At 64.7% G+C, this 115,343-nt stretch carries 85 protein-coding genes, 7 pseudogenes and 1 riboswitch; of the genes and pseudogenes, 36 read left to right on the forward strand and 56 right to left on the reverse strand.

Features of this window, described 5'->3' with window-relative positions; all coding sequences use genetic code 11:
• Positions 1 to 11 precede the first annotated feature (11 nt).
• The 6 genes from AC1PZ7_RS07040 to AC1PZ7_RS07065 all read right to left on the reverse strand — a co-directional run bounded on the left by AC1PZ7_RS07040 (position 12) and on the right by AC1PZ7_RS07065 (position 8,187).
• Complete coding sequence (locus AC1PZ7_RS07040; protein WP_482358775.1) at positions 12 to 788, reverse strand: electron transfer flavoprotein subunit beta; 777 nt, start codon at positions 786 to 788, stop codon at positions 12 to 14.
• Positions 785 to 1,981: an FAD-binding protein gene (locus AC1PZ7_RS07045; protein ID WP_482358776.1), complete on the reverse strand. Its 1,197-nt coding sequence runs from the start codon at positions 1,979 to 1,981 to the stop codon at positions 785 to 787. The genes AC1PZ7_RS07040 and AC1PZ7_RS07045 overlap by 4 nt, the downstream gene beginning before the upstream one ends.
• Positions 1,978 to 3,921 carry a DUF3483 domain-containing protein gene (locus AC1PZ7_RS07050; protein WP_482358777.1) on the reverse strand — a complete coding sequence of 648 codons (1,944 nt, stop codon included), beginning with the start codon at positions 3,919 to 3,921 and terminating at the stop codon, positions 1,978 to 1,980. Before AC1PZ7_RS07050 ends, AC1PZ7_RS07045 begins: the two co-directional genes overlap by 4 nt.
• Before the next feature lie 233 nt (positions 3,922 to 4,154).
• Entirely contained in the window at positions 4,155 to 6,194 is a 2,040-nt protein-coding gene (locus tag AC1PZ7_RS07055) for an oxidoreductase (RefSeq protein ID WP_482358778.1), read from the reverse strand.
• Positions 6,195 to 6,327: 133 nt separating this feature from the next.
• Positions 6,328 to 7,110, reverse strand: coding sequence for a YoaK family protein (locus tag AC1PZ7_RS07060; protein WP_482358779.1), 783 nt, complete (start codon positions 7,108 to 7,110; stop codon positions 6,328 to 6,330).
• Between the two features lie 96 nt (positions 7,111 to 7,206).
• Positions 7,207 to 8,187: a GlxA family transcriptional regulator gene (locus AC1PZ7_RS07065; RefSeq protein ID WP_482358780.1), complete on the reverse strand. Its 981-nt coding sequence runs from the start codon at positions 8,185 to 8,187 to the stop codon at positions 7,207 to 7,209.
• Between the two features lie 176 nt (positions 8,188 to 8,363).
• Between AC1PZ7_RS07065 and AC1PZ7_RS07070 the strand changes: the two genes are divergently transcribed.
• Complete coding sequence (locus AC1PZ7_RS07070) at positions 8,364 to 9,077, forward strand: hypothetical protein (protein ID WP_482358781.1); 714 nt, start codon at positions 8,364 to 8,366, stop codon at positions 9,075 to 9,077.
• Positions 9,078 to 9,089: 12 nt separating this feature from the next.
• On the opposite strand, the gene AC1PZ7_RS07075 is transcribed toward AC1PZ7_RS07070, so the two are convergent.
• The 9 genes from AC1PZ7_RS07075 to AC1PZ7_RS07115 form a co-directional block, all read right to left on the reverse strand.
• Positions 9,090 to 10,262, reverse strand: a complete 1,173-nt coding sequence (locus AC1PZ7_RS07075; protein ID WP_482358782.1) for an FAD-binding oxidoreductase — start codon at positions 10,260 to 10,262, stop codon at positions 9,090 to 9,092.
• Positions 10,263 to 10,451: 189 nt separating this feature from the next.
• Positions 10,452 to 11,711, reverse strand: a complete 1,260-nt coding sequence (locus tag AC1PZ7_RS07080) for an aromatic ring-hydroxylating oxygenase subunit alpha (RefSeq protein WP_482358783.1) — start codon at positions 11,709 to 11,711, stop codon at positions 10,452 to 10,454.
• A gap of 173 nt (positions 11,712 to 11,884) precedes the next feature.
• The gene (locus AC1PZ7_RS07085; protein WP_482358784.1) at positions 11,885 to 12,943 is read right to left on the reverse strand and encodes a GlxA family transcriptional regulator; all 1,059 of its coding nucleotides are present in this window, start codon (positions 12,941 to 12,943) and stop codon (positions 11,885 to 11,887) included.
• Positions 12,944 to 13,025: 82 nt separating this feature from the next.
• Positions 13,026 to 14,390: an L-serine ammonia-lyase gene (locus tag AC1PZ7_RS07090; RefSeq protein ID WP_482358785.1), complete on the reverse strand. Its 1,365-nt coding sequence runs from the start codon at positions 14,388 to 14,390 to the stop codon at positions 13,026 to 13,028.
• 226 nt (positions 14,391 to 14,616) lie between these two features.
• A complete protein-coding gene (locus AC1PZ7_RS07095; RefSeq protein WP_482358786.1) occupies positions 14,617 to 15,198 on the reverse strand; it encodes a sarcosine oxidase subunit gamma in 582 nt (193 codons plus the stop codon).
• On the reverse strand, positions 15,191 to 18,238 hold the full coding sequence (locus AC1PZ7_RS07100) for a sarcosine oxidase subunit alpha (RefSeq protein ID WP_482358787.1): 3,048 nt from the start codon (positions 18,236 to 18,238) through the stop codon (positions 15,191 to 15,193). Before AC1PZ7_RS07100 ends, AC1PZ7_RS07095 begins: the two co-directional genes overlap by 8 nt.
• Before the next feature lie 145 nt (positions 18,239 to 18,383).
• Complete coding sequence (locus tag AC1PZ7_RS07105) at positions 18,384 to 18,674, reverse strand: sarcosine oxidase subunit delta (RefSeq protein ID WP_482358788.1); 291 nt, start codon at positions 18,672 to 18,674, stop codon at positions 18,384 to 18,386.
• 1 nt (position 18,675) lies between these two features.
• On the reverse strand, positions 18,676 to 19,029 hold the full coding sequence (locus tag AC1PZ7_RS07110; protein WP_482358789.1) for a cupin domain-containing protein: 354 nt from the start codon (positions 19,027 to 19,029) through the stop codon (positions 18,676 to 18,678).
• A 9-nt stretch (positions 19,030 to 19,038) separates the two neighbouring features.
• The gene (locus tag AC1PZ7_RS07115) at positions 19,039 to 20,289 is read right to left on the reverse strand and encodes a sarcosine oxidase subunit beta family protein (RefSeq protein WP_482359590.1); all 1,251 of its coding nucleotides are present in this window, start codon (positions 20,287 to 20,289) and stop codon (positions 19,039 to 19,041) included.
• Between the two features lie 267 nt (positions 20,290 to 20,556).
• Here AC1PZ7_RS07115 and AC1PZ7_RS07120 point away from each other — a divergent pair, with 267 nt between their 5' ends.
• From AC1PZ7_RS07120 to serA, 4 genes are all read left to right on the forward strand, one after another.
• The gene (locus AC1PZ7_RS07120; protein ID WP_482358790.1) at positions 20,557 to 21,381 is read left to right on the forward strand and encodes a tellurite resistance TerB family protein; all 825 of its coding nucleotides are present in this window, start codon (positions 20,557 to 20,559) and stop codon (positions 21,379 to 21,381) included.
• Between the two features lie 126 nt (positions 21,382 to 21,507).
• Positions 21,508 to 22,206, forward strand: coding sequence for an outer membrane protein (locus AC1PZ7_RS07125; protein WP_482358791.1), 699 nt, complete (start codon positions 21,508 to 21,510; stop codon positions 22,204 to 22,206).
• Positions 22,207 to 22,298: 92 nt separating this feature from the next.
• The gene (locus tag AC1PZ7_RS07130; RefSeq protein ID WP_482358792.1) at positions 22,299 to 23,474 is read left to right on the forward strand and encodes a phosphoserine transaminase; all 1,176 of its coding nucleotides are present in this window, start codon (positions 22,299 to 22,301) and stop codon (positions 23,472 to 23,474) included.
• A 229-nt stretch (positions 23,475 to 23,703) separates the two neighbouring features.
• A complete protein-coding gene (gene serA / locus AC1PZ7_RS07135; RefSeq protein ID WP_482358793.1) occupies positions 23,704 to 25,290 on the forward strand; it encodes a phosphoglycerate dehydrogenase in 1,587 nt (528 codons plus the stop codon).
• Positions 25,291 to 25,367: 77 nt separating this feature from the next.
• Here serA and eda read toward each other — a convergent pair whose 3' ends face one another.
• The gene (gene eda / locus AC1PZ7_RS07140; RefSeq protein WP_482358794.1) at positions 25,368 to 26,015 is read right to left on the reverse strand and encodes a bifunctional 4-hydroxy-2-oxoglutarate aldolase/2-dehydro-3-deoxy-phosphogluconate aldolase; all 648 of its coding nucleotides are present in this window, start codon (positions 26,013 to 26,015) and stop codon (positions 25,368 to 25,370) included.
• 207 nt (positions 26,016 to 26,222) lie between these two features.
• Between eda and puuE the strand changes: the two genes are divergently transcribed.
• Both puuE and AC1PZ7_RS07150 read left to right on the forward strand, forming a co-directional pair.
• Positions 26,223 to 27,152: an allantoinase PuuE gene (gene puuE / locus AC1PZ7_RS07145; RefSeq protein ID WP_482358795.1), complete on the forward strand. Its 930-nt coding sequence runs from the start codon at positions 26,223 to 26,225 to the stop codon at positions 27,150 to 27,152.
• A 5-nt stretch (positions 27,153 to 27,157) separates the two neighbouring features.
• Entirely contained in the window at positions 27,158 to 27,526 is a 369-nt protein-coding gene (locus tag AC1PZ7_RS07150) for an MliC family protein (RefSeq protein WP_482358796.1), read from the forward strand.
• On the opposite strand, the gene AC1PZ7_RS07155 is transcribed toward AC1PZ7_RS07150, so the two are convergent.
• The gene (locus tag AC1PZ7_RS07155; RefSeq protein ID WP_482358797.1) at positions 27,466 to 27,987 is read right to left on the reverse strand and encodes an ion channel; all 522 of its coding nucleotides are present in this window, start codon (positions 27,985 to 27,987) and stop codon (positions 27,466 to 27,468) included. The two genes, AC1PZ7_RS07150 and AC1PZ7_RS07155, sit on opposite strands and share 61 nt — an antisense overlap.
• 32 nt (positions 27,988 to 28,019) lie before the next feature.
• Between AC1PZ7_RS07155 and AC1PZ7_RS07160 the strand changes: the two genes are divergently transcribed.
• Entirely contained in the window at positions 28,020 to 28,859 is an 840-nt protein-coding gene (locus tag AC1PZ7_RS07160; RefSeq protein WP_482358798.1) for a GNAT family N-acetyltransferase, read from the forward strand.
• Here AC1PZ7_RS07160 and AC1PZ7_RS07165 read toward each other — a convergent pair.
• The gene (locus tag AC1PZ7_RS07165; RefSeq protein ID WP_482358799.1) at positions 28,800 to 29,768 is read right to left on the reverse strand and encodes a DMT family transporter; all 969 of its coding nucleotides are present in this window, start codon (positions 29,766 to 29,768) and stop codon (positions 28,800 to 28,802) included. The two genes, AC1PZ7_RS07160 and AC1PZ7_RS07165, sit on opposite strands and share 60 nt — an antisense overlap.
• Positions 29,769 to 29,906: 138 nt before the next feature.
• Positions 29,907 to 30,812 (reverse strand): VOC family protein, encoded by a 906-nt coding sequence (locus tag AC1PZ7_RS07170; protein WP_482358800.1) that lies wholly within the window; start codon positions 30,810 to 30,812, stop codon positions 29,907 to 29,909.
• A 280-nt stretch (positions 30,813 to 31,092) separates the two neighbouring features.
• Here AC1PZ7_RS07170 and AC1PZ7_RS07175 point away from each other — a divergent pair, with 280 nt between their 5' ends.
• The 3 genes from AC1PZ7_RS07175 (at position 31,093) to AC1PZ7_RS07185 (ending at position 34,264) form a co-directional block, all read left to right on the forward strand.
• Positions 31,093 to 32,385 (forward strand): adenylosuccinate synthase, encoded by a 1,293-nt coding sequence (locus AC1PZ7_RS07175; RefSeq protein WP_482358801.1) that lies wholly within the window; start codon positions 31,093 to 31,095, stop codon positions 32,383 to 32,385.
• A 29-nt stretch (positions 32,386 to 32,414) separates the two neighbouring features.
• Positions 32,415 to 33,827, forward strand: a complete 1,413-nt coding sequence (locus AC1PZ7_RS07180) for a hypothetical protein (protein ID WP_482358802.1) — start codon at positions 32,415 to 32,417, stop codon at positions 33,825 to 33,827.
• Between the two features lie 308 nt (positions 33,828 to 34,135).
• On the forward strand, positions 34,136 to 34,264 hold the full coding sequence (locus AC1PZ7_RS07185) for a hypothetical protein (RefSeq protein ID WP_482358803.1): 129 nt from the start codon (positions 34,136 to 34,138) through the stop codon (positions 34,262 to 34,264).
• Between the two features lie 62 nt (positions 34,265 to 34,326).
• On the opposite strand, the gene sucD is transcribed toward AC1PZ7_RS07185, so the two are convergent.
• From sucD to gcl, 7 genes are all read right to left on the reverse strand, one after another.
• Positions 34,327 to 35,223: a succinate--CoA ligase subunit alpha gene (gene sucD, locus AC1PZ7_RS07190; protein WP_482358804.1), complete on the reverse strand. Its 897-nt coding sequence runs from the start codon at positions 35,221 to 35,223 to the stop codon at positions 34,327 to 34,329.
• Entirely contained in the window at positions 35,223 to 36,422 is a 1,200-nt protein-coding gene (sucC, locus tag AC1PZ7_RS07195; RefSeq protein ID WP_482358805.1) for an ADP-forming succinate--CoA ligase subunit beta, read from the reverse strand. The genes sucD and sucC overlap by 1 nt, the downstream gene beginning before the upstream one ends.
• Positions 36,423 to 36,522: 100 nt before the next feature.
• The gene (locus AC1PZ7_RS07200; RefSeq protein ID WP_482358806.1) at positions 36,523 to 37,296 is read right to left on the reverse strand and encodes a fumarylacetoacetate hydrolase family protein; all 774 of its coding nucleotides are present in this window, start codon (positions 37,294 to 37,296) and stop codon (positions 36,523 to 36,525) included.
• 11 nt (positions 37,297 to 37,307) lie between these two features.
• A complete protein-coding gene (locus AC1PZ7_RS07205) occupies positions 37,308 to 38,285 on the reverse strand; it encodes a 2-dehydropantoate 2-reductase (protein WP_482358807.1) in 978 nt (325 codons plus the stop codon).
• 369 nt (positions 38,286 to 38,654) lie between these two features.
• Positions 38,655 to 39,545: a 2-hydroxy-3-oxopropionate reductase gene (locus AC1PZ7_RS07210; protein WP_482358808.1), complete on the reverse strand. Its 891-nt coding sequence runs from the start codon at positions 39,543 to 39,545 to the stop codon at positions 38,655 to 38,657.
• Positions 39,546 to 39,592: 47 nt separating this feature from the next.
• Positions 39,593 to 40,378 carry a hydroxypyruvate isomerase gene (gene hyi / locus AC1PZ7_RS07215; RefSeq protein ID WP_482358809.1) on the reverse strand — a complete coding sequence of 262 codons (786 nt, stop codon included), beginning with the start codon at positions 40,376 to 40,378 and terminating at the stop codon, positions 39,593 to 39,595.
• 184 nt (positions 40,379 to 40,562) lie between these two features.
• Positions 40,563 to 42,326, reverse strand: coding sequence for a glyoxylate carboligase (gcl, locus tag AC1PZ7_RS07220; RefSeq protein WP_482358810.1), 1,764 nt, complete (start codon positions 42,324 to 42,326; stop codon positions 40,563 to 40,565).
• Between the two features lie 390 nt (positions 42,327 to 42,716).
• Between gcl and AC1PZ7_RS07225 the strand changes: the two genes are divergently transcribed.
• The gene (locus tag AC1PZ7_RS07225; protein WP_482358811.1) at positions 42,717 to 43,535 is read left to right on the forward strand and encodes an IclR family transcriptional regulator; all 819 of its coding nucleotides are present in this window, start codon (positions 42,717 to 42,719) and stop codon (positions 43,533 to 43,535) included.
• 389 nt (positions 43,536 to 43,924) lie between these two features.
• Here AC1PZ7_RS07225 and frc (AC1PZ7_RS07230) read toward each other — a convergent pair whose 3' ends face one another.
• The 5 genes from frc (AC1PZ7_RS07230) to AC1PZ7_RS07250 form a co-directional block, all read right to left on the reverse strand.
• Positions 43,925 to 45,175: a formyl-CoA transferase gene (gene frc / locus AC1PZ7_RS07230; protein WP_482358812.1), complete on the reverse strand. Its 1,251-nt coding sequence runs from the start codon at positions 45,173 to 45,175 to the stop codon at positions 43,925 to 43,927.
• Between the two features lie 379 nt (positions 45,176 to 45,554).
• A complete protein-coding gene (gene frc / locus AC1PZ7_RS07235; RefSeq protein WP_482358813.1) occupies positions 45,555 to 46,832 on the reverse strand; it encodes a formyl-CoA transferase in 1,278 nt (425 codons plus the stop codon).
• Positions 46,833 to 46,934: 102 nt separating this feature from the next.
• Positions 46,935 to 48,671, reverse strand: a complete 1,737-nt coding sequence (gene oxc, locus AC1PZ7_RS07240; RefSeq protein ID WP_482358814.1) for an oxalyl-CoA decarboxylase — start codon at positions 48,669 to 48,671, stop codon at positions 46,935 to 46,937.
• A 43-nt stretch (positions 48,672 to 48,714) separates the two neighbouring features.
• On the reverse strand, positions 48,715 to 49,440 hold the full coding sequence (locus tag AC1PZ7_RS07245; RefSeq protein WP_482358815.1) for a GntR family transcriptional regulator: 726 nt from the start codon (positions 49,438 to 49,440) through the stop codon (positions 48,715 to 48,717).
• Between the two features lie 408 nt (positions 49,441 to 49,848).
• The gene (locus tag AC1PZ7_RS07250; protein WP_482358816.1) at positions 49,849 to 50,550 is read right to left on the reverse strand and encodes a GntR family transcriptional regulator; all 702 of its coding nucleotides are present in this window, start codon (positions 50,548 to 50,550) and stop codon (positions 49,849 to 49,851) included.
• A 505-nt stretch (positions 50,551 to 51,055) separates the two neighbouring features.
• On the opposite strand from AC1PZ7_RS07250, the gene oxlT (AC1PZ7_RS07255) reads away from it, so the two are divergent.
• Both oxlT (AC1PZ7_RS07255) and oxlT (AC1PZ7_RS07260) read left to right on the forward strand, forming a co-directional pair.
• On the forward strand, positions 51,056 to 52,357 hold the full coding sequence (gene oxlT / locus AC1PZ7_RS07255; RefSeq protein ID WP_482358817.1) for an oxalate/formate MFS antiporter: 1,302 nt from the start codon (positions 51,056 to 51,058) through the stop codon (positions 52,355 to 52,357).
• A gap of 671 nt (positions 52,358 to 53,028) precedes the next feature.
• A complete protein-coding gene (gene oxlT, locus AC1PZ7_RS07260; RefSeq protein ID WP_482358818.1) occupies positions 53,029 to 54,354 on the forward strand; it encodes an oxalate/formate MFS antiporter in 1,326 nt (441 codons plus the stop codon).
• A gap of 105 nt (positions 54,355 to 54,459) precedes the next feature.
• Here oxlT (AC1PZ7_RS07260) and AC1PZ7_RS07265 read toward each other — a convergent pair whose 3' ends face one another.
• A complete protein-coding gene (locus tag AC1PZ7_RS07265; RefSeq protein ID WP_482358819.1) occupies positions 54,460 to 54,903 on the reverse strand; it encodes an NUDIX hydrolase in 444 nt (147 codons plus the stop codon).
• A gap of 84 nt (positions 54,904 to 54,987) precedes the next feature.
• On the reverse strand, positions 54,988 to 56,814 hold the full coding sequence (thiC, locus tag AC1PZ7_RS07270; RefSeq protein WP_482358820.1) for a phosphomethylpyrimidine synthase ThiC: 1,827 nt from the start codon (positions 56,812 to 56,814) through the stop codon (positions 54,988 to 54,990).
• Positions 56,815 to 56,896: 82 nt separating this feature from the next.
• A riboswitch (TPP riboswitch) is annotated at positions 56,897 to 57,024 on the reverse strand.
• Positions 57,025 to 57,147: 123 nt separating this feature from the next.
• On the opposite strand from thiC, the gene AC1PZ7_RS07275 reads away from it, so the two are divergent.
• A complete protein-coding gene (locus AC1PZ7_RS07275; RefSeq protein ID WP_482358821.1) occupies positions 57,148 to 58,383 on the forward strand; it encodes a lytic murein transglycosylase in 1,236 nt (411 codons plus the stop codon).
• Positions 58,384 to 58,387: 4 nt separating this feature from the next.
• Here the strand turns inward: AC1PZ7_RS07275 and AC1PZ7_RS07280 are convergent, their stop codons facing one another.
• From AC1PZ7_RS07280 to AC1PZ7_RS07300, 5 genes are all read right to left on the reverse strand, one after another.
• Positions 58,388 to 59,275: a cation diffusion facilitator family transporter gene (locus AC1PZ7_RS07280; protein ID WP_482359591.1), complete on the reverse strand. Its 888-nt coding sequence runs from the start codon at positions 59,273 to 59,275 to the stop codon at positions 58,388 to 58,390.
• A 135-nt stretch (positions 59,276 to 59,410) separates the two neighbouring features.
• On the reverse strand, positions 59,411 to 60,319 hold the full coding sequence (locus AC1PZ7_RS07285; protein ID WP_482358822.1) for a sugar kinase: 909 nt from the start codon (positions 60,317 to 60,319) through the stop codon (positions 59,411 to 59,413).
• Between the two features lie 111 nt (positions 60,320 to 60,430).
• The gene (locus AC1PZ7_RS07290; RefSeq protein ID WP_482358823.1) at positions 60,431 to 61,192 is read right to left on the reverse strand and encodes an SDR family NAD(P)-dependent oxidoreductase; all 762 of its coding nucleotides are present in this window, start codon (positions 61,190 to 61,192) and stop codon (positions 60,431 to 60,433) included.
• Between the two features lie 118 nt (positions 61,193 to 61,310).
• On the reverse strand, positions 61,311 to 61,889 hold the full coding sequence (locus AC1PZ7_RS07295) for a lysozyme inhibitor LprI family protein (protein WP_482358824.1): 579 nt from the start codon (positions 61,887 to 61,889) through the stop codon (positions 61,311 to 61,313).
• Between the two features lie 16 nt (positions 61,890 to 61,905).
• Positions 61,906 to 63,114: a pyridoxal phosphate-dependent aminotransferase gene (locus AC1PZ7_RS07300; RefSeq protein WP_482358825.1), complete on the reverse strand. Its 1,209-nt coding sequence runs from the start codon at positions 63,112 to 63,114 to the stop codon at positions 61,906 to 61,908.
• Positions 63,115 to 63,254: 140 nt separating this feature from the next.
• On the opposite strand from AC1PZ7_RS07300, the gene AC1PZ7_RS07305 reads away from it, so the two are divergent.
• The 4 genes from AC1PZ7_RS07305 to AC1PZ7_RS07320 all read left to right on the forward strand — a co-directional run bounded on the left by AC1PZ7_RS07305 (position 63,255) and on the right by AC1PZ7_RS07320 (position 67,432).
• On the forward strand, positions 63,255 to 64,433 hold the full coding sequence (locus AC1PZ7_RS07305; RefSeq protein WP_482358826.1) for a GNAT family N-acetyltransferase: 1,179 nt from the start codon (positions 63,255 to 63,257) through the stop codon (positions 64,431 to 64,433).
• A gap of 83 nt (positions 64,434 to 64,516) precedes the next feature.
• Positions 64,517 to 65,344: a type I methionyl aminopeptidase gene (gene map, locus AC1PZ7_RS07310; RefSeq protein ID WP_482358827.1), complete on the forward strand. Its 828-nt coding sequence runs from the start codon at positions 64,517 to 64,519 to the stop codon at positions 65,342 to 65,344.
• A gap of 17 nt (positions 65,345 to 65,361) precedes the next feature.
• A complete protein-coding gene (locus tag AC1PZ7_RS07315; RefSeq protein WP_482358828.1) occupies positions 65,362 to 66,033 on the forward strand; it encodes a JAB domain-containing protein in 672 nt (223 codons plus the stop codon).
• 157 nt (positions 66,034 to 66,190) lie between these two features.
• Positions 66,191 to 67,432: a tyrosine-type recombinase/integrase gene (locus AC1PZ7_RS07320; RefSeq protein WP_482358829.1), complete on the forward strand. Its 1,242-nt coding sequence runs from the start codon at positions 66,191 to 66,193 to the stop codon at positions 67,430 to 67,432.
• 109 nt (positions 67,433 to 67,541) lie between these two features.
• On the opposite strand, the pseudogene AC1PZ7_RS07325 reads toward AC1PZ7_RS07320, so the two are convergent.
• Positions 67,542 to 68,504, reverse strand: a pseudogene (locus AC1PZ7_RS07325) (pyridoxal phosphate-dependent aminotransferase); the annotation flags it as partial.
• An 85-nt stretch (positions 68,505 to 68,589) separates the two neighbouring features.
• Here AC1PZ7_RS07325 and AC1PZ7_RS07330 point away from each other — a divergent pair.
• Positions 68,590 to 69,953, forward strand: a protein-coding gene (locus AC1PZ7_RS07330) for an IS3 family transposase (protein WP_482359592.1) whose coding sequence is annotated in 2 segments (ribosomal slippage) — positions 68,590 to 68,937 and positions 68,940 to 69,953 — 1,362 coding nt in all. Because the reading frame shifts where the segments join, the coding sequence is not laid out codon by codon here.
• 254 nt (positions 69,954 to 70,207) lie between these two features.
• Positions 70,208 to 70,342 (forward strand): annotated as a pseudogene (locus AC1PZ7_RS07335) (IS66 family transposase); the annotation flags it as partial.
• Here AC1PZ7_RS07335 and AC1PZ7_RS07340 read toward each other — a convergent pair.
• On the reverse strand, positions 70,309 to 72,867 hold the full coding sequence (locus AC1PZ7_RS07340; RefSeq protein WP_482358830.1) for a glycosyltransferase: 2,559 nt from the start codon (positions 72,865 to 72,867) through the stop codon (positions 70,309 to 70,311). The pseudogene AC1PZ7_RS07335 and the gene AC1PZ7_RS07340 sit on opposite strands and share 34 nt — an antisense overlap.
• A 92-nt stretch (positions 72,868 to 72,959) precedes the next feature.
• Between AC1PZ7_RS07340 and AC1PZ7_RS07345 the strand changes: the two are divergent.
• A pseudogene (locus AC1PZ7_RS07345) lies at positions 72,960 to 73,075 on the forward strand (transposase); the annotation flags it as partial.
• Positions 73,065 to 73,394: pseudogene (locus tag AC1PZ7_RS07350) on the forward strand (IS3 family transposase); the annotation flags it as partial. The pseudogenes AC1PZ7_RS07345 and AC1PZ7_RS07350, both read left to right, overlap by 11 nt.
• Positions 73,395 to 73,833: 439 nt before the next feature.
• Here AC1PZ7_RS07350 and AC1PZ7_RS07355 read toward each other — a convergent pair.
• Positions 73,834 to 74,136 (reverse strand): annotated as a pseudogene (locus AC1PZ7_RS07355) (integrase core domain-containing protein); the annotation flags it as partial.
• A gap of 17 nt (positions 74,137 to 74,153) precedes the next feature.
• Here AC1PZ7_RS07355 and AC1PZ7_RS07360 point away from each other — a divergent pair.
• A complete protein-coding gene (locus AC1PZ7_RS07360; RefSeq protein ID WP_482358831.1) occupies positions 74,154 to 74,894 on the forward strand; it encodes a DNA topoisomerase in 741 nt (246 codons plus the stop codon).
• Between the two features lie 305 nt (positions 74,895 to 75,199).
• Here the strand turns inward: AC1PZ7_RS07360 and AC1PZ7_RS07365 are convergent.
• The 8 genes and pseudogenes from AC1PZ7_RS07365 to AC1PZ7_RS07400 all read right to left on the reverse strand — a co-directional run.
• Positions 75,200 to 75,295 (reverse strand): annotated as a pseudogene (locus tag AC1PZ7_RS07365) (IS481 family transposase); the annotation flags it as partial.
• A 102-nt stretch (positions 75,296 to 75,397) separates the two neighbouring features.
• Positions 75,398 to 76,516 carry a helix-turn-helix transcriptional regulator gene (locus AC1PZ7_RS07370; RefSeq protein ID WP_482358832.1) on the reverse strand — a complete coding sequence of 373 codons (1,119 nt, stop codon included), beginning with the start codon at positions 76,514 to 76,516 and terminating at the stop codon, positions 75,398 to 75,400.
• Between the two features lie 466 nt (positions 76,517 to 76,982).
• The gene (locus tag AC1PZ7_RS07375; protein ID WP_482358833.1) at positions 76,983 to 78,509 is read right to left on the reverse strand and encodes a tetratricopeptide repeat protein; all 1,527 of its coding nucleotides are present in this window, start codon (positions 78,507 to 78,509) and stop codon (positions 76,983 to 76,985) included.
• Between the two features lie 218 nt (positions 78,510 to 78,727).
• Positions 78,728 to 80,311 (reverse strand): SEL1-like repeat protein, encoded by a 1,584-nt coding sequence (locus AC1PZ7_RS07380; protein ID WP_482358834.1) that lies wholly within the window; start codon positions 80,309 to 80,311, stop codon positions 78,728 to 78,730.
• Positions 80,312 to 80,315: 4 nt separating this feature from the next.
• The gene (locus AC1PZ7_RS07385) at positions 80,316 to 82,955 is read right to left on the reverse strand and encodes a virulence factor SrfC family protein (RefSeq protein ID WP_482358835.1); all 2,640 of its coding nucleotides are present in this window, start codon (positions 82,953 to 82,955) and stop codon (positions 80,316 to 80,318) included.
• A 7-nt stretch (positions 82,956 to 82,962) separates the two neighbouring features.
• Positions 82,963 to 86,058, reverse strand: a complete 3,096-nt coding sequence (locus AC1PZ7_RS07390; protein ID WP_482358836.1) for a virulence factor SrfB — start codon at positions 86,056 to 86,058, stop codon at positions 82,963 to 82,965.
• Between the two features lie 67 nt (positions 86,059 to 86,125).
• The gene (locus AC1PZ7_RS07395) at positions 86,126 to 87,481 is read right to left on the reverse strand and encodes a hypothetical protein (RefSeq protein WP_482358837.1); all 1,356 of its coding nucleotides are present in this window, start codon (positions 87,479 to 87,481) and stop codon (positions 86,126 to 86,128) included.
• A 9-nt stretch (positions 87,482 to 87,490) separates the two neighbouring features.
• On the reverse strand, positions 87,491 to 89,203 hold the full coding sequence (locus tag AC1PZ7_RS07400) for a trypsin-like peptidase domain-containing protein (protein ID WP_482358838.1): 1,713 nt from the start codon (positions 89,201 to 89,203) through the stop codon (positions 87,491 to 87,493).
• A 266-nt stretch (positions 89,204 to 89,469) separates the two neighbouring features.
• On the opposite strand from AC1PZ7_RS07400, the gene AC1PZ7_RS07405 reads away from it, so the two are divergent.
• From AC1PZ7_RS07405 to AC1PZ7_RS07415, 3 genes are all read left to right on the forward strand, one after another.
• Entirely contained in the window at positions 89,470 to 90,228 is a 759-nt protein-coding gene (locus tag AC1PZ7_RS07405; RefSeq protein WP_482358839.1) for a hypothetical protein, read from the forward strand.
• A gap of 20 nt (positions 90,229 to 90,248) precedes the next feature.
• A complete protein-coding gene (locus AC1PZ7_RS07410; protein WP_482358840.1) occupies positions 90,249 to 91,400 on the forward strand; it encodes a hypothetical protein in 1,152 nt (383 codons plus the stop codon).
• A 250-nt stretch (positions 91,401 to 91,650) separates the two neighbouring features.
• Positions 91,651 to 92,850: an IS256 family transposase gene (locus AC1PZ7_RS07415; RefSeq protein WP_482358841.1), complete on the forward strand. Its 1,200-nt coding sequence runs from the start codon at positions 91,651 to 91,653 to the stop codon at positions 92,848 to 92,850.
• A gap of 444 nt (positions 92,851 to 93,294) precedes the next feature.
• Here AC1PZ7_RS07415 and AC1PZ7_RS07420 read toward each other — a convergent pair whose 3' ends face one another.
• Positions 93,295 to 93,705: a hypothetical protein gene (locus AC1PZ7_RS07420; protein WP_482358842.1), complete on the reverse strand. Its 411-nt coding sequence runs from the start codon at positions 93,703 to 93,705 to the stop codon at positions 93,295 to 93,297.
• Positions 93,706 to 94,765: 1,060 nt separating this feature from the next.
• On the reverse strand, positions 94,766 to 94,999 hold the full coding sequence (locus tag AC1PZ7_RS07425; protein WP_482359593.1) for a thermonuclease family protein: 234 nt from the start codon (positions 94,997 to 94,999) through the stop codon (positions 94,766 to 94,768).
• A gap of 1,296 nt (positions 95,000 to 96,295) precedes the next feature.
• Here AC1PZ7_RS07425 and AC1PZ7_RS07430 point away from each other — a divergent pair.
• From AC1PZ7_RS07430 to AC1PZ7_RS07450, 5 genes and pseudogenes are all read left to right on the forward strand, one after another.
• Positions 96,296 to 97,315, forward strand: coding sequence for a trypsin-like serine protease (locus tag AC1PZ7_RS07430; protein ID WP_482358843.1), 1,020 nt, complete (start codon positions 96,296 to 96,298; stop codon positions 97,313 to 97,315).
• A gap of 94 nt (positions 97,316 to 97,409) precedes the next feature.
• Positions 97,410 to 97,568 (forward strand): annotated as a pseudogene (locus tag AC1PZ7_RS07435) (transposase); the annotation flags it as partial.
• Positions 97,569 to 98,049: 481 nt separating this feature from the next.
• Entirely contained in the window at positions 98,050 to 100,209 is a 2,160-nt protein-coding gene (locus AC1PZ7_RS07440) for a helix-turn-helix domain-containing protein (protein ID WP_482358844.1), read from the forward strand.
• Between the two features lie 2 nt (positions 100,210 to 100,211).
• A complete protein-coding gene (locus AC1PZ7_RS07445) occupies positions 100,212 to 100,796 on the forward strand; it encodes a hypothetical protein (RefSeq protein WP_482358845.1) in 585 nt (194 codons plus the stop codon).
• The gene (locus AC1PZ7_RS07450; RefSeq protein ID WP_482358846.1) at positions 100,793 to 102,073 is read left to right on the forward strand and encodes a hypothetical protein; all 1,281 of its coding nucleotides are present in this window, start codon (positions 100,793 to 100,795) and stop codon (positions 102,071 to 102,073) included. Before AC1PZ7_RS07445 ends, AC1PZ7_RS07450 begins: the two co-directional genes overlap by 4 nt.
• Here the strand turns inward: AC1PZ7_RS07450 and AC1PZ7_RS07455 are convergent.
• The 3 genes from AC1PZ7_RS07455 to AC1PZ7_RS07465 are packed head-to-tail and all read right to left on the reverse strand — an operon-like array spanning position 102,070 to position 107,154.
• The gene (locus AC1PZ7_RS07455; protein ID WP_482358847.1) at positions 102,070 to 103,974 is read right to left on the reverse strand and encodes a UvrD-helicase domain-containing protein; all 1,905 of its coding nucleotides are present in this window, start codon (positions 103,972 to 103,974) and stop codon (positions 102,070 to 102,072) included. The genes AC1PZ7_RS07450 and AC1PZ7_RS07455 overlap by 4 nt on opposite strands.
• 2 nt (positions 103,975 to 103,976) lie before the next feature.
• Complete coding sequence (locus tag AC1PZ7_RS07460; RefSeq protein ID WP_482358848.1) at positions 103,977 to 105,959, reverse strand: ATP-dependent nuclease; 1,983 nt, start codon at positions 105,957 to 105,959, stop codon at positions 103,977 to 103,979.
• 13 nt (positions 105,960 to 105,972) lie between these two features.
• Positions 105,973 to 107,154 carry a Fic family protein gene (locus AC1PZ7_RS07465; protein WP_482358849.1) on the reverse strand — a complete coding sequence of 394 codons (1,182 nt, stop codon included), beginning with the start codon at positions 107,152 to 107,154 and terminating at the stop codon, positions 105,973 to 105,975.
• 100 nt (positions 107,155 to 107,254) lie between these two features.
• On the opposite strand from AC1PZ7_RS07465, the gene AC1PZ7_RS07470 reads away from it, so the two are divergent.
• Positions 107,255 to 107,881 carry a hypothetical protein gene (locus AC1PZ7_RS07470; protein ID WP_482358850.1) on the forward strand — a complete coding sequence of 209 codons (627 nt, stop codon included), beginning with the start codon at positions 107,255 to 107,257 and terminating at the stop codon, positions 107,879 to 107,881.
• A gap of 351 nt (positions 107,882 to 108,232) precedes the next feature.
• Here the strand turns inward: AC1PZ7_RS07470 and AC1PZ7_RS07475 are convergent, their stop codons facing one another.
• Positions 108,233 to 109,987, reverse strand: coding sequence for an ATP-binding protein (locus AC1PZ7_RS07475; protein WP_482358851.1), 1,755 nt, complete (start codon positions 109,985 to 109,987; stop codon positions 108,233 to 108,235).
• Positions 109,984 to 111,021: an SIR2 family protein gene (locus AC1PZ7_RS07480; RefSeq protein ID WP_482358852.1), complete on the reverse strand. Its 1,038-nt coding sequence runs from the start codon at positions 111,019 to 111,021 to the stop codon at positions 109,984 to 109,986. The genes AC1PZ7_RS07475 and AC1PZ7_RS07480 overlap by 4 nt, the downstream gene beginning before the upstream one ends.
• Positions 111,022 to 111,461: 440 nt before the next feature.
• On the opposite strand from AC1PZ7_RS07480, the gene AC1PZ7_RS07485 reads away from it, so the two are divergent.
• From AC1PZ7_RS07485 to AC1PZ7_RS07495, 3 genes are all read left to right on the forward strand, one after another.
• A complete protein-coding gene (locus AC1PZ7_RS07485) occupies positions 111,462 to 113,513 on the forward strand; it encodes a ParB/RepB/Spo0J family partition protein (protein ID WP_482358853.1) in 2,052 nt (683 codons plus the stop codon).
• Positions 113,514 to 113,656: 143 nt separating this feature from the next.
• Complete coding sequence (locus tag AC1PZ7_RS07490; RefSeq protein ID WP_482358854.1) at positions 113,657 to 114,070, forward strand: hypothetical protein; 414 nt, start codon at positions 113,657 to 113,659, stop codon at positions 114,068 to 114,070.
• Between the two features lie 22 nt (positions 114,071 to 114,092).
• Positions 114,093 to 114,854, forward strand: coding sequence for a helix-turn-helix domain-containing protein (locus AC1PZ7_RS07495; protein ID WP_482358855.1), 762 nt, complete (start codon positions 114,093 to 114,095; stop codon positions 114,852 to 114,854).
• Positions 114,855 to 115,343 lie beyond the last annotated feature (489 nt).

A 115,343-nucleotide genomic window follows, 5' to 3' on the forward strand; every position in this document is an offset into this window, starting at 1 on the left:
ATGAAGGGGCTCTAGCGGCGGGGTAGGACGCCGATCTCCCGCAGATGCGCCAGTATCTCGCGGGCGGCGTCCTCCGGCGCGGGATCGACCAGCAGCCGTCCGCCGCCGCCCGCCGCCTCGGTCGCGGCCTTGAGCCGGTCGGCGGCGGACGCACCGGCCGCCGCTTTGGCGATCAGCTTGGGGCGGGGCCGATAGGCGCGCTCCTCGGTGGCCTCCGCGGCGGCCTCCTCGGCGCGGGGAGCGGCAACGCCCGGCTTCTCATCGACGATTCCCCGCCGCATGGCGGCGAAGGCGAAGGGCAGCGGCGCCGGGGCGGCCGGATGGACGGTGACGAGCGCCGGCAGGCGCAGGACGAGCCGGCGCCGGGCGCCGCGCGGCAATGCCTGCTCGACGCTCAGCGTGCCCGGCTGCGGGCCATGCGCCAGCGCGGCGGCATCGGCAAGGATGGGCAGGCCGAGCGCGCGGGCCAGCGCGTAGGGCAGTAGCCCGCTGTCCTCGCCGCCCTGTCCACACCGGCCGGCGAGAACGAGGTCGAAGCCGCCTTCGACCAGCGCTGCGCGCAGGCTGGGGGCGGGGTCGTCGTCCTCGCCGAGGTGCAATCGGGTGAGGTGCGTCAGGCCATGGCCGAGCGCGTCGCGCAGCGGCGCGGTGTCCGGGCCGGCATGAAGGCCCTCCACCTCGCCGCCGAGATCGACCGCCAGGCGGATCGCCTGCAGTTCGACCGGAACCGGCGCGGGGCGGCCGGAGACGTTGTGGCGCCCGGCCGAGAGCAGCACGGCGATCCTCATCGCGACGCCTCCTCTTCGAGCAGGCGCAGCAGTGCCGGCATCACGCGCTGCGCGTCGGCGACGACGGCGAGGCCGGCGCGCTCGATCATGGCGGCGTGCAGGTCGGTATTGACCGCCACGACATGCTCGCAGCACGCCACGCCCTGCAGATGCTGCGGCGCGCCGGCGATGCCGAGGGCGAAATAGCAGCGGGCGTCCAGCACCGTGCCGGAGGCGCCGACCTGCGCGGCGCGCGGCATCAGCCCGGCGTCGCAGACCATGCGGCTGGCGCCTGGGGTCGCGTTGAGCGCCGCCACCAGCGCCCGGAAGGCGGCAAAATCGGTGATGCCATTGCCGGCCGAGGTGACGAAATTCGCCTCGGCGAGCGACACCTTCGCCGGATCGGCCGGGATGAATTCGGCGGACAGGATGGCGCTCGTGGTCGGTTCGGGGAAGGCGAACTCGACCGGCAGCGCCTCGTGCCGCGCGCCGGCATGCGGCGCCACCGCATCGGCGGCGAGGCTGATCAGGCGCGCGGGCGCGCGGCGCTGCTCGACCCGCCGGCCGCGCGCGGCGCGGGTGGCGGCCTTGGGCGTCAGGCTCTCAGTGCCGGCGAACAGCGGCTCGCCCGACAGCGCGGCGAGGCGGCGGGCGAGGTCGCCGCCATCCGCGCTCTCCGGGAACAGGACGTGGCGCAGGTCCAGCGCGGCGAGCGCGGCGGCGAGGGCGAGCGCCCGGGCCTCCGGGTCGTAGCCCGAGACCGGCAGCGCCAGCACGCGGTCGGCGCCGGCGGCGGCGAGGTCGTCGCTCGCGGCGTCGACCAGGGCCAGCACGGCGCCGCCGCCCGCATCGGCGAGCAGGCGGGCGGCGCCGAAAAGCTGGCGGTCATGCGGGGTGAGCCGGCCGCCGGGGGCATCGGGCACCACGGCGACGAGATAGGCCGGCTCGGCAATCCTTCGCAGCCGGGGGGCGGCCTCGACCGGCGTCGCGGCGGGCGGCGGGGCGCCGGCGATCGAGGCGGCGACGCGCTGCGTCCGGTCGAGCCGGCGGCGCAGCGTGCCGGGCACCAGCGCCAGCCTTTCCTCGGCGCGCGGGTCGCGGCGCGGGCGAGCCGACGACGCCGGCGCGGCGGCGAGGTCGAAGCGCGGGCGGGCGCCGCCCTCGACGCGATGGGCGGCACGCGCGCCGCGCGGGTCCTTGCGCGGCCGGCTCATGCCAGCACCTGCGCCGGGCGGGCCGGTGCCGCATCGGCGCTGTCCGCCGCCATCAGCACCAGCTCGGCGACATCGTAGACCTCCGGCCGCGCGCCGGTGACGCCCTCCAGCATGGCGGAGCATTGCGGGCAGGCCACGGCGACGATGCCGGCGCCGGTGGCGGCGGCCTGGCCCATGCGCAGGTCCGGGATGCGGCGCTCGCCCTCGATGTCGGAAACCGGCGCGCCGCCACCGCCGCCGCAGCACATGGAGCGCCTGCCGGCGCGCTCCATTTCCAGCCGGTTGAGGCCGAGGCGGTCGAGCAGGCGGCGGGGAGCGTCGATCTCGCCATTGTAGCGGCCGAGATAGCAGGGGTCGTGATAGGTCACGCGCGCCTCGGCGAGCGCCCCGACGGCGAGCCGCCCGGAGGCGACCAGTTCGTCGAGGAAGGCGGCGTGGTGGACGACCTCGTAGGTCCCGCCGAACGGCCTGTACTCGTTGCGCAGCGCGTGCAGGGCATGCGGGTCGGCGGTGAGGATGCGCGCGAACGCGTAGCGCGACAGGGTGGCGACGTTCTCGCGGGCGAGGCGCTGGAAGGTCGCCTCGTCGCCGAGCCGGCGGGCGAGGTCGCCGCAGTCGCGCTCCTCCTCGCCGAGAACGGCGAAGTCGACGCCGGCCCGGTGCAGCAGGGTGACGAGGGCGCGCAGCGTGCGCCCGTAGCGCAGCTCATAGGCGCCCTCGCCGAGCCAGAGCAGCACCTCGGCCTTGCCCGTGGCGGAGATGAGGGGAAGCGTCAGCCCGGCGGCGAAATCGGTGCGGGCCTTGAGCGGGTGCCCGCCGGGCTCGTCGGCATAGCGCAGCTCCATCAGCGGGCCGGACGCCTTCACCGGCAGCGCGCCGAGTTCCAGCGTCTGGAAGCGGCGCAGATCAAGGATGGCGTCGACATGCTCGATCATCATCGGGCATTCCTCGACGCAGGCGCGGCAGGTGGTGCAGGACCACAGCGTATCGGGATGGATCATCGCGCCTTCGCCCACCAGCGGCAGCCCCGGCCCGCCAATGCCGGCGACCGGGCGGGCATTGGGATAGGGGCTGCCGGCGTAGGCGGCGTTGGTGGCGTTCGGCTGCAGGCTGGCGGCGAGGTCCTGGATCAGCCGCTTGGGGTTCAAGGGCTGGCCGGCGGCGAAGGCCGGGCAGGCGCTCTCGCAGCGTCCGCACTGGATGCAGGCGTCGAAGCCGATCAGCCGGTTGAAGGCGAAATCGGCCGGCGTCGCGGCGCCGAGACGCGGCGCGTCGAGATCGAGCGGCAAAAGGGCGGTTGTCGGCGCGCTGGCGCGCTCCCCCTCGAAGCGGCCGGGGCGGGGATGGGCGACGAGATGCGCCGCGCCGGCGAAGGCGTGGCGCATCGGGCCGCGGTCGATCTGGAAGACGAGGCCGAGCCCGCCGGCCGCTGCCAGCGCCAGACCGAGCCAGCCGAGGGGCGGGAGCCCGCCGCCCAGCGCGGCGTCGAGGGCGACGAGGAAGCCGCCGCCGGCATAGGCGGCGAGCAGGAGGGGCAGCAGCTGGAAGCGCCCGCCCGAGAGCCGGGCCGGCCGGGCCGGGTAGCGCCGGCGGCCGACCATGAAGCCGCCGAGGACGGAGATGGCGAAGGCGAGGGCGACGAGCGCCCAGAACGGCCGCGATCCGCCGAGCGGCGGGAAGAGGCCGGCCAGCGCCAGCGCCGACCCGCCGAGCAGGCCGCCAGCGGCGAGGGCGTGCATGCGGGCGGCATAGGGGTCGCGGCCGACGATGTGGTGGACGTCGACCAGGTAGCGCCTCGGCAGGGCGGCGAGGCCGTGGAACCAGTCCACCTTCGCGGCGCGCCCGACCCGCCACAGACGCGCGCGCCGCACCATCATCGCGAGCGCCATGAGGGCGAGGGCGAGGACCACCAGCGAGAGGGCGGGTGCGGCGTCAGTCATGGGCGCACCCGGCATGTTGCGGGTATCGCGGCACGCCGGAACGACGCGTCATCCCGGATGGCCGCAGGCCGGGCCGGGATCGCGTGCCGAAAGATGCCCTTCCTTCTGGCGATCCCGGCTCTGCGCCCTGCGGGCTCCGGCCGGAACGACGCGGGTGGGACAGGCATCCTTCGAGGCCCGGCTGCACCGGGCATCTGAGGATGGCGTCGGGCGTGAGGAGCATTCGAGTTCCCTCACAGATCCTTGCAGAGCCGGAGCGAGTCGTAGATCGCCGCGTGGATGTTGCGGCCGGTCCAGGCATCGCCGACGCGGTAGAGCGCGAAGCCCGGCTGCCCGGTCCAGCGCTGCGGGCGGCCGGCCACCAGCGCGTCGAGATCGGTCTCGCCGTCATTGACCGAATGCCCACGCAGCGCCTCGAACAGGCCCTCGACCGGCAGCGTGCCGTAATCGACGACCACGCGGTCGATCACCCGTTCCTCCTCGGCGTCGGTCATGGTGTTGCGCAAGGCGGCGATGAGGCGGTTGCCCTCGGGGTAGATCTCGATCAGCTCGGTGTTGGGGGTCATCACCACGCCGAGCCTGTAGAGCTCGCGCAGATGCACCGGCTTGTTGGTGGTGCCGACTTCCTGCGCGACCTGCAGGTCGTGCGTCACCAGCTCGACGAGGCAGCCCTTCTTGGCCAGCACCTCGGCGGTGGAGGCGGCGTTGTGGCCGCCGATCTCGTCATAGAGCAGCACCGAGCCGGTCGGCTCGACCTTGCCGGCCAGCACGTCCCAGGTGGTGAGCGCGTGTTCGTGGCCCTTCGCGTGGCCGCCATGGGGCAGGCCGCCGGTCGCCATGATGACGACGTCCGGCGCCTCGGCCAGCACGTCTTCGGGCGTGGCCTCGCGGCCCAGGCGGATGTCGACGCCCTTCTTCTGCACCTGCGCGAACAGCCAGCGCGGAATGCCGGACAGCGCCTCGCGCCAAGTCGCCTTCGCGGCGATGTTGATCTGGCCGCCGGCGACCGGCTCCTTCTCGAACAGCACCACCTTGTGGCCGCGCTCGGCGGATACGCGGGCGGCCTCCAGCCCGGCCGGGCCGGCGCCGACCACCACCACCTTGCGCGCCACCTCCGCCCTGGCGATGACGTGCGGCATGGTCGCCTCGCGGCCGGTCGCCGCGTTCTGGATGCACAGCGCGTCGCCGCCGACATAGATGCGGTCGATGCAGTAGCCGGCGCCGACGCACTGGCGGATGTCGTCGTCGCGGCCCTCCATCAGCTTCTTGACGAGGTGCGGGTCGGCGATGTGAGCGCGGGTCATGGCGATCATGTCGACATGGCCCTCGGCGACGGCACGGGCGCCGGTGGCCAGATCGGTGACGCGCTGGGCGTGGAAGATCGGCACGTCCACCTCGCGCTTGATCGCGCTCGGCAGGAACAGGAAGGGGGCGACCGGGAAGGACATGTTGGGCAGGGACACGGCGTGGGACATCTCGTCCCGTGCCTGCCCACCCATCACGTTGAGGAAGTCGACGAGGCCGGCCCTCGCATATTCCGAGGCGATGGCGACGCAGTCCTCATGGGAGAGGCCGTCGGCGATCATCTCGTCGCCGGACATGCGCATGCCGATGACGTAGTCGTCGCCCACCGCCTCGCGCATGGCGGTGAGCACCTCGATGCCGAAGCGCATGCGGTTCTCCAGGCTGCCGCCATATTCGTCGGTGCGCTGGTTGACCGAAGGCGACCAGAACTGGTCGACGAGATGGCCGTGGGCGGCGGAAATCTCGCAGCCGTCGAGCCCGCCTTCCTTGCAGCGGCGGGCGGCGTCGGCGAAGGCCTTCACCACGCGGCGGATGTCGTTCCTGTCCATGGCGCGCGGAATGGTGCGCGAGGCCGGCTCGCGCCGGGCGGAGGAGGAGAGCGTCGGGAACCAGTTCTCGGTGTCCCATTTGGTGCGCCGGCCCATATGGGTGAGCTGGATCATCAGCCTGGCGCCGTGGGCGTGCACGCGCTCGGCGAACTGCTGGAAATAGGGGATGACGCTGTCGTCGGCGACCGAGATCTGCGCCCAGGGGGCGGCCGGGCTGTCGATGGCGACGGAGGAGGAGCCGCCGAACATGGTCAGCCCGATGCCGCCCTTGGCCTTTTCCATGTGATAGAGCTGGTAGCGCTCCTGCGGCTTGCCGTCCTTGCCGTAGCCCGGCGCGTGCGAGGTCGACATCACCCGGTTGCGGATGGTCAGGCCCTTGATGGTCAAGGGTTTCAGCAATGCCTCGGCATTGGCGATCATGATGGCCGCGCGCTCCTTCGACCACGGTCCGGCCCCCGATGCGGTTCCGGCTCCGATGGTGGCACGATAGGTCGCATGCGCCTATGGCGAACAGAAGATTTGCGCCATCGCGCCGGTAGCGTTGCGACCCGCCTCAGCGTAACAGGATGCGCAGCGCGGAAGGGCCGGCCAGAGCGAAGACCAGCAGCGCCAGCGGCACCGAGAAAACGAAGCCGACATAGTTGAAGCCGAGCGCCCCGACCACGCCGCCGAAGAAGAAGCTGCCGAGGAAATAGGACAGGAGTTTCAGCTTCTCGCGATCGGCGAGCACCAGCGGCGCGCTGGTGCCGTGGCGGCGACGGTTCGAATAGAACAGCTTGCCCAGCTCGATGCCGATGTCGGTCACGATGCCGGTCATATGGGTGGTGCGGATCTTGGCGCCGGACATCTTGGTCACGGTCGCGTTCTGCAGCCCCATGATGAAGCAGAGCACCGCCACCTCGACGCCGAGCACAATGCTGGAATGGCGCGTGTAGACGCCGAGGACGCCGAAGGCGAGCAGCAGGAGGGCTTCCAGCATCAGCGGCAGCGAATATTCGCGCCCGGTATGATGCAGCCGGCCCCAGTTGACCAGCACGGCCGAGCTCGCGGCGCCGAACAGGAAGGCCAGAAGCGCGCCGCCGCCCGCCAGCACCAGGTCCAGCGCGCCGACCACGGCATAGTCGGCCGCCGACGAGATGATGCCCGACATGTGCGAGGTGTACTGGCCGACCGCGAGCAGGCCGCCGGCATTGGTGGCGCCGGCAACGAAGGTCATGGGCAGGCCGAGCCACGCGTCCGCGAGCGGCGTGCGCTCGGGCGCCAGCATGTCGGCGGCCAGATTGGTGTAGCGGGTCGCGAAGTTGCGGTAGCCCGTCGGCTTCAAAGGCGCATTCATGTCGGCTGCGCGGGGACTATCCGTGCTCATCGGCCCATTGGGGATATGCCAGTGTAATTAATACCACGGACCGCCGCGCGCCATAGCAAACAACGCTTATGTGGTGCGGTTCCCCTTCTGTGGCGTCATGATACCGCGTTCGCGGCTCGGCGGGCGGCCGAAATTGCGGGCATAGGCGGTGGAGAAATGTGCCGCCGACTGGAAGCCGCAGGCGAGGCCGATATCGGTGACGGGGAGCGGGGAGAGGCGCAGCAATTCGCGCGCCCGCTCCAGCCGCAGGCGCAGCTGGTAGGCGGCCGGGGCGGCGCCGAGATGGCGCTGGAAGAGCCGTTCGAGCTGGCGGGTCGAGACGTCGAGCCGGCGGGCGATGGCGGCGATGCCGGGCGGCTGCTCGATCGACGCCTCCATCAGCCGGACGGCGCGGGCGAGCGTGGGGTCGGGAAGCGCCGGGCGCGGGCGCGCCGCCACCTTCTGCTGCGACCTGCGCACCGTCCGGTCGACGATGAACTGCTCGGAAACCTTGTCCGCCAGCGCCCGTCCGCCCTGGGCCTCGATCAGCGTCAGCATCATCTCCAGCGGCGCCACGCCGCCGGTGCAGGTGAGGCGGTCGCGGTCGATGACGAAGGCCTCCTCGACGAAGTCGATGTCCGGGAATTCCTCGCGGATGGCGGAGAGGTTCTCCCAGTGCACGGCGCAGCGGTAGAAGTCGAGCAATCCCGCATCGGCCAGCACGAAGCTGCCGGTGCACAGCGCGCCGAGCGCGACGCCGCGCCGGCCGAGGCGGCGCAGCGTGTCCTCGATGGGCGGGGTGGCGGCGTGGCGCACGTCGATGCCGCCGCAGACGAGCAGCAGGTCGAGCGGGCCGGCCTCGTGCAGCGCCATGGTGGGGGTGAGCGTCAGCCCGTTGCTGGCGGCGGCCGGGGCGCCGTCCAGCGTGACGATGCGCCAGGAATAGATGTCGCTCTCGGCCACGTAGTTCGCCATGCGCAGCGCCTCAAGCGCGTTGGCGCAGGCGATCATCGAGTGGTTCGGCAACGTCAGGAAGCCGATCCGCGTGAGGGAGGCGAGGTCGAGCACGATGGAAATCCGAGGGAGGGCCCGAAGGACGGGCCGTTGCCGAATGTTGCGGTGTTCTATGTTCAGAAAATGTCGCGCAGAATGACCTAGGCATCGTCACGCGTCAGCACGAATGGTGCCGCAAATTCGTCACCAGTACAGGGAGAAATGAGCACAGAACAAAGGGGATTCCTTCCATGCGGTTCAGCACGACCTCTCTTTCCGGTTTCCATGCCTGGCTGCCCGGCCGCGTGATGCTCCCGGTGGGTTTCGCGCTCGCCATCGCCGCCGGCACCTATGTGTTCGCCGAGGGCGAGGGCTTCGAGCGGGGCAAGGCCGCCCAGGCGAGCGCAACGGAACGCGCGCAGGAAAGCGTCAAGACCCTCGCCCGCCTCGTCGCCCAGCCCATTGAGCTCGACGACGAGCCGACCGAGAAGGGCGACCGGCTCGACATTCCCACCATGATCCGCGCGATCGAGCCCAGCGCGGTCTATCGCCCGCCGCAGAAGCCGGCCGTGCGCGCGGCTTCCCGCACCGAGGCGACCAAGCCGGCCAAGCCGGCGCTGGCCGCCGGGCAGGCGGATGCCCTCTCGCCCGCCGCCGTCACGATGGTGTCGCTGCCGGTCGGCGTCGAGCGTTTCGACCGCTGCGAGGCGAATTGCGACACGCGCGACCCGAGGGTCGTGCGCAGCTCCTATCCGGTCGTGGTCGGCGCGCAGGACGTGGCGCCCGGCCCGAATACCCCGCCGGCCCCCGTCCTCGCCCATGCCGAGCCGGAGGACGAGGGTTTCCTCGGTCTGCCGCCGCTGCCGAGCGCGAGCGAGATCGTCGACCGGACGGTGCAGGGCACCTCGGCAGCCTATGACGGCATGAAGCAGGCGGTGAGCGGCGCCCTCGACATCCTGCGCTGAGGCTGCCGCCGGTCAGCGGTCGACGACGAGGTCGCTGGTCGGCTTCGAGCAGCACAGCAGCGCCATGCCTGCGTCGATCTCGCGCTGGCGGATGCCGCCGCCATGCTTCATGTCGACCGTGCCCGAGACCAGCTTGGACTTGCAGGTGCCGCACAGCCCCTTCGAGCAGGAGGAGGGCAGGCGCACCCCGGCGCGGCGCGCCGCGTCCAGCACGAACATGTCGGAGCGGCACTCGATGGTGCGCTTCTGCTTGGCGAATTCGATCGTGTAGGTGGTGACCGCCTCGGCCGGTTCGAGCGCCTGCTCGACCGCCTGCACTCCTTCGGCGGAGACGATTTCCGCCGCGACCTCGGGCTCGGCCCGGGCGAGCTCGGCGAAGTCGAAGCTCTCCTCGTGATGACGGGCCATGTCGAAGCCCGCCCCCTTCAGCATCTCGCGCACCGCCGCCATGAACGGCGCCGGGCCGCAGACGAACACCTCGCGCTCGCGGTAGTCCGGCGCGACATGGTTGAGCACGCCGAGATTCACCCGTCCGCGCAGCCCGTGCCAGGGCTCGCGCGGTGAGTCGGCCTCGCAGACCGGCGCGAAGCGGAAGAGGCCGGGCTGGTTGCGCGCCATCAGCTCCAGCTCGTCGCGGAAGATGATGTCGGCCGGCGCGCGGGCGGCGTGCACGAAGACGATGTCGCGCGGCTCGGCGAGGTCGTGGAAGCTGCGGGCCATCGACATCAGCGGGGTGATGCCGCTGCCGCCCGACAGGAACAGGTATTTCGGCGCCGGCGCGGGCGTGCCCTGCATCAGGCAGGAAAAGTCGCCCATCGGCCCCATGGCGCGCAGCACCGAGCCGACCTTCACATGGTCGTGCAGGAAGTTCGACACCGGGCCGCCGGGCACCCGCTTTACCGTGATGGAGAGGGTGTGCGGCCGGGTGGGGGCGGAGGCGATGGTGTAGCAGCGATTGATGCTCTCGCCGCCGATCTCGAGGTCGAGGGTGAGGAACTGGCCCGGCCGGTAGCGGAAGATGCAGGGCTCGCGGGGCGCCAGCACGAAGGTCTTCACATCCGCCGTCTCGTCGCGGATGGCGCGGACGATGAGGGCGTCGTCCACTTCCGGGTTCCACTCCGGCAGGACGCCTGCGAGGCGCAGCGCGGCGGGATCGGGCGAGGCGGTGGCGGTGGAGGCGTCCATGTGTCCGATTCTCGATCTCTGCAGCCCTCACCGGGAGAGCGACCTGGCTCCCTCTCCCCGGCGGGGAGAGGGGTGGGGTGAGGGGGCTTGCTGCGTCGCGATGGTGTCACCCCTCACCGACCCGCTTGGCGGGCCACCTCTCCCCGACGGGGAGAGGGAAGGAGGAGGACGGTCGCCAACGTCGACCTTTCAGCGCCCCGCATGCTCGGCCATACGGCCGATGTACCAGTTGCAGAACTTGTCGACGAGCATTTCGGTGTGCGGCGAGTAGGGGCCGGGCTCGTAGGCGGGGCTGCGGGCGCCTTCCTGGCAGTAGCCGACCAGGGTCGAATCCTGGTCGTTGGTGGCGTCCCACACGCCGGTGAGGGTCTCGATGTCGTAATCGACGCCCTCGACCGCGTCCTTGTGCACCAGCCATTTGGTGCGCAGCAGCGAGCGCTCGGCGTCGAGCGGCAGCACCGAGAACACGACGGCGTGGTCGGACATGAAGTGGTGCCAGGAATTGGGCTGCGTCCAGAAATGCAGCGCCCCGTGCCTGGGGTCGTTGATCTTGCCGAGCAGCTTCCTGCAGGCGGCCTTGGTATCGTGGGTATGGCTCTCGCCATCGCCGGCCAGCGGCAGGCGCTCGGTGCGGAAGCCGGTCACCATGTCGTCGAGGTGCTCCACCATCTCCGAGGGGAAGCCGCAGCTCTCCCATTCGCGATGGGAGTTCGTGACCAGGCGGGCGTAGTCCTCGGCTTCCTTGCGGCCGTGCTCGTCGAGTTCCTCCGGCGCGAAGCCGAAGCCATAGGCGAAGAGCGGCACGGTCAGCTCGGGATGGTTGCCCGCGCAGTGGTAGCACTCGCGGTTGTTCTCCATGGTGAGCTTCCAGTTGCCCGGCTCGATGATGTCCTTCTCGAAGGCGACCTTGGCGTTCTTCAGGTCGTGCGGGGCGAGATAGGGCGCCATCTTCGCCGCCATCACGTCGAAATCGGCCGGCGGATCGTCCGACAGGCACACGAAGATCAGCCCTTCCAGCGAGCGCACATGCACCGGCTTGAGGCCGTGGCAGGCGGCGTTGAAGCCTTCGCCCATGTGCTCGGCGAAGAGCAGCTTGCCGTCGAGGCCGTAGGTCCAGGAATGATAGCGGCAGACGAGGTTGCCGACCGTGGTCTTGTAGTCGAGCACGAGACGCGCGCCGCGGTGGCGGCAGACATTGTGGAAGGCGCGGACCTCGTTGTCGTCGTCGCGCACGATGATGATGGCGTTCTTGCCGATGTCGAGCGCCATCGCGTCGCCGGGCTCGGGAATGTCGGGATCGACGCCGACGAAGATCCAGTGGCGGCCGAAGATGACGTCCATGTCCGCCTCGAAGATCTCGGGGCTGGTGTAGAACGGGGCCTCCAGGCTGTAGCCCGGCTTGCGGCGGCGGATCAGCGCCTTCAGCGGCGTGTGCGTGGTGTCCAGCATCGGCTTGTTCTCCCTCGCGCGGGTCCCGGGGCCCGCTTTTCGCGTCGTCTGGAATTGTTCGACGGAAGCGATCCGCCGACTTTCACCGAAGCGACAGGGAGTTTGCTGGAAGCGACATTCACCGCTGTCGTGATGGCGGTGGGGAGCGGCGCGTGCCGGCAGAGGAGCGGCGCCTAGTCGAACAGGCGCTGCGCGGCGAGGTTCTGCGCCGCCGGGCCGGGCGCGCGGGCGCGGGCATCGGACGGGGTGAAGCCGTGCTGCGCCTTGAACTGGCGGGAGAAATGCGCGCAGTCGGAGAAGCCCGCCTCCAGTGCGATGTCGGTCACCGAGCGGCCCGTGGTGTCGAGCAGGAAGCGGGCATAGCGCAGCCGCAGCCGCCGGTAGAATTCGGCGGGACGCTGGCCCATCACCATCTGGAACAGCCGCTCCAGCTGGCGGGTGGAGAGCTGCAGCCGGCGGGCGATGTCGGCGATGGGCAGCGGGTCGGCCAGGTGCTGCTCCATCATCAGCAGGGCGCGGCGCACCCGGTCGTCGGCGACGAGGTCGGCGATGGGCGGGTGCGGCTGCGATTCGGTGCCGGGGCGCTGGCGGTCGAGCAGCAGGACGTGGCGGCTCTTCTGGGCGATGGAGCGGCCGAGGAACTTCTCCACCAGAGCGGTGGCGAGGTCCGCCGCGCCGCCGCCGCCGGCGCAGGTGATGCGGTCGCCGTCGATGACGTAGAGCCGGTCCGCCACCGGCGTGTGGTGGGGAAACTCCTCCATGAAGTCCTGGTAGTGGTACCAGGAGACGCAGCAGCGCCGGCCGGTCATCAGCCCGGCGCGGGCGAGCACGAAGCTGCCGGTGCAGACGCCGACCAGCGGCACGCCGGCGCGGGCGGCGCGCTTGAGATAGGCGATGCTCTCCTCGTCGAGCTGCTGGCCGCCGTGCAGCAGGCCACCGACGACGATGATGTAGTGGAAATTCGCGGGGTCGACGAGCGGGCCGGAGGGCGCGACGGTGATGCCGCAGCTCGTGCGGATCTGCTCGGGCCGGGACGACATGACCTGCCAGCGGGCGAGGATCGGCCGCGAGCGGTCGCCGTCGTCGGCGGCGAGGCGGAGCTGGTCGACGATCAGCGAGAAGGCCGACAGGGTGAAATTGTCGGCCAGGATGAAGCCGACATTCAGCGCCGGCGCGGCGACCGCGCTGGCGGGCGCCGGGTGTCCGGGGGAGATGGGTCGCTGCTGGGTCATGGCCTGCTCCAGGTGACAGCATAGCAAATTTGCTGCCTTGGGTAGCAAGGACGATGCCGCTTCATCGGCGCGCGCATGGCCCTCAGCATTCGGGCAGGTTGACGGCGAGCCCGCCGAGCGAGGTTTCCTTGTATTTCGAGGCCATGTCGCGGCCGGTCTCGCGCATGGTGACGATCACCTTGTCGAGCGAGACGATGTGCGTGCCGTCGCCATAGAGCGCCAGCGAGGCGGCGTTGACGGCGCTGATCGCGCCGAACGCGTTGCGCTCGATGCAGGGCACCTGCACCAGGCCGCCGATCGGGTCGCAGGTCATGCCGAGATGATGCTCCATGCCGATCTCGGCGGCGTTCTCGACCTGCGCCGGAGTGGCGCCGAGCGCGGCGGCGAGCCCGCCCGCCGCCATCGAGCAGGCGACGCCGACCTCGCCCTGGCAGCCGACCTCGGCGCCGGAGATCGAGGCGTTGATCTTGAACAGCGCGCCGATGGCGGTGGCGGTGAGCAGGAAGACGTGCATGCCGGCGCGGTTCGCGCCCGGGCAGTGGTCGCGGTAGTAGCGCAGCGTCGCCGGCACCACGCCGGCCGCGCCATTGGTCGGCGCGGTGACGACGCGCCCGCCGGCCGCGTTCTCCTCGTTCACCGCGATGGCGTAGAGGCTCACCCAGTCCATGATCTCGTGCGGCGTGTGGGCGTTGCGCGACAGCAGGCTGTCGCGGATCGCCTTGGCGCGGCGCTTCACCTGCAGCCCGCCGGGCAGCTCGCCGGAAGTGGCGATGCCGCGGTCGATGCAGGCCATCATCGCCTCGACCACGCCGTCGAGCCGCGCCTCGACCTCGGCCGGCGGGCGGCGGACGTGCTCATTGGCGAGGACAAGCTCTGCGATGGAGAGGTTTTCGCGCGCCGCATAGGCCAGCAGCTCGCGGGCATTGCGGAAGGGATAGGGCAGGGCGAAGGCGTCCGGCGCCGGCGGCTGGCCGACCTCGTGTTCCGGCACCACGAAGCCGCCGCCGATGGAGCACCAGCGCGCCTCATTGAGCAGCCCGCCATCGCCGGCGAAGGCGCGGAAGGCCAGCGTGTTCGGGTGCTGCGGGGTGGGCGCGACGCCATCGAAGACGATGTCGCGGGCGACCTCGAAGCCGATGCCATGGCTGCCGGCGAGCGGCAGGCGGCCATCCTCCGCCACGCCGGCGATGAGCGCGTCGGCGCGGTCGGGGTCGACATTGCGCGGGTGGTTGCCGGCAAGGCCGAGCATAACAGCCTTGTCGGTGCCGTGGCCCTTGCCGGTCCAGGCGAGCGAGCCGTAGAGCACCACTTCCACGCGGGCGGTGCGGGCGAGCTGGTCGGTCGCGATGAGGCTCTCGGCAAAGCGCAACGCGGCCAGCATCGGCCCCACCGTGTGCGAGGAGGACGGGCCGATGCCGATCTTGAAGAGCTCGAAGGCGCTGATCATGGCTGTTTAACCCGGTGGGACGATACGGCCGCAGAGTCTTTGCTGGGTCCCGGCTCGGCGCTGCACGCCGTGCAGCTTGGCCGGGACACCGGGTCGGTCAGGTCGGCTTTCGTGTCCCGGCCCAGCGGAGGCGAAGCCGAAGCGCCGCGCCGGGACCCAGGAGAAAACCCGCTTTTCCGCTTCTGCCGTTCGATCCACGCCGTCCCCGCCCGGCTTTCGGCAAAGCTCAGGCCAGCTCGCGGCGGGCTTCTTCCAGCAGTCCCCAGACATAGGGCGCGAAGGAGTGCCAGACGTCAAAGTGGAAAACATCCGTAGCGTGGCGGACGAGCATGATCTCGGCCTTGTGAAACAGCGTGCGGGTGCACATGCCGACCGGGAAGGCCGCGAGCGACAGGTCGAGCGCGTTGCCCTGGTTCAGCACGAAGGCGGCTTGCGGGCCGGCGACCTCGATGCCGACGCTGCGCGAGGACACGTCGACCAGCGCGTGCGGCAGGCCGGCGGTGGCGGCCTCGACCGCGGCGAAGAGCGGCGCGGGGTCGGCGCCGGGCGCGAGCAGGATCCACTCGTCCGGGCCGAGCCACAGGGCGAAGCGCCCATTGGCCGTGTTGAAGCGCATCGGCTCGCGCGGCAGGGGGACGCCAAAGGCCTCGCCGGCCGGGCCGATGGCCGCCTCGCGGCCGCGGAAGGCGAGGCGGGCGGCCGGCGCGAGCGCGGCAAGTCGCGCGGCTGCGACGTCGTGCGACACTGCCGCGAGCGCGTGAAGCGGGTTGACGGAGACGGGCGGGGTCATCGGGGCGCTCTCAACCATTGAGACGATCTCCCTTGGGATCGTAGAAGACGGGCTCGACCACCTCGACCTCGATGGCGTGCGTCGCCATCGGCACCATCAGCTTCTGGCCGATGCGCGCCCGCCCGCCCTTGATCATGGCGAGGGCGATCGAGCGGCCGAGCACGGCGCTGCGGTAGGAGGAGGTGACGAAGCCGAGCATGGGCACCGGGATCGGCGCGGAAGGATCGGTGACGATCTGCGCGCCTTCCTCCAGCACGATCTTCGGATCGGTGGTCCGCAGACCGACGAGCTGCTTGCGGTCGGGCGCCGACATGGCGGCGCGGGCGAGCGAGCGCTTGCCGACGAAGTCCTTCTTGGCCTTGCCGACGGCCCAGCCGAGATTGACGTCGTCCGGCGTCGCGGTGCCGTCCGTCTCCTGGCCGACGATGATGTAGCCCTTCTCTGCGCGCAGGACGTGCATCGTCTCGGTGCCATAGGGCGTGATGCCGAAGCGTTCGCCCGCGGCATGGACGGCCTCCCAGACGAAGCGGCCATATGCGGCCGGCACGTTGATCTCGAAGCCCAGTTCGCCGGTGAACGACACGCTGAACAGCCGCGTGGGCACGCCGCAGATGCGGCCCTCGCGCACGCTCATATGCGGGAAGGCTTCCTTCGAGAGGTCGATGCCCTCGACGAGCGGCGCGATCACCTCGCGGGCCTTAGGCCCCTGCACGGCGATCACCGCCCATTGCTCGGTGGTCGAGGTCAGCCACACGTCGAGGTCCGGCCATTCGGTCTGGAGGTAGTCCTCCATATGGGCGAGCACGCGGGGGGCGCCGCCGGTGGTGGTGGTGACGTGGAAGCGGTCATGCGCCATGCGGCCGATGACGCCGTCATCCATCACGAAGCCGTCCTCGCGCAGCATGACGCCGTAGCGCAGCCGGCCGGGTTCGAGCTTCGACCAGGCGTTGGTGTACATGCGGTTCATGAACTCGGCGGCGTCCGGCCCGACGATTTCGATCTTGCCGAGGGTGGAGGCGTCGAAGATGCCGACCGAGGCGCGCACCGCCTTGCACTCGCGCGCCACGGCGGCGTGCAGGTCCTCGCCCGCCTTGGGGAAGTACCAGGCGCGCTTCCACAGCGAGACGTCCTCGAACGCGGCGCCGCGCTCGGCCGCCCAGTCGTGGATCGGCGTCTTGCGCACGGGATCGAACAGGTCGCCGCGCGCCGCGCCGGCGAAGATGCCGAAGGTGGTCGGGGTGAAGGGCGGGCGGAAAGTGGTGAGCCCGATCTGCGGCACCGGCGTGTCGAGCGCCTCGGAAACGATGCCGAGGGCGTTCATGTTCGAGGTCTTGCCCTGGTCGGTCGCCATGCCGGTGGTGGTGTAGCGCTTCACATGCTCGATGGAGCGGAAGCCCTCGCGGGTGGCGAGCAGGATGTCCTTGGCGGTGACGTCGTTCTGCCAGTCGACGAAGGCCTTGGCGAAGGCCGGGTTGCGTCCGTGCGGGGTGGCGCCGATGAAACCGTCGGTGCCGAGATCGTCGGCGACGGCCGCGATGCTGCGCGAGGGCACGGCCGGGGCGGGCGTCGCGCCGCGCGCGGGGGAAGCGTAATCGCGCGCCGCCTTCGCCGCCGCCTCGCCCTGCGCATAGCCGTCTTCCAGCACGCGCTGGAGGCCGTGCACGCCGCGGCAGGCCCCCGTGGAGCGCTCGCGCTCGACCGAGGTGCCCGGCAGGTAGGCGCCGGCGGCGCCGTCCCAGACCAGCTTGCCGCGCGACTGCGAGAACAGGTGGACGCTCGGGGTGAAGCCGCCGGACATCAGCACGGTGTCGCAGGCAATCGTCTCGGCCGGGCCGACCTCGGCGCTTCCTCTGCCGCCCTTCATCTTGGCGAGACTGGCGCCGGAGACGCGCAGCCGGCCGGACGTGCCGGTGACGACGGTGGAGGGCCGCACGTCGATGCCGGCGGCGAGCGCCCGGGCGGGCAGCTCGCCCGTCACCTCGGCCCGCAGATCGGCGATGGCGGCAATGGTGACGCCGCCGGCCTGGAGATCGAGCGCGGCGCGGTAGCCGGCATCGCAGGCGGTGAAGACCACCGCGCGCTCGCCGGGCCTGGCGCCGTAGCGGTTGAGATAGGTGCGGGCGGAATCGGCCAGCAGCACGCCGGGGCGGTCGTTCTCCGGGAACACCAGCGGACGCTCCAGCGCGCCGGCGGCGATCACCACTTCCTTGGCGCGGACCTGCCACAGCCGCTCGCGCGGCAGGTCGGCGCCGGGGGCGGCGAGGTGATCGGTGACGCGCTCGGCGAGCGCGATCAGGTTGTGCGGGAAATAGCCGAAGGCGGTGGTGCGGGGCAGGAGCGTGACGTTGTCCTGGCCCGCCAGCGTGGCGCGGGTGGCGGCGAGCCAGTCGGCCGCCGGCCTGCCCTCGATGGTGGCGGTGGTCTCGCTGAGCAGCGAACCGCCCAGTTCCGCCTGCTCGTCGGCGAGGATGACCCTTGCGCCGCTCGAAGCTGCCGCCAGCGCGGCGGCGAGGCCGGCCGGGCCGGCGCCGACGACCAGCACGTCGCAATGGGCGTAGTTCTGGGTGTAGCGGTCCGGATCGGGCAGCGTCGGGGCGACGCCGAGGCCCGCCATGGCGCGGATCTTCGGCTCGTAGAAGCGCTTCCACGCCCCCGCCGGCCACATGAAGGTCTTGTAGTAGAAGCCCGCCGGCAGGAAGGGCGAGAACAGGTCGTTCATCGCGCCGGCATCGAAGCCGAGCGAGGGCCAGCGATTCTGGCTTTCCGCCTTCAGCCCCTCATAGATCTCGACCTGCGTGGCGCGCAGGTTCGGCGCCATGCGGGCAGCGTCGCGGGCAACGTTGACCAGCGCGTTGGGCTCGTCCGATCCGGCGGAGATCATGCCGCGCGGGCGGTGATACTTGAAGGAGCGGCCGACCAGGTGCACGCCGTTGGCGATGAGCGCCGAGGCCAGCGTGTCGCCGCGATAGCCGTTGAAGGTCTTGCCGTCGAAGCGGAAGGAGAGCGGCGCGGCGCGGTCGATGCGGCCGCCCGAGGCGGTGCGGAAACGGTTGGTCATGTCGCGGACCCTCGGGCGGTGTCCACCTCTCCCCGGCGGGGAGAGGTCGCCGCGCAGCGGCGGGTGAGGGGGGAAGCAGCGGTCGCGAGGGGAAGGCCCCTCACCCCGGCCCTCTCCCCGACGGGGAGAGGGAGAAGAGGACGGATCATTTTCCGCTCCCCTCGATATCCGGCCGCGCTTCGCCGGCCTTGTAGGTGGTGACGAAGAAGTCGCTCACCGTGTCGCGCAGCGCGTTGAAGTAGCGGCCGCAGCCATGGATGTGGCGCCAGCGCTCGGCGTGCAGACCCTTGGGGTTGGTGCGGTTGTAGAGGAAGTCGGCCCATTCCGCGTCGGTGAGGACGGAGGGGTCGGCCGGGCGGGCGATATGCGCCTCGCCGCCATAGCGGAACTCGACTTCCGGCCGGGCGCCGCACCAGGGGCAGGTGATGATGAGCATCTCAGAGCCTCGTCTTGACGGCGGCGGTGGCCGCATCGCCGGTATTGGGCGTGCCGGTGGGCTCGATAAGCAGCAGATGGGTCTCCTCCTCCGCTACCGGACAGTGCTCGACGCCCCTCGGGACGACGTACAGCTCGCCGGGGCCGAGATTCACGTCGCCATCGCGCAGCTTGATGGTGAGCCGCCCCTTGAGTACCAGGAAGAAATCGTCGGTGTCCGGGTGCGAATGCCAGACGAACGCGCCCTTTACCTTCACCACCATGACGTCGTGGCCGTTGAAATCGGCAACGACCTTTGGCGACCAGAGATCGGTGAATTGGCCGAGCTTCTCAGCGATATTGACGGGATCGGGCATGTCGTCCCCCTAATGCGCGACGGCGGCGGCGGCCGCCTCGTCGATCAGGAAGCCATCGCGAAAACGCTCCAGCGTGAAGGGCGCGTTGATCGCGTGCGGGGCGTCCCTGGCGATGGTGTGGGCGAAGACGTGGCCGGAGCCCGGCGTCGCCTTGAAGCCGCCGGTGCCCCAGCCACAGTTCACATAGAGGCCCGGCACCGGGGTCTTGGCGATGATCGGCGAGCGGTCGGGCGTCACGTCGACGATGCCGCCCCAGTTGCGCAGCATGCGCAGGCGCCGGAACTGCGGCACCAGCTCGCAGATCGCGTCGAGCGTGTGGGTGGTGATGTGCAGCGCGCCGCGCTGCGAATAGCTGGTATAGGCGTCGGTGCCGGCGCCGATCACCATCTCGCCCTTGTCGGACTGCGAGATGTAGGCGTGGATGGTGTTCGACATGATCACCGTCGGGAAGGCCGGCTTTACCGGTTCCGACACCAGCGCCTGCAGCGGGTAGCTTTCCAGCGGCATGCGCAGGCCGGCCATCGCCATCACCACGCTGGTGTGGCCGGCGGCGGAGACACCGACCTTCTTCGCCCGGATGAAGCCGCGCGAGGTCTCGACGCCCTCGACCGCGCCGTCCGGGCCGCGGCGGATGCCCTTCACCTCGCAGTTCTGGATGATGTCGACGCCGCGCGAATCCGCGGCGCGGGCGAAGCCCCAGGCCACCGCGTCGTGCCGGGCGGTGCCGCCGCGCCGCTGCAGCGCGCCGCCGATGATCGGGTAGCGCATGCTCTTGATGTTGAGCGGGGGGCAGAATTCCTTGCACTGCTCGGCGCTCAGCCACTCATTGTCGACGCCGTTGAGGCGGTTCGAGTGGACGTGGCGCTTGAAGCTGATCTCGTCGTGATGGTTGTGCGCCAGCATGAGCACGCCGCGCGCCGAATACATCACGTTGTAGTTGAGGTCGGCCGACAGGCCCTCCCACAGCTTCACCGCGTGCTCGTAGAGCCCGGCGCTCTCGTCGAACAGGTAGTTGGAGCGCACGATGGTGGTGTTGCGGCCGGTATTGCCGCCGCCCAGCCAGCCGCGCTCGATCACCGCGACATTGGTGATGCCGTGCTCCTTGGCGAGATAGTAGGCCGCCGCGAGGCCATGCCCGCCGGCGCCGACGATGACGACGTCGTACTCGGCCTTGGGCTCGGGGTTGCGCCATTGCGGCTGCCAGCCCTTGTGGCCGCCCAGCGCGCGGCGGAACAGCTCGAAGCCGGAGAATTTCTGCACATTCGCCTCCGACGCTAACGTCGTCGCCTGCGGTAGGGAGACCGCATGACCCTGATACGACATGCTCGCGCGCCGCCACGTCCGGCGCGAGCATTGTTTCGGCGCTGGCGTTGAACAAATGCGACATCGGATGCGACACCGGCGGATGTGCCTTCGTCATGTCGACGGCGTAGGCTCACGCTCAGGTGACGAAGGGACGCGTGCTTTCCTTGCGGAAGACACGATCGGCCCCTACCTCGGTCAGCACACAGCAACGCGGGACCCTCGATGTTCAACAGCGGAAATTTCGACGCCAAGCGGCTTCTCGACCAGTTCCTCGCGCCGCAGGCCGGCGGGCAGGGCAATGCGCCGGCCCAGCAGAGCCCGTTCGGCGGCTTGCTCGGCGGGCTGACCGGCGGCCTCACCGGCGCTCCGGCCGACGGCGGCGCGCAGTCTTCCGGCAGCGGCGACCTGGTGAGCCGGGCCAAGGACTATCTCGGCACGAATGGCGGCTCACTCGCCTCGGGCGCGGCGGCGGGCGCGCTGGTCTCGCTGGTGCTCGGCAGCAAGGGCGGACGCAAGGTGGCCAAGAACGCCGTGGCGCTCGGCGGCCTCGCCCTGGTCGGCACGCTGGCCTACAAGGCCTACCAGAACTATCAGCAGGGCCAGCAGCCGCAGCAGGCCGCGACGCCACCCGAGCCGGCGCAGCTTCCCCCGGCGCATTCGCCCTTCCATCCCGACCAGGCCGACCACACCCATTTCGAGGTGACGCTGCTGCGCACCATGATCGCGGCCTCGCTGGCCGACGGGCATATCGACGATGTCGAGCGCGCCGCCATCTCGACCAAGCTCAGCGAGGAGGGGGCCAATCTCGACGAGGCCGAACGCTTCCTGACCGCCGAACTCGCCCGCCCGGCGAGCCCGGAGAGCCTCGCCGCCGCGGTGACGCGTCCGGAGCAGGCGGCGGAGGTCTACATCACCGCGCTGCTCGCCATCGACGCCGACACCATTTCCGAGCGGGCCTTCCTCGCCCGCCTCGCGGCGGCGCTGAAGCTCGATCCGGCGCTGGTGCCGCATCTGGAGGCGACCGCCCGCGCGGCGCGCCAGCCCTGAGACAGGGGCGCTGCGTGACGGGCGATCGTGGTTAATCGTTAAGGTTAAGCCTGCCTTAACCGCTCGCGGGCAAGGTGCAGCTGTCGAAGATTGCCGGGCGTGCCCCGGCCTGTCTGGGATAGGCACATGCGTCGCGTTGCGTTCTCTGGATCCGGCCGCCTCCGCTGCGGGATGGTCGTGCTGCTGGCGGCCGGGCTGCTCGTGGCCGGCTCGGCACGCGCGGCCGATCCCGTGGACGAGATGAGCGCCGAGGACCTGCTGTCCCGCGCGCCGAAGATCGAGGACACCAGCGGCTGGTATCTGCGCGGCGACATCGGCTACGTCTTCAACGAGACGCCGGAGGCCTCGCAGCTCGATTTCAGTCCCGTCGTGGCGCCCTCCATCGACGACGCCTGGCTGGTCGGCCTGGGGCTCGGCGTCAAGCTGAACGACCTCCTGCGGCTCGATGTGACGGTCGATTACCGCACCGAGGCGAACCTTGTGGCGGGCGGGCTGTCGGCCAGCTACAGCGCGACGACGCTGCTCGCCAATGTCTATGTCGACCTCGGCACCTGGCACGAGGTCACGCCCTATGTCGGCGCGGGCGTGGGCGCGGGCTACGTGTCGATCAGCGACATCGCCTTCCTCGGCGCCGATATCGGCGATGCCGACGGATGGGGCCTCGCCTGGGCGCTGATGGCGGGCGCCGCCGTGGCGGTCGGGCCGAACTGGCAGATCGATATCGGCTACCGCTATCTCACGCTCACCGATGTCGGCACCAACAAGGTCGACTTCGAGCAGAGCGCCCACGAGGTGCGCGTCGGCGCGCGCTACCTGTTCGACTGAAAATCCGCTTGCGCGGCGCCCGAGGCGGGAGTACATCCCGCTCCGGGCTATCCCACCCCAACGTGGGACGTCCATCTGAGAGGATGGCTATCATGACGAATATCGCTCTGCCGGCGGCGAAGCCGGCGAATCCCAATTTTTCTTCCGGTCCCTGTGCCAAGCGTCCCGGCTGGACGCTGGAAGGCCTGAGCGACGCGCCGCTCGGCCGCTCGCACCGTGCCAAGGTCGGCAAGGCGAAGCTGAAGCTCGCCATCGACCTCACCCGCGAAATCCTCGAAATCCCCGCCGATTACCGTATCGGCATCGTTCCCGCCTCCGACACCGGCGCGGTCGAGATGGCGCTGTGGTCGCTGCTCGGCGCCCGCCCGGTCGACCTGCTGGCGTGGGAGAGCTTCGGCGAAGGCTGGGTGACGGATGTCGTCAAGCAGCTCAAGCTTAGGGATGCCCGCGTCCTCAAGGCGCCCTACGGCACGCTGCCGGATCTCGCGCAGGTGAATTTCGACCATGACGTGGTCTTCACCTGGAACGGCACTACCTCCGGCGTGCGGGTGCCGAACGCCGACTTCATCCCGGCCGACCGTCAGGGCCTGACCATCTGCGACGCCACCTCGGCGGCCTTCGCGCAGGATCTCGACTGGGCCAAGCTCGATGTCGTGACCTATAGCTGGCAGAAGGTGCTGGGCGGCGAGGCCGCGCACGGCATGCTGATCCTCTCGCCGCGCGCCGTCGAGCGGCTGGAGAGCTACGTCCCCGCCTGGCCGCTGCCGAAGATCTTCCGCCTGACCAAGGGCGGCAAGCTGATCGAGGGCACCTTCGAGGGCGAGACCATCAACACCCCGTCCATGCTCTGCGTCGAGGACTATCTCGACGCGCTGGGCTGGGCGAAGCAGGTCGGCGGGCTCAAGGGCCTGCGCGCCCGCTCGGACGCCAATTTCAAGGTGCTCGCCGACTATGTGGCGACGACGCCGTGGATCGACTTCCTGGCCTCGGTGCCCGAGACCCGCTCCAACACCAGCGTGTGCCTCGTGGTCGTCGACCCGGACGTGAAGGCGCTGGCGCCCGACGCGCAGGCGGCCTTCGCCAAATCCCTCGCCGCGGCGCTGGAGAAGGCGGGCGTCGCCTATGACATCGGCGCCTATCGCGACGCGCCGGCGGGCCTGCGCATCTGGGCCGGCGCGACGGTGGAGACCGCCGATCTCGCCGCGCTGCTGCCCTGGCTCGACTGGGCCTTCGCCAATGCCAAGGCCGGCCTGAAGCAGGCCGCCTGATCTCCTTTGCGTGCGTCCCCGCCGCTGACGCGAGGGGACGGCGAATGGGCCTTGGCTTCGGCCTTCGACGGCGAATGGCTCCCTCTCCCGGCCGCGTCTCGCCGTCGATCCCTTCCGAGCGAATGCCCGACGAACGCTTCGTCGTCCTCTCCCGCCAGCGGCGGGACGCCTTTGCCTTTTCCCGCCTGTGGCGGGACGACCTCAACCTTTTCCGAACAGGATGAAGCCAATGGCTCCCCGGGTTCTCATTTCCGACGCCCTTTCCCCCGCCGCCGTGCAGATCTTCAGGGATCGCGGCATCGAGGTCGACTTCCAGCCGGCCCTCGGCAAGGACAAGGACAAGCTGGCCGAGATCATCGGCAATTATGACGGCCTCGCCATCCGCTCGGCGACCAAGGTGACGCCGAAGATCCTGGCGAGCGCCACGCGGCTGAAGGTGGTGGGACGCGCCGGCATCGGCGTCGACAATGTCGACATTCCGGCCGCCACGGCAAAGGGCGTGATCGTGATGAACACGCCGTTCGGCAACTCCATCACCACCGCCGAGCACGCCATCGCCATGATGTTCGCGCTGGCCCGCGAGATCCCCGCCGCCGACGCTTCCACCCAGGCCGGCAAATGGGAGAAGAACCGCTTCATGGGCGTCGAGCTGACCGCCAAGACGCTCGGCATCATCGGCTGCGGCAATATCGGCTCGATCGTCGCCGACCGCGCCCTCGGCCTGAAGATGAAGGTCGTCGCCTTCGACCCGTTCCTCTCGCCGGAGCGTGCGCTCGACATCGGCGTGGAGAAGGTGGAGTTGGACGATCTTCTGGCGCGCGCGGACATCATCACCCTGCACACGCCGCTGACCGACAAGACCCGCAACGTCCTCTCCGCCGAGGCGATCGCCAAGACCAAGAAGGGCGTGCGCATCATCAACTGCGCGCGCGGCGGCCTGGTGGACGAGGCGGCGCTGGCACTCGCGCTGGAGAGCGGCCACGTGGCGGGCGCGGCCTTCGACGTGTTCGTCACCGAGCCGGCGACCGAGAACCCGCTGTTCGGCCATCCCAACGTGATCTGCACCCCGCATCTGGGCGCCTCGACCGCCGAGGCGCAGGAGAACGTGGCCCTGCAGGTCGCCGAGCAGATGAGCGACTACCTGCTGCGCGGGGCGATCTCCAACGCGGTCAACTTCCCCTCGATCACGGCGGAAGAGGCTCCGAAGCTGAAGCCCTTCATCGAGCTTGCGGAAAAGCTCGGCTCCTTCGCCGGCCAGCTCACCGACACCGACATCAAGACGGTGCGCATCACCTATGACGGCGCGGTGGCAGGCCTGAAGATCAAGGCGCTGACCTCGGCCGCCGTGGCCGGCCTGCTGCGCCCGGCGCTGGCCGACATCAACGTCGTCTCCGCGCCGAGCATCGCCAAGGAGCGCGGCATCGTGGTGGAGGAGACCACCCGCGAGATCGCCGGCGACTATGAGAGCCTGATTACGCTGACCGTTGTGACCGACAAGATGGAACGCTCGATCTCCGGCACCGTCTTCGCCGACGGACGCCCGCGCATCGTCGACATCAAGGGCATCAAGGTGGACGCCGAGTTCGCGCCCTCCATGCTCTACGTCACCAACGAGGACCGGCCGGGCTTCGTCGGCCGCTTCGCCAGCCTGCTGGGCGATGCCGGGCTCAACATCGCCACCTTCGCGCTCGGCCGCGACCGCCAGGGCGGCGACGCCATCGCGCTGGTCGAGGTCGACGGCAAGGTGCCGGCCGAGGTGCTCGACAAGGTGCAGCAGCTTCCCTCGGTGAAGCAGGCCAAGCCGCTGGCGTTCTGAGGCGAAACCCTCCACGACACTAAAAAGGGCCCTCCGGAGCGTCTCCGGAGGGCCCTTTTTTTGTCGATCGCCCCGGCTCAGAGCGGAAAGGCGGCCCGGTGCAGCTTGGAGGCGGCCTTGGCCAGCGCGACGATCTGCTCCCAGTCGCCCATGGTGACGGCCTCGCTCGGCGCCACCCAGGAGCCGCCGACGGCAAGGATGTTGGGCTGGGCGAGATAGGAGCCGACATTGGACGGGCCGATGCCGCCGGTCGGGCAGAAGCGCAGATCCGGCAGCGGGCCGGCGAGCGACTTGAGGAGGCCGACGCCGCCGACCGATTCGGCCGGGAACAGCTTCAGCACCGGAAAGCCCATGGCGTGCAGCGTCATCGCCTCGGTGGCGGTGGCGCAGCCGGGCATGACCGGTACCGGCGCTTCCGCCAGCGCCTCCGCCAGCGCGGGGGGGCAGCCGGGGCTGACGAGGAAGCGGGCGCCCGCGTCGATGCATTTCTGGATCAGGTCCGGCCGCGTCACCGTGCCGGCGCCGACGATGGCGTCCGGTACCTCGGCGGCGATGGCGGCGATGGCCTCCAGTGCCGCCGGCGTGCGCAGCGTCACCTCGATCAGCGGCAGGCCACCCTCGGCGAGCGCCCGCGCCAGCTTGACGCCGGCCGCCACGCTGGGAACGGTGACGACGGGAATGACGGGGGCACGGGCGAGCAGGAGGCTGGGATCGGGAAGCGACATCGGGCACCTTACGTGAGTTCTTTGCCACATGAAGACTGCCGGGCACCGGCTTGTCGAGAGCAGGATGCAAGATTTGTGCGGCGGATATGTTGCGGGCGGCTGTTCGGGGGATCGCCTCCCGAGCCGACGCGGCGGACGGTTCCGCCTTCGCCGCGAACGGGCTAGCCTGAGGCCAGCGCCATCCGCCTCCGTTCCGAGACAGCCCGCATGTTCAAGATCGATTCCGCCTATCCCCGCGACATGATCGGCTATGGCCGCAACCCGCCGGACCCGAAATGGCCGGGCGGGGCGCGAATCGCGGTGCAGTTCGTGATCAATTACGAGGAGGGTGGCGAGAACTGCGTCCTGCACGGCGACGCGGCTTCCGAGGCGTTCCTCTCGGAGATCGTCGGCGCCCAGCCCTGGCCGGGCCAGCGGCACATGAACATGGAGTCGATCTACGAATACGGCTCGCGCGCCGGCTTCTGGCGGCTGTGGCGGCTGTTCACCTCCCGCGCCTTGCCGGTGACCGTTTATGGCGTCGCCACCGCGCTGGCCCGCAACCCCGACGCGGTGGCGGCGATGAAGGAGGCGGGCTGGGAGATCGCCAGCCATGGCCTGAGATGGATCGACTATCGCAACCACTCCTATGAGGCGGAGAAGGCCGATTTCGACCTTGCCATGCGCCTGCATACGGAACTCGTCGGCGCGCGCCCGCTGGGCTGGTACACCGGGCGGACCTCCGAGCACACGCGCCGCATCGTGATGGAGGAGGGCGGCTTCCTCTACGATTCCGACATCTATTCCGACGACCTGCCGTTCTGGGTGGAGGGGCCGCGCGGCCCCCACCTGAGCATCCCCTATACGCTCGATACCAACGACATGCGCTTCGCCATTCCCGCCGGCTTCAATTCGGGCGACCCGTTCTTCACCTATCTGCGCGACAGCTTCGACGCGCTTTACGCGGAAGGCGCCGAGGCGCCGAAGATGCTCAGCGTCGGCCTGCATTGCCGCCTCGTCGGGCGGCCGGGGCGCATCCTCGCCTTGCAGCGCTTCCTCGACCACATCGCCGCGCATGACGGCGTCTGGGTGCCGCGCCGCATCGACATCGCGCGCCACTGGCATGAACACCACAAGCCGCCGCACACCCCGGAGTAATCCCCATGAGGCAGGCCGCCGTCTTCGCTTTTCTCCTCGCGCTGCTCCCGGCCGCCGCCCAGGCGGGAGAGCCGGCGGGGGAGATCGTCATCCCGCTGCCGGCCGGCGCCAGCCCGGAGACGATCAGGGTCGCCTATGATTGCGGCGGCTTCGGCCCTGTCGAGGCGCATTATTTCAACGCGCCGCCGGTGGCACTGGCCACGCTCGCCTTCAAGGGCGAGTTTCTCGTGCTGTCCAACGTGCTCGCGGCTTCCGGCGCGCGCTATGCCGGCGGCAAGTACATCTGGTGGACGAAAGGCGACAAGGCCGACCTCTACGACCTGACGACGGGAGAGGATGCGCCGCCGGTGGCGTCCTGTTCCTCGGCGGGGTGAGGAGGCTCTTCCCGGCGCGGTGCGCGCGGGCGACGCGGACGATGCACTTCCGGCAGATGCTGCTGGATGACGAGGAACAGCAGGGCCGTCGTCCAGCCGAACATCATGATGCCGCTGCCCGCCGTCATCGGGCCGATCAGCCGCGTCGCGGTCTGCTGCAGCGAATCGCCGTAGCCGAGCGCGGTGTAATTGACGAAGGCGGAGTAATAGGCGTCGTCGTGATGGGTCACGAGCCCCTTCGCGGCATAGACGACGGCCCAGATCCCGACCTCTATGAGGTGGGCGGTGAGCAGCAGGATATTGGCGACGATGAGCGCCAGCAGCAGACGCAGCCGGGGATGACGCTTGAAGACCTGATCATAGGCGTCCGAGCAGTCGATGAGAATATACGTGGCCATGAGATGAACCAGCATCACCAGCAGCATCATCGCGATGCCGATGGCGATTTCCTCGAAGAACATCGTCGTCTCCCGGGAGCCGGAGGAGGGGTGGAATGCCGGCGGATATAAGCATTCGCGCGCTTAATGCGGCGGAAATTCAGCTGGCAGTGGACTGGGCGGCGGCGGAGGGCTGGAATCCCGGACTTGCCGACGCGGCCTGTTTCGGCGCGGTGGACCCGCAGGGCTTTCTCGTCGCCGAGCAGGACGGGGCGCCGGCGGCGGTGATCTCCGTGGTCAACTACGATCCGGCCTTTGCCTTTCTCGGCTTCTACATCGTCCGGCCGGAGCTGCGCGGGCGCGGCATCGGCCTGCGGCTCTGGCAGGCCGGGCTCGCCCATGCCGGAGCGCGCACCGTGGGTCTCGACGGCGTGCTGGCGCAGCAGGCGAACTACGTCCGCCAGGGATTCAGTTTCGCCTACCGCAACATCCGCTTCGCCGGAACGCCGGCGGCCGGCGAGACCGGCGGCACGGTCGATCTCGCCACGGTGCCGTTCGGGCGGGTCGAGGCGAGTGACGCCTGCGTGTTTCCCGCACCCCGCGCAGCCTTCCTCAAGGCCTGGCTGTCGGCGCCGGGCCATGCCGGGCGTGCGTTGCTGCGGGACGGGGAACTCGCGGGCTGGGGCGTGGTGCGCCCGGCGCGGGCGGGCTGGAAGATCGGCCCGCTGGTGGCGGCCGACGAGGCGGCGGCCGAGAGCGTGTTCCGGGCGCTGCGGGCGGTGGCGGGAAGCGGCGCCATCGTGCTCGACGTGCCCGAGCCGAATGCGGCGGCCCTCGCGCTGGCGCGCCGGCATGGCCTCGCGCCGGCCTTCGAGACGGCGCGCATGTACCGGGGATCAATCCGGCCGGTGGCGCTGGAGCGGGTCTATGGCGTCACCAGCTTCGAGCTCGGCTGAGGCGGCTGGCCGGCCGGTTTTCGGCGCCCACAGCGTGGCGGTGACGACGCCGCAGAGCACCAGCGCATAGCCGACCGCGTGGTAGAGATACGGTCGCTCGCCGAGGAAGACGATCGCCAGCGCCGAGCCGAAGACCGGCATGAGATGGAAGAACGGCGCGGCGCGGTTGGGGCCGACGAGCTGGATGCCGCGGTTGAAGAACAGATAGGCCAGCACCGAGGGGAAGATCGCCACATAGATGATGGCGCCGATCGCCTTCGCATCGAATATGACGGGCGGGCTGACCATCCGCTCGGCGACGAAGAGCGGCGTGAGCAGCAGGGCGCCGAGGCCGAGGCTGAAGCCGAGGAAGCCGAACTGCGAGAAAGCGGGCCGTCGCGCCAGCAGCGACGAATAGATGCCATAGACGATCATCGCCGCGATCATCCAGATGTCGCCGCGGTTGAACTCGATGTTGACCAGCACTGCCGGATCCCCCCGGCAGATGATGACCAGCACGCCGAGCAGCGAGAGACCGATGCCGGCTGCCTGTCCGCCGGAAAGCCGCTCCCCGTTGAGCAGCAGCGACCAGAAGGCGATGAGCAGCGGCCCGGTGGACTGGATCAGCAGCGCGTTGAGCGCCGGCGTGAACTCCAGCGCGTGATACTGCATCGTGTTGAACAGCGTGATGCCGGTGAAGGACAGCACGCCGACCAGCACCCAGTGACGCCGCACCAGCGGCCAGTCCGCGCGCATCGCGCGCCAGGCGAAGGGCAGCAGGATCAGCACCGCCAGCACCCAGCGCAGCCAGGCGAGCGTGGCCGGCGGCACATGCCCGGCAATGTGGCGGCCGATCACGATGTTGCCGGCCCAGAACAGCGGCACCAGGGTGAGCAACAGGTACGGCGCGTCGAGCAGGCGACGGAACATGGCAGGGTCCGGGTGGAGGCCGTGAGCGCCCGAACGCTCTAGAGCATTTTCCTTCGTGATGGGACTGCCGGACCCATGAAAAATTCTGATCTGAACCGATGAGCTGATTATGGCCGCGCGCCCGCGCCGCCGCGCGGATCAGCGCCGGGCGCGGACATGCACGCGTGTTCCCCACGGATCGGCGGCTGCAAAGCCCTGGTCAATCGGCATGACGGGCTCGCCGGCCGCGACCAGCCGGGCCTGCAGCGCCTCGACCGCCGCGGCATCCGGCAGGACAAGCTCGACATGCGCGAGGCCAAGGCTGCCGGCCGGAGCGGGGCCGCCGCCGCGACTGTGCCAGACATTGAGCCCGAGATGGTGGTGGTAGCCGCCGGCGCTGACGAACAGCGCTCCGGGATAGCGATCCGTCGTCACCTCGAAGCCCAGCCGCTCGACATAGAAGCGGCGGGCGCTCGCGATGTCGCCGACCTGGAGATGGACATGGCCGACGCGGGTGCCCGCCGGCATCGGCGCCTCGACCGGCACATCGGCAGGAAGATCGGCGAGCAGGTTGCGCAGGTCGAGTTGATAGGTCGCCATCTCCACCGTCGCGCCGTCCCAGCGCCAGTCGCTGGCCGGGCGGTCGCGGTAGATCTCGATGCCGTTGCCGTCGGGATCGTCGAGGTAGAGCGCCTCGCTCACCAGATGGTCGGAGGCGCCGAGCTGCACACCCTGCGCGATCAGCCGGCGCAGCACGACGGCCAGCGCGGCGCGGTCGGGGACGAGAATGGCGACATGAAACAGGCCGGTGGCGCCGCGCGGACGCGGGCGGGCGTCGGGGACTTCCTCCAGCTCGACGATGACCTCGTCGCCGACGCCGAGACGAATGATGCCGTCCTCGCCCTTGCCCAGCAGGGCAAGCCCGACCGTCCCCGTATAGAAGGTGACCGAGCGCGCCGCATCGTGGATGCGCAGGCGTACCGCACCCATGCCGAGCCCGGCCGGCAGCGGAGGGGCGCTGGCGAGAGGCGCGGGGGTCGGCTGGCCGATGGTCGTGATGGTCATGATGGCTCCTTGCGGCGGCATTGCGCCGCTGCCCCTTAAAGTCGGGCGGGCACCGCGCGGGTGCAATCGTCCAGCGTTTGCAGAGGTGCAATAGTGCCCTGTCAGCGACGCCAGCCGGGAGTGCATCGCCAGCAGGGCCCGTGCGTGTCCGCAGTGTCCTTGCCTGACCCGGACTCATCCCTTAAGACGATGCAGCCCCGGCCGGACCTGTCCCCGGGGCTTTGTCTGTGCGCGGGTACGGCACGTCGCCGGCCCAGCCTTGCAATCAGGAGCGTGGCTCGTGACGAATGTGGTCGTCGTCGGTTCCCAGTGGGGCGACGAGGGTAAGGGTAAGATCGTCGATTGGCTCAGCGAGCAGGCGGACGTCGTCGTCCGCTTCCAGGGCGGCCATAATGCCGGTCATACGCTGGTCGTCGGCGACAAGACCTACAAGCTGTCGCTGCTGCCTTCCGGCGTGGTGCGCGGCGCCCGTCTTTCGGTGATCGGCAACGGTGTCGTGCTCGATCCGTGGGCGCTGGTCGACGAGATCGCCCGCATCAGCGGACAGGGCATCGAGGTCACGCCGGAGCGCCTGCGCGTGGCGGAAAACGTCGCGCTCATTCTGCCGCTGCACCGCGAACTCGACGCCATCCGCGAGAACGCCTCCGCCGGCACCAAGATCGGCACCACCAAGCGCGGTATCGGCCCGGCCTATGAGGACAAGGTGGGCCGGCGCGCCATCCGCCTCGTGGATCTGGCCTCGCCGGAGACGCTCGAGGCCAAGATCGACCGCCTTCTGGCGCACCACAACGCGCTGCGGCGCGGCCTCGGCATCGAGGAAGTCGACGGGGTGCGGCTGCGCGCCGAGCTGATCGAGATCGCACCGAAGGTGCTGCCCTATATGGACCGCGCCTGGGCGCTGCTCGACGACGAGCGCCGGCGCGGGGCGAAGATCCTGTTCGAGGGCGCGCAGGGTGCGCTGCTCGACGTCGACCACGGCACCTATCCCTTCGTCACCTCGTCCAACACGGTGGCGGCGCAGGCGGCGACCGGCTCCGGCCTCGGCCCGGGCGCGATCGGCTATGTGCTCGGCATCACCAAGGCCTACACGACCCGCGTCGGCGAGGGGCCGTTTCCGAGCGAGCTGCACGACGACACCGGCCGCCGGATCGGCGAGCGCGGACGCGAGTTCGGCACCGTGACCGGCCGGCCGCGCCGCTGCGGCTGGTTCGACGCCGCTCTGGTGCGCCAGACCGTGCGCACCTCCGGCATCAACGGCATCGCGCTCACCAAGCTCGACGTGCTGGACGGCTTCACCGAGTTGAAGGTGTGCACGCGCTACCGGCTCGACGGCCGCGAGATCGACTATTTCCCCTCCGGGCAGGACGCCCAGGCGCGGGTGGAGCCGGTCTACGAGACCATCGAGGGCTGGACCGAATCGACCGCCGGCGCCCGCTCCTGGGCCGACCTGCCGGCCGAGGCGGTGAAATATGTCCGGCGGATCGAGGAACTGATCGGGTGCCCGGTGGCGTTGCTTTCCACCAGCCCGGAACGTGATGATACGATCCTGGTACAGAATCCGTTTGAATCGTAACCCCTGATTCGCGCTGACTGATCCCGCTCATGGCCGACTATTACCCGCTCATCGCACGCGCCATTGGCGGCCTTCCCGACAAATCCGGGGAGGCCCGCAAGGCTGTCTATGAGCGGGCGCGCCGGGCGCTCCTGGCGCAGCTCAGGGCGGTCGATCCGCCGCTCTCGGAACCGGATATCCAGCGCGAGCAGCAGGCGCTCGAGGATTCGATCGCCCGTGTGGAGGCGGACTACCCTGCCGCCGGACAGCCTTCTGCGCCGGCACCCGTTCCTCCGCCCGCGCCGGCTTCTCCGCCACCGGCCGCCCCGCCGGCTCCGGTCGTTCCGCCGGCACCTGCCGCACCGCGTCCGGCCGAGCGGCCCACCGCGCCGTCCGTCGCGCCCGAGCGTGGCGATGCGGACACGCTGAGCGAGGCCGAGGCGGTGGCCGCGGGCATCGACCCCTCCCATGCGGCCGGCGAGCGCCACGACTGGCGCAGCGATGCCGCGCGCATGGTGCGCGAGCGCGAGGCGGGCACGCTGCCTTATGAAGAGACGGACGAGACGGGGACGGGCACCGAGGACGATGCCGCGGGCGAACCGGTGGACGAGGAGAAGCCCTCCCGCGGCGGACGTGGGCGGCTGATCGCCATTCTGGTGTTCGTGGTCCTGCTGATCGCCGGCGCTTTCGTGGGCTACACCCAGCGCGAGACCATCGTCGCCCTGATCGGTGGCGGAGCGAGCGCGCCGACGCAGACCGCGCAGGCGCCCACCAGCCCGGCCAGGACCGACGCGCCCAAGTCGACCGATCGTATCGCGCAGGCGCCCGACACGTCGCGGCCGGCCCAGCCCGAGCCAGGCGACACGCCGCCGGCGGGACAGGGCATCGACGTCGCGCAGCGCGCGGCGCTGTTCGAGGAAAGCCCCGGCGGCGGCGAACAGGGCCTGCAGCAATATGTGGGCACGGTGGTCTGGAGCACCGAGACCATCAATCCCGGCAACGGCCTGGCGCCGGATGTCGGCATCCGCGCCAACATCACCATTCCGGCGCGCAACATCTCCGCGACGCTGACGCTGCGGCGCAATCAGGATTCGACGATCCCCGCCTCGCACATCATCGAGGCGCAGTTCCGCCTGCCGCCGAATTTCGACCTCGGCAACGTATCGAGCGTGCCCGGCATGCGGGCGAAGGCGTCGGAAGGCGCACAAGGGGCGCCGCTGGTCGGCCTCGCCGTGCGCGTGGCACCGAACTTCTTCCTGATCGGCCTGTCCGCGCTCGATTCCGACATCCAGCGCAATCTCGGCTTCCTGGTGACGCGCAACTGGCTCGACCTGCCACTGGTGTTCGAGAACGGGCGCCGCGCCATTCTGGTGCTGGAGAAGGGGCCGGCGGGCGATCAGGTGTTCCGCCAGGCGTTCTCGGCCTGGGGCCTGCCCGTGGCGGCACCGAACGGCGGCAACTGACCGGATCGCTCCGGTCCGACCCTTCGCCGCCACACTCCCTGCATGTCCGGCCGCGGCGTCGCTTGGCGCGCGCATGGCAGCACCGTCGAGCCGCGCACGGCTTTGCGTCTATGTCCGTCGGACTCAGATGAGGCATCGGCGCACAGGCGCCCGCCGGGTCGCGCCGGAACGCCGTCATGTGGGAATTTGGTCAGCGCAAGGCGCTCGGCATGCGTAAAACGCAGGGGCGTTATTTGGTATGAGGTATACCACATACCCGGTGCATTCGTTATGTTGCGCTGCAACAGACAAATGACCGGAGACCGCGCATGTTCGAGTCGGTGTATCCCCTGCTGCCGTTGCTCATCCTGTGCCACGCATGGATGACGATCCTGATCGCCGAGACGCTCGGCAATGAGGAAACGGCGGCGCTGCCGCCGGAATGCTACCCGGTCTGAAATGAAAAAGCCCCGCGGCATCGCTGCCGCGGGGCTTTCGCTTTGAGTGGCGTGTGGCCCGGTCAGGCGGCGACGCGCTTGTTCAGCACGTCGACCAGCGTCTTGCCGAGACGGGCCGGGGAGGGGGAGACCACGATGCCGGCCTCTTCCATCGCCGCGATCTTGTCCTCGGCGCCGCCCTTGCCGCCCGAGATGATCGCGCCGGCATGGCCCATGCGGCGGCCGGGAGGCGCCGTGCGGCCGGCGATGAAGCCGACCATGGGCTTCTTGCGGCCGCGCCTGGCCTCGTCCTTGAGGAACTGCGCCGCTTCTTCCTCGGCAGAGCCGCCGATCTCGCCGATCATGACGATCGACTCGGTGGCGTCGTCGGCCAGGAACAGCTCCAGCACGTCGATGAACTCGGTGCCCTTGACCGGATCGCCGCCGATGCCGACGGCCGTGGTCTGGCCGAGGCCCTCCTGCGAGGTCTGGAACACCGCCTCATAGGTCAGCGTGCCCGAGCGCGAGACGACGCCGACGGAGCCCTTCTTGAAGATGTTGGCCGGCATGATGCCGATCTTCGATTCGCCGGCGGTGACGATGCCGGGGCAGTTCGGGCCGACGAGGCGCGACTTGGAGCCGTCCAGCGCGCGGCGCACCTTCACCATGTCGAGCACCGGAATGCCCTCGGTGATGCAGACGATGAGCGGGATTTCCGCCGCGATCGCCTCGCAGATGGCGTCGGCCGCGCCCGGCGGCGGCACGTAGATCACCGACGCGTCGGCGCCGGTCTTGTCGCGCGCCTCGGCGACGGTGTCGAACACCGGCAGGCCGAGATGGACGGAGCCGCCCTTGCCCGGCGAGGTGCCGCCGACCACCTTCGAGCCATAGGCCAGCGCCTGCTCGGAGTGGAAGGTGCCGTTCTTGCCGGTGAAGCCCTGGGTGATGATCTTGGTGTCTTTAGTGATCAGAACCGACATCACGCAGCCTCCTTCACAGCCTTGACGATCTTCTGGGCGGCGTCGTCGAGATCGTCCGCCGGGATGACATTCAGTCCGCTCTCGCGGATGATCTGCTTGCCTTCCTCGACATTGGTGCCTTCGAGGCGCACGACGAGCGGGACTTCGAGGCCGACCGTCTTCACCGCGGCGATGACGCCGCGCGCGATGACGTCGCACTTCATGATGCCGCCGAAGATGTTGACGAGGATGCCCTTCACGCTCGGGTCCGAGGTGATGATCTTGAACGCCGCCGTCACCTTCTCCTCGGTGGCGCCGCCGCCGACGTCGAGGAAGTTGGCGGGGGATTCGCCATAGAGCTGGATGATGTCCAGCGTCGCCATGGCGAGCCCGGCGCCGTTGACCATGCAGCCAATGGTGCCGTCCAGCGCGATATAGGCGAGGTCGTACTTGGAGGCCTCGATTTCCTTGGCGTCCTCCTCGGTCTCGTCGCGCAGCGCCACCACGTCGGCATGGCGATAGAGCGAGTTGGAATCGAAGGAGATCTTGGCGTCGAGGCACTTCAGCTCGCCGGTCTTGGTGACGACCAGCGGGTTGATCTCCAGCATCGCCATGTCCTTGGCGACGAAGGCCTTGTAGAGCTTGTCGACCAGGCTGCCGGCCTGCTTGGCGAGGTCGCCGGTGAGGCCGAGCGCCTGCGCGACGGTGCGGCCATGATGGGGCATGACGCCGGTGGCCGGATCGACGGAGAAGGTGTGGATCTTCTCGGGCGTCGAATGCGCGACTTCCTCGATGTCCATGCCGCCTTCGGTCGAGACGACGAAGGCGACGCGCGAGGTGGCGCGGTCGACGAGGGCGGAGAGGTAGAACTCCTTGTCGATGTCGGAGCCTTCCTCGATGTAGACGCGGTTGACCTGCTTGCCGGCCGGGCCGGTCTGGATGGTCACGAGCGTCTTGCCCAGGATCTGCCTGGCGTTGGCGGCTGCCTCGGCGGCGGACTTGACGACGCGCACGCCGCCCTTCTCGCCGGCATCGGCCTCCTTGAACTTGCCCTTGCCACGCCCGCCGGCATGGATCTGGCTCTTCACCACCCAGACCGGGCCGGCGACCTTGGCCGCGGCGGCATCGGCCTCGGCGGCGTCGAGAATGGCGACGCCGTTCGGCACCGGGACCCCGAATTCGCGGAGCACTCCCTTGGCCTGATACTCATGGATGTTCATTAATTCCGCTCCTCCACAACCGGACGGCCGGGAGAGCCCGCGAGGCCCTCCCGTCGATTGGCGTATCCTATTTCCCTATAGGCGCTAGCGCGCCGTGACGCTACTGCACGAAAGTGTTGCTGAGCGTCCCGATGCCCTCGATCACGATTTCCACCGTGTTGGTCGGGGCCTTCATGGTGCCGACGCCGATCGAGGTGCCGCAGCAGATGACGTCGCCGGGGTTGAGCGTCATGTCGTGCGAGATGCGGCTGACGAGCTGGCGGGTGGAGAACACCATGTCGCTGATCGGATAGCGCTGGCGCTCCTCGCCATTGAGCACGGTGCGCACGACGAGCGTGGCGGGGTCGACATCGGTCGCCACCACCGGGCCGAACGGGCCGAAGCCGTCGAAGCTCTTGGCCCGCACCCACTGGGCGAAGGTGGCGTCCTTGTTGATGATGTCCGCCGCCGTGATGTCGTTCACGCAGGTGTAGCCGAAGATGTAGTCGCCGGCTTCCTCTTCCGAAACGCCGGTGGCCTTCCTGCCGATGACGATGCCGAGCTCGCCCTCATAGACGATCTTGCCGTCATAGGAGGCGGGCCGGCGCACGGTGGCGCCGGGCGTGGTCAGGCAGGAGCCGGCCTTCAGCAAGTAGAGCGGATCGGCCGGCACCGGCGAGTTGATCTTCGCGGCGAGGGCGTGGAAGTTGTTCCACAGCGCGATGATCTTGCTCGGCTCGGTCGGGGCGAGCAGCGCGACCTCGGAGAGCGCGACGCGCTCTCCGGTCGGGGTGGCGCCGTTGAACATGTCGCCGGTGTGGACGGTGATGGTGTCGCCCTCGAGCGTGCCGAAGCCGGCAGCGCCCGAGCGCTGGAAACGAACCCAGTATGCCATTGTGCCGGAACTCAGTTGTACAGGCCGGCGATCTGCGCGCGCTGGCGGACCAGCGAGAGCACGATGTCGATGGTGGGGGTCGGGATGCCGGCGAGGCGGCCCATTTCCTGGACGACCGTGACGAGCGGGTCGATCTCCATGGCGCGCGAGCGCTCCAGGTCCTGCAGCATCGAGGTCTTGTGCGCGCCGACGGCGCCCGCGCCATCGATGCGGCGCTCGACGCCGACGCGGAAGTTCACGCCGGACTGGATGGCGATCTCCTGCGCCTCCAGCATCATCGCCTTGGCCACCGCGCGGGTGCCGGGATCGGAGGCGATCACGTCGAGGGTGGCATGGGTGAGGGCGCTGATCGGGTTGAAGCAGAGGTTGCCCCACAGCTTCAGCCACAGCTCGTCGCGGATGTTCGGCAGCACGGGAGCGCGCATGCCGCCGGCGGCGAACGCCTCGGACAGCTTGGTGGCGCGCTCGGTGATCTCGCCCGAGGGCTCGCCGAGCGGGAACTTGTCACCGTAGACGTGCTTGATGACGCCCGGCTCGACCACTTCCGTCGCGGGATAGACGATGCAGCCGATGGCGCGCTCGGGGCGCAGGCCGTTCCACTGCTTGCTGCCGGGATCGACGCTCTCGAGCGTCTTACCTTCGAGCTGGTCGCCATGCTTGTAATAGTACCAGTACGGCACGCCGTTGACGGCGGTGACGACGGCGGTGTCGTTGCCGAGCAGCGGCTGCATCGCGTCGACCACGCCCGGCACCGAATGGGCCTTGAGCGCGACGATGACATAGTCCTGCGGACCGAGATCGGCCGGGTTGTCGGAGCACGGAATGCGCTCGACACGCTCCTCGCCGTCGATGAGCAGCTTGAGACCATTCTGCTTCATGGCCTCGAGATGGGGGCCGCGGGCAACGAGGCTCACGTCGACGCCAGCCCGCTTGAGCTGAACACCGACATAACCGCCGATTGCGCCGGCACCATAGATGCAGACCTTCATGGGACTCCCTCCTGCTGTCCGGGCTACCCCCGCGGTGCCCGAACTTGTTTGGTATTTTGTATGCCATGATTAGGGACGATGGGGCCCTAGTCAAGAGCGAAGTCACGGGCGTGATAATACGTCGCGCATGTTGAGCCGCTTCGCGTGCCTAGCGGGGCGTGTTTGCGACGTGTCGGCTAAGTTACTTCGGCTAACGCCGGCTTGTCCACGGTGTATAGGACAGAACAATTGTCTGCCTGACCGCTCAAAAGACTACCCCGGCAGCGGGGTTCCACTACCGGGGCAGCAATGCTTACTTTTTCCGCCAGAAACAGTTCGGGGGCGCCTGGCGCCCCCGAAGGTCATTCTGCATTCATAATGCGATGTGTATCAGGCGTCCGGCGCGACCGTGTGGTTCGCGAGCATTTCCAACGCCTTGACCAGCGCCGAGTGATCCCACGCCGCGCCGCCATTGGCCGCGCAGGCGCTGAACAGCTGCTGCGCCAGGGCGGTCGCCGGCAGCGCCATCTGGAGCTGGCGGGCGCCGTTCAGCGCCAGGTTCAGGTCCTTCTGGTGCAGCTCGATGCGGAAGCCCGGGTTGAAGGTGCGCTTCACCATGCGCTCGCCATGCACTTCCAGGATGCGCGAATTGGCGAAGCCGCCCATCAGCGCCTGGCGCACCTTGGCCGGGTCCGCGCCCGCCTTGGAGGCGAACAGCAGCGCCTCGCCGACCGCTTGGATGGTCAGCGCGACGATGATCTGGTTCGCGACCTTGGTGGTCTGGCCGTCGCCATTGCCGCCGACGAGGGTGATGTTCTTGCCCATCTTCTCGAAGAGCGGCTTCACCGTCTCGAACGCGCCTTCCGGGCCGCCGACCATGATGGTCAGCGAGGCGGCCTTGGCGCCGACCTCGCCGCCGGAGACCGGCGCATCGAGGTAATCGCAGCCGAGATCATTGATCTTCTTGGCGAATTCCTTGGTCTCGACCGGAGCGATCGACGACATGTCGACGACGATCTTGCCGGAGGAGAGGCCGGCGGCGATGCCGTTCTCGCCGAACAGCGCGGCCGCGACATGGGGAGTGTCCGGCACCATGGTGATGATGATGTCGGCGTTCTTCGCCACTTCCGTGCCGCTGGCGCAGGCGATGCCGCCCTTGCCCGTCAGCTCCGCCGGGACCGGCTTGACGTCATAGAGATAGAGCGTGTGGCCCGCGTCGATGAGATGCCCGGCCATGGGCGCGCCCATGATGCCGAGACCGACAAATCCAACCTTCGCCATCGTCTTGTCCTCGTTTTCCTAGACTTCGTTTCTTGTCCGTTGCGACGTCACGCCGCGCCGGTGAGCGCCTTGAGCCAGCCGAGGCCGGCCTCGGTGTCGCCCTTCGGCTTGTACTCGCACCCGACCCAGCCGGCGTAGCCGATGGTGTCGAGATAGCGGAACAGGAACTCGTAGTTGATCTCGCCGGTGCCGGGCTCGTTGCGGCCGGGATTGTCGGCGAGCTGGATGTGCGCGATCAGGGGCAGGTTCGCCTCGATGGTGCGGGCGAGATCGCCTTCCATGATCTGCATGTGGTAGATGTCGTACTGGATGAAGAGGTTGTCGGAGCCGACTTCCTCGATGATCGCCTTGGCCTGCTTCGTGTAGTTCAGGAAGAAGCCGGGGATGTCGCGCGTGTTGATCGGCTCGATCAGCAGCTTGAGGCCGGCATCCTTGATGCGCGGCGCGGCGTATTTCAGGTTTTCCACGAAGGTCTTGTGCAGCACCTCGCGCTCCACGCCGGCGGGGGCGATGCCGGCGAGGATGTTGACCTGCGGGCAGCCGAGCGCGGTGGCGTAGGTGATCGCCTTGTCGACGCCGGCGCGGAACTCGTCCACGCGGTCGGGAAAAATCGCGATGCCGCGCTCGCCGCCGCCCCAGTTGCCGGCCGGCAGATTGTGCAGGACCTGCTTGAGGCCGTTGGCCTTCAGCTTCGCGACCAGTTCCTCGACCGGGAAGTCGTAGGGGAAGAGGTACTCGACGCCGGTGAAGCCGGCGGCGGCGGCCTTCTCGAACCGGTCGAGAAAGGGCACCTCATTGAACAGCATGGTGAGATTGGCGGCAAAACGGGGCATGGACCGCTCCTGGGGCATTCGGAAGATGGACTGGCTCCCTCTCCCCGGCGGGGAGAGGGGTGGGGTGAGGGAGGCTACCGCAGGGCGGAGGCTTTCCCCTCACCCGCCGCTACGCGGCGACCTCTCCCCAACGGGGAGAGGAAAGTAAAGGCTATTCGGCTCGCGAATGGGCGCGAAACCGCTCTTACGCCTTGTCGGCGCTTTCCAGCGGCAGGTCGAGCACTTCCTCGAACTCGTTGACCGCGTCGATCTCGGTGCCCATGGCGATGTTGGTGACGCGCTCGAGGATGAACTCCATCACCACCGGAACCTGGTGCTCCTTCATCAGCGCCTTGGCGCGCACGAAGGCGTCCTTGAACTCGTTGGGCGAGGAGACGCGCACCGCCTTGCAGCCGAGCCCTTCCGCGACCGCGACATGGTCGACGCCGTAGCCGGCATTTTCCTCGGCGTTGATGTTGTCGAAGGCGAGCGAGACTTCGAAGTCCATGTTGAAGCCGCGCTGCGCCTGACGGATCAGCCCGAGATAGGAGTTGTTCACCACCACATGGATGTAGGGCAGCTTGTGCTGGGCGCCGACCGCGAGTTCCTCGATGAGGAACTGGAAGTCGTAGTCGCCCGACAGCGCCACGATCTCCGCGTCCGGATCGGCCGCGCGCACGCCGAGCGCCGCCGGCAGGGTCCAGCCGAGCGGGCCGGCCTGGCCGCAATTGATCCAGTTGCGGGGCTTGTAGACGTGCAGCATCTGCGCGCCGGCGATCTGGCTGAGGCCGATGGTCGAGACGTAGCGGGTGTCGCGGCCAAACGCCTCGTTCATCTCCTCATAGACGCGCTGCGGCTTGAGCGGCACGTTGTCGAAATGCGTCTTACGCAGCATGGTCTTCTTGCGGCCGAGGCATTCCTTGGCCCAGGCGGAGCGGTCCTTCAGCTTGCCGGCGGCCTTGTATTCCTTCGCCACCTCGATGAAGAGGTCGAGCGCGGCGCCGGCATCCGAGACGATGCCGAGATCGGGGCCGAAGACGCGGCCGATCTGGGTCGGCTCGATGTCGACGTGAATGAATGTGCGGCCCTTGGTGTAGACGTCGACCGAGCCGGTGTGGCGGTTCGCCCAGCGATTGCCGATGCCGAACACGAAGTCCGAGGCCAGCATATTGGCGTTGCCGTAGCGGTGCGAGGTCTGCAGGCCACACATGCCGGCCATCAGGTCATGGTCGTCGGCAATGGTGCCCCAGCCCATCAGGGTCGGGATGACCGGCACGCCGGTCAGCTCGGCGAACTCGACCAGCTTGTCGGAAGCGTCGGCATTGATGATGCCGCCGCCCGAGACGATGAGCGGGCGCTCGGCCTCGTTCAACATGGCGATCGCCTTCTCGGCCTGCTTGCGCGTGGCCTTGGGCTTGTACACTTCGAGCGGGGAGTAGGTGTCCTCGTCGAACTCGATCTCGGCGAGCTGCACGTCGATCGGCAGGTCGATCAGCACCGGGCCGGGACGGCCCGAACGCATGACGTGGAAGGCCTGCTGGAACACCATCGGGACGAGCGCGGGCTCGCGCACCATGACGGCCCACTTGGCGACCGGCTTGGCGATCGACTCGATGTCCACCGCCTGGAAGTCTTCCTTGTAGAGCCGCGCGCGCGGCGCCTGGCCGGTGATGCACAGGATCGGGATCGAATCGGCGGCGGCCGAGTAGAGGCCGGTGATCATGTCGGTGCCGGCCGGGCCGGAGGTGCCGATGCACACGCCGATATTGCCGGCCTTGGCGCGGGTGTAGCCTTCCGCCATGTGCGAGGCCGCCTCGACGTGGCGCGCCAGGATGTGACGCGTCTGCCCGAAGGCGCGCATCGCGGAATAGAGCGGATTGATCGCGGCCCCGGGCACGCCGAAGGCGGTGGTCACACCTTCCTTCGCGAGAATCCGGATAGCGGCATCGACGGCACGCATCTTGGCCATGGCACTTCCTCCTGGCGTCACTGCAGCCGGCGGGGGCGCTTCCCTGTCTGGGCAGGGCTGTCGGCGCCCGGCACCGGCCTTCGGACCTGTTCAAAATCTCCGGTTCCGGGGCCGCCGGAGCCTGTCGGCGCGAGGCGCGCCATGCTGCGGAGCGGTATCATTCTTCCCGCACTGCGGAATGAATTTCCGAAATCGCGGAAAACATGCCACGTCGCCCTCATTTCCGCAATACGGGATGTATTTCTGGTTTGCGAAAAAATGACGAATGCGCCTTTATGCTAGGACGGGTGCGCGGACGACCGATGCCATAACAATGGCGGTCGATGGCGACGCGAAGGGTGCGGGCGCGGGAGCGTGATCCCGCCACCCGATTTCGGAGGTGTTTTGCGGATGAACCAGGCCGTTCCGACCGTGCGCCGCCGCGGCCGACCGTCCTCCACGGGCGCTCAGGAGGGCGGCGGGGAAGTCCAGTCGCTCGACCGCGCCATCGCGCTGCTGGAGGTGCTGGCGCTCTCCGACGGGCTGACGCTGAGCGAGGTCGCGCGCAGCGCCGAACTGCCGACCTCGACGGTGCATCGCCTGCTGACCACGCTGGAGCGGCGCGGCCTTGTCGGCCATGACGCGGCGACCGGCCAATGGATGGTCGGCATCGGCCTGTTCCGCGTGGGCTCCGCCTATCTGCGTATCCGCAAGCTGCCGGAAATCGCCCGTTCCCTGCTGCGCGAGCTGTCGCACGGGGTGAACGAGACGGTGAACCTGTCGCTGATCGAGGGGCCGCATCTCATCTGCGTCGCGCAGGTGGAAAGCCATGCGGCGGTGCGCGCCTTCTTCCGCATCGGCGGCGATCTGCCGATCCACGCCTCGGGTGGCGGCAAGGCGATCCTCGCGGCGATGAACCCGGAGGCGCGGCGCGCCTGGCTCGGCGGCGACCAGCTCCAGCGTTTCACCGAGCACACCCATGTCAGCCGGCGGGCGCTGCAGGCCGACCTCGCCCAGATCGCCGAGCGCGGCTATTCCATCGACGACGAGGAGCACACGCCCGGTATGCGCTGCGTGGCGGCGGCGGTGCTCGACGAATGGCGCGAGCCGGTGGGCGCGATCTCGATCTCGGCGCCGACGGTGCGCATGCCGCCCGAGCGGATCGTCGATCTCGGCGCGCGGGTGCGCGAGGCGGCGCGGCGCCTGACGACGCAGTATTCCGGGCGGTAGAGCCCGCTCCGGTGCGCGTGCCATAGCCGTCATCCCGGCCGGAGGCGCAGCCGTAGAGCCGGGATCGCTCTCCACCCTCGCTCTTATCGGCATGCGATCCCGGATATGGCCTGACGGCCATTCCGGGATGACGCCTCGAAGCGGGTTGTCGTCCTTCAGAGCGAAGGCACCTGACAAAAAAATGCCGGCGCGTTGAGCGCCGGCACCAGTCGCCTAGGAGGAACCGAACGTCGGGTGAACCCTTCGTCCTGCTCCGGGAGGCCCGGAAGCGCCTCCCGCGCGCCGCCGGCCAAGCCGTACGGTGCTGCCCGGGAGGGCCGATCCATGTCCGCGCGCGGGGCGCGGGGGAGGGCGACGCGACGGGCGCGCCGCCCTGAAGGCTGTCTTGATCAGACCGCCTTGGCGTCGTGCAGGGCGGAGATTTCTTCCTGCGAGTAGCCGAGGTCGGCGAGCACTTCGTTGGTGTGCTGGCCGAGCAGCGGCGAGGCGGTGATGTTGACCTCGACGTCCGAGAACTTGATCGGCGAGCCGACGGTCAGGTACTTGCCGAGCTTGGGGTGATCGACCTCGACCACGGTGCCGCTCTTGCGCAGCGACGGGTCGTTGGCGATTTCCTTCATCGACAGCACCGGGGCGCAGGGGATGTCGAACTTGCGCAGGATGTCGATGGCCTCGAACTTCGTCTTGTCGGCGAGCCAGGACTCGATGAAGGCGAAGATGTCGAAGATCTTGTCCTGGCGCGCTTCGGCGGTGTTGTAGGCCGGATCGTCGATCCACTCCGGCTTGCCCAGCGCCTTGCAGATCGGCGCCCAGGCATGGCCCTGGATGGTGAAGTAGATGTACGCGTTCGGGTCGGTCTCCCAGCCCTTGCACTTCAGCACCCAGCCCGGCTGGCCGCCGCCGCCCGCATTGCCGCCGCGCGGCACCACGTCGGAGAACTCGCCGTGCGGGTACTGCGGGTACTCTTCGAGATAGCCCAGCGCATCGAGGCGCTGCTGGTCGCGCAGCTTGACGCGGCAGAGGTTGAGCACCGAATCCTGCATCGACACGGCGACCTTCTGGCCCTTGCCGGTCTTCACCTTCTGGTGCAGCGCGGTGAGGATGCCGATGGCCAGGTGCATGCCGGTGTTCGAGTCGCCGAGAGCGGCGGCCGACACGGTCGGGGGGCCATCCCAGAAGCCGGTGGTGGAGGCGGCGCCGCCAGCGCACTGCGCGACGTTCTCGTAGACCTTCAGGTCCTCATAGGCGTGGCCTTCCGAGAAGCCCTTGACCGAGGCGAGGATCATGCCCGGGTTGAGCTCCTGGATGTGTTCCCAGGTGAAGCCCATGCGGTCCAGCGCGCCGGGGCCGAAATTCTCGACCATGACGTCCGACTCTTTGATGAGCTTGGTCAGGACTTCCTTGCCCTGCGGCGTCTTGGTGTCGAGCGTCAGCGAGCGCTTGTTGGAGTTCAGCATGGTGAAGTACAGCGCGTCGGCGTCCTTGACGTGACGGAGCTGCGAGCGCGTGACGTCACCGGCGCCGGGACGCTCGACCTTGATCACGTCGGCGCCGAACCAAGCGAGAAGCTGCGTGCAGGCCGGGCCAGCCTGAACGTGCGTGAAATCGATGATCTTAATACCTTCGAGCGGCTTAGACATCTCGGTCGACTTCCCTTTTAAGCGTTAACAATCCAACGGAGGCTCACCCTGCCGCCGGAATGAGAATTCCCATCCCTCTTGGATGGGAAGACTTAACTTCTCCCTATGCTCGCCGGTCCCGAAGGGATAAGCGAACACCTCCCAGGTGGTGATCGACTTCGGAAATACTCACGACTTCTTTTCGTCCACACTGGATCTACAATCCGCCGGGCATCGGCGTAGCGCACGCTTCTCAGCCCGGCGGATCGTTTCGTCACGGAGCGCCGCGATGGTCTCCCACGCGGCGGGCTCCCCATGGTTTGCAGTCAGGATCGGCCTCCCGCCGCCGGGAGGCTTTCTGCAACGCACGGCCGGTGCCGGGGCGCCGGCCGCGATCTCGTCACTCCGCCGCGAGGCGGACCGGCTCGCCGACGGCGCCCGAGGACTTGATGCGCTCGATCTCGTCGCCGCTGAGCTGGAGCACCTCGGCGAGGATCTCCTCGGTGTGCTCGCCCAGCAGCGGCGAACGCTCGACCTCGACGTCGTTGTCCGACAGCTTGATGGGATTGCCGACGGTCAGGTACTTGCCGCGCGTGGGATGATCGAGCTCCACCAGGGTGCCGGTCGCGTAGAGCGACTGGTCCTCGGAAATCTCCTTCATCGACAGCACCGGGCCGCAGGGGATGTCGAAATTGTTGAGGACTTCCATGGCCTCGAACTTGGTGTGGGCCATGGTCCACGATTCGATGCGGTGGAAGATCTCGTTGAGATGGGGCAGGCGCGCCGCCGGGGTGGCGTAGTTCGGATCGGTCTTCCAGTCCGGCTCGCCGATCACGTCGCAGATCTTGGCCCAGACCGGCGCCTGCGTGATGAAGTAGATATAGGCGTTGGGATCGGTCTCCCAGCCCTTGCACTTCAGGATGCGGCCCGGCTGGCCGCCGCCGGAATCATTGCCGGCGCGGGGGACCGAGTCGCCGAAGGGGAAGCCCTCGCCGAACTGGCTGTATTCGCGCAGCGGGCCGCGCTCCAGGCGCTGCTGGTCGCGCATCTTGACGCGGCAGAAGTTCAGCACCGCGTCCTGCATGGCGCAGAGCACCTTCTGGCCGCGGCCGGTCAGCGTGCGCTGGTAGAGCGCGGTGACGATGCCGAGCGCGAGATGCAGGCCGGTACCGGAATCGCCGATCTGCGCAGCGGTGACGAGAGGCAGGCCGTCGCGGAAGCCGGTGGTCGAGGCCGAGCCGCCGGTGCACTGGGCGACGTTCTCATAGACCTTGCAGTCCTCGAACGGGCCGGGGCCGAAGCCCTTCACCGAGGCGAGGATGATGCGCGGGTTCAGCTCCTGGATGCGCTCCCAGGTGAAGCCCATGCGATCCAGCGCGCCGGGAGCGAAGTTCTCCACCATCACGTCGCAGATCTTCACCAGTTCCTCGAGGACCTTCTTGCCCTCGGGGTTCTTGGTGTCGAGCGTGATGGAGCGCTTGTTGGAGTTCAGCATGGTGAAGTAGAGACTGTCCGCATTGGGGACGTCACGCAGCTGAGCGCGGGTGACGTCGCCTTCGCCGGGACGCTCTACCTTGATCACATCGGCACCGAACCACGCGAGAAGCTGCGTGCAAGTAGGGCCTGACTGAACATGGGTGAAATCGAGGACGCGAACGCCGTCCAATGCCTTGCCCATGGGGTTCCTCTCGAGGTTTTTGTTCGGCGTTTTTACGCCGTTATGTTCGTTGACACGGATATGAGACGGGCGGAGTGGGGGCTCCGCCCGTCCCGGTTCGACTTACTTCTTCTTCACAACGCTCTGCGGGTTGAGGCTGCCGATGTTGCCGCTTTCGCTGCCGGCCGCCGGATCGATCACAGCGTTGATGAGGGTGGGCTTGCCGGAGTCCATCGCCTCGTCCACGGCGCGCTTGAGCTCGTCCGGGGTCGTGACGTGGTAGCCGACGCCGCCAAAGGCTTCCATCATCTTGTCGTAACGCGAACCCGGCACGAACACGGTGGTGCCGGGGTCACGGCCGGTCGGGTCGGTGTCGGTGCCGCGATAGATGCCGTTATTGTTGAAGATAACGACGCAGACCGGCAGGTCGTAGCGGCAGATCGTCTCGACCTCCATGCCGGAGAAGCCGAAGGCCGAGTCGCCCTCGACCGCGAGAACCGGCTTGCCGGTCTCGACCGCGGCGCCGATCGCGAAGCCCATGCCGATGCCCATCACGCCCCAGGTGCCGACGTCCAGGCGCTTGCGCGGCTGGTACATGTCGATGACGCCGCGGGCGAGGTCGAGCGTGTTGGCGCCCTCGTTGACGAGGATCGCGTCCGGACGCTCCTTGATGACCTGCTTGAGAGCCCCGAGCGCCGAATGGAAGTCCATCGGCGTGGAGTTCTTGAGCAGCCGCTGGGACATCTTGCCGATGTTGACTTCCTTGCGGGCGTTGATGGCGTCGGTCCACTCGGAGGCGGGCGCCTTCCAGCCGGACTTGATGCCCTCGTTCAGGGCCGCGATCACCGAGCCGATGTCGCCGACCAGCGGCGCCACGATCTCGACGTTGGAGTCCATCTCCTTCGGCTCGATGTCGACCTGGATGAACTTCTTCGGGGCGTCGCCCCAGGTCTTGCCCTTGCCGTGCGACAGCAGCCAGTTGAGCCGCGCGCCGACCAGCAGGACGACGTCCGAATCCTTCAGCACCGTCGAGCGGGCGGCGCCGGCCGAGAGCGGATGGGTGTCGGGCAGCAGGCCCTTGGCCATCGACATCGGCAGGAACGGAATGCCCGAGGTCTCGATGAAGGAGCGGATCTCCTCGTCGGCCTGCGCATAGGCGGCGCCCTTGCCGAGGATGATCAGCGGCTTCTTGGCCGATTTCAGCACGTCGAGGGCGCGGGTGATCGCGGCCGGCGAGGGGAGCTGCGCGGGAGCCGCGTCGATCACCTTGACCAGCGACTTGGAGCCGGCATCGGCATCCATGACCTGCGAGAACAGCTTGGCCGGCAGGTCGAGATAGACGCCGCCCGGACGGCCGGAGACCGCCGCGCGGATGGCGCGGGCGACGCCGATGCCGATATCGGCCGCATGCAGCACGCGGAAGGCCGCCTTGCAGAGCGGCTTGGCGATGGCGAGCTGGTCCATCTCCTCATAGTCGCCCTGCTGCAGGTCGACGATCTCGCGCTCGGAGGAGCCCGAGATGAGGATCATCGGGAAGCAGTTGGTGGTGGCGTTCGCCAGCGCCGTCAGGCCGTTGAGGAAGCCCGGCGCCGAGACGGTGAGGCACACGCCCGGCTTCTTGGTGAGGAAGCCGGCGATGGCGGCGGCGTTGCCGGCGTTCTGCTCGTGGCGGAACGAGATGACGCGAATGCCTTCGGCCTGCGCCATGCGGCCCAGATCCGTGATCGGAATCCCGGGAACGCCGTAAATGGTATCGATATCGTTGAGCTTGAGCGCATCAATGACGAGGTGGAAGCCGTCGGTGAGCTCCTGCTCGGACTCGGCGGCGTTTACGTCAATTACCTGTGCGACTGCGGACATCCCGTATTCCCTCCCAAACGTCCTTCGGCGGGTTTTTGCCGCCCTAATCTAGGTCTACGTGGCTCTCGACATGCCTTGCGAGCCGGAGCGTATGGTCTCGGACCAGACGCTCGGCGCGGTCCGCGTCCCGCGCCTCGAGAGCAAGAATGATCTCCATATGGTCGGACGCCGAACGCTGCGCCCGGTCCATTTCGAAGATCGTGCGATGGCGGATGGCCCGTACGTGAAAGAACAGGTTTTCCGTCATCGCGGCGAGCAGCGCGGAGCCGCTCAACCGGATAAGCGCCTGGTGAAACGCGATATTCGCCGAAGAATACTCGTCGCACCTGTCACGCTCGATCCGCGAGAGATCGAACTTCTTGAACAAAGTCCTCAGCTCGGCGATCGCCTCGTCGCTCGCGCGCTGCGTCGCGAGGCGGACCGCCATGCTTTCCAGTGCCGCCCAGGCCTCGATCATCTCGATGATCTCGGCCTTGCTGCGGCGAACCACCATAATTCCCCGCCGGGGCACGGCGCGGAGCAGGCCCTCCTGCTCCAGCATCGCGACCGCCTCGCGGATGGGCGTCCGGCTTGCGCCCAGACGCTCCGAAATGTCCCGCTCGTCGAGCAGCATCGGCTCGCTCGAGCCGTAGATGTTCATGTTGGTGATGGCTTCCTTCAGAGCGGCGTAAGCCTTGCTCTTGAAGCTCTCCTTGGCCGGCAGGCGATCGATGGTCAGGCCATTGTCACCGCTTTGCCAGCGCTTGCTCACAACTGCCTTGCTGCTCACGGAAGCTTCCTCTGCGGAAAATCCGCCGGGGATTTCCGAAAAAGTGGCATACCAAATACCAACATGTCAATTCGGTTGTCCCGGATTCCGGGGTGCATCGGGCTCCTTTTCCTCAACGCCAGCGCGCCTTTCCGCCCCGCGTCGAAGTTCCGGCCGACGGTCGGAGTCGCGCTTGCGTATGCAATATACCACGGTCGAATTGTCCTGGCGAGGGTGGCGGAACAGATTGCTGCGACACGCAGTCAAAAGTTCGCGCGGTGGTCCGGTCGCCCACGAAAGCGCGGCGGCGCGGTTCGATAAGGCCTTGAAATGAAAGGACCCGCGGCCGAGGCGGCGGCGGGTCGAGGTGGGCGGGACATATGCGTCCGGGGCCGGTCGCCAATGGCGGCCGCGCCGGCCAGGTCCGTGTCAGGAGGGGAAGCGGCCGTGCTTTTCCACATGGGCGGCGAGGCCCAGCGTGTGCTCGCGCACGAGGCGCTCGGCAAGGTCGGCGTCGCGCGCGACCAGTGCCGCGATGATGGCGCGGTGCTCCTGCAGCGAGCGCTCGGAACGGTTCTCCTGCCGCACCGAAACGGCACGGATGCCGCGGATGTGGATGAAGAGATTTTCCGTCATCTCCGCGATCATCTCGCAGCCGCTGAGCCCGATGATGGTCTGGTGGAAGCGGATATTGGCGTTGGAGTATTCGTTCAGGTGCTCGGCGGGGGTCTCGTCGTCGAAGCCGTGGAACACCTCGCGCAGCTCGGCGAGGTCGCGGTCGCTGGCGCGGGAGGCGGCGAGCCGGGCGGCCATGCTCTCCAGCGCCGCCCACACGATGATCATGTCGATGATCTCGCGCTTGGACTTGCGCACCACGAAGATGCCGCGCCGCGGCACCGAGCGCACGAAGCCTTCCTGCTCCAGGACGGTGAGGGCCTCGCGGATGGGCGTGCGGCTCACGCCGAGATCGTGTGAGAGCTGGCGTTCGTCCAGCCGGATCTCGCTCTCCTGCCCATACATGTCCATCTCGGTGATGGCCTTCTTGATGGCATCGTAGGCCAGGGTGCGAAGGCTCGTATTCGCGGCGAGAGGAGCAATATTCAGTCTCGTCTGGGTATCGGCGCTTTCCACGGGCGGTTTCCTCGTCAGTTGCGGATGTTTTTTATTCTTTTTGCTTGCCGTTGCACGACAGGTGCGCGGTGGCCTGTCGTCCGGCGGTTACACGGCCTCGGTCCCGCGATCCTTGGCGATTCTCTTCGGGAAAAGGCCGTAGGAGGATCGTATATCACATACAGAATGTCCATGCGCAGCGGCGCGCGCGCCGCGCGCTCGCGGATGCGGCCCGAGGGGCGGTGCCGCGCGCAGGGACGACGGCCGGCGCAGGCGCGGGCTCCGTCGGCTGACGTTGCGTAATAACCAGACAGTATTCCCTACCGTCATATTCCCATAGGTAAGATATATTTCTGTTACATAGCTCATGTTTCTGGTATGCAAAATTTTGCATAACTGAAAAACCATAGTATGGTCGCCTCAATGGCAGGTCGCACCTCGCGCTGACGAGGACGGCTGAGGCGCATTCAAGAAGAAAACAGAAACTGTTCGATGCTCATTACGTTGGGAAACGTTCGAGGACAAAATGACCACTGACGCAACGTCATCCGTCAATAAGAAGCGCTGGCTTCAGCTCGTGTTCGGCGTGATCTGCATGTGCATGATCGCGAACATGCAGTATGGCTGGACCTTCTTCGTGAATCCGATGCAGGAAACCCATGGCTGGGATCGCGCCGCGATCCAGGTGGCGTTCTCCATCTTCATCGTTACCGAGACCTGGCTGGTGCCGGTCGAGGGCTGGTTCGTCGACAAGTACGGCCCGCGCGTCGTCGTACTGTTCGGCGGCCTGCTCTGCGGTCTTGCCTGGGTCGTCAATTCCTACGCCGATACGCTGACCCTGCTTTATGTCGGCGCGGCGCTCGGCGGCGTCGGCGCCGGCGCGGTGTATGGCACCTGCGTGGGCAATTCGCTCAAGTGGTTCCCTGACCGTCGCGGCCTTGCGGCCGGCATCACCGCCGCCGGCTTCGGCGCGGGCTCGGCCCTGACCGTCATCCCGATCCAGAACATGATCAAGAGTCAGGGCTACGAGGCCGCCTTCTTCTATTTCGGCGTCGTCCAGGGCGTCGTGATCCTGTTCATCGGCCTCTTCCTCGCCGCGCCGAAGAAGGAGCAGATTGCTGCTTTCGCGGCCAAGGCGGTCGCCAAGGTCGCCCAGTCGGCCCGCGACTTCGCGCCGAAGGAGATGCTCACCACCCCGCTGTTCTGGGTGATGTATGCGATGTTCGTCATGATGGCCGCCGGCGGCCTGATGGCGACCGCCCAGCTCGGCCCGATCGCCAAGGATTTCGGCATCGCCGACGTGCCGGTGAGCCTGATCGGCATCACCCTGCCAGCGCTGACCTTCGCGGCTGCGATCGATCGCGTGCTGAACGGCCTCACCCGTCCGTTCTTCGGCTGGGTGTCGGACCAGATCGGCCGCGAGAACACCATGTTCGTGGCCTTCGCCATCGAGGGCGTCGGCATCTACGCGCTCAGCGTCCTCGGGCACAACCCGGTGCTGTTCGTGATCCTGACCGGCCTCGTCTTCTTCGCCTGGGGTGAGATCTACTCGCTGTTCCCGGCAATGTGCGGCGATGCCTTCGGTACGAAGTTCGCGACCACCAATGCGGGCCTGCTCTACACCGCCAAGGGCACCGCGGCGCTGATCGTGCCGTTCACCAGCATCCTCACCACCGCGACGGGCAGCTGGCACGCGGTGTTCATCACGGCCGCGGCGCTGAACATCATCGCCGCCGTGATGGCGCTGGTGGTGCTCAAGCCGCTGGCCAGCGCCCATGGCCGCCGCGCGACCGCGGCCTCGGCGACGAAGACGGTGGCGGCCGAATAGGCCTCCTTCGTCACCACCCGTCGACCCTTTCAGGGGCGCGTCTTCGGACGCGCCCTTTTTCTTTGTGCCCTCTTAGGTGCCTGAATACCGGTCGAATGCCCTGCGTGCGACGCGCGATTCTGCAGCATTCGAAATGTAAATACGTGCCATCCGCGCGCGGATTCGTGGGCAAATTTCGGTCTCATGCCGCCTGCATCGGTCGTTCATATGGACGTGGCCGAGCTTACATTCCTCAATGTTCCTATTTCTCATCTGTTACATAAATCTAAACTGCCGCAACGGTGATGAACGACGACCGTGTGACATCTTTTAACATGTATCGAATTGTTAAGTCGAAAGTGAACGTCGACTTGCGACTTACCGAACTGTCGAAGAGTCGAAAAGGCCAATTGGCATACATAATATTGTCGATTATAATCCGTAGTCAGCGGGTCGGTTCCGCAACCCTGCGTCAGTCCCGAATCCGGGAGTTTCGGGGCGAGGCGCGAGGGGGCGGAGACCGCACAACCTGTTGGGAATCGAACGCCGCTCGAGCGGCCGTCACGGGAGCGAGGAATACGCCCCCGTGACCAATGACGAACCGGCGCCCGGCCCCGTCGAGGGGCTCGGAGCGACCGCAACAAAAAACGCCGATCCGCGGCACCTGATTGATTTGGGAGAGGAGATCGCCCTTGAGTACGTCCAAGACCCTCGCGACCGCTGGGCCGGGCCGGGATTTTTCGGAAAGTCGCCGCTGGCTGCAGCTTGTCGTCGGCGTCGTCTGCATGGTGGCGACGGCGAACATTCAGTACGCCTGGACGCTGTTCGTTCCTGAAATCCAGCAGACCTTCGGCTGGGAGCGCGCATCGATCCAGATCGCGTTCACCATCTTCGTCCTCGTGCAGACCTGGCTTGCTCCGATCGAAGGCTACTTCATCGACAAGTTCGGCCCGCGCATCATGGTCGCCTTCGGTGCGATCATGATCGGCACCGCCTGGGTGCTCAATTCGCAGGCCACCAGCCTGACGGGCTTCTATGTCGGCGCGGCCGTCGGCGGCATCGGCGTGGGCTGCATCTACGCCACCTGCATCAACAACGCGCTCAAGTGGTTCCCGGATCGTCGCGGCCTCGCCGTTGGTCTCACCGCGGGCGGCTTCGGTGCCGGTTCGGCCGCCACCATCCTGCCGATCGCCTCGATGATCGAAACGGCCGGCTTCCAGGAGACCTTCTTCTTCTTTGGTCTTCTGCAGGGCGGTCTCGCCTTCATCGCGGCCTGGTTCCTTCGCGCGCCGAAGGTCGGCGAGGTCAAGGCGTCCGACAAGCTCTCCCAGAGCCGTCGCGACTACACGCTGAAGGAAGCGCTGAACACCAAGCTGTTCTGGCTGATGCTGCTCATGTTCACCTGCGTGGTGACCGGCGGCATGATGGCGGTCGCCCAGCTCGGCGTCATCGCGCAGGATCTCGGCGTGAAGGAGTTCAAGGTCGACCTGTACTTCTTTACCATGGCCGCCCTGCCGCTCGCCCTGATGCTCGATCGCGTCATGAACGGCATCTCGCGTCCGCTGTTCGGCTGGGTCTCCGACCATATCGGCCGTGAGAAGACGATGGTCATCGCCTTCACCCTCGAAGGCTTCGGCATCATCGCGCTCGGCTATTTCGGCCACAATCCGTGGGCGTTCCTCATCCTGTCCGGCGTCGTCTTCCTCGCTTGGGGCGAAGTGTACTCCCTGTTCTCGGCCCTGGCCGGCGACGCCTTCGGCACCAAGCACATCGGCAAGATCTACGGCGTGCTCTACTGCGCCAAGGGCGTCGGCGCGCTGTTCGTGCCCGTCGGCAACCTGCTGATGGAAGCGACCGGTACCTGGTCGAGCGTGCTGTACACCGTTGCGGCCATGGACCTCTTCGCGGCCTTCCTCGCCGTGACCCTGCTGCCGCGCGTGCTGAAAGCGCATGTGGCGCAGTCCACCATCACGGCGCCTACGGTGGAAAAGTCGGGCGCCGCTTCGGCGCACGCCTGATCGGCCGCGGCAGGGAGCCGCGTGCCTTAGCCGTCTTACAGAGTTACCTTCTCGACTTGAGGGCCCTTCGGGGCCCTCTTTTCGTTTCCGGGAATGCCGGGCGGGCTAGGAAGCCTCCGGAGCCACGGCGAGCGCCAGCTCCGCGAGATACTCGACCTTCAGGCTGGCGCAGGCACCGAGATCGGCCAGTGCCACGCGGTCGAACCAGCGCGCCTCCAGCGCGTCGTCCGCCGCCACCGCCTCGCCGGCGCGCCAGCGGCACAGCACGGCGATCATCGCGAAATGATGAGCGAGCACGCCCTCGTCATCGTGCTGGATGAAGTCGAGCGCGGTCATGAGGCGGGGGCTGTCGGCGGCGATGCCGGTCTCCTCGTGGAGCTCGCGCAGGGCGGCCTCCAGATGCGTCTCGCCCATTTCCATACGTCCGCCAGGGAAACCCCACAGTCCCTGATCGGGCGGATTGGCGCGGCGCACCAGCAGCACCGCGCCGTCGCGCTCGACGACGGCGAGCACGGCGGGAACCGGGCGGACGGGCGAGGGGGGCGTCATGGGAAAGTCTCCTGGAAGGTCGTGTCGGCGCGGGCACGAGCGGGCGGCCGGGGCGTCCTCGCGGTTCCCCGGCCGCCCGGCAGCCTACTCCGCGGCGGCGACGTCGCGATAGATTTGGCCGCCGCCGTCACGGAAGCGCCCGGCCATCTCCTCCATCCCGCGCGTCGCCTCGGCCTGCCGCGCCGCGTCGCGAATGTCCTGGCTGATCTTCATCGAGCAGAATTTCGGCCCGCACATGGAGCAGAAATGCGCCAGCTTGTGCGCCTCCTTCGGCAGCGTCTCGTCGTGGAAGGCGGTCGCCGTGTCGGGATCGAGCGCGAGGCTGAACTGGTCCTGCCAGCGGAACTCGAAACGCGCCCGCGAGAGTGCGTCGTCCCAGGCGCGCGCCAGCGGGTGGCCCTTGGCGAGGTCGGCGGCATGGGCGGCGATCTTGTAGGTGATGACGCCGGTCTTCACGTCGTCGCGGTTGGGCAGGCCGAGATGCTCCTTGGGCGTGACGTAGCAGAGCATGGCGGTGCCGAACCAGCCGATCATCGCCGCGCCGATGCCGGAGGTGATGTGGTCGTAGCCGGGTGCGATATCCGTGGTCAGCGGCCCGAGCGTATAGAAGGGCGCCTCGCCGCAGACAGCCAGCTGCTTGTCCATGTTGGCCTTGATCTTGTGCATCGGCACATGGCCGGGGCCTTCGATCATCACCTGGCAGTCGTTTTCCCACGCGATCCTGGTCAGTTCGCCCAGCGTCTCCAGTTCGGCGAACTGCGCCGCGTCGTTGGCGTCGGCGATGGAGCCGGGGCGCAGCCCGTCGCCGAGCGAGAAGGTGACGTCATAGGCCCGCATGATCTCGCAGATCTCGGCGAAACGCTCGTAGAGGAAGCTCTCGCGGTGATGGGCGAGGCACCACTTGGCCATGATCGAGCCGCCGCGCGAGACGATGCCAGTCACGCGCTTCGCGGTCAGCGGCACATAGGGCAGGCGCACCCCGGCATGGATGGTGAAATAGTCCACGCCCTGCTCGGCCTGCTCGACCAGCGTGTCGCGGAACACCTCCCAGGTGAGGTCCTCGGCGACGCCGCCGACCTTCTCCAGCGCCTGGTAGATCGGCACCGTTCCGATCGGCACCGGCGCGTTGCGCACGATCCATTCGCGGATGTTGTGGATGTTGCGCCCGGTGGAGAGGTCCATCACCGTGTCGGCACCCCAGCGTATCGCCCACACCATCTTGTCCACTTCGTCCGCCACCGACGAGGTGACGGCCGAATTGCCGATATTGGCGTTGATCTTGACGAGGAAGTTGCGGCCGATCGCCATCGGCTCGAGCTCGCCATGATTGATGTTGGCGGGGATGACGGCACGCCCGCGCGCCACCTCGTCGCGCACGAATTCCGGCGTCACGACATCCGGGATCGCCGCGCCGAAATCCTCGCCGTCGCGGATGATCTCGCCGATGCGCTCGCGCAGGCCGTTCTCGCGCAGGGCGACATATTCCATCTCCGGGGTGACGATGCCGGCCCGCGCATAGGCCATCTGGGTCACAGCGCCGGCTTTGGCCCGCAGCGGGCGGTGGTGGAGCGGGAAGGGCGTCACCAGCCTGTCGTCGCCGACATGGCCGTTGTCCTCCGGCTTCACCCGGCGCCCGTCGTACTCCTCAACATCTGCGCGCGCGCGGACCCAGGCGTCACGCGGGCGCGCGAGGCCGGCGGCGATGTCGATGGCCGCGCTCTCGTCGGTATAGGGGCCGGAGGCATCGTAGACGGCGAGGTTGGGCTCGTTGGCGGAAGGGTGCAGCAGGATTTCGCGGAACGGCACGCGAAAGCCGCGCGCCGGGCAGTCGGCATAGATGCGCCGCGAGCCGGGAATGGGCCCGGTGGCGACGCCGATGGTGCCGGTGTCTTTCAGGTTTTTGGTCGTCATGATGGATCTCCAGAACCGATGGTCGGGGAGATCCGGGTGTTTGACGTTGGGGAAGGATGGCGATGTGCGACACGCGCGCGACACGCCATTCGGTTCCGATCCCTTCGCCGGCATGACCCGGATCAGGTTCGAAGGGTCATCGCGTTGCCTTGCCCTGCGGCGTGGCCGGCGCTCTCTCAGCCCCCTAGCGGGGCTCCCCTTGGAACGGGTCGATAGTCGACCAAAGTCGCCCGCCGGTCAATTCCGCGGCGCCCCGTCACCCTGCCGCCGCCGCATTTCCTGTAGATTGCTGATTCGTGAGGAAACGACGCATCGAGCCATCGGGGAGTGCCCATGCGCAGCTTGAAGACTTCGCTCCGGAAGGTTGCCATCGCGGCGGCGGTCATCGCGCCGTTCGCCTTTCCGGTAGCGGCATCCGCCCAGCAGAGCTGCGGCAATAACGGTGCCGGCTTCGACCAGTGGCTGGCCGGCTTCAAGCAGCAGGCGGTGGCGCAGGGCGTCTCGCCGCGCACCGTGGCCGCGGCGCTGAACGGCGTGACCTACGCGCCCGACATCGTCGGCACCGACCGCGGGCAGAAGGTGTTCGGGCAGAGCTTCTTCCAGTTTTCCGACCGCATGGTCGCCAATTACCGCATCCAGCAGGGCCGCCAGCAGATCCAGAAGAACCCGGCGCTGTTCAGCCGGATCGAGCAGACCTTCGGGGTACCGGGGGCGGTGCTGGTCGCCTTCTGGGGGCTGGAGACCGATTTCGGCGCCTTCATGGGCGACAAGCAGACGATTCGCTCGGTGGCCTCGCTCGCCTGGGACTGCCGGCGGGCGGAGATGTTCCGCACCCAGCTGATGGCGGCGCTGAAGATCATCGACCGCGGCGATCTGACCGCGCAGACCATGCGCGGCCCGTGGGCGGGTGAACTCGGCCAGTTCCAGTTCCTGCCCGACCACTATCTCAATTACGGCGTCGACTTCGACGGCGACGGCCGGGTCGACCTGATCCGCTCGGCGCCCGACGCGCTCGCCTCGGCCGCCAACTATATCCGCGCGCTCGGCTGGAAGGCCGGCCAGCCCTGGCTGGAGGAAGTGCGCGTGCCGCCCAACCTCCCCTGGGACCAGGCGGACCTCGCCGTCAAGCATCCGCGCGCCCAATGGGCGAAGGCGGGCGTGGTGCGGGCCGGCGGTGGTCAGCTTCCCGCCGACCAGCTTCCCGCCTCGCTGCTGCTGCCGATGGGGCGCAACGGCCCGGCCTTTCTCGTCTATCCGAATTTCGACGTCTTCACCGAGTGGAACAACTCGCTCGTCTACGCGACCTCGGCGGCCTATCTGGCCGCCCGCGTCGCCGGCGCCGGCCCGTTCAATCGCGGCCAGGGCGACAGGATTCCGGTGCTGTCCATGGCGCAGGTGAAGGAGCTGCAGACCCTGCTCAATGCGCGCGGCCACCATGTCGGGCGCATCGACGGCATCACCGGCGCGGCGACGCGGCAGGCGGTCAAAGTCGAGCAGATGCGCCTCGGCCTGCCGGCCGATTCCTACCCCACGCCGGACCTACTGGCGGCGCTGCGGACGGGGCGCTGAGGCGTCAGATCACCGGTATGCCGTGCTGCTTGGCCTTGGCCTCCGGCTCGACATGGATGTTGACCAGCACGCCGGCGACGGCGGCCTCCAGCGCGTCCTCGATCCGGTCGCAGATGGCGTGCGCCTCGCTCACCGGCATGTCGCCGGGCACCACGAGGTGGAAGTCGACGAAGATCATGCGCCCGGCCTGGCGCGTGCGCAGATCGTGTGCCTCGATGGCGCCGGTCGCCTCCGCCGCGATGAGATGGCGGATGCGGCCCAGCGTCTCGGCCGGCACCGCCTGGTCCATCAGTCCGCCGACGCTCTCCTTCAGCACCGACCAGCCCGACCACAGGATGTTGACGGCGACCAGGCCGGCAAGGACGAGGTCGAGCCGGTCCCAGCCGGACGCCGCGGCGATGGCGACGCCCGCGAGCACGCCGGCGGACGAGGCGACGTCGGTGATCAGATGGCGGCCATCGGCGACCAGCGCCGGCGAGCGGGCGCGCCGGCCCGCGCGCAGCAGCACCACGCACCAGACCGCGTTGACCACGGTCGCGCCGGCATTGACCAGCAGGCCGTGCAGCGGCGCGTCGAGTGGGCGCGGATCCTGCCAGCCGATATACACCTCGCGGAAGATCGAAATGGCGGCGACGACGATGAGCACGCCGACGATGACGGCGGAGAAATACTCGGCCTTGGCATAGCCATAGGGGTGGGCCGCGTCGGCCGGCTTGGCGCTCACCCGGAGCGCGATCACGGCGGCGACGGAGGTGGCGACGTTGACGATGCTCTCCAGGGCGTCGGAATAGAGCGCGACGCTGCCGGTGAGCAGGAAGGCGGCGTATTTCAGCCCGAGCACCAGCAGGCTGATGCCGACATTGATCATTGCAATCCGCGAGGACTGAGCCATCGGCGCCATACCCGTTCCGGCGCCGCGCGCCCGCTGTCGGACCGATTAGTGGGTCGTGCCAGGAAAATCAAGCAAGTCCAATGACTTGCAAGTCATTCGCAGAAGCGTTCGCAGCGCGCTTTCGCGTTGCCGCGCTCAGGCATTGGCATGGCGCGGCAGGATCGCGCCGCGATGGCGGATGACGCGGCCGGCGAGCTGGTGGCCGGCCTCTGCCGCCGCCGCCGGGGCCTCGCCGCCGAGGCGGGCGGCGAGGTAGGCCGCGTTGAAGCTGTCGCCCGCCGCCGTGGTGTCCACCGGCTCGACCGGCTGTGGGATCGGCACGAATTGCGAGGTGCCGCCGGCAACGACCAGCGCGCCCTCCGCGCCGTTCTTCACGACGATTTCCTGCACGCCGAAGGTGCCGAGGCGGTCGGCGGTGGCGGCCGGCGAGCCGTCGCCCCACAGCGTCACCTCGTCCTCGAAGGTCGGCAGCGCGATGGTGGTACGCTTGAGCGCCTGCGCATAGACGGCGCGGGCGCGGGCGATGTCGCCCTTCCAGTTCCGCGGGCGGAAATTGCCGTCGAAGACGATGCGTGCGCCCTGCTCGCGGGCGAATTCCAGCGTCGCGAACAGCCGGCCGAGGCCGGCATTGGAATAGAGCGAGAGGGTTATGCCGGAGAGGTAGACCAGATTCGCCTCGATCATCGCCTCGGCCACGGTCTCCCAGCCGGGCAGCTCGAACAATTCGCGCGCCGGGGCGCTGTCGCGCCAATAGGTGAAGGAGCGCTCGCCCTGGGCGTCGGTGTCGATGAGGTAGAGACCCGCCGTGCGGCCGGGCACGCGCAGCATCAGCTCCGTGCCGACGCCTTCGCCCTGCGCCGAGGCGCGGATCGCATCGGAATAGCGGTCGTCGCCGAGCGCGGTCGCGTAGGCGGTGTCGACGCCGGCGCGGGCGAGATAGACGGCGGTGTTGAAGGTGTCGCCGCCGAGCGACAGCCCGAAGCGACCATCGGCGCCACGGGAGAGCTCGACCATGACTTCGCCGATCGAGATTACCTTGGCCATGACGCTTCCTCCGTAGAACTTCGATTCGCGCCGGAGGGTCGCCCCATTCCCGGCCGGAGGCAAGCGTCGGCCGGTTCCGCGCCCCGCCCAGGCGGGACGCGGAAGGCGATGTCAGAACTGGACGCCGCGGGTCAGCGCGCCATCGACGACGAGGTTGGTGCCGTAGATGAAGCTTGCCGCCGGGCTCGCCAGGAAGACGGCGGCGTTGGCGATTTCCTGCGGCGTGGCCATGCGGCCGGTGGGGTTCAGCGCCAGCGCCTCGGCATACAGGGCCGGGTTGCCGTCCTTGATCTGGTTCCAGATGCCGCCGGCGAAATAGGTGTTGCCGGGCGACACCGTGTTGGCACGGATCTTCTTCGGCGCGAGCTGGAAGGCGAGCCCCTGCGTGTAGTGGATCAGCGCGGCCTTGAACACGCCGTAGGGACCGGCGGCGAAGTCGATCTCGCGGCCCGACACCGACGAGATGGCGACGATCGAGGCGGCGTCGCTCTTTTCCAGATAGGGCAGCGCGGCATTCACCAGCCGGACCGTGCCCATGAGGTCGGTGTCGAAGCCCTTCTTCCAGTGTTCCTCGTCATTGCCGACGGCAAGCGCGCTGACATTGGCGATGACGATGTCCAGCCCGCCGAACGCGCCGGCCGCCTTCTCTACGAACGCGGCGAGGGCGGGACCGTCGGCGACGTCGGCGCCGGCGCCGAGCGTGGTCACGCCCGTTTCGGCCAGCTTCGCGGCGGTGGCTTCGGCCTCGGCGGCATTGCGGCTGCAGATCGCGACATGGCAGCCTTCAGCGGCGAGCGTCTCGGCGATGGCGAGGCCGATGCCCTTGGTGCCGCCCGTCACGACGGCGCGCAGTCCTTTCAGTCCGAGGTCCATTTGCGGTTTTCCTTCAACGAGCGGGGGGAGTTCGAGGCCGCATGATCCCCCGCCCGGCCTCGACGGCACAAGACGGTCCTTTGGATTTTCCGGAGGGTATTGTCGCCAGCGCACCCGCTCAGGGCGTCATCTCGATGATGCGCGGGGCGCCCGTCGGCATGACCGGCGACATGCCGGCGCCGGCTGGCGGAGTGTCGACCGTCACGTCCTCCGGCCCGTCGGCATGTGCCGGTGCCGCCGGCCATCCTTCGGGCGGGGCGTAACGCGCTTCGAGGTCGCGTGCCCGGGTATGGTTGAGCCCGGTCAGGCAGATCAGGCGCTGCTCGATCACGCCGACGCCGCCGAGGCGGCCGCCGACCGTGCGCTCGGCTCCCTTGCCCTCGAAGGGGGCGATGCTCTGGCACTCGAAATTGCGCCATTGCAGGAAACGCCCCTGCGATTCCTCGAAAAGGGCCAGCCAGCGCTTGCGTTGCGCCGGCTGGAGCTCCTGATGCGCCTCGATGGCTTGCTGGACGCTCGCCACGCCATGGGTGAGGTTGCGCTCGCTCGCCTTCTGCTGCGCATTCAGGCAGTCGAGATAGGCGCGCGGACCGGCGTCGTCCTGGCGGCAGCCGACAGGCGTGTCGGCATGGACAGATGCGCCCAGGCCGTTCAGCAGGATGACGGCAATGACAACAATGCCGGCAAGGCGTGCCATTCGGGTTGTCGTCTCCTCATGCCGCTCGTGCGTCGCGGAGGAAATTGGCCATGCGCTCAAGCGCGCGCGTAATGTTCTCCGCCGAGTTCGCGTAGGAAAGCCGGATATAGCCTTCGCCGAAGACGCCGAAGTCGGGTCCACCTATCGTTGCAACTCCCGCCTCGTCGAGCAAGGCGGTCGCCAGCTTTTTCGCCGAGCTCCAGCCGGTCCCGCGGATGTTCGGGAAGGCGTAGAAGGCGCCTTTCGGTACCGCGCAGGAAACGCCCGGCAGGGCGTTCAGCCCGTTCACCACGAGATGGCGGCGCCGGTCGAACTCGGCGACCATGTCGGTCACACAGTCCTGCGGCCCGGTCAGGGCGGCCAGCGCCCCGTACTGCGCCGGCGCGTTGACGCAGGACCAGGCATTGACCGCCAGCTTGCGGGCGGCGTCGTAGAGGCCCTCCGGCCAGAGCGCCCAGCCGAGGCGCCAGCCGGTCATGGCATAGGTCTTCGACCAGCCATTGAGCAGGATCAGCCGGTCGCGGATCTGCGGGTAGGCCAGCAGCGTCGTGTGCTCCTCGCCGTCGAACAGGAACTGGTCGTAGATCTCGTCGGACAGGATGGCGACGTGCGGGTGCTTCTCGAGCCCGGCGACGAAGGCGTCGATCTCGGCCTTCGGCGTCACGCCTCCGGTCGGGTTGGCCGGCGAGTTGAGGATGACGAGCCGGGTGCGCGGGGTGATGAGGGAGAGCGCCTCCTCGGCCGAGAAGCCGAAGCTGTTCTCCTCGCGGACCGGCACCGGCACCGCGGTCGCGCCGGTGAACTCGATCATCGAGCGGTAGATCGGAAAGCCGGGGTCGGGATAGAGAATTTCCGCGCCCGGCTCGCCCAGCATGAGGATGGCGCTGAACATCGTCACCTTGCCGCCGGGCACGATGACCACCCGGCCAGGGTCGATCTCCAGCCGGAAGCGGCGGTGAATGTCGGCGGCGACCGCCACGCGCAGCGGCTCGATGCCGACCGAGGGGGTGTAGCCGTGATGGCCGTCGCGCAGCGCCTTGATCGCCGCTTCGACGATATGGCCGGGCGTGGCGAAATCGGGCTGCCCGATGCCGAGATTGATGATGTCGCGGCCCTGCGCCGCGAGGGCGGCGGCGCGCGCCAGAACGGCGAAGGCATTTTCCTCGCCGATGCGGCCGAAGGCGGCAACCGGGTGCAACTGGAAATTGTCGGCGGCTGACGTCATGTTGTTCCTCGCGGCGCTGCCCGGAGCAAAACGCATCAAAGCGCTTGCAGTCTTTTGCATTCCTGTCACACGAGACGGGGGCGAGGTTCAAGTGGCTCCGCCGGAGTGGCCGGCGTGAGCAGGGTCTGGGTGACATACTCATGGGTGTGCAGCAGGACATGAGCATGCAGCAGGACGTGCCGCCTCTCGGCCCTGTCGTCGACACGGCGCCGGCAAAGCGGCCCGAGCGGACCAGCCTCATCGGCCGGCATGTGGACATCGTGCCGTTCGACCCGGTCAGCCACGGGCGGGCGCTCTACGAGGCGACGCACGGGCCGGAACGGGAGGCGCTCTGGGCCTATCTCGGCGCCGGTCCCTTCGAGGACTTCGCGTCCTTCGACGCCAGTTACCGCGCCGCCGCCGAGCGCGAGGATCCGCTGCTCCTCGCCCTGCTCGACAAGGACGGTCAGGTGGTCGGGCACGCCACCTATATGCGTATCGATCCGGCCAACCGGGTGATCGAGGTCGGCAACATCCTCTACACGCCGGCGCTGATGCGTACGCCCGCCGGCACCGAGGCGATGTACCTGATGGCCAAGCACGCCTTCGAGACGCTGGGCTACCGGCGCTACGAATGGAAGTGCAACGCCCTGAACGCGCCTTCGCGTCGCGCCGCCGAGCGCTATGGTTTCCGCTTCGAGGGGCTTTTCCGCCACCACATGATCGTGAAGGGCCGCAACCGCGACACGGCATGGTTCTCCATCCTGTCCGAGGAATGGCCGCAGATCGCGGTGGCGATGGAAAGCTGGCTGGCACCGGAGAATTTCGACGCGCCGGGCCGGCAGCAGGCCGGGCTCTCCGTTTTCAATGCGCGCGAGCTTGAGGTCGAGGGCCGCACGCTGCGTCGCGCCGACGTCTCCGACGTGCCGCAGATCGAGACGCTGCAACGGGCCGCCTATGCGCAGAACCGCATCCTGCTCGGCGTCGAGCCGCTGCCGCTGCTGTGGGACTATGCCCACATCCTGCGCGAGCATGAGGTCTGGAAACTGGAGGGCACGGAGGACATAGCCGGCGTGCTGATTCTGCAGCCACGGGCCGATGACCTGCTGATCGACAGCATCGCCGCCAGCCCGAGGGCGCAGGGATTCGGCTATGGCAACATGCTGCTGGCGGCGGGAGAGGCACGTGCCCGCCAGCTCGGCCGTCGCACCGTGCGGCTCTATACCGGCGAACCACTTTCGGCCAATATCCACTGGTATCGGCGCAAGGGCTACGCCATAGAGAGGGTCGAGCAGCTGCCCGACCGGCGACTGGTGCACATGGCCAAGGCCGTGGGCTGAACGGGCATCCCCGCCGGGTTTCTTGCACCCGGGGGCGGAACGCTTACATTCGGGACAGGTTTTCTTCTACTGGACTTTGAACGATGAGCTATGTGGAGGCCGCCGGCGCGCCGCTGCGCAAGACCGGCCATATCAAGCTGCACGGCCCCGAGGGCTTTGCCGGCATGCGCAAGGCGGGGCGCATCACGGCGGAGGCGCTCGATCTCGTGCACGAGCTGGTGGCGCCCGGCGTCAGCACCGAGGCGATCGACCAGCTGGTGTTCGAGTTCGCCATGGACCATGGCGCGCTGCCGGCCACGCTGATGTATCGTGGCTACCGCAAGTCCACCTGTACCTCGATCAACCATGTCGTCTGCCACGGCATTCCGAACGACAAGCCGCTGCGCGAGGGCGACATCGTCAATGTCGACGTGACGCTGATCGTCGACGGCTGGTATGGCGATTCGAGCCGCATGTTCCCGGTGGGCGCGATTCCGCGCCGCGCCGAGCGGCTGCTCGACGTCACCTATGAATCGATGATGCGCGGCATCGCCGAGGTGAAGCCGGGCCATCATGTCGGCGACATCGGCGCGGCGATCCAGGAATTCGTCGAGCCGTTCCACATGAGTGTGGTGCGCGATTTCTGCGGTCACGGCGTCGGCCAGCTCTTCCACGACGAGCCGAACATCGTCCATGTCGGCCGGCGCGGCGACGGGCCGGAGCTGCTGCCCGGCATGATCTTCACCATCGAGCCGATGATCAATCTCGGCCGGCCGCATGTGAAGGTGCTGTCCGACGGCTGGACGGCGGTCACGCGCGACCGCTCGCTGTCGGCGCAGTTCGAGCACGCCGTGGGCGTCACCGAGACCGGCTGCGAGATCTTCACCCTCTCGCCCAAGGGCTATCACAAGCCGATCTTCAGCAACGACTGATCGACGCGGGAGCCCGCATGGCGCGCAACAGGGCAGGGCGGAACGGCGGCGACGATCCGGTGCCGGCCGCCCTCGCGCCGGATCGAGGCGCTGCGGTTCCGCCCGGTCTGGCCGAGGCGGGGCCGCATTTCCTCGGCCATCGCGACCGGTTGCGCGAACGCTTCCGCCAGGCCGGCGGCGACGCGCTGCCGGACTATGAGCTGCTCGAACTCGTGCTGTTTCGCGCCGTCTCCCGGGCGGATGTGAAGCCGCTCGCCAAAGGACTTATCGACCGTTTCGGCTCCTTCGCCGAGGTGATCGCCGCGCCGCCCGGCCGGCTGCGCGAGGTGAAGGGCGTGGGTGAGGCGATCGTCACCGAGCTCAAGCTCATCGGGGCCGCGGTGGAACGGGTGACGCGCGGCAAGATGCGCGAGCGGCCGGTGCTGTCCTCGTGGAGTGCGGTGATCGCCCATTGCCGCGCCGCCATGGCCTTCGCCGAGCAGGAGCAGTTCCGCATCCTGTTTCTCGACAAGCGCAACCAGCTGATCCTCGACGAGGTGCAGCAGCGCGGCACGGTGGACCACACGCCGGTCTATCCGCGCGAGGTGGTCAAGCGCGCGCTGGAGGTGGCGGCGAGCGCGATCATCCTCGTCCACAACCATCCCACTATCGCAATTTGGGTCACGTTATCTGACTGCAGCGTACCATAACGTAACCATTATATTTGCTGCGTTTCGGCGCTTTGCGTACGGTCGGCCATTATGGAATAGTGGGGGCGGTAAAAGGGACAGAGGGGCGCTTTCCGATCCCAGTCGGCGATCCCGCTTTCTCCTCGACCGATCCCAGTTCCTGGGCAGGAGATACGCCATGCCAAACCTGAGCGACACCGCTATCCGCCACGCCATGAAGCGAGTGGAGATGAGCCGGAAGCAGGAGAACCTGCCGGATGGGGAAGGGCGGGGGACGGGGCGGCTGGTGCTGATCCTGAAGCCCATGCCGAAGCGGGTGACCGCTGACTGGATGGCACAGCAATGGCGGGATGGAAAGCGGACGAAGAAAAAGCTCGGCGCCTACCCTTCCATGTCGCTGGCGCAGGCGAGGGAGGTGTTCAAGCGCGACTATGCTGATGTGATCCAGAAGGGTCGGAGCATCAAGATCACCACGGACACCCGACCGGGCACGGTCGCGGGTCTGTTTGAGGGCTATGTCGCCTCGCTGAAGGCGGCGAACAAGCCATCCTGGAAAGAAACGGAGAAGGGGCTCAACAAGATCGCCGGGACGTTGGGTTGGAACCGCCTAGCACGAGAGATCGAGCCGGAGGAGATCGTCGAACTGATCCGGCCGATCTACGAGCGTGGTTCCCGATCGATGGCCGACCATGTGCGGGGCTATATCCATGCCGCCTATGGCTGGGGCATGAAGTCGGACAATGACTACCGTCACGCCTCACCCCGTCGTTTCCGTATCCCGTTCAATCCGGCCTCCGGCATTCCGACCGAGTCGAAAGTGCAGGGAACCCGGTGGCTGAGCGAGGATGAGTTCGTCCAATTCTATCGCTGGCTGGAATGTCCCGACACGCCGGTCCATCCCCCCTATGCCCGAGCGGTGCAACTGATCATGCTGACCGGACAGCGGGTGGAGGAGATCGCCCGTCTTCATGTCGATCAGTGGGACGCCAGCGAGCGGATCATCGACTGGTCGACGACGAAGAACCTGCAGCCTCATGCCGTTCCGATGCCATCACTTGCGGCCGAACTCATCGAATCGATCACACCGAACGAGTTCGGCTGGTTTTTCCCGTCGGCCAAGGACCCGACGCGGCCTGTCAGCCACGCCACGCTTTACAGCTTCGTGTGGCGCCAGCGTGATCGTGGCGTCATCCCGCATGCCACGAACCGGGATCTGCGCCGGACCTTCAAGACGCTCGCCGGCAAGGCGGGCGTCAGCAAGGAAATTCGTGACCGGCTGCAGAACCATGCGCTGCAGGACGTCAGCTCACGCCACTACGACCGGTGGAACTACATGGCTGAGAAGCGCGCCGGCATGGCCAAGTGGGATAAGTTCGTCCGCATCATTCTCACGAAAAAGCGCGGTAAGAGCGCCGCTTGAGATAAGGTTGTTGATTTCCGTGGAGAACTGACCCTGGATTTCCACTGAGAAGTGATCCGGGCTGATGGTGATCTTTTGGTCGCCACGCCATGCTAACACTATAGTAATACTATAGTGTTAGCTCCTGTACCGCCTGGCTGATACGTTCAAGACCCGCCTCCAGTTCATCCATAGATGCCGCAAAGGAAAGTCGGAAGTAAGGGGACAACCCGAAGGCCGCGCCCGGAATCACGGCAACGCGCACCGTTTCCAAGAGATAGTGGCAGAACGCCCTATCGGTGGAGATCACCGTGCCATCGCGCGAGCGGCGACCAAGGACGCCGGAACAATCCACGAAGGCGTAGTAGGCCCCCTGCGGCGGCACGCAACTCAGCCCATCAATCCCGGCAAGCTTCGAAAGGACGACGTTGCGCCGCTCCTCGAAGGCACGCCTTTGGCACTCAACACTGTCCTGCGGGCCATCTAGGGCGGCAGCGGCCGCCGCTTGGCTGACGGACGAAGGGCAGGAGGTCGATTGGCTCTGAACCATGGCCATGGCCTTGATCAATTCTGCGGGGCCTCCGCCATAACCAATCCGCCAGCCGGTCATTGCGTAACATTTCGAAACGCCATTGACGGTGAGCGTCCGCGACCTGAGCTCCGGCTCTACGCTGGTGGGCGTCTCGAAGCGGGTCCCGTCGAAGACGATGTGCTCGTACATGTCGTCGCAGAGGACCCACACACGAGGATATCGGAGCAACACGGTGAGAATTTCCGTGTAGTCGCTTCTCATATAGACCGCCCCTGAAGGGTTGGAGGGCGAGTTCAGAATGATCCAACGCGTGCGTGAGGTGATCGCCCGTTCGAGATCGTCCGCCGCGAGGCGAAACCCCCTTTCGGGCTGACACGCCACAAAGACAGGGGTTCCGCCGACAATGCGGATGATATCGGCGTAGGATACCCAATAGGGTGTCGGAATGATTACTTCATCGCCGGGGTTCAGCGAAGCCATCATCGCGTTGTAAATGACCTGCTTGGCTCCGGAGCCGATCGTGATCTCGTCCGAAGTGTAGGACAGTCCGTTGTCGCGCTCTGTCCGCCGTCAGCACCAATGGCACAGATTTGAGGTTGTGATTTAAGGAGGGTTGGGGCTTCGTCGTAGTGACGAAGGAACGAAGATGAAGGCCCAACCCTCCTTGAAAAAATCGCCGACAAAGGCCCCTGCTGAGCGTGTTGTGAAGGATATTCGGCGGCAGACGCGTCGCCATTTCTCGGCCGAGGACAAAATCCGCATCGTGCTCGATGGGCTGCGCGGCGAGGACAGCATTGCGGAGCTGTGCCGCAAGGAAGGCATCGCCCAGAGCCTGTACTACACTTGGTCGAAGGAGTTCATGGAAGCGGGGAAGCGCCGCCTGGCCGGCGATACTGCCCGCGCGGCGACCACCGGTGAGGTCCAGGATCTGCGCCGCGAAACCCGTGCTTTGAAGGAATGCGTGGCGGACCTGACGCTGGAAAACCGGTTGCTCAAAAAAAGCATGATTGCGGATGGGGGCGACGACGAATGAGGTATCCCGCATCCGAAAAGCTCGAGATCATCCGGATCGTGGAACAGTCGCACCTGCCCGCCAAACGCACGCTCGACCAGTTGGGCGTCGCCCGTCGGACGTTCTACCGCTGGTATGACCGTTATCTTGAGGGCGGGCCGGAGGCGCTGGAGGATCGGCCATCGGCGCCGAGCCGGGTGTGGAACCGGATCGGCCGCGACATCCAGGATCAGATCGTGGAGATGGCGCTGGAGGCGACCGACCTCAGCCCCCGCGAACTGGCGGTGCGCTTCACCGACGAGAAACGCTACTTCGTGTCAGAATCCGCGGTTTACCGCCTGTTGAAGGCCCAGGATCTGATCACCAGCCCGGCCTATGTCGTGATCAAGGCCGCCGATCAGTTCCACACCAAGACCACCCGGCCGAACGAGATGTGGCAGACTGATTTTACCTACTTCAAGATCATTGGGTGGGGCTGGATGTACCTGTCGACCGTCCTCGATGACTTCTCGCGCTACATCATCGCCTGGAAGCTGTGCACCAACATGCGGGCCGAGGACGTGACCGACACGCTGGACCTGGCTCTGGCGGCTTCCGGCTGCGACAGCGCCACGGTGCTGCACAAGCCCAGGCTGCTCAGCGATAATGGTCCCAGCTACATCGCCGGCGAACTTGCGGAATACATTGAGGCCCGGAAAATGAGCCATGTGCGCGGCGCCCCGATGCATCCCCAGACCCAGGGCAAGATCGAACGCTGGCATCAGACCCTGAAGAACCGCATCCTATTGGAAAACTACTTCCTGCCCGGCGATCTCGAGGCCCAGATCGAGGCCTTCGTCGAACACTACAATCACCAGCGTTACCACGAGAGCCTGAACAATGTGACGCCCGCCGACACCTACTTCGGAAGGGCTCCGGCGGTCATCCAACAGCGTGAAAGGATCAAGCGACAGACCATCGAACATCGGCGCTTGCAGCACCGCAAGCTCGCCGCCTAACATCAACCCCCAGACGAGGCCCGCACTCCGCTAATTTACCCCGCGAGTTGCGCCAAATGTTCTGACGACGGACAGCCTTCATCGTCTTCCGCTCCTCCCAGCCCAGGGATTTTGACGCGGAAAACTCCAGTTTCAAACGGTCCAGTTCTCGGGGATCAGATCAGTGAACGTGATCCCGTCGCGCATGCGCCAGACAAGCACAGGCCGGCGCCAAACGGAATCCACCAACGGACTCTTCCGTATCGGTCAATCCACTAGCGTTCTGCTGGGCGCATGTTCGGCGGCGCCTCTACGAGTAGGCCCAGACCGGCCCCGCGCCGATCGCCAGTGAAGCCCCGCTGCGAATCGCCCACCTCTATCGCGTCAAGGATGATATGAGGCTCGAACCTAATATTCCTGATGTGCCATTCCACGTAAACAAACTTAACACCGACGCCAAAATATACGGTATGCTCTGAATTAACATTATTATACAGAACACATTTATCTCGACAACTTGATCGAAGTTTCCTTCATACATTGCTACGGACCCATATATAAGTCCAAATGCCATTGCAATATCGACCCACGGAACTGAGAAGCTGGATAATCCGACGCCCTTTGATGTTCGTTCGAAAACGCCTACCCGGTAGCAAAGTGCCATTATTGTCGCGTGCATGACGGTCGATTGAAGACTTGCAGCAAGTAATGATGCCCCAACTCTAAGTGACCAACCTGCATTCACACGACAATAATACGTAGTATGAAAATGTATTAATTGTATGATGAACACGATACCAAGAGGTACTGTTAACCAAAAATTCGGCGCCGCAATACCCCACCTACCAGACGCATACATAGACCACCCAATATTTGAAGCAGCCATAATTGCACCCGCCGTTTCACAACCCATCCACGAAATCCATCCGGATATAAACATATACCTTTGGCTAAATGACATTTTATTCGATGAAGAAAACAGCGACGATTTGTGTTTTATAGCAATTTGTACTCCACCAAATACCCATCGATATCGTTGTTTACGATAAGCCCTATAGTCCGACGGAAGCAACCCCCAACCTAGTCGTTCGCGTGTATATATAGCATTCCATCCGCGAGACATGAGCTCTATTCCGAGGTCAGTATCTTCGCAAATTGTGTCAGTTGGCCACCCTCCCACATCTTCAAGAGCGGATCGACGTATCTGGCACATGGTTCCATGTGTTACGATCGCGTTGATTTTGTCACGCTCGACCATTCCAACATCAAAGAAACCAGCGTACTCTGCATTCATCCACGAATTGATTCGAGACACATCACCGTCTCTGTGATCTTGGGGCACTTGAACAATAGCGACGTTGTCTTGCTCGAATCCACGGGTCGTGTTTTTTAGCCAATCTGGATGTACGATGTAATCGGCATCGACAATGGCAATAACATCGGCATCATTCGATGTCATACCTAATGCGATATTTAGCGCTCCGGCTTTGTAGCCGTTTATGTATCCAACATCTACAAAACGAAACCTATCATCTAGCTGCACAAAACGTTCCGACAATTCTGCTATTTGCGCCTGCGCGTTTGGAGTGTTGTTTATTATCAATATACACTCGAAATTTGAGTAGTTTAACATATAAATCGAACGAATGCAACGTTCAATTACGGAGATGTTCTCGCAACATGCAGGTACATGAATTGATATCTTGTACTCTGGACCGTTTTCACTTACCGATGTCCGCTTTGCGCCATTTTGTGAAATACACGACATTATTTCAATAATTCTCATCATACATGTTAGCATCATTATAAGTAATAATAGTATGGATATTGAATATATTGCTTTAATTGTTGCGCTGTATTGCCATGACGTCGCCACATCAACTACAGCTATCGCAATCCAAATGCCGAACGCGTTAGCTGTCAAAGATCCAACTATCAAGCGAAAATGAGACGTTGGAATGTAATGATATACTATTAGTGAAATAATAAATGTCGCAATGATTGATATTGTTGCTCTTTCTATCCATAGATAATCAGTTATATTCCCTTCTAACGAAAATTTGGGTCTTCTTTCTGCATCCAAATAACCCCAATGTGGCCCAACGGAGCCCTCCTCAATTTTCCACGGCTGATCTATCCCTTCGATAATATTGTAGGAAATGCCATTATTGCTCGCCCGGTGAGCGAAGTCTCGCAGTATTACCGCTTGCGAAATTCGACTTGGAAATGAGCCAAATCTATTTAAGCCGCTGGATGGCCAGCCAAATTCGCCGATGACGATGTGCTTTCCGGGGTACGCATTTCTGAGCATTTCATACTCTGACATCGCGAAATCGACCGCTTCTGCGGCTTCGATATTGTTCCAGTATGGTAGGATATGCACCGATATGTAATCGACCTCGCTGACTAAAAGGGGATTCTCGATCCATATCCTAGCCACGTCGCCCGTCGTTACCATTCTACCTGTTCGACGTTTTACTTCACGAATATACCCTATTAATTCGTCTTTCGTCATGTCTTGGCGCAGTAGAACTTCATTTCCCACGTATATGCTTTTGACTACGTTTGACGTAGACATTGTTACTATCGATTCGATCTCGCGCCTATTTCGGTCTTTGTCTTTGCTTAGCCACGCACCTACATGTACGTTGACCCCTTGATCGGCTGCGATTCTAGGTACGTTTTCCATACCCTGTGTCGCCGAGTAGGTGCGAATTTCACGGGCGTATGGGAGCAGCGCCTGAATGTCTGCTTTTATCCGTTGTGGGCTTGTCGTGCCGCCTTCTGCAATCGTCGTATCTGGCTCATAAGGAGTCAATGAAACGCTCTGAAATTTTACTATCGGTGGTGCATATACGCATGGAGCAAATACGTACCATGCCACTGACTGAAATGTGACTGCTAAGAACGCGAGTAAAAATACTTGCCGTTTCATTATTCATTTCCAATCTATATCGATGAAATTCCTAGCTCTTCATCCATTCGTTCCTGCCGACGGACCCGAAGCGTTGACGCGAGCCGGCGACCGAGCTTCGTGAGGTGCTCGACGCACTGCGCTATTTCGCCCGGACCGGCGGATGCTGCCGAACGAGTTTCCACCATGGCAGACGGTTTATTGGTGGTTCGGGCGGTTCGTTCGCCGAGCTGTGCCGCAAGGACGGTATTGGCCAGCACCCTTATTTACACATGGTCGAAGGAGTTCATGGAAGCCGGCAAGCGCCGCCTGCCCGATGACACAGTCCGTGCCGCGACCAGCGGCGAGGTCCAGGATCTGCACCGCGAAGCGCGTGCACTGAAGGAATGCATGGACGACCTGACGCTGGAAAGCCGTCTGCTTAAACAAGCATGATTGCGGATGGGCGACGAAGCACAAGGTATCCCGCATACTAGAAGCTGGAACTCATTCGTATCGTCTGCCAGTCACACCTGACTGCCAAGCCGATGCTGGACACACGCGGTGTGTTTATCTACAAAAAAGACGGTTCGAGCCGCACTCAGTTACTATTGGTATATCTGCTTGTTGTCGCGATATATTGGAGTCGCAGTCCTCGGTTTTCTTCATTGCTGATTTCGCCCCTGTAGTCGGAATCATACATGAACTTGACACTGGTGGTACAAATGTGGTTGCGTCTGAATACGTCTTAGGAATTGTTCCGCTCGATGCGCTGCCTGCTATTGTCAATGTCAAAATGGCTAAAATCGGTAGCATACGCCTGGCGGTCAAGGATGGCATGGTAATCATGATCAAATGTCTCTACCAGAGTCTGTTCGTTAACTTTAAGATGTACTGGAGCCACATCTGAGCAAGTGCGAACTTTTTCACATCCCCTAAATGGAGTAGACAATAAGGGCAGGACCCAATTGACCCGCCCCGCGTTTCGCGGAGGCCATTTGGTTTAAGTCACGCTGCTATTTGCTCCTCGTCGAGCCGCGCGTAGTAGCGTTCCTCGGCTTCGGCCGGTGGGATGTTGCCGATAGGCTCCAGCAGCCGGAGATGGTTGAACCAGTCGAGCCAGGTCAGCGTGGCGAACTTGACGGCCTCGAAGGATCGCCAAGAACCCCGACGATGGATGACCTCGGCCTTGTAGAGGCCGTTGACCGTCTCGGCGAGTGCGTTGTCATAGCTGTCACCGACGCTGCCGACGGACGGCTCGATGCCGGCTTCAGCCAGCCGTTCAGTGTAGCGAATGCTCGCATATTGAGCGGATTCAATCGGTAGTCGTGACATTGCCCCTTATCCCTAATCCAGCTTTAAGTTCGTTCTGGCCATTGAGAGCACCGGAACATGAGGCGCACCCGCGTCAGACGACCGCCCCCAAGCGCTATACCGAGGGCGACCTGATCGACGCGATGCACAATGCCTGGCGCTTTATGAAAGACGAGGCCGAGCGCGGGTGCCTGAAGGAGGCGAAGGGCATCGGCACGCCGGCGACGCGGGATTCGATCCTGGAAGGGCTGAAGCGTCAGGGCATGCTCGTCCTGGACAAGCAGAAACTGGTTCCGACCGATCTGGCGCTCTGGCTCTACAAGCTGCTCTGTGAAAGCGCTCCGGAACTCGTCGACCCGGGCGCGACCGCACGAATGGAGGCCCGCCTCGATGACGTTCTCGCCGGCTCGGCCGATGCGGATACGGTGATCGGAGAGATAGCCGATCGCGCCGGCGGCCTGGTGGCCCGGCTCTCGGAGGTGACGCCGGCGACATCTCCGACCTTCAAGCGGCCGCCCTCGGGCGCGATGCTCGCGGCCGCCAGGGACAAGGCCAAGCGTGAAGGCACGCGCCTGCCGCGTGGCGCCACTGACGACGCCGAGATCTGCCGCGCCTTTCTCGGCCCGCGCCGGCTGGCGAGCGCGGGACCGTCGGAAAAGCAGCTCGCCTATGCTCAAAAGCTGTCGCAGGAGACCAGGATGGACCGTAAGCCTCCGGCGAGGGCCGCGGGACTTGATTTTTCGGTCGTGTGTTGATCGGCGATCAGATCCCTGATGGTTTCGATGCCGAAGCACGTAAAGGCCATGGTCTGGCGTTCGTCGGTGTCGTGGATCCGGACGAGGCCGTCCTCCGGGTCCATCTGCTCGGCGAGCGCCCAGAGCCGATCTTCGGTTTCGCCCAGCATCTGGGCTGCGAGCGCGATGGTGAAGACGCTGGCGTCGGCGGCCATGCCGTCAGGTGGCTTCGCGCTTGCCGGTGCTACCCGCTCGCCAGTTCCATGGCAGCAGTTCGGCGAGTCGCCTTTGCGGCATCCCCGCGATGCGGGCGAGCACATCGGCAAGCGTCGCGCGAGTTCCGCGGATGAAGCTTTCGATCGCTGTAGCTCCGCTCGAACGGCGTGCTTGGTCTTGGCGCTCCCGTGAAGAACCTGGCCCATAGCGTGTCCCTCTCCAACGGAGTTAATGATACGCCATCACACTGCGGTACTAAACACCTAGGATCAAACTGGGCCACTCAATCGGGGCAGGCCATATCCACCTTAAGACGATGCGCTTGAAATGAGGCGAGTAACAAGAGCAACTAGTTCCGACTGTCGGCCTATGCCGAGTTTGGTGAAGACTGCGCGAAGGTGGGTTCGAGCAGTCTCATAAGTAATTCCGTTGGCATCGGCGGCAGAGCGAAGGGTGCCGCCGATGCCAATAAATTCAGCAATGCGGGTTTCCGCTGGCGTGAGGCCCATGCTTATAAGATGGTGGGACACGCTCTTCGGATCCGTCGCGAGGCTTCGTATGAGGAGCATGGCCCCCCCGGCGCCGAAGGCCAGGGCTTCAAGCGTATCAGGGCGCGAGCGAACCGGGATCACTTCGGCGTAAAGTGGCCCTTTACCGCTGGGGCGTCGAATTAGCACCCCCCCTGGCGGCGCCCCACCTCCGGGCAGTGCAGATCCAATCGCGGCCTGCAGACGCGCATCATCGCTACGCAACGCCGCGCGGGGGCGCTGATGCAAGATAGTGAAACCGTCCCCCAGCAGCGCCAAAGCGGTCGGATTGACGTGCCGCGCCAGCCCTTCGGCATCCAACAGCACCACGCCCCAAGCCAAACGTTCGACCGCGCTGGCGAGATCGGCGGCCATGCGGCGCGCCTCCGCCAATTCAAGGCCCACTGAGACCGCCCTGCCAATATGGGGTGACAGGAGCACCATGGTTTCCAAGTCACGTCGCTCAAACAGCTCCTTTCTGAGGCTGCGCTGGGCCGCGATGCAATGAAGGCGCCCCGATCCGAGTGGCGTGACTGCGGCAAGGCACTGCCCGATGTCGTAGTTGCGCAGAAACTCCTGATAGAAGGGGTCACTGCGGATCTCGTCTTCGTCCATTACCAGACGGTCGGTCGCAACTGTTCCCGGCTTCACGCCGCGCGTAACAATGCGACGACTTGGGGTGTCATGCCGCCACCATGTCTCTTGGTAGGATTTGTTTGCATCCGAGAGGTTTGCCGAGGCGATGGATCGCATGACCCCGCTGGTCCCGAGCGGAATGATGGTGGTCCCGATGGCACCAACCGCCTGCGAAACGGCAGCCAGCGCCTCCTCCCAGCGTCCCGGCTCCAGCGCCGCGGCGTAAAGCGTGTCGATGACCGATAGAATGTCGACGTCTGCCATCACATTCATCCTTCCCCAAGGGGGTACAGCTTAAAGCATGCTTTGGTTTAGGCGAGTGCAGATTGCTGACGACATGCGCGCCCGATACATTCTTCCACTATTCCAACTGGATTATGACGCGGACACTTTGAGCGAGCAGCTATTATGAATCGATGATAGAGCGACGTTCGCTTCCATCCGCCTTTGAAGATCACTTTGGGCACGGAGTTTCAGGCTATTGTCCGTCGAAGCGTCGTGGCCGACTTTTTTACCAAGCGGCGCAGGCGTACAATGGTGGCACTTAGATTTATGTGATCCAACAGAGCCGGCCCCTCCGTTATGCTGGACCGCAAGCAATCCGAGCACTGCAGCGCCAGCAATTGACAGTCGTTCGGCTAACAAACACTATGCTGAAAAACGGTTATTATTAACATCTTATACTTCATTACCTATGACGCCACTTTTGCATTCGCGTTTGGCGTGGCGCTCACTGTTGAGTTGACCTTTCGCAAGTGACAATTTCGCGGCCCCGCAGCCCACGGGACACGAACGCCCATTCGAGCGCCCCGCGCACGCGCTTCCGGAATACCTCGCTGGCGCAGGCCAAGCCGAACAGGCGCAATCCCTCAGCGGTATCTCGCCGCGCCCCGGGCAGATCGGCGAAGTAGAAGTAGGCACCAAGGCTGATGGCCGCTGGCGCATAGCCGCCGTCTATCGCGCCCCGCAGATACTGCTCGCCAAGCGGCAGATTCCGCGCGATCCCCGAGTTGCCGTCCACCAGGAGGGCGCCTACTGTGCCCATCGCGACCGGGTAGCCCACCTCCGCCGCCCTCACGAAAAGGGTCATTGCCCCTGGATAGTCGACCAGCGAGAAAGAGAATCCGCCAGCGCGGTCATTGTACCAGCCGCTCTTGAGCAGCCCAAGATAGTTCAGCGCCATCGCCGATCCATTAGCGGCGGCGAAGGTCCATCGCTCATTGGCCAGCGCCATAGCAGCGACGGCGCCAGCTGTGTCGCCTGCGCGCGCCAATGTGACCGCACGCAGGCTGAAGGCGTCGCCCGTCTGAGCGGCGAGGCGCCTCTTGAGCTGACCGGATTGTGCGAGGTTATAGGCTGCTTCGCAGGCTTCGACGGCGACGTCGATCTCCTGCTCGGTCAACGATGCATCCGGGTTCAGATAGCCGGCGGCGGGCGGGCGGTCGGGGTCGAGTAGGCCGGCGGTGCGGGTGTTGCAGGCCTCCTCTGGATCGGGAGGTGGCGCCGCAGCGGGCTTGGAGCGCAAGACGACAGGGCTCAACTCATCGATCACATTATGCCGGTCGTCGGTGAGTAGCAGCGTCACCTTGGGCGGTATCGAACCCTCAGGCGGCGGCGATGGAATGAGCTCGAAGCGGAATAGCGAGGGTTCTCCCTGGTCCAATCGCAGATCGAACCATTTATCACCCATCATTTCAGCCACGATGGGCAGGCGTACCTCGATCAACCAGCCCTCGAATGGCCGGACCCAGTCGGGCCGCCGCACGGTGATCGTCGCCGATGAGGGCTCGAACCTCTCTCGGCCAATCTCATGAAACTCAATAGGACCGCTGACGGAAACCACATAGCGATAGAGGCCGAAATAGGCGAGTGCGGCCCATGTAACGACCGCGATTAGTGGGAGCAGGGCGAAGAGGCGTCGGTATGATCGGCCCGCTGGCGGATATTCCACCGGAGGCGGCGAGGGCGGTTTCGCCCGGGTCACCCCACCAGATCCGGGAGCCGGCAATGGCAACGCAGGTGCGTTCTTGTCGGACAGCATCTCGCGCTTGGCGCCGGGGCCGAGGTCGGCTTGCATCGAAACTTGGACCACCGGTGGGAGGTTCGTCCTGCCACCGGTAAGCACTGCTGCCACCGGCACGGTCAGGCGCCCGGCCACCAGATGGAGTGCCGAACGAGACAGTTGCGGCCAAATTACCGTGCCCAGGCTTCCATGCCCTTCGAGCAGGATTTCCACGGTCATGAACTCGTCGATCAAGTCGACTATCGCGGGACCGATCCGCACACTCTGCCCCGACTGTACAGCCTCGACCTCGTGGAAGGTCAGCGAGGACTGCCAGCTCCGCAACCCAAGATCGCGACCTTCGCCCTCATGGCGGCGGAAGGCAAGCCGCGCGGTGCTCCCCGTAACCGGAGGGCCAAGGACCATGAGCGCGTAACCCGGGCCAGACGCTCTATCTTCAGTGATCCGAACGCTCATTGCCCGTCAGCCTGGGCCGGGCTTACCCGGTCACACTCGGGCATTTGCCTTCGGAGATCCGGATCGAAGCTCAGTGTTCGCCTGATGTCTGGCGCCAGATTGTACTTCTGCGCATCCAACCCACACGCCCGGTTCATGAGCGAGATACCCTCAGGCTCATTCCTGGGCACCTCGTCAATATCACCACTGTACTGTATATTTCCATATAGAAGCATTGTCGGCGGATATGACATTTCGACCGCCGATTTTAAATATTCGTGAGACTTTTTTACATCGACCTCAACTCCATTGGAGCCCATGTAATACATAACCGTGGCCTCCAACATGGCGGCCGGGTACGAGGCATTTGCAGACGAAACCATGTAATTCGACGACAATGCTGGATCTGGCGCACTGAAATGAAAGCCTCCTGCCAGATCATTGTAGGCACCATCAAAATATTTACCGAGTCTAAACGCTGCGGCGGCGGAGCCCGCCTCCGACGCCGTCTTCCACAGCGCCACAGCCTCATCCATGTCGCGTACCGCCTCGGCTGCGTAGGCGCGACGCCCGAACAGGATCGCACGTCCCGCCAAAGCGACGCCGACTTGGTAGGCATAGCGGCGCCGCTGAACCAATGATTGTGCCGATTCGTACTGGGCACGGCATTCCAGCAGTGTCACCGTGGCAAGTTGAACGGTTTCGAGGGGAAAGCGATCGGGGGCGACATGCGCGACAGTAGTCGGTCGGTCTGGATCGAACTGATCCGCCGTCAGCGCATCGCAACCGCCGGACGAACCGACGCTCTCGACTGTCGCCTGCGGGCTCGTCGGTCCGGCGGGCGGGCTGTCGTTCTGAACTACCTGCCGACTCGCGCGCCCAACAAACAGAATTCCGCTTATAATGCCGAAGGTCAACGCAACGAGCATCGCAAGAACAAGATAGTCTCGGCGGAACGCCCTTGCCCGACGCGATGTTCCTGGGCCACCCGCCCTTATCGGCGAGATGTCGGCAGCCTCCTGCTCGTCGTCAGTTTTCTGGATAGCCGGAAGACCCGGATCGCATAGAGGCAGCGGCGAGGTTGTCTCCTGCAAGTCTGAGGAGGAGCCGGAGATCTGCGCGGCCAATTCGGATACGGCGCGGACACGGGCGGCAGCAAACTCCCCACCGTCACTTACAGATGCAGAAGTTGGTGAGGCCTGCGCGTCCCCGGAGGACCCGATGGGAGAGGTGATGGTGGCCCGCCCTGGGAGTCGCGAGCCGTCTGTTGCGAGGCCGCGACGACAGACGCCTTCCGAGGACCGGCGCAGGGCTGGCCAAACAAGAGGCGCCAGCCGCCCTACACCCTCGATGGTGATCTCGACGGCCACAAGCTCGTCGATATGGTTAACGACAGGCGGGCCCAACTCGATGCGTGCATCGCAGATGGCAGCCGGCAGCCAGAACGCACCCGACTGCCAACCATCGGGGCCAAGATCGCGCGGTTCTGCATCAAGCCGCCGCAGGCGGAGTCGCACCTCATCGCCTGGCAGCGGCATACCGGCGTCGAGAAGGGCATGGCCGGGGCCCTTGATGGGATCCTGGATCACACGGGGCGCCATGGCATCAACTCTCAGGCGGGGCGAACGTGTCGAGCAGCCCCTTGAGGCGGGTGTTTTGCTCAAGGTCGATCCGGATTCCCATCACGCTCTTCGCGTTGTCCTCCATGATCCTGTAAAAACCGTGCAGCCAGTCCACGGCATAGGTTTCTGTGAATTTGCGGGGCGAGGTAGGGAAGGCGGATGCGTCGAAGCTTGGCACCCGGGTGGCGAAGGCACGTCGCTCGCCCTCCTCTGTGATGACGACCGGCCGCTCGATCTCCGGCTGTTGCGAGAAACCAAAATCGCCGACCAGATCATTGATGTGAAGCGAGGCGATCAGGGCAGCCTTTGCGGTCGACTGTTCGATCTTCTCATAGGCAAGCAGGTTGCGCAGATCCCCGGCAATCTTGCTGTGCAGGTGGCAGCGCCTAGTAAGCGTCAAAATCTCGTCAACCAACGTCTTCATCGCTTCTGCATTAAGACCTGTGCGCTGAAGCAACGCATCATTGTCAGGGAGACGACGCAGTTGGTCCATCCAGCGGGTGACTGCGGCATCGGCGAGCCGATGTTCCCGGTCGTTCTCGATCCGCGGCTCCTGCGTCAGCGCCTCGGTACGCGGCGGCGTACCGGGGCGCGTCAGGCGGTTAAGCGCGCGCGATGCGGTGCCAACCGCTTCGGCATCTCGGGATTCACGGCGCGCATCGGGCGCCCGGACGGCCGCCTGATGCGCGCCGTGGAGGTAGTCCGTCAGCTCGATCGGATCGATATGCAGGCTGCACAGTACCGTGCCGAACCTATTAAGGATCATTGCCTCGTCCAGGCAGTCGAACAGCCGGTCCGTCGCCTTGCACCGCTCTATCAGCACCGCGCCGATATCTGTGTTCTGGTAGAACCGCTTCAGCAGCCCGTAAAGTTCCGCCGCCACCTCGTCGAGGCGGGCGGCGATCTGGGACGATTTGAGATCGGGGCCGCAGACTTTTTCGAGATTCTCGGCGATGTAGCTGATGCCACCATCGTTCAGCCGTAGCGCCTCGTCGAATGCCCGCGCCGGTTCGGCAAAATGCGCGGTTGCCTCTGGCAGTCCCACGAAGCCCTCGCGCAGCGCCCGGATTCGGTCCCGCTTCTCTTCCAGTATCGCGATCTCGCGCCGATCCTGATAGCAGATGATGGATTCGGCCGGGTAGTTTGGGTTGCGGAACCAGAACGTGTTGCGGAACGTCGCCTCGGGCGTCCAACGGTGCGGCCAGTTGTGCGCCTTTCCAAAGAAGCTCAGCAGCGAGGCTTCAATCCGGTTGCGAAACCGCAGGCCCGGTTCGTGGCCGGCATCGCCAGCCTTGTCGACAAAGTGAGAATCAAACCAGGTTAGCACGAGAAAGAGCAGCGTCGGCATCCCGCGCCGCATCTCTGGTGACCGCCCGTGGCTCTTCGCAATCCAATCGTTGACAAGGTCCGGAAGCGTCGCCACCTCCATTGGGCCGGGCCGTATGCAGAGCAGCATGGCCGTCAGCTCCTGCTCCGCGACGTAGCGGTCGAACAAGTAAGCGATCTTGCCGCGCAGGAACAATTCCTTCAGTGCATCCGGCCGTTCCTGGAAGAAGGGTTCGAGATGAACCTTCTGCCGGGAGCGCGCGCCCGGAAAATCAAGCAGGTCAGTGGTATCAAAGAAGGTCCGTGGCTGCTCGCTCATCTGGATGTGCAGCTCGGCCGTAAGCGCCGCGACGCGCGGTCGCGGCAAGGTGAGCGAGACGCCGGATGCGGTCCTAACAGTGAGAGTGTCGCCGCTCGCCTGCGAGAGCCCAGCCAGGGTCGCTACGTCGAGTATCGACCCTTCGCGGGGGATCAGGGCGGTGATAGGGACAAAGGCCTCATCCGGCCGCCCGAGCGCGACAATCGAGTCCGCCAGCGCGCGATAAATCTCGGTAAATGGTTGGTGCCGGCCCCAAAGATGACTGAACAGTTCGGCGCGCCCGGCGGTGTCGAGCCGGGGCACGAGCCTCTGAGCTTCCGGCCAGAAGGTGTTCAGGGCCTCGAGCAGCCGCGCTCCTGCGAACTGCTTCTGGCAGTACTCCTCCAGATCGAGCACATCGTCTTCGCCAAGACCGTTCGGCGTCGGGGGCGTGCGAGCGAGGTTGGTGAAGGATTCCAAGAGTTTTTCGACGGCCGGCGCCAGCTCCTTGGTCTGGTCGCCATCGAAGAAGTAGGTATTGACCAGGATCTTCACAACGTCCATCTCAGCCAGCAGTCGCAGGCGCACCGGATGCCCCGACGGCGCGGCCGATGCCTGCGGCCGGACCGTAAAACGCGTGACCAGACCGGTCGATTCCTTCTCGCCTATCGGGTTGATCTCGGAAAGGAAATCCACCGCGCCGACCCCGTCGAATCGGGCCTTGAGCGCTCCGCCTGCCGGGCGGGCGAGCACCTCGACCAAATAGGACTTGCCAGCCTGGCTGGGGCCGAACACGCCCACGCACGGTGGACGTAAGGCCGCGTGGGCGAGCTTGTCGAGACGCAGCGCGTTCCGTCGCAGTGCACGGGTCAGGCTGTCGCGTTCGCGCCCAACGGAATCCGCATTGCTCTCCGAGGCCGCCCAAAGCTCACCATCGCGCGCGGCGCGGCTTACGTCGCGACACCGATTGACCAGCCCGTCGGGTGCATATGTCATCATAAGCATCTCAGCCAATGGATAAAATACCTGTGTCCAACCAGTATCCCTGGTCGCCCTCGAGCGTATTCAAAACAAGTTCCATCTTGCGTGTTACATCTATTCCCTTCGCGTCGAAGGCTGTAGAAACGTAGAATTCCTCCTTCATTGATTCATTGCGTAGCAAAGATTCTGGCGCTTCATCATCGAAAGCGGTGTCGTCGCTGCGCTCGATGACAACCTCGAGCGGGCGGGCCAACTGAGCCACATCGAGACCGGCTTTCAGGCGCAAGCGGTAGAGAGGGCTAGCGATCCATCGCTCAAGTGGCAGTTGGCGGTAACCGAGCCGCATGGGTGCATAATAGAGAATGCTTGCCCGCTGTTCGGCGCCCTTATGGATCTTCTGATCGAGATCGAGATTCCGGAACAGAAGCTTGGAATTAAGCAACCGACCATCGCTCTCCATCTCACCGATATACTTGGCCGTAGAGCGCAGGCCGAGCCGGTTGGTGAAGAAAGTGAAATTCGTCACCTGGCTCTCTGCCAAGGCGCAGAGCATCCCGCCGACCGCCGTGGTCGTCTTGGGATCGCCAATTCGGCGATTGTCGCGGCTACGGAAGGGGAACCAGTTCCCCGCTTGGTAGAGATGCAACGGAATGACCCGTTCGGGTCGGATCGCCAGTTTGTTGATGACGAGATCTACGACCTCGGGAAGACGCGTGGGTCGTCCCGAGAGAATCAGCACATCGCAGTCGAACTCGTTAACCGCTTCGCACATGTTGTCGACCACATGGTCGAGAACCGATTGCACGACATAGGCGATCACGCCCGCATCGTATTCGAAGACACAGTCAGCGAGGGCGAACCGGCTCGCCCCCTGCGCATGCGCGGGGGCGTCGAGAAACTCGATAATGCGGCGGGAGGGCAGCGTGTGCGCATGATTCAGCTTGCCCGCTGCGCCGAAAAAATCTGCGAAGGGTATCGGCTCGGGAGGGCCTACATTCTCCTGCCCACGCTCTGAAACTCCCAGCATTTGCAGTGAGATCGGCTCCAGCACGCGCAACACGAACTGGCGGCGCAGGTGTTTCTCCTGCTCGGCCATGTTCGCCCGGTCGCCGCCGAAGCGTTCGAGCAGGAATCCCCGAGCATCGGGATGCCCGCATTCGCGCAGATGCTCCTCGATCACGGGGAGGATCAGCCGCTCCACTACCCCCTTGAGGATATCGTCGCCGGCAGTGCGGAACCCCTCGCGGAAGTTCTGGGTCGGCTTAATCGCACGTCCTTCGGCATAGTAGGTTGTGATCATGAGGTCGCTGGTGCCGCCGCCAATGTCGATGGAAGCGATGCGAACGGAAGGCTCGGGCACCGCTCCAGGCGCAGGCTTCTTGTCAGTGTCGGCGAAAGGTCGATTCTTTCCGAGCAGCTTCATGAAGGAATCGGTCGAGCCCCCCAGTTTCTGGGTGATCTCGCCGTAGAGGTAAACGAACTGCACACAGCTCGCCTCGTCCCAGTTAACATGCACCTCGGGCAGGACGAGGCCAGGAGGCGGGTCGTCCCACCATCCCATCAGCTTCCAGAGGAGCTTGAGCGCGCCCTCCGCGCGCGAGCGCAGCAGGCGCTGTTCCTGGACCGATATGGCGGGAGGGAGGGTGGTGATGATGCGGCGCAAGCGGCGTGGTGCGTCCTTAGTCCGCCGCCTTTCGCGGACCGCGGGGTTATTGATCATGCTCAGGGCGTGGCAGATGACTTCCGCCACCATGAAGGTGAAGAGCGATGAGCGGGAGAAGGACAGGCGGGTAGCGCCAAGCCGGTCATCGGGGCTGATGGGAAAGCCGTAGCGGCGCCCGTCGAGTTCCAGCTGCTCGATGACGTCGCCCTTTAGATTTACAAACTGGCGCAGGGCCCGGTCGATGAGCGGGCTGGTCCCGTCGGCCGCGTAGTCCTGCTGCGGAAAGCGCCACTCCTGATTGACGGCCCGGGTGTCGCACAGATAGCGCTTCGGGCTGGAAAGACCTGTACTCGCCTCATTGCCCTGAGCACCCTGCCGGAAGCGCGCCGCCTCGGGGCCAACCCGAACGGGGCTCGGCCAGAAGAAGGCCCGCGAGCGTGAGGAACGGACCGAGAGGTGGCGTCGCCCGAACCGGGCTTCCGAAAACTCGATATGGCTCTCGAACGGCTCAGTATAGCTCCTTTCGGGAAGCGACAGGTCCCGCAGCGCCAGGATCAGCGAGTTATTGAGATCGACTGCGTCCTCATTGGGATGGGATTCGATGAGGATCCCGCAGGTCCGACTGTTGCCGATATCGAGAACGAGGTCGACCCAAACCGGTTTGGTGACGGGATTGGCCGACACCGTGTCGACGAGGCGGATGGTGCGAGGCCGGACTGCGCGAGCGAGAAGGTCGAGGAAGGTCAGGTAGCGGGCATAGTGTTCCAGCGCGAATCGAAAGTCGCTTTCGCGCAAGGGACGGTCCGGGTTGGCCGCCTGCTTGAACTCATGGAACATCTCCAGAAGCCAGGCCGGGACCCAGTCCTGCGTTCCTGCAAGTACTGCGCCCATCTCCCCCGGGATGGGCGCGCCGAGGAACCAGGCTATGTCTGCGAAGGCGTGAGCGAACTGGAATTCGTGGTCGTTGGCTGCGTCCTCCACGCTGGGGGCTGTGTATGGGGCGTTTGGGTGCCGCTCCAGCAGCTCAGTGTCGAAGGCGAAGATTACACGATGACTGACATCACTTTCCGCCGCACGCTCCGGCGCCTCTACGACGCGAACCCGCGCCCAGTTGGTCGGCCCGTGGTCGAGCGCCTCGACACCACCGGCACGCGACTTGACCCGCAGGACAGGGACCGGCACCCATTTTTCGAGAAAAATCTCGAGCGCCATCCGTATGTCGATGGCATATTTGCGGTCGCCCAGGCGATCCGAAACGTCGGAGAACGAGGCCGCATTGCCCTCGCTCCAGGCCGTAACCAGATCATATTCGTCCTCGCCCCGTCCGGTCGGGCGCTCGATGAAACTCCGGGGACGGAAGCTGAGAGCATCGATGTTGAACGCATACTCTACGAACTGGATTCCGCTGTGGGGAACCAGACGGATCGTCGGGCCGAAATCGACTGTCTCGACATACATGCCTATCGGCTCCCGGTCGTGCTGAAGCGGTACGCGCGACGCTCTTCATGCCACCGACAATTTACGCTCATTGGCGGCCATCCAACGGCACGTCCAACGCGAAACTATATATTATACCATCAATATTCGTAATATTATTTGATATTTTCTTATATACTTTTCCATCATATCTAATAATAATTATAAATGGTATCGTCTTATTTTCTTCTCTACGGGAATGAAACATAGTTGTATAAATTATGTAAACTCCATTGACTGGCAAACTTCTGAATATGATGTGCTCTACGGGACTCATCGTTTCAATGTTGCCGTCGTTTAAGTCACGACTCACAAGCCGGCCACCGCAAGCAGTAGGGATGCCGTCACTTCCTTTTGGCGAATTGTAATCGAGCCTCGTTCCATCCGGACAGAAAATCGAAAGGTCGAGATCGGCTGGGCCATCCCAGGATAGCGTCACCTCGAGAACTCCGCGCTCCATGTGCTCGACCCGACGTTCGATGTCGGAGGCTGGTGGCTGTGGAGCACAAGCGGCGGCGCAGCTTCCAATCTTCTCCGCAAGTGAGCGCTCGCGCTCGCGGATCGTTGCCTCGACCAAACGCTGCGCGTCCCCGAGAGTCTGAATCTCGGGGCTGGCGGCGGCACCGGGGCAGGTGTCAGGGAACAGCGTCCGGAAGGTTTCTGGCCATAGAGGACCGAGGTCACACGCTAGAAGGAGGCGTGCCGCCAGGGCCAGCCCGATGAACGCCAGAGCAAGCGCAGAAAGGACTGCGGGCAGATGTCGACGCCAGCCCGAGGACGGCGCGGAGGCCGCGGGCGGAGGCGGAGGTGGTGTCGAGGCGCCGTCGTCGGCCGCCTCCGGTTTGTCCGCCGGCGCCGGTGCATCCGCGGACGCAGCAGGCGGCACGGCGGGAGAGACTGCAAGAGGCACCGCCTTGCGAGCAGTTAGCCAACCGGCGGCGTTCGCGGCGGAGACGGTTATGCCGGATGGGATCCGGTAGCCCCAGTCGACAAGGACCGGCTTGCCCTCAAGGCTCCAAATGCGCGAGACGTCCGGCACTGTCAGGGCGTCGCGCAGGAAGCGGGCAAGCTCCTGTGAGGCGAGCCCTTCCTTTTCCATCTGTTCGGCGAGGTTTATGATGTCGCTGTGCAAACTGCGAAGCCTAGCGTCGACCGCAGTCGATTCCTCTTCCGGAAGATCGGAGAGGCGGATGGGGTGGCCGCGTCCCTTGACGTACCAGGCGGTGTCGGCGTCTTCGGTGGCACTGCCGCCGAGGGCCACAGGTTCTGCGAAAAGAAACGCATGTTCCGGCCCGAGCTGGCGCGCCAACAGCGAGGCAAGCTGGTCGTACTGCCCGAAGAGCTTTGGGTTGACCGGCTCCAGCCCTCGGCGCGCCGTTTCGGTGATTTTGATCATCTCCGCCATGGCGTCCTGCTAGTTCTGCTGTTGCGACGGCGGGGTGGGGGAGCTGACGATCTGTCCGGGGTTGGATTCGGCAATGCTGGGATGGCATTCCCCAGTCTCCAGCGAGAGGGGTACGTCGCCCTGTCCTTCCCCAAGAAAGTCGACCAGGCCATCGACACCAAGCGCGTAGCGCGCAACAACTGGCATGTCCCTGGACGAAAGACCGAAAGTATTGACGCCGATCACCCTTCCGCAGAGGTCCAGCAAGGGGCCGCCGCTGTTGCCCGGCGAGATATCGGCTCCGTGCACGACGAGCGTGACGGGCGGGCTCTGCTGGGTCTGAAGGTGATTGATGGCACCTTGGGTGAAGTTCGCCGTCAACTGGCCTGCAGCCAGGACATCGCCTTCCATTAGCTTCTGGAACATCACGTCGGTTCCCATGACTAGCCCGGGGAAACCCACGGCAACTGCGTTTTGCAATCGCTTCGCCGTCGTCGTCACAGCGAAGGGGCGAGCCTTAGCCTGTCTCGCAACCTTGAGGAGCGCGAAATCCTGGTAATTGCCACTGCCCTCCCGGATAACCTCCGCTTCGACGATACCGATCGCCTTGCTCACAACCTTCACTGTCCGCGCGCCGGAAGTGACGTGTTGATTGGTCACGAGAAGTTCGGGCGTGATGAAGAACCCTGTGCCTGTTCCTCCGTCGTCGGACACCACCAGGACAACGCCACTGTCGGCCCGCTCGACGAGATCGGTCGTGCCCGGAGGCGCTTCGGTGGAGGAGGAGGCGGGGTCATGAGACGGGCCTGAAACAGTCACCTGGGCGGCCGAGGCCGGAGGGACGACGCCCCCCATACGCGCCTCCATCAATGCCGGGCAGTCGAGCGCGAGCTGGCGGTCGAGCATCGCGAGGCGCTCGCGCGCACCGTCCAGCGCCCCACGGGCCACGGCCAGCGCGCGTTCATGTTCGGGGCCACCCAAGGCTTGCCACGGAAACGCCAGCAGGCCGGGCAAGAATGTGACGAGCAGCAGGACACCGAGGCACAGAGAGGTGCCGAGCAGGCACCGGAAACGGTCCCCTCGTACAGGCCAGCCGGGGGAGGAAAGGCCACCCGCGCCCCCCGGCCCTGGAGGCGCGCCGCCGCTGCCCCCGCTGACGTGGCGCGCTTTCGAGGTCGGGCTCTCGGCGGATGCCGCGCTGACGCGCCCTTCCCACGCCATGAGGCTGCCGACTGGAGGGCGCAGATCGGGAACGCGGCACCCCAGCACTGCGGCGAAGTGATCTGCCTGAGCCGCGGCATTATCGCCTACCGTTTCAGGGACCATGCCCCAGTCCCTGAGGACCGGCTGGCCGCTGATGCTGACCAGCGAGTGCTGCGATAGAATATTGAGCATGGCGGCGATGCGAGGGTCGCCGCCTTCATCCTCCGTCAGCGCCCGTAGCCCCGCGATCCGCTGTTCGAAAAGGCGAATGACACTTCTAGCCGATGAAGAGTCGAGGTCGTCGACCGGCTTAGCGCTGCCCTCGAACGGGCCGTACCAGTCAATGCGCGATGCGGCCGCACCATTGCCGCGCGAAAGACGTGGCTCGGCGAAGAGCGCGGCGACATCCGGGCCACATCGCTGCTGAATGAGCGCGTAGAGCTCAGGAAATATGTCAACGAGGTTCGTTCCGTATATGGTTATCAGGTGAACGCCGGCGAGATCCTGACTGCCGATAAAATATCCAGGACCATTCTTCACGCTTATCCCCTTACGGATTCCGCGCCGGCATGGGTCCACGTCGCCCGCCGCGCCAAGCGCCCACGCCCATCCTCGACGGCCAACATCTGTGGCTTCGAAGACAGCGCCGATTGTCCGCGATTGATGCTGACGCGCCTCCCCCAATTGGGTGAGGACACACGCGCAGGCGATCGAGAGAATTAACGCGAATTGGGAGACGTGGCGGCAGGTTTCCTCCGGCCCGGTACAGGGCCCGGCGCAACGGAAGATCTCAATGAGCAGAAGCGATGCTGCCGGTCATCGAGAGCGCCACGAGCAGGAAGGCCACAGGTATGACAGAGCTCGCCTCGTCCGGAGTCTCGAAAGCCGAAAGGCGCGCCATGCCGAAGGCGCGCCTTTTCGTGCTGCTCGCCGGGTTCTGCCTGATTGCTGTCTGTCTTATCGTCATCATGCTGGACGTTCAGAAAATGGCTGCGGACATTGCTGCGATCAAAAGCGAGAAAGCGGCGAGATACCAAGCTGCTTATTTCCTGGAAGCCGAACGCTACAACTCGCACAGGATCTTCTGCGAAGGGGAGCTCGCCACATCGGCTTTGTGCAAAGCCGTTACATTCCAGAGCTTCCCCGGACTCGGGAGCCATCCGCCGCTCTGGGTTGCTTTTGACGCAGTGAACACCGCGCTGGTCGGGCCCGAGCGGGGGAACGGCGAACTTCTTCGCGCGTGGGCCGACCTCGTTCTCGCGCTGAATCGCTACGAGGTCCTGTCATCCGTGGCGGATAACGCTGATGACAGGCCCTACTACGCGATCGAGAATTATGCTGCCATCCTCGCCCATGCACGTCTGTGCATGCGGTCCCCCGACCTTGTGCCGTGCCAGCAGGGGTTACCGGCGGACGTTCAGGCAGCGCTTGAGCGAACCCTGCGAGCCGTCACCGTTGTCGACGCCGGCCGGCCTTTAAGCGCCGCAGATGCCAGCCGTCAGCGGGCAACTGAATACCTTGGCGCGCAGGGACTGTTCCGGATCCAGGGCGACGGTTCAACCTAGACGGACACTCGGGCAAAGGTATGAACGACGCAAACATGTCGGGACAGCGCTTCGGGTTCATAGATGCGCTTGTCTGTACCTGCGCGGTACTGCTCGGATCTGTTGAGCTTCATGCCGAGTCTTTTGCCCCGCCCGACGGGCAAAGCTGGCTCACCCTCGCGACAACGCCAGATCTCGATTTAGCGATTGGCATGGCCCGTCTCTTCCGCGGGGATGCGCGTGTGGTCCGTATCCGGAGTGGAGACTTTGCGGTTGCCCTCGAACCACGTCCGGGAGTGGTGCGGGAGATCAATGCGGAGATCGGGTGGCCACCCTTGCCCGCCAGCGCTCAGACCTCGCGTGGCGACTCCTATTTGGAGACGGTATGGCGGCTTGTCGATCCAACGGCCGCATCGGTCCTTGTCGATTCCGATAGGACTGCGAGGCTTGCGACGAAGGCGTTGACGGTGGATGTTCGCCGGTTCTCGCATGACAATGGCTGGACCATCCATCTCGCGGGGCGACCAGCGGAGGGCGAACGTTTTGCCCGCGAGCAGCGTCTCGATAGTGTCTCGCCGCAACCTGTCCGTGTCCGCCTGGTGGAGCTGGACGGCGGGAACCGCTACCCCGAGATCCTGTTCGAGGCCTATACCGGAGGGGCGCATTGCTGCACCTGGACGTGGGCGCTCACGCAAGGTCCCGGCGGTTGGGCGTTCGCAGATCTTGGGGTCTGGGACGGGGAAGGGATTGAATTGGAAGATCTCGATCGCGACGGATCGGCAGAGATCATCCGCCGCGACGACCGCTTCCTATATAGATTTGGCTCTTATGCAGAGTCGTTCCGACCTATCCTCGTCGAGAGGCTGGAAGGCGGTGTGGTCCGAGATGTGACACTGGAAACGGCCACTCGCCCCCGTCTCATACAGGAGACGTGGGCACTTGACTACCTCGCTAGCGTCCAGCCGGAACTATGGCAATCGCACGGGTTCCTCGCCGCCTGGATCGCCACCCGGGTACGGATTGGTCAGGGCGAGCAGGCTTGGCGGCGTGTTCGTCAGCGCGATCCTACGGACACTGGCTGTCCCGTAGGGCAAAAAGCGGTCGATGCAAGCGCCAAGCTGGAGGGCAACACCGACTTCATCAATGACCTTTGTCGCCTTATGTTGGACGCCGGGTATCTTTCAGGGCCGTGATCCTTCGTCAGCGTGCGGAGCGCACGGCGATAGCCGGCGGCGCATGCGCTCGCCACGCGTATGGCGCCGGCGCATTCAATACCCGGTTCAGATCCGCCAGCACAGACCAGCGAAATGCCTCTCGGCATAGTGCCATCCGGCGCTTGGTGGTGCCGTCCCTGGACGTGGTGTAGCTGGGTAGCGCGGTGGTCATCGGCGCTTTCCGGTAGGGTCTGGTTGCGACACCAACTCCTGCTTGGAAGGAACACCGATGACCGACGACATGATGAACCTGCGCGCGCTTGTCGAGAAGACACCTGATGCCGATCTGCTGCGCGAGATGATTGGCTTTGCCGCCGAGAAGCTGATGGAGATGGAGGTCGGCGCGGTCACCGGCGCCGCCTATGGGGAGAAGTCGCCGCTCAGGACGGCCCAGCGCAACGGCTATCGCGACCGAGACTGGGAGACACGGGCCGGTACTGTCGAACTGCGCATTCCCAAGCTCAGGAAGGGCTCCTACTTCCCGGGCTTCCTGGAACCGCGCCGCATGGCCGAGACGGCGCTGACGGCGGTGATCCAAGAGGCCTATGTCCAGGGCATCTCGACGCGCTCGGTCGATGACCTGATCAAGGCGATGGGCATGAGCGGCATCTCGAAGAGCCAGGTCAGCCGCCTCTGCGAGGAGATCGATGGCAAGGTGAAGGCCTTCCTCGAACGGCCGATCGAAGGCGACTGGCCGTATCTCTGGATCGACGCGACCTACCTGAAGGTCCGTCGTGGCGGGCGCATCGTCTCGGTCGCGGTCATCATCGCGGTCGGCGTCAACAGCGACGGCCGCCGCGAGGTGCTGGGCATGGAGATCGGCACGTCCGAGGCCGAGCCGATCTGGACGGAGTTTCTGCGCAAGCTGGCGCGCCGTGGCCTGCGCGGCGTGAAGCTGGTCGTCTCGGATGCCCATGAAGGCCTCAAGGCGGCCGTCACCAAGGTTCTCTCAGCTACCTGGCAACGCTGCCGCGTCCACTTCATGCGGAACGTGCTGGCGCATGCCGGCAAGAGCGGTCGCCGCGTTGTCTCCGCCTTCATCGCAACCGCGTTCGCGCAGGAGACACCGGGAGCCGCCAGCACCCAGTGGCGGGCCGTCGCAGACCAGATCCGACCTAAGGTCCCGAAGCTCGCCACCATCCTCGACGACGCCGAGCCGGACGTGCTCGCCTACATGACCTTCCCGAAGGAGCACCGGGCGAAGCTCCACAGCGCCAATCCGATCGAGCGCCTCAACGGCGAGATCAAGCGGCGCACCGACGTCGTCGGAATCTTCCCGAACGACGACGCCATCGTCCGCCTCGTCGGCGCGCTGCTGCTGGAACAGAACGACGAATGGGCAGTCCAGCGCGCCCGCTACATGACGCTGGAAAGCGTCGGCCAGTTGAGCGATGATCCCCTCATCAGCCTGCCCGCCGTGGCGCGCTGATCAGCCCGGCCTTTGCCGGAGAGAGCGGCGACCAATGCCGCCAGCTACACCACCTCGTGGGACACCTTCCGCGCCGGGTCACATGCAAGGCGTACCAGCTCGCTTTCTACGACCGGGTTCAGAAACGCAAGTATTCAGCAGCATATTCGCCACCGCCTCAGCACCTTCCGGCATAGACATCGTTGATCTGAGCTCGCGTTCGGCGCGCGGCAGAGAGGTAGGCATCGGCAGTGCCCGCGTCATCCGGGACGCACTGTTGAAAAAACCGGCCCGCGTCCTCTTGAATCTGCGCCAGTTTCTTGAGATTGGCGCAGCTCGGGCTCCCCGAAGCGATTGCATCCTCGTGGGACACCTTCCGCGCCGGGTCACATGCAAGGCGTACCAGCTCGCTTTCTACGACCGGGTTCAGAAACGCAAGTATTCAGCGGCATATTCGCCACCGCCTCAGCACCTTCCGGCATAGACATCGTTGATCTGAGCTCGCGTTCGGCGCGCGGCAGAGAGGTAGGCATCGGCAGTGCCCGCGTCATCCGGGACGCACTGTTGAAAAAACCGGCCCGCGTCCTCTTGAATCTGCGCCAGTTTCTTGAGATTGGCGCAGCTCGGGCTCCCCGAAGCGATTGCATCGACCTCCGATTGACGGGAGATTAGAGCCTTCCGGCGCTTTTCACAGGCGGGCGTCAATTCCGGCATCCCCTGCACACGGATCACGAGGCTAGCACCGCCCATGCCAATGTGACGTACTGGAAGCGAGCCCGACGTCCCGATAGGAAAAGCCAAGGCGGCACCACTCAGTAAAACTTCCATAGTCAGCATAAAGCCCGTGGCTTTACAACGCATGCCGGTCCTCAACATGATATACGCTCCGGTTACTGCTCGAACTCTTGCCGACAGCTCCCGTAGGCCGGGTGCGGTTGGCGCAAGCAACGAAGATCATTCTCACCGTTGATTCCGCATGTGCACCCCCCCACTTGGGTGAGGCGATCAATCAGCGCAATTGCCATCTTAGCGCCAGCGACAACTGAAGCCATTCGCTGAGGTCGAAATTGGTGGTGACGATGACCGATGGCTGCTCCCAGAGCAGCCGATGAGGTGAAACAGTAGCCGACCGCGGAACTGAGCAGAGGGCAGATAGCTGGGTCCGTCGGGGATGATAAAGTTCATGCGACCGAGATAGTCGCCCATGCGGTCCTGGCGGCCGGCGCGGGCTTAGCCTCGATCTTGGTGGATGAGAGCGGCGACGTTTAACAATCGAGCATGGACGCGTGAGCGGATGGAGGCGCGGGTAATGGTCATCAAAGAATCAGTCTTTCCGGTTCCGGCTCTGCAGAGCAGCTCCACATTGTGATGTTGGGTATGTAAGTTGCTCCTGGAAAGTTTTCCGGCCTATGTATTGGCAAATTCCAGTTACAGCCTGTCCGCACAATTCGGCCAAAGGCCAAACGAGCGGGAAGCTCGTCGGGGCCGTCGGCGCTCCTTCAACCAGAAGCTCTATCCTATCAACGTGGCAGTGACTTTTTCGGTGGCCGGCCGCGGTGTGCTCCGCATCGGGAGATTAATATTATTCAAAATAACCGTACATTTTGCTCATATTAGGCCCCTGTCTAAAACATAGGCGTATCAATGTCTAGATTATTATGGGCTTTATTTATATTAGGTATTTTCTTTCCAGAATCATGGATGATGTTAACCAGCTATATTGTATATTATATCATATCAAGAGCATTTATACGATATAAGAAAATCTCATCCACATAACGCGGTTTCTTATAGTATATTTTAATCTATCGCATACCTCAATGTCAACGTCGAGTTTACATATCGGCATTTTGTCGCGATCATTGAATTATTTAAATCTCACGAGTGGAGCTTTTACGACAAGGCATTAAACATCTTACCTCGATAGTTGTTGCCTTCACTGAGCCGGCGCTTCGAAAGAGCCCGCCCAAAGCCCGCGCTGAGCGCTCTGCGCATCGCGTTGTTCCACCGAATACCTACCGCCGCTGTAGCGGACATAATCTATTGCCCAACCGGCTCGCACCATTTCGCGGTTTAGGGACACGCCGGCCGCCGTACCGCACTCGGCGACCGGACGCTGATAAGCATCAACATCCTTGGTTCGGCAAACGACGGTGCCGTTCCGACCGATTAAGCGTTCTTCTCATCACCCGATTGGGGCATGCAATTCTGGAGTAGGTTCGGGCGATCATAGGAGGCGAGCCGCAAGGAACCCGCTGTAGTCCGAGTTCGCACCGTCTTATCAAGGGCCCTCACCGTATGATTGGCCGTACCGAGAACACGTTGATCGATCGGATTCACGAAGCTGCGACCGTTCCCACATTATGGGAGCCTGTACTCCAGGAGGTTGCCGAGAACGTCAGGGGTCTGGGTGGCCTACTGTTTGTGCTGTCGAACGCTCAGAACCAATGGGTAGCTTCGCCTGGAGTGAGTGCTCTCTGGGAGGGATTCAGAAAGGGTGGCTGGCTCGATCGCAGCTCCCGGGCCGAGCGCCTTCTAAAGATCAATCACCTAGGCTGGATCCATGACCTCGACATTTTCTGCCTAGAAGCAATTGACAAGGAGCCAGTCTATACTGATTTCTTTCGGAAAATTGGTGCCGGCTGGGGGGGCGGGGACGGCAATAGAACTCACAAATAATGACAGTATATTCTTCACGATTGAATGGCCTTATGATTCAGGTCCATTTCTTCCACACGAGATTCAATATTTGAACGAACTTCGCCCACATTTGGGACGAGCTGTATATGTGGCTAGTCGACTGGCGTTTCATCGAGCCAAGGCGATGACAGAAGCACTCGATGCTGTTGGGACTCCGGCTGCGGTCATAAGCTCAGATGCGCGTTTACTTGCTGTCAATCAGCAAATGCACTTACTCATACCGCACATCTTTACGGAGCGCAGATCCAGATTTGGGTTCGCTGACGCGGAGGCCAATAATCTGTTCGGACGCGCGCTATCGCAGCTAGCAAAGCGCCCCGTATCCCGAAGTCCTGCTTCGATCCCACTGAGAGGCGGCGAGACCACCAAGCATGGGCTAGTGGTCCACTTGTTCCCTATACGACGATCGGCTCAGGATGCGTTCGGCGGCTCCACCTTTATCGTGATTGCGAACACCGTCGGTGCGTCGTCGTCCCCCCGGGCCGGTCTGCTATCTGCGCTGTTTGATCTGACGCCCGCGGAGGCGGAAGTAGCGCGTGCATTCGCGCTGCAGCATGCGGTACCGGCAATCGCGAAAAGTCGGAGAGTATCGCGCGACACGATTCGGTCTCAGATGAAATGCATCTTTGCGAAGGTGGGCGTAAGAAATCAGGGTCAGCTGGCAGCGCTTCTAAAGTCAATACGTTAGTATCGTGGTCAGAAACGTAGCTATTCGTCACGCAAAAAGCCTATCATGTCGTGAATATCAAGGCAATTTGAAATTAATATGAAGAAACTGGACGTTGAAATAATGAATACCTTGCTACATCGACCTGTCGTAACGGCCTGCGTTCGCGCGATTGTTATTAATATGCTTTGTTTTACCACCGCCAAAGCCCAATCCCAAGTTCTCGATCTTGGTCGTTTGGACGCTGTTCTTGCCTCTTCGTATTTGGTACATAACGCACTTTATAAATCGAAGACCATTCAAAGCGATGCCGACCGCGAGCGACCAATGTTTGTTGTCCAAATTGAGATTAAACGAAAAAGTACAACATATCGCTGTACCGGTGCGCTGATCACAGAAGACGTGGTCTTAACCGCCGGACATTGTTTGGTCGGCGCAGATCAAGTAACAGTATTAGCTATTGAACATTTTTCACCGCTGCAACAGCGACGTATTCAAGCAAAAAAATGGGTATATCATAAGAAATACAACGGTGAATACAACGTAACTGCGAATCACCCAACGTTGGACCACCTTATTCCAGCCACCGCAGATAAATTCACGGATCTTGGGTTGATAGCGCTTCCTGTTAAGCTGAAAAAAAACTCACCGATGCGCATTTCTAGTATTAATTTCGATCCTGCAGCAGGCGATTATTATATTTTTGCGTTTGGTTTAGGTCGAAATGACGACTTCAAAGCTAATGGGCAGTTACATTATATTCCAATCGACAGTTCCACGAAATTGGCGAATTCCACGATTTATGTGGGGGACACCCCGCTTGGTACCGGCTGGTGCACGGGAGATTCCGGTGGGCCGGTCAGTGTCATTTTTTCACCGCCCGAAGAGCCCACGAAAACGTACCACTATTTAATCGGCGTCGCTTTTGCCTACATTAATTTGATATACGAGCGAGATACCGAAGAAATGGCCAATATATGGGGCGGCTCCGCGAATGTGCCGCACTGCGGGAACAAGATTTATTATACGCGGATTTCCCGTCATATTCCGTGGATCGAAGCGGAAATGAAGGCCTTCTTCCCTGGAGAAGAACGTGAATTGAGTATTTTTATCGACTAGGGAGGGGCACATGGTGCTCCATATGCTTGGAGCCCGTTTGGAAATTCGAGATCCGGGGAGTCCCGTTGGTCCGTGGGTATGATTCAAGCTCTGGATGTGGACACCAGAGCTGCGGGACCGGATGGCCAGGATCGCCCGGAAAACGAAACGCTATCCGTCGGATCTGACGGATGAAGAATGGGAGCGGATGGCGTCGTTGATGCCGGTTCCCGGACGCCGGGGGCGGCCCCGCGAGGTGGCATTCCGGAAAGTCACCCTGCTTGCCTTCGGCTTCGCCGCGGCGTTCGAGGACCATCTGGGCCATGGTCGCCTTCGCCCTCGCGGGCATGGCCCTCTTCGGCAGCCGGGAGGTGGCCCGAGGACATCCCACCAACGCCGCCTCGCGCGACTGATGCGCGCGCGAGGCGGGGCCGCTCGATTGTGGGTCGAAATGTGGGTGACGCCAGCAGGCTTGCGGTGAAAATCAAGCAGTCACAGGCGATTAGCGGCGGCGGCGGCTGGCGGGCCGCACCCGACGATGATGAGCACTACGTCTACGCTATAGCCCTCTAATGCCGCACAGCCACAGCCACGATCGCGGCCTGGATGGGAGGCGGTGTCTGGCAGCCAGTACGGCACAGCCGGACCAATGCCGAGCTACATCGCACGATCGCGCCGAATGAAAGCGGCATGCGACCTTGCATTCAAGTTCATATTGAATATATTCATCCGCACGAAGAATTCGGAGAATCATCATGGCAAACGCCGAAACAGGAACCATCCTAGCCGAGATCAGATCCGCTTCCGGGCTGACCCAGCGGCAGGTGGCCGAACGTATGCGTGCCAATCAAACGCGAGTCTCGAGGATCGAGGCGGGCGATGGTGACCCGACGGAGGCCGCTGCCTTTCTCGAGGCCGTAGGTACGCCCCAGGCCAGCGCGCTTGCAGAATTGCTCGAACTCGAATGGACGCACCTGCCGCGTCCCTCTTTGCGTCATCCGGACCTGGATACGCTTGTCGCAATCGAGCATGGGCTAACCAGGGTTCGTTCCTTTCTCGACGATGGTCAGGTGCCGACAGTTTTGGCGGGGCAGGCTCAGTTACTCGACAAGCGCCTTGAAGACGCTGGTCGTTATCTCCTCGAACTTGACCACAAGGTGGTCTATGTCGGCGAGATCGGAGTGGGCAAGACAACCGCGGCGTGTCGCCAGGCCGGATTGGTGCTCGACGAGGCGACCGCAGCCGATCTCAAGGGCATGATGTTGGATACGGGCGGCGGACGCACAACATTGTGCGACGTTCGTGTCGAGGCTGGCGAGCGATTCTCTTTAACGGTTGAGCCGGTCAGCGACGAGGAGATTTACAAGCTCGTCGGCGAAGTCTGCAAAAGCGTGCATGAGAAGCTATCAGGCGAGTCGTCGTCAACGACACCTGAGTTCAAACCAGCCGAAGAAGTCGAACGCGCATTGCGCAACATGGCTGGACTTCCGCGCCCAGCGCGCACGCGCAAGGGTGCCATCGCTGCGCCAGATCCCGCATCGGAAATCGCCAAGGAGTTCGGCAAACTTGAAGACTTCATCGCCGAGTTCGCCGCACGCCTCAGTTTGTGGCGTCGTAGTCGGCGGTCGATCGAGTTCGACGGAGTCGACCCCAAGGCAGGACGGCAATGGCTTCGCTCCACTTTTACCGCGATCAACAATGGCCGGCACGAAGATTTCTCTCTGCCTGACCGCATCACCGTAACAGTGCCGTTTGCGCTTGTATCCGACGCGCGCCTCTCAATTTCGGTGATCGACACGCGGGGCGTTGATGGGAGCGCCGTGCGTCCAGACATTCTAGGCCACCTTAAAGATCCACGGGCGATCACCCTGCTGTGCTCGAAATGGGGCAGCGCACCCGATCCGAGCGCGCAGAGCCTTCTTACCCACGTCAACGAGACCGACGCCGATCCGGCGCTGCTCAACCGGGTCGCAATCATCGCGCTCGCCCGCGTAGGTGACGCGCTATCGATGCGCCACGACTCGGGTGAGTCCGCAGAGGACGTCGATGTGGGTTACGAGATCAAGCTCGGCCAAATTGAAGACGCATTGCAGAAGATCGGACTTCCTGGGATTGAGGCGTTTGCGTTCGACGCGAGCGCGGATGACCCCGCTGATCTTACTCGCTTCGTGCTTGATCGAATTGCCGAGGTGCGCAAGGTCAAGGCCGATGCCGCGCAGGCAACCATCGCGGCGATCGGCCAGATGGTTGAAAACCGGCAGGAGGCTGCGGCGCTGGCCGCGCTCGCTACGGTAAGCCACACGCTTGATCGGTTTGCAGATCGCAATACGCCGCTGCGCGGCGCGCGGCGCGCGGCCTATGAGCGACTGCTAAGTGCGATCACCTCGCTTCATGCGCGGACGGTATGGGCCGCAGCGCGGCGCGCGGGGCGATTCTGGAATTTTGACGCCTTCCAGTATCTGGGCGACGGAGCCGCTGCCGAGGCGAAACTGCGCTCCACTGAAGTCATCGCCGGCCTAACCGCGATCATCGAGTCCGATCTCGACAATCACGAACTGAGCAGCGCACGGGGCTTTCTTACCCAAGTGCAGGCGAACGTAGCGCGATGGGAGGCGGATTTCGTCAACGCCGCACGGCATCACGCGGTCGCGGTGTATTCGCAGCCGCTTGGGCGGGCGCAATCTGTCTGGGACGAATGTGAGCGTGACTACGGCCTCGGCCGAGGCGGCTATCGCGAAGGCGTCGCTCAAATCTTGCGAAACTGGTTCGAGGAAAATGTCGAATTACGCGAGGAGTTGGAGCGGCGCGTTGCGCGCGCTTGGGAAACGAGTTTCATCGTTCCCCTCAAGCAGGCGGCGGGTCAGGGAGAAGCGGCGAGGGTCGCCAATTCACCAGTCGAACCGGCGGAAGGCTGAGCATGGTCAGCTACAGCAACTTCCATCGCCTCGATCCAGCGGTCCGCGATGTCGCCATGGAACTGCTCGCAATGGCGGACCGGCAGCAATCGGAAATGATGTCGTTTGTAACGGTTTGGATGGCATTCAACGGCTGGATGGCGGCAGTGACGGGGCGCGAGCGCGACGCCGAAATGATCAACGCGCTTGCAGCCAACCGCCGAGCAAATGCCGAATTCGACCGGCTTATGGGCGAAGACGCTGAATTCCAACGGAACGTAGAGGAATTCGCCGCGATGTGGCCGGTGCTCAACGTGCGCGACGTTCGCGCTAAGCTCGGCTTTGATGCGTTTCGCCGCCACGACCGAAATGCTCTGCTGGCGGCCTGTGTTGCCGCCAACGTCAAACAGCAGCCTATAGGTTGGGCTCCGGGCGCGGCGCTGAACTGGGAACTGCTACTGCGCACCATCTATCAGGTGCGCTGCAATTTCTTCCACGGCGAGAAATCGCCGCAGAACCCACGCGACTGGCAATTGGTCCACCATTGCGACCGTATCTTGCGATTGTTCATCGCCAATACCGGATGCTTTGCTTGGAATGACCGATGAGCACAACACTCTGGATCGACGACAAAACAGTCGCGATGACCGGCGAACGTCGTCACCGGCACAAAGGCAAGCCGATCGCACCAGGCTTTTCCCAGCCAGCGCTTGCGGGGACGATTACGTTCGGTCCCACTGCGCTTGCCGCCGCAATAGCGAGGACCGCGACCTTGCGCACCGCAGATCCCGAGCTCCTCTCGCATTACCGTCACAGCGCGCTCAGCGAGACCCGTATTCTCGTCGCGGACGGAAACGAGTTCGCGCTGACGGAACATCTCACCTCTTTGGTTGACAGCGAGCGGTCGACATTCGCCGGGCGCGTCGGTGCGGGCATTACCGATCTCTATATGAATGCGCTTGGGTATGTTTGGCGCGATAATGCCGCATGCCTCGCTTCATCGCTTAAGCCGCATGCAGACTTCCTATACTATGGTGGACCGTCGAGCGCGCATGGTGTGGTGCTTGCCGAGGCGCGTGGTTCGTTCGAAGCCAAAGCGAGCGATTCCAAGATGGCGTATGAAGCTCAGCGCAAATACTTGCGTCAGGTCCGACCCTACATCGGTGCGATGTCGCCCCATGGTCAAGTCATACACGGCTATGCGGTGGCGTTTGGATCGCGGCCGACCACGACTGGCGCCTTCTTGAGGATTTCCCAAACACAACGACCCAAGGTCAAGGCTTCGGGCAACACCTGCACACCAGACGATGGCAGCGACAATGGCGTTCCCGCAGGCGTCGCGCTTGCGTCGCATCGATCGAATTTCATCCTCTTGGACGCTCTTCCGATCGCTGACTGGATCGACTGGCTCAACGGGCTGCGCGATCTGCCAGACGATCGTGATCCGATAGCATTTATCCGGTTCGAGTATGCCGGCCGCCGCTTCCTTGCCTGTGCCGACGCGCTATTGCCCTATCATCATCCTCGCTTCTGGTTCGATGATCTCTTTGGCCTGCCGTTTTGGCGGCTGCGGCACTTGCGGCTACACAGCAGCGACGTCTCGCCGCTGCCATGTTTCGTGATGGAGGAAGATGCGGCAACCGCATTCCTGAACACGTTAACGCGAATGATCGCGGCCGGTTCGCGCGAGGCATCCGGTCTGTTGGAACTGCCGAGAACCGAGGTTGCGGGCTTTTCGTTAGATGGCGCGGATCGGCGTAGCCGAATCGCACGCGAAGACTACGACTATGCGCTGTTCGGCGACGGCCTTGCGCTTATCGCCGGTAAACCCCCGCAACGAAGCGCAGGCGTAAGAATCTGGCATCCCAAGGAGGGGCTGCATTAAGCAACCTTCACGCTCTGCACGCCCGCTTTGCCCAGAAGACTATACAACGTCGCGATCTTTGTTCGGGAACCGCGCCGCGCGCAGTAGGTGAAAATGACACGCTGTTTGGCACGGGTGAAGGCGACAAAGAACCCGGCCGTCGCTTCGATCTGATCACTGACGAAACTCCACCATGCACCATCGTCCAGACCGACGAAGATGACGCTGTGGTATTCAAGCCCTTTGCTCTTATGGATCGTCATCAGCGGAATCGCGTGAAGGCCCTCATAGGAATCGAGCGCCGACGACCAGTCGATGCCGCCGACCGACGATGCCAGCAGATGCACCGCGGCCGCATCAAGCACCTTGTCGAGCCATCCACCCTGACCATAAGCGGGATGGACCGCGATCAACCGTTCTCGACCGACGAACGCCAAGATGTCGTCCACGATGGATCTCGCCATCACCTTTGATTTTGGTGGATTGGGATGCGCGGCGCTGAGTTTGAGCGCGTATGCGTCCAGTTCGCGGGCGAGTTTGGCCTGCGCGGCCTCTTCATCAGGCGCAACACCACGAAGGGCAGCCAGCGCCTCCTGACAGTCCGTCCAGTATCGGCCGGCCCGCTTGGTCATCGCGAGGCGCAGAATGGCGACGACGAGTTCCGATGCTTCTTCCGCCAGCAGTTCTTGCAGCATGACAGCGCCAACGGTCCCGGCTTCGTTGCGCAGGGGAATACCAGCGGCCGCGAATGCCGGTTCGAGGACAGCCGCGTAATCGACGGCCTTCTGGCGGACAAGCAGAACGAAATCGCGCGGGCCGAGCTTGTGGGTCTTCATTTCGGCGGCAACGAACGCCGCCAGGCGATCCGCCTCGACCTCCGGCGTCGAAAAGTCCCAGATCGCGCAACTGTCCCCGGCGATCGTGCCCGCCGTTTTCGATACCGGTGCCACGGCGCGGGCGTCCAACGCCTGCGCCAGAACATGCTGGATCCGCACCAGCTCGGGCGAAGAACGATAGTTGTTATAGAGCGGCGTCCGTTTCCCGCCGAAGTCGGAGTCGAAGGCGGTGAACGGATCATCCATCGCCATCGCCCAGCGCATGATCTGCTGTTTGTTGTCGCCAACGGCCGTGATCACCGTATCGGTGTCGAGGTAGATCGTGCGGACCAGATCATATTGGATCTGCGTCGTATCCTGGAACTCGTCCATGAAAAGGTGCGAATAGGTCAGTCGAAGCGCGTCACGCGCCATCGGATTGACCCGCAACAGGAGTTCGGCGAGCCGCCCGATCATGGGGAACGACAGGATGCTCTTCTTGCCTTCGTGAAGCGAGGTTTGCCAGAAGCGGTCCGCGGCCCATTGGCCCGGCGTCGGCTTTGACCAACCGTCCACCGGGAGCGGCGACCCAACAAGATGACGGCGCTCGAATGTCTTCACCGCTATCGCCTGGAGGTCGGCATAGGTGCCAACTGATGCCGGAGGCGTGCCGACCGTCTGATACAGGAAATCGCGGTAATCACGATCATTGGGGAACATGATTTCGTAATCGGGCCGTGGCCGCCAGCGTTCGGGCAGCGCCTGACCAAAGCGGTCAATAAGCCCTTTCGCAAAGGCGTCGAAGGTCATCGAGTCGAAGCGCCCGGCATGATTGCGATGACAGCGCTGACGGACGCGCGCAGCGAGGTTGGTCGCGGCGTCCCGCTTGAAGCTGATCGCGAGAATACGCCTTGGCGCGGGTGTGGCGCCTGTCTGAAGGAGATAGGCGGCGCGTTGCGCCAGCAATTCCGTCTTGCCCGCGCCGGGGCCGGCGATGACGGATCGATTGTCTGTCGAGCGAACGACCTTCAACGCATTCGCTTCGAGCGCTTCCACGCCCAACGGCTTCCAATCATCGGGGCGAACCCGTCGCGACAGCACCGCCATAGCTAATCCCGCCGCAACGACTTGGCGATGTGCTTGAGGACCTCGGCCAGAACCGGAGGCATGTTCTCGGCCAGATCCTTTTTCTTGATGTGGGTCAGAGCTGCGAGATGGGTTGCAGGCTTGCTGTTGGTGAGGAAGTGATAACGGTAGGCTGGCAGAAGCGCCGGATAGTCCTTGAACGGACCGGTGTAGAGCGTGAGCCCCGGTCCCGCTGTCCCGAGCACCACTTCCGCCGCTTTGTCGGCGGCCATCTTCGGACCGCCACCCTTTGGGATGATCGCCTTATAGGCGTCCGGGAAGGCTTCGAGCATAGCCAGATCGAGGTCGAGAGGCGCTGAAAAGTAGACGCCATGCGGCTTCAGGCAACTGATCCAGCCTTGCAAAATCTTGCGATCTTCAGGGTCTTGCCAAGTGTGCATCGTCGCAAACCGTTCGTCGGACAACACGCCTCCGTCGATCTTAAGGAGCGCAGCTTTTGGGACACCGAATTCGATGAGCTTCTCGATCACCGTCTTCACCCGGCCAAAGCCGCCACCGTAGCGACCCAGATCGAGATCCAGAAGCGTCGCGTGCGGAATGCCCAGATGTTTCAGCAACCGCCAGAAATGCTGCACATGCCGCCCGCCTAATGGCACGATGGCGACGAAGGCAGGATCGATCAGGAGGTCGAGCGCATCGGCCAAGGGCGGCAGGACGATCCGTTCCGAGTCGCCTTCGACCAGCAGAACGAACCGGGCGAAGTAAAGTTCAGGATAGGCGAGCATCGCGCCACGAACGAACTTGGATGCCTCGTCAATGCCCGGCGGAATCTTGATCTTCTTGACCGTCGAGACCCGTGTCTTCGGGTCGCACCGACAGTAGCGGACCTCTCGCGGATTGACGCGGCTCAGTACCGCCGGCGAATGACTGGTGACGATTGCCTGCGCGCCACCGGCATCGGTCAGCGACCGGACCTGACGGATGATCCGCGCGAGGAAGTAAGGGGAGAGATGGTTTTCCGGCTCTTCCAGCGCGAACAGCGTGAGCGCCGGGATACGCAGGGTATCGTCGCGGAATCCCTCGACCGTGCCCGCGACAACCTCGCGCTCCAGGTCGAAAACGGCGGCAGCCAGCGCGAAATAGAACAGCGATTGCTGCCCGTCGCTCAGGGCATCGAGACCGCGTTCCTGGCCATCCGGTCCCTGCTCGAAGATGACGGCGATCTTGTTGATGACGTCCTCGAACCGGCGACTGACCAGGCTGAGCCGGGGTTTTGTATCTACGACGTCGTCGTGCAAGCCTGACCAGCGCGCCTGCAAGGCTTTGCCGATCGCGGCGATCGCCGGCTCCCCCTCGAAAGCCGTCGCCAGACTTTCGGTGGCTTCCTGGACAGCCTCCTCGGTTTCGGACGACCATTCGATCGCGCGGAGCAGGCGAGCAGCGAGAGCGCCCGTCGTAGCCTTGATCTGCGCCGCCGCGTCCCGGCTGGCAGGCGTGTAATAGAGTTGGATAAGGCCGCGATCCGACGCCGACACCGGATGGCGCTTATCCTCGGCCGGATCGTCATCGAGCGTATCGACCCAGAACAGCTCCTGCGAAACCTCGCCCTCGACCGTCCCGTCATCTTCCCATCGCGCTTCGAGACGCAGGCGGCAGACCGGCGATTTGCTCTCCCGTTCGATCTGCATATGCCGGAACGAGGGCGCGATCGTCTCCGGCGTCGCGGTGCCATCGGCCAGTTCAGGTAAACCGATCAGCACGTCGATAAACAGATCCTTGGGCTCACGATCGTCTGGATCGTCCTCTGCGCCCAAGTGGAAATCCGAACGCTGAACGGTTCGCTGCGCACGCGACACACCGAACAGCTTCGATAGGGCATGGAGCAGCGCGGTCTTTCCCGCCGCATTCGGGCCGACGACCGCCGTGATCTCCGATGAGATCGGCACCGTGATCGGATCAGGGCCGAAACAGCGGAAGCCGGATAGGGTCACAGAGTCGATACGCACAGGCTTCCTTCCGTCAGGCGGCAGTGGGGAGCGGGTCGGTGCCCTCGCTCAAGATGGCGAGATACCCCCGGTAACTGAACACGCGGCCCCGCTTGCGGCCGGTGACTTCTTCGACGATGCCGAACCGCTCCAGATCGGCGAGCGCCGCATTGACCGTGGGGGCCGACAGGCCCGTCTTTTGAACGAGCTGGTTGGCCGTCAGATAGGGATTTTGCTGAAACAGATCGTGGATGCGCAACGCCGAGCCGGCCCGATCGCTCTCCAGCGTGATGCGTTCGCGGTCTTGCTTGAACAGCTCGACGATCCGGGTGGCGGCATCGAACGCCTGATTGGCGGTGTCCGCGACGCCCGTGAGGAAGAAGTCGAGCCAGGCTTCCCACGCGCCATGTTCGCGCACCTCCTGAAGCAGGCGGTAATAGTCAGCGCGATGGGTTTTGAGGTAGAGGCTCAGATAGAGCAGCGGCTTGCGCAGCACCCCGTTGACGCAAAGATACAGCGTGACCAGCAGGCGGCCGATCCTGCCGTTGCCGTCGAGGAACGGGTGGATGGTCTCGAACTGAACATGCAGCAGACCGGCCTTGATGAGGGCGGGAAGACGCGAGCCCTCCTCGTGCATGAAGCGCTCAAGCGCATCGAGGCAGGCATCCATCTCGGTCGGCGGCGGCGGCACGAAGAGCGCATTGCCGGGACGGGTGCCGCCAATCCAGTTCTGCGAGCGCCGGAATTCGCCGGGGCTTTTCGTGTCACCGCGACCGCTTTGCAGTAGACGCGCGTGCATCTCGCGGATCAGGCGCAGCGACAGCGGCAGGTCTTCCAGACGCTCCAGCCCGTACATCATAGCATCGACATAGTTCGAGACTTCGCGGATGTCGTCGACCGGCTGACCGGCTTGCGCCTCAGTCTCGAAGCGAAGCAGGTCCGAAAGGGTCGATTGTGTGCCCTCGATCTGGGACGAGAGGACCGCTTCCTTCCTCACATACATATAGAGGAACAGTTCCTGACGCGGGAGCAGCATGGTAATGCCGTCCAGACGCCCCAACGCTCGCTCCGCCAGGCTCAGCCGTTCCAGCAGGGCCAGCACATCGATCGACGGCTCTGGCGGCAACGGCGGCGGCACGAAGGCGCGCACCATCTCGCCCGCAACGGGCGTTTCGACAAAGCGGCCTAGCCGGAGATTGGGCGCGGGTTCGGACATGAGCTGAATATGATGCTTCAGTCTTATTTAAGCAATAGGCACTTGGCTTAAATAGGAAATGAGCTAAGGTAAGCGCTCTTAAATAAGGAGCGATGTCACCATGGGCGGGTACACGCAGCGGGTCCGAGACAGTATTCTTCCGCTTTCAGTGGCCGGAACCCTGCCGGCTGCTTTTGGCGAATGGTCCTTTACCGAGAATACGGTCGATCACGAACAGCCCATCGAAACCTGCGAACTCTGCGGCCAGCAGGATCTTCGCTACCATTTCGAGATCGCCAATCAATATACCGACTCGAAGCTCTGGGTCGGCTCCCACTGCATACTTCAGTTCGACGTGGCCGTCCTTGAGAAGGGTCGGCGTCTGTCGCCGACAGAGGCGAAACGACACCTCACCAAACTGACCCAGCAGATGCAGTTGGAATCCTGCATCCGCACCCTTGAGCAGCTTGCGACGAAAGAGAGCAACCCCATCCTGTCGGGAGCACTCGATTACTATCGCAAGAACAAGAAGCTCACGCCTAAATATGCCGCCGTCGTGTTCTGGAAGCTCCAGGCCTTCAAAGTCGATCACCACCCGTCGTTCTTTCAGGTCGAGCTTCGTCGCGCGCAGCACGTCGAGGATCTTCGACAGATGCCGACCGCGCGCGTCCATCGCTTCTGGAGCGCATTGACGACGGCGCAGCGTCGCAAGGCTGTTGAACTGGGTCACGCGCCACCAGAGGGATAAACTGCGGCGATCAGGATGCACGGTTTTCTGGCTTCTCGGTTTTGCACATCCTGATCCGGCTTTTTTCTCCCGGCTCCCGCTGACGCTCACGCCGAGCGAGTTGCTTGGGGGCGCCCCCTCTGGCGCGGGCAAGGGTAAAGCGCCGGCAAGCCGGCACCGGCCGGGGTGGTCTCCCCGACCTTCCGCGCGGACACGTTTTTCAGCACATCCGTAACTCTGGAAATCCGCTTGTGCAGGCCGGGTGATCCCCTGCACCCCGACCACCCTGGCCCTTGCACCCCCCGTCTCGGCGGCGACCAAGGTTTCAGCGTGGAGGCATTCGCAACGCCGCTGATCCAATAAGTGCAAGGATCACGATGAACTATTGCGGGATTGACCGCGCAGGCATTCTACCGCCGAAGTTATAGCGGCATCATCTGGCTTAACTGATCCCCATTCCCTCCAGAAGTCGCGCGTCGCGCTGTCAGGAGCAATTTTGGGCATGTCGAGTTTGATCCTGGTGGGCAGCAGGACGGCATCGCCTAACAACAACGCCTCGCCTGTATCGAGCAAAGGCAAGATGCTCGTCAGCCCAGACAAAGAGTCTGGCATCAGGCGTTTGATTACGCCCTGATCGGTTTCATTTGTCAGACGCAACGCCAAGAAGTTGTTGCACTGGCTGAGGATCGTCCTGCTGACGTCGGAGGGTCGCTGACTCACCACTAAAAGAGAGAAGCCATATTTGCGGCCTTCCTTGGCAATCCGCTCGAACGAACCGAGCGCTTGGCGTTGCACCGCGTCGGCGTCGTCTCGCACTGGAAGGTACAAATGCGCCTCATCACACAACAGAGTGACCGGTGTTCTGGACGTTCCGCCCATCCAGAATTGCACATCATAGAGCAACCGGGCGAGCGTTCCGGTAACGACCGGCAAAACGTCCGCAGGCACTTCGGAAAAATCGATCACCTTGATCCCGCTTCCGTCGCCAGATCGTAACAGTTTCAACACTTGCCCTGCCAACCAGTCGTATTGCATCGCTGCTGGCGGAGGCGTGAACATAAAACCGTAGCGACGGTCATCCAGCTTTGCTTCAAGGCGAGACAGAAAGCGGGTCAGCTTGTCTTCCCATTCGCCCTTAACCGGGCCGGTCTTGCCTACCCCTTTCGTGGTGTTGTCTGTGTGCAGAAGTCTAACCAGTTCTTTCACATCATATGGCACCGGCGAATCGACAGTATAAGTCTTCTTGATCCCGGCCTTGCCCTCTGCGTCGAGCGTTTGCCCTTTGAGTGAGCGGACGTGTAGCGTAAAACGTGACGCCTGATTGGGTGCGTTCTGATCGCTGCGATCAAGGATCATCGACAGCATTTCATCACGGTTGAGCAGCCAGTAGGGCAGAAACAGCGTGTCATCTTGAGGGCTTTCCAAGTCGCCGGGACCGGCGATGCGGAAGCGCTCCGCAAAACCTCCGGCCGCCTTGTCGGCAAGCGGCGCGTATTCACCATGCATGTCGAACACGATGATGTTGGGAAATTTCAGTTTTGCAGCCCGCTCCAAAATCAGCGCGACCGCCCAACTCTTACCCGAGCCGGTGCTGCCGAGAATGGCCGCGTGTCGCTGGAAAAATTTGTCGCCACTCGCGATGGCGTCGGCTGTCCGATCGGCGACGAACGTACCGAGTTTGAGCCGTTCATCCGGCGAGAATCCAGCACCCAGGATGCCCATAAAGCGCTGGAGGTTTCCACCTTCGATCACGAAGCAATCGCGGTCGATTTGTGGAAAGCTGTCAGCGCCGCGCTTGAACGTATTCGTTCGATCACCTTCGACCGTCCTGAACGTGCCGATCAGGACCCCTTGAATCAGATCGGTCGGCACCGCTGCCAATAGCGCGCCATCGGCGTCTTCATCGTCGGAGCCTGGAAGTTCCTCACGGATGGTGCGCGTGACCCGCTCGGTCATGGCGATCAGATACTCGCGCTCCGTCGCCCCGCGAATGGCAACGAGTTGGCCGATCCCGATCCGCGTGAGCAGCACAGAATTCGTTACGTCGATCGCCACGCGGCTTGTATCGACCGACGCGACGCGCCCGATCTTGTCCTCTTCGGCGAACTGGAGGGCGGCTTCAGTCATGGTTCGAGCACCTCGGCAACGAATGAGCCTAGATCCCACAGATCCAGACCCGGAAAAAAGGTTTCGGCGCCAGCGGCGAAAACGCCGGAGCCTGAAGCGCCACCTTGTTCGGCGCGCTGAATGGCAATGACATTGGGGCACTCCGCCACCAGTTTTACCGCATTGTCCGACAGTTCGTAGGTCAACAGGAGCGTCGGTATGCCATTGCGGATGCGCGGCGTCAGATGCGTCTCCAGATGGTCGTCGTTGAAACCGTAACCGATAACGAGGAATCGGCTGGCGCGGTCGATCGCCGAATTGGCGCGTTCCCGGTGCCGGTCGAACGGGCTTTCGTAACCGTTGCGAAACTTGTTCAGCCCAGGTGTGATGATGAGCCGTTGAAGATCGAGGTCGCCGGCATAGCGGACAGGCTTCCCATCTCGGTGATACCAGTCAAGACTGCCATGCGGTTTGAAGACGTTTGCGCGTGGACGGTAACGATACTGTGCTCGTCCGGCTTTCAGCGTCACTTCCCGACAGAAGCTCAAACGACTTTCCTGCTCATTTAGCTCGCCCGCGAAATGGCCGACGAACAATGTATCGACGCCAAGGCCAGCTTCCTCCACGGCGACCTCGACTAGGCGATCATAGTTAGTCGTAACGACTGGAAGCCCGGTCTGCGGCTTCAACAACTGCTTCACCAGCCGGGTGAACCGGAGCGTTCGGGCCCGAGCGAATACTTCCCCAACGATTTCGCGCTCGCGCGCGGCGATCATTTCAGCCGTGCGTGCAACGATCGCAATTTCCAATCCCGGTGTCGGAGGCACCTCCAGAAGTGCGGCTTCAAGGCCCTTTGTAGGCAATAGCGGCGAGATCGCATTCCACCGATCCATGTCTTCTGCGGTCAAACCAGCGGTTACCGTCGCGTCGAGATGCACAGCCAACTCATCCATCCCCGGCAGGCCCTCCGCGCAGGACAGACCTGAGCCAACGATCGTCACAAGGCCATCTGTCAGGTGCTTCTGAAGCATTAATTTAAGGTCGTGGAGTTCCAAACGCTTCCTCACACCGGTCTTTTGAGGTGATCAATTCAATCAGTATGTCCGAGTATTCAGGGATAAACCATATCAGCTATATCACTACAGAATAAAAATCGACGATCAGGATGCACGCTTTTCTGGGCTTTGCACATCCTGACCCGGTTTTATCCCCGGCTCCCGCTGGCACTCACGCCGGGCGGGTTGCTTGGGGGCGCTGCCCCCTGGCGCGGGCAAGGGTGAAGCGCGGCAGGCCGCGCCGTCCGGGGTGGTCTCCCCGACCTTCCGCGCGGTTTCAATTTCCGCACATCCGTCATGACGGACATCCGCTTGTGCAGGCCGGGTGATCCCCCTCCACCCCGGCCGCCCTGGCCCTTGCACCCCCCGGTCTCGCCGACGGGCAGGGTTTCAGCGCGGCGCTTCGCTGCGCGAAACCCAAGCCCAATAGGAGCAAGACCATGACGACCATCGCCAATGATACGACCGCCACCCCCACCGCCGTGACCGTGAACGGCACGGAGGTATTCATCCCGCTCAACAAACTCAAGAAGCATCCGAACAATGCCCGCAAGACGCCGCATAGCGAGGCGTCTATCGAGGCGAAGGCGGCGAGCATCCACGCCAAGGGCATCCTGCAGAACCTCGTGGTGGAGCCGGAGCTTGACACCGAGGGAGCCGCGAGCGGCTTCTATCTCGTCAGCATCGGTGAAGGCCGCAGGCTGGCGCAGTTGCTGCGCGTTAAGCGCAAGCAGATCAAGAAGACCGAGCCGATCCGCTGCGTCATCGACACCGTGAACGACGCCAGCGAAATCAGCCTGGACGAGAATGTCACGCGAGAAGACCTCTCGCCCGCCGATCAGTTCGAACGCTTCCGCGAGCTTGCGGAGACGCGCGGCTGGGGCGCGGAGGAAATCGCCGCCCGGTTCGGCGTCACGGCGCACGTCGTGCGCCAGCGGATGCGTCTGGGTGCTGTCAGCCCCAAGCTGATGCAGGTCTATCGCGACGGCGGACTGACCTTGGAGCAGTTGATGGCCTTCGCCATCGTGGACGATCCGGCCCGGCAGGAACAGGTGTTCGAGAACCTTTCCTATAACCGCGAACCGTGGATCATCCGCCGCGACCTGACCAAGACCAACGTCGCGGCAACAGATCGGAGGGCGGTGTTCGTCGGCGCGGAAGCCTATACGCAAGCAGGTGGCGTGATCCTGCGCGACCTGTTCACCGAGGATCGCGGTGGCTTTTATGAGGACGCCGCATTGCTGGACCGGCTTGTCGTCGAGAAGCTGGAGGGGATCGCAGAGAGCGTGAAGGCCGGGGAAGGCTGGAAATGGGCGGAGGTCCATATCGACTATCCGCACGGCAACGGGTTGCGCCGCACCTATCCACATCCGGTGGCATTGTCGGAGGAAGACGAGGCAGCCCATGCCGCTGCGCAAGGAGAATATGATGCGTTGACCCAGCAGTATGACAGCGCCGACGAATTGCCCGACGATGTAGATCAGTGGTTCGGAGAGCTTGAGGCCGAGATCGAGCGCATCGACGCTTTGCGTCATGCTTACGATGCCGACGAGATCGCGCGCGGCGGCGTGTTCGTCATTCTCTCCCATGATGGGGAAGCCCGCATCGAACGCGGCTTCATCAGGGCCGAGGATGAGAAGCCGAAACCCGAAGAGGATGCGGACGGCGAAGTCGGCGGCATGATCGACGGCGTTCGCGTCAACGGCGACGGCGAGATCATCGAGGATGGCGACCATGACAAGGACGGCAACCCGGTTTCCGCGCTGGAAACGGAAGAGGAAGACGCCGGGGATGCGGGCAAGCCGCTGTCGGACCTTCTCATCCGCGACCTGACCGCACATCGGACGCTGGGCCTTCGCCTCGCCTTGGGCGAACAGCCGGACATGGCGCTGATCGCCGTCACCCATGCGCTGGCGGCGCAGACCTTCTTTCGCGGGGTGGACGCCGCCTGCCTCGAAATCCGCCCGACGAGCAGCACTCTCGCAACCCATGCGGACGGCATCGAGGACACGGCGGCGGGCAAGGCGCTGGCGGATCGTCATGCCGGATGGGCGGTGGACATGCCGCGCGACGTGGCGGACCTGTGGGTTTTCGTCGCCGGTCTGGATCAGGCCAGCGTCATGGCGCTGTTCGCCCATTGCGCTTCGCTCACCGTCAACGCGGTGAAGCAGCCTTGGGAGCGCAAGCCCCACGCCCATGCGACGGCGGACAGGCTGGCGACGGCGGTAACGCTCGACATGACGGCGCACTGGACCCCGACCGCGCGGACCTATTTCGACCGCGTCACCAAGGCGCATATCCTCGCCGCCGTGCGCGAAGCCGTCAGCGACGAGGCGGCGGAACGGATCGGGGCCTTGAAGAAGACGGAGATGGCGGAAGCCGCCGAGCAGCTTCTGGCCGGGACCGGATGGCTTCCCGCTGTCATGCGGACTGTGCGCCCCGCTTGGCTGGACAGCCAAGATGGTGACGCCTTCCAGATCGCCGCCGAGTGAGGATCGGGCCAGGATCGCATCAGCGGTCCCGGCCTTCCTTTTCGTCCGACACCAAAAAGCCGGTCGCGCGGTGTTCACCGCGCGACCGGCTGACCTCGACTTTCCGATGATCGAAACCGTCATCGGCGTTATGGAGAACCATCATGATTGCCGTGATGTTGATGAGCGTAGCGCTGATCGCAGGACTGAGCGTCCTGGCCTATACGCTCGCCGTCTATGCTTTGCCCTTCATGCTCGCCGTGGAGGCGGCGCACTTCGCCTACGCCACCGGCTCCGGCCTGATCGGCGCGGGCCTTTTCGGCCTCGTCGCTGGGGCGACCGCCTATGGGCTGCTGGTGTTCGTCTTCGCGTCGTTGCGCTCGGCGGTCCTGCGCCTGATCGTGGCGCTGATCTTCGCCGCGCCCGCCGCCATGGCGGGCTACGCCCTTGCCCACGGCGTCACGCGCGAGGCTGTGCCGTCCGAAGTCTGGCGGCAGATATTCTGCATCATCGGCGGCGGGTTCGTCGGTATGTCGGCACTCTTGCGGTTAGCGCCGCCGACGCCGCGAGAGACGTGAAGCGGTTCGGATTCCGTTCGGGGTGCGTTCGGGGACATACAGGCGCTCAGAAGGCAAAGTGGTTGCATCTCAACGAAGGAGAGCAAAAATGGAAACTATGGAACGCGACCCCGCCTATATTGCTGAACAAGTGAAGTTCATTCGCAAGATGCACAAGCTCACGCAGGAAAACCTCGCGGAGGCTGCTGGCTTGACCACACGCACCATTGAAAAGATCGAAAGCGGTCGTCACCGGCCGGATGAACAGACGCTGCGCAGCATTGCCCGCGCTATGCAGATTGACGTCCATTACTTCGAAAAGCCGACGCCCGAACAAGAAGCCCGACAGAAAGCGGAAATGGAACGGGCGCTCCGTAAAATGGTGCTGGTGACGACCAACCCTATCCGCAAGGCCAGCGACTTCCTGTCGGCGTTCGGGCAGCAACACGCTTTGCGCATCGATACCTCCGCCGTCACGGACGATGCCGCGTTGGAAACGGCAGCCGCGATGACGGACTGGATCACGGATCTGAATGACGTGTGGGACGACTGCGCCATGTCACAGCGTCTTGAATATGCGCGGAGCTTCGTGGAGTTGTGCAGCGACATGGAGGAGCATGGGTTCATCTGCCATATGGGATCCCACAAGCAGCAGCTTCGTCAAAAGGACCGACCAACCCTTGTCTTCACAGTGGGTTTGATGACCCTTCTGCCCAAAGATGGTTCAGAAGGCAGCCGCTTCGCTCTCGTCCGGCTTGAAGGTGGATGGGAAAGCCTTGAATCGGATCGAGGTCCGTTAGGATAGGGGCGATGGGCGTTGCCCTGCGGGCCGCGCTTTCGGCTGCGCCGGAACCACGCTGACAGCGCGTTTCCGCCATTCGGCTTCAATCGCTAACGCGAAGAGCGGAGGTGATGCCCTCCGCTGATGAAGCCCCCGCTCGGGTGAGCGGGGCTTCTGGAGATATCTGCTCAGCGCGACGGCGGCAGGACCGTGACAGCGGTCTCTTCGTTCTCGGCATCGACACCCTCGGCCGGGTAGTGCGCCAGGAATCGTGGATCGTCCGTTGGCGAGAACGGTCACGTTGCTCCGTCGGATGATCGTCTCCGGCCTGCGAAAGTCGGCGCTGGAAGAAGGTGAAAATCGGGAAACCCGTCCGCCCATCGAGGATGTACGGGCCTTGCCGTTGAAGGTCAGGCGTAAGATTGACGCGAGCGGATATTCACCGCCGTTGCCGGGTCCGGCGCAGAGGCCGACCGCCACCAGTGTCCTGTTCTTCGGGTTTTCCTGTCAGCC

The sequence above is a fragment of the Ancylobacter sp. TW_SC_1 genome (genome assembly GCF_056836805.1).

Bases quoted from the DNA above. Each gene is read 5' to 3' on its own strand.
- AC1PZ7_RS07130 (WP_482358792.1), top strand. From the start codon at position 22,299: ATGACGAATATCGCTCTGCCGGCGGCGAAGCCGGCGAATCCCAATTTT.
- AC1PZ7_RS07475 (WP_482358851.1), bottom strand. From the start codon at position 109,987: ATGACTGAAGCCGCCCTCCAGTTCGCCGAAGAGGACAAGATCGGGCGC.
- AC1PZ7_RS07120 (WP_482358790.1), top strand. From the start codon at position 20,557: ATGTTCAACAGCGGAAATTTCGACGCCAAGCGGCTTCTCGACCAGTTC.
- serA (WP_482358793.1), top strand. From the start codon at position 23,704: ATGGCTCCCCGGGTTCTCATTTCCGACGCCCTTTCCCCCGCCGCCGTG.
- AC1PZ7_RS07110 (WP_482358789.1), bottom strand. From the start codon at position 19,029: ATGCCCGATCCCGTCAATATCGCTGAGAAGCTCGGCCAATTCACCGAT.
- AC1PZ7_RS07280 (WP_482359591.1), bottom strand. From the start codon at position 59,275: ATGGCTCAGTCCTCGCGGATTGCAATGATCAATGTCGGCATCAGCCTG.
- AC1PZ7_RS07100 (WP_482358787.1), bottom strand. From the start codon at position 18,238: ATGACCAACCGTTTCCGCACCGCCTCGGGCGGCCGCATCGACCGCGCC.
- AC1PZ7_RS07090 (WP_482358785.1), bottom strand. From the start codon at position 14,390: ATGATCAGCGCCTTCGAGCTCTTCAAGATCGGCATCGGCCCGTCCTCC.
- AC1PZ7_RS07340 (WP_482358830.1), bottom strand. From the start codon at position 72,867: ATGAAACGGCAAGTATTTTTACTCGCGTTCTTAGCAGTCACATTTCAG.
- AC1PZ7_RS07070 (WP_482358781.1), top strand. From the start codon at position 8,364: ATGCGGTTCAGCACGACCTCTCTTTCCGGTTTCCATGCCTGGCTGCCC.
- oxlT (WP_482358817.1), top strand. From the start codon at position 51,056: ATGACCACTGACGCAACGTCATCCGTCAATAAGAAGCGCTGGCTTCAG.
- AC1PZ7_RS07295 (WP_482358824.1), bottom strand. From the start codon at position 61,889: ATGGCACGCCTTGCCGGCATTGTTGTCATTGCCGTCATCCTGCTGAAC.
- eda (WP_482358794.1), bottom strand. From the start codon at position 26,015: ATGTCGCTTCCCGATCCCAGCCTCCTGCTCGCCCGTGCCCCCGTCATT.
- AC1PZ7_RS07155 (WP_482358797.1), bottom strand. From the start codon at position 27,987: ATGTTCTTCGAGGAAATCGCCATCGGCATCGCGATGATGCTGCTGGTG.
- AC1PZ7_RS07185 (WP_482358803.1), top strand. From the start codon at position 34,136: ATGTTCGAGTCGGTGTATCCCCTGCTGCCGTTGCTCATCCTGTGCCAC.
- AC1PZ7_RS07125 (WP_482358791.1), top strand. From the start codon at position 21,508: ATGCGTCGCGTTGCGTTCTCTGGATCCGGCCGCCTCCGCTGCGGGATG.
- AC1PZ7_RS07050 (WP_482358777.1), bottom strand. From the start codon at position 3,921: ATGACTGACGCCGCACCCGCCCTCTCGCTGGTGGTCCTCGCCCTCGCC.
- sucC (WP_482358805.1), bottom strand. From the start codon at position 36,422: ATGAACATCCATGAGTATCAGGCCAAGGGAGTGCTCCGCGAATTCGGG.
- AC1PZ7_RS07060 (WP_482358779.1), bottom strand. From the start codon at position 7,110: ATGAATGCGCCTTTGAAGCCGACGGGCTACCGCAACTTCGCGACCCGC.
- AC1PZ7_RS07445 (WP_482358845.1), top strand. From the start codon at position 100,212: ATGGTCAGCTACAGCAACTTCCATCGCCTCGATCCAGCGGTCCGCGAT.
- map (WP_482358827.1), top strand. From the start codon at position 64,517: ATGAGCTATGTGGAGGCCGCCGGCGCGCCGCTGCGCAAGACCGGCCAT.
- gcl (WP_482358810.1), bottom strand. From the start codon at position 42,326: ATGGCCAAGATGCGTGCCGTCGATGCCGCTATCCGGATTCTCGCGAAG.
- oxc (WP_482358814.1), bottom strand. From the start codon at position 48,671: ATGTCCGCAGTCGCACAGGTAATTGACGTAAACGCCGCCGAGTCCGAG.
- AC1PZ7_RS07300 (WP_482358825.1), bottom strand. From the start codon at position 63,114: ATGACGTCAGCCGCCGACAATTTCCAGTTGCACCCGGTTGCCGCCTTC.
- AC1PZ7_RS07395 (WP_482358837.1), bottom strand. From the start codon at position 87,481: ATGGCGGAGATGATCAAAATCACCGAAACGGCGCGCCGAGGGCTGGAG.
- AC1PZ7_RS07405 (WP_482358839.1), top strand. From the start codon at position 89,470: ATGCTGCCGGTCATCGAGAGCGCCACGAGCAGGAAGGCCACAGGTATG.
- AC1PZ7_RS07285 (WP_482358822.1), bottom strand. From the start codon at position 60,319: ATGGCCAAGGTAATCTCGATCGGCGAAGTCATGGTCGAGCTCTCCCGT.
- thiC (WP_482358820.1), bottom strand. From the start codon at position 56,814: ATGACGACCAAAAACCTGAAAGACACCGGCACCATCGGCGTCGCCACC.
- AC1PZ7_RS07055 (WP_482358778.1), bottom strand. From the start codon at position 6,194: ATGATCGCCAATGCCGAGGCATTGCTGAAACCCTTGACCATCAAGGGC.
- AC1PZ7_RS07390 (WP_482358836.1), bottom strand. From the start codon at position 86,058: ATGTATGTCGAGACAGTCGATTTCGGCCCGACGATCCGTCTGGTTCCC.
- AC1PZ7_RS07085 (WP_482358784.1), bottom strand. From the start codon at position 12,943: ATGACCCAGCAGCGACCCATCTCCCCCGGACACCCGGCGCCCGCCAGC.
- AC1PZ7_RS07465 (WP_482358849.1), bottom strand. From the start codon at position 107,154: ATGTCCGAACCCGCGCCCAATCTCCGGCTAGGCCGCTTTGTCGAAACG.
- AC1PZ7_RS07470 (WP_482358850.1), top strand. From the start codon at position 107,255: ATGGGCGGGTACACGCAGCGGGTCCGAGACAGTATTCTTCCGCTTTCA.
- AC1PZ7_RS07370 (WP_482358832.1), bottom strand. From the start codon at position 76,516: ATGGCAGACGTCGACATTCTATCGGTCATCGACACGCTTTACGCCGCG.
- AC1PZ7_RS07040 (WP_482358775.1), bottom strand. From the start codon at position 788: ATGAGGATCGCCGTGCTGCTCTCGGCCGGGCGCCACAACGTCTCCGGC.
- AC1PZ7_RS07045 (WP_482358776.1), bottom strand. From the start codon at position 1,981: ATGAGCCGGCCGCGCAAGGACCCGCGCGGCGCGCGTGCCGCCCATCGC.
- AC1PZ7_RS07225 (WP_482358811.1), top strand. From the start codon at position 42,717: ATGAACCAGGCCGTTCCGACCGTGCGCCGCCGCGGCCGACCGTCCTCC.
- AC1PZ7_RS07170 (WP_482358800.1), bottom strand. From the start codon at position 30,812: ATGACCATCACGACCATCGGCCAGCCGACCCCCGCGCCTCTCGCCAGC.
- sucD (WP_482358804.1), bottom strand. From the start codon at position 35,223: ATGTCGGTTCTGATCACTAAAGACACCAAGATCATCACCCAGGGCTTC.
- AC1PZ7_RS07095 (WP_482358786.1), bottom strand. From the start codon at position 15,198: ATGGTTGAGAGCGCCCCGATGACCCCGCCCGTCTCCGTCAACCCGCTT.
- AC1PZ7_RS07205 (WP_482358807.1), bottom strand. From the start codon at position 38,285: ATGAAGGTCTGCATCTATGGTGCCGGCGCAATCGGCGGTTATGTCGGT.
- AC1PZ7_RS07485 (WP_482358853.1), top strand. From the start codon at position 111,462: ATGACGACCATCGCCAATGATACGACCGCCACCCCCACCGCCGTGACC.
- AC1PZ7_RS07385 (WP_482358835.1), bottom strand. From the start codon at position 82,955: ATGATGACATATGCACCCGACGGGCTGGTCAATCGGTGTCGCGACGTA.
- AC1PZ7_RS07200 (WP_482358806.1), bottom strand. From the start codon at position 37,296: ATGGCATACTGGGTTCGTTTCCAGCGCTCGGGCGCTGCCGGCTTCGGC.
- AC1PZ7_RS07440 (WP_482358844.1), top strand. From the start codon at position 98,050: ATGGCAAACGCCGAAACAGGAACCATCCTAGCCGAGATCAGATCCGCT.
- AC1PZ7_RS07305 (WP_482358826.1), top strand. From the start codon at position 63,255: ATGGGTGTGCAGCAGGACATGAGCATGCAGCAGGACGTGCCGCCTCTC.
- AC1PZ7_RS07150 (WP_482358796.1), top strand. From the start codon at position 27,158: ATGAGGCAGGCCGCCGTCTTCGCTTTTCTCCTCGCGCTGCTCCCGGCC.
- AC1PZ7_RS07265 (WP_482358819.1), bottom strand. From the start codon at position 54,903: ATGACGCCCCCCTCGCCCGTCCGCCCGGTTCCCGCCGTGCTCGCCGTC.
- AC1PZ7_RS07430 (WP_482358843.1), top strand. From the start codon at position 96,296: ATGAAGAAACTGGACGTTGAAATAATGAATACCTTGCTACATCGACCT.
- AC1PZ7_RS07415 (WP_482358841.1), top strand. From the start codon at position 91,651: ATGACCGACGACATGATGAACCTGCGCGCGCTTGTCGAGAAGACACCT.
- hyi (WP_482358809.1), bottom strand. From the start codon at position 40,378: ATGCCCCGTTTTGCCGCCAATCTCACCATGCTGTTCAATGAGGTGCCC.
- AC1PZ7_RS07275 (WP_482358821.1), top strand. From the start codon at position 57,148: ATGCGCAGCTTGAAGACTTCGCTCCGGAAGGTTGCCATCGCGGCGGCG.
- AC1PZ7_RS07320 (WP_482358829.1), top strand. From the start codon at position 66,191: ATGCCAAACCTGAGCGACACCGCTATCCGCCACGCCATGAAGCGAGTG.
- AC1PZ7_RS07380 (WP_482358834.1), bottom strand. From the start codon at position 80,311: ATGGCGCCCCGTGTGATCCAGGATCCCATCAAGGGCCCCGGCCATGCC.
- AC1PZ7_RS07080 (WP_482358783.1), bottom strand. From the start codon at position 11,711: ATGCTGGACACCACGCACACGCCGCTGAAGGCGCTGATCCGCCGCCGC.
- AC1PZ7_RS07315 (WP_482358828.1), top strand. From the start codon at position 65,362: ATGGCGCGCAACAGGGCAGGGCGGAACGGCGGCGACGATCCGGTGCCG.
- AC1PZ7_RS07180 (WP_482358802.1), top strand. From the start codon at position 32,415: ATGGCCGACTATTACCCGCTCATCGCACGCGCCATTGGCGGCCTTCCC.
- AC1PZ7_RS07165 (WP_482358799.1), bottom strand. From the start codon at position 29,768: ATGTTCCGTCGCCTGCTCGACGCGCCGTACCTGTTGCTCACCCTGGTG.
- AC1PZ7_RS07290 (WP_482358823.1), bottom strand. From the start codon at position 61,192: ATGGACCTCGGACTGAAAGGACTGCGCGCCGTCGTGACGGGCGGCACC.
- AC1PZ7_RS07420 (WP_482358842.1), bottom strand. From the start codon at position 93,705: ATGTTGAGGACCGGCATGCGTTGTAAAGCCACGGGCTTTATGCTGACT.
- AC1PZ7_RS07490 (WP_482358854.1), top strand. From the start codon at position 113,657: ATGATTGCCGTGATGTTGATGAGCGTAGCGCTGATCGCAGGACTGAGC.
- AC1PZ7_RS07455 (WP_482358847.1), bottom strand. From the start codon at position 103,974: ATGGCGGTGCTGTCGCGACGGGTTCGCCCCGATGATTGGAAGCCGTTG.
- AC1PZ7_RS07160 (WP_482358798.1), top strand. From the start codon at position 28,020: ATGCCGGCGGATATAAGCATTCGCGCGCTTAATGCGGCGGAAATTCAG.
- AC1PZ7_RS07450 (WP_482358846.1), top strand. From the start codon at position 100,793: ATGAGCACAACACTCTGGATCGACGACAAAACAGTCGCGATGACCGGC.
- puuE (WP_482358795.1), top strand. From the start codon at position 26,223: ATGTTCAAGATCGATTCCGCCTATCCCCGCGACATGATCGGCTATGGC.
- frc (WP_482358813.1), bottom strand. From the start codon at position 46,832: ATGGGCAAGGCATTGGACGGCGTTCGCGTCCTCGATTTCACCCATGTT.
- AC1PZ7_RS07105 (WP_482358788.1), bottom strand. From the start codon at position 18,674: ATGCTCATCATCACCTGCCCCTGGTGCGGCGCCCGGCCGGAAGTCGAG.
- AC1PZ7_RS07410 (WP_482358840.1), top strand. From the start codon at position 90,249: ATGAACGACGCAAACATGTCGGGACAGCGCTTCGGGTTCATAGATGCG.
- frc (WP_482358812.1), bottom strand. From the start codon at position 45,175: ATGTCTAAGCCGCTCGAAGGTATTAAGATCATCGATTTCACGCACGTT.
- AC1PZ7_RS07075 (WP_482358782.1), bottom strand. From the start codon at position 10,262: ATGGACGCCTCCACCGCCACCGCCTCGCCCGATCCCGCCGCGCTGCGC.
- AC1PZ7_RS07210 (WP_482358808.1), bottom strand. From the start codon at position 39,545: ATGGCGAAGGTTGGATTTGTCGGTCTCGGCATCATGGGCGCGCCCATG.